Here is a 115,343-nt window from a genome sequence, read left to right as displayed (position 1 = left end):
CTGATGCGCGACTTCCTTTTCCGGTATTGATTAAGGGAAATGTGGATCGAATTGAACTCCGCAACGGTAAAGTCAGAATCATCGATTATAAAACTGGAAAAGTTGACAAGAATAATGTGGTTTTAAAAGAGTGGCTTGGCTTGACGGAAGATATCAAGAACGACAAAATAATTCAGCTTTTAGCCTATGTTTTTATGTATGAACCGAAAGCAAACGGACAAGAAATTCAAGCCGGAATCATATCTTTTAAGAATTTAAAAGGTGGATTTTTACCTTTCAAACTCAAAGAAGACAAAGACGAGAATCCTGTAATTTCAGCAGAAATAATGGAAAACTACTTGGAACAGATTGTAGATTTACTACAAGAAATTTTGAATATTGACAAACCATTTGAGGAGAAAACATAGTACTTAACCGCAAAGGGAACGCTAGGTTCGCAAAGCTTTGTGTTCTTTGCGTCAAACAGTGCGTACTTTTCGTTAGATTTTTACACCTTCTTTAAAAAATCAACCAAAACCTTCTTCAATTCCGTTTCGTTTTCAATGTGTGACATGTGCCCGTATGTAAAAGTGGTTAGTTCAACTTTAGTTGCTTCAATTTGGGTCATTGTTTCCTCATAATTCAATACGCTGTCCTTTTTCCCCAAAACCAACTGAATCGGATAGGGTGCAAAATGCAACAACACTTCTCTGTCTTTGCGCACCTTCATGCCTTCAAGCGCGGCGACGATTCCTTGTAACGGAGTTTTGAGGGCTTCTAGCTTAGTGTTCTCAATTTCACGCGCCAATACTTCTCGATTTTCTTCACAAAAAAGATTGCTGATGGCCATGCGCACAAAGCCGGTATAATTTTCTTTTACAGCTACTATAGCGCGACTTCTATTAATTTTTCGTTCATCACTATCGGCTCTTGCGGTTGAGTTTAGTAAAAATAATCCCTTTACATAATCGGGATATAATTCGGCGAAAGCCAAAGCTACATAACCGCCCATAGAATGCCCTACCAGCACTACTTTTCGCAATCGCAAATGAATCAAAATCGCATAAATCATATCGGCTTGATCTTCCATTACGTGAACGTAACCCAAACTTTCGGTTGCGCCATGACCTAATAAATCAACTGTAATCACCCGATTATTTTTAGTCAATAATTGAATGTAGTTATTCCACATGGTTTTATTTTCGAGAAAACCGTGCAATAAAACCACAGCCGTGCCTTTGCCTTGATCGGTATACGCTATTTTCGTGTTTTTATAAGTTAGGGTATTCATAACTGCAAAAATAGATTTTTACCAATAAGAAAGTAAGTTTTTGCATTAAGAAAAAAAACGATTAAAGAAACACCTACTATCTTCGTAAGTGCTAAATGTTTCTAACGAAAAACGACCCACAATCGTGAGCCGTCTTATCCCTTATCTCTATTCCCTTTCCTCTTAATTAAGAATTCATTATCGATTCAATTTCTTCTACTTCAATCGGAATGTTTCGCATCAAATTAAACGGTTCTCCTTTTTCCTGAATTACCACATCGTCTTCAATTCGGATTCCGAAACCTTCTGCCGGAATGTAGATCCCAGGTTCAACGGTGAACACCATATTCGCTTTCATTGGCTCGTGTAATAAGCCGTAATCGTGTGTGTCCAGCCCCATGTGGTGTGAGGTTCCGTGCATGAAATACTTTTTATACGCTGGCCAATCTGGGTTTTCGTTTTGCAGATCGGCTTTGTCTATTAATCCCAAACCTAGTAGTTCAGAAGTCATTATTTTTCCAACTTCTACATGATACTGTTTCCAGAGATTACCAACGGTCAGCATTTTAGTGGCTTCGTTTTTTACGCGAAGAACAGCATTGTAAACGTCTTTTTGTCGGTCCGAGAATTTTCCTGAAACGGGAACCATTCTGGTCATATCGCTGGAATAATTAGCATATTCAGCACCTACATCTAACAGAATCAAATCGCCAGGGTTGCATTGCTGGTTGTTTTCGATGTAATGCAACACATTTGCATTGTTTCCTGATGCAATGATTGGAGTATAAGCAAAACCTTTAGAGCGATTTCTAAGGAATTCGTGTGCAAATTCGGCTTCGATTTCGTATTCCATTACATTTGGTTTTACGAAGTGCAAGATTCTGCGGTAGCCTTTTTCGGTAATATCACATGCGGTTTGAATTAAATCGAGTTCTTCGCTTTCTTTTATGGAACGAATGCGTTGTAGAATTGGGTTCGATTTTTCCACTTTGTGTGCTGGATAATTTTCTTTCCACCATTTTACAAAACGCGCTTCACGGGTTTCGGTTTCGATGGAAGCTCGATAATGCTCATTGGTGTTGATGTACATCGTTTCAGCGTAAGCCATCACTTCTTTCAACGTCTTGTGAAAATCTTGCAACCAGATCACCGATTTGATTCCGGAAACCTCCAAAGCCCTTTCTTTGGTTAGTTTTTCGCCTTCCCAAACCGCAATGTGCTCGTTGGTTTCTTTTAGAAATAAAATTTGTTTTAAGTGCTCATAAGGAGCATCGGGAAACAATAACAAAATGCTTTCTTCCTGGTCAACTCCTGATAAATAGAAGATGTCTCTATGCTGTGCAAACGGAAGTGAACTGTCTGCAGAAACCGGATAAATATCATTTGAATTGAAAATAGCAACACTGTTTGGTTTCATTTGTGCCGTGAATTTCGCTCTGTTTTTGATGAAAAGGTTGCGGTCTATTTGATGGTATTTCATATTAGATTATTTAGACTTTTTAAATTATTTGACTACTTAGATAAAATGTTTTTCAAAATTACATAAAGAATAAAATTAAAGGCCAATCAAGTAGTATTATTTATTTCAAACGTAATAAAAACAACTTTTTTACGTTATTTGTTACAGAAATCGATTAATGTCGATGTTGTAAATTTAAACTAAGTTAAGTAAAGATGAACAAGACAGTTAGTATTCTAGTGCTTTTATCCGCAATTTTTTCGTTCGTGTCGTGCAGTAAAGAGTCGAATGAAGAACCAATGTTGATCATTAAATTTAAATTTGACCCAAACCAAACGAGACTCAATAATCTAGGTCTGCCAGCGCCGGTTGCGACAGGTAATGCGGCTCAAACTCCTACTTTTAATAGTATTTCTGCACACTATGTTGAAATGGCGGCTAGTGCAACTACGCAGCTCGGACAAGGAACAATTTTATACCATGCTCCTGAGACTAATGATGGCGGAAGCAACGCTATTGATTTTGATCAATCCAAAGTTGTGGCAGAAGGCGAAACATTCCTTAAAATTCCATTGAGTGCGGTAGCTGCCGGAAGCTATGAATGGATGCGTGTTTCTCTTTCTTATCAAAATTATCAAATTAATTTACGCGCCGCAAACGGAAATGATTATGCGGGAACTTTAGCCAGTTTTGTGGGATTCAATACTTACATTTCTACATTTAATATTGGTAATTCTATTTTTGCAGTTAATGGCAACAGGGCACAAGGTTATTGGGCCTTTGGCTTATCTGATCAGCCTTATTCCACTTCGGGGCAAGCAGCTGCTGGAGCCACAACAGTTCCAAACCCGCTTGCTGCAACATCCCCAATTCCTTCAGGTTCGTGCGTCGTTACGGGAAAATTTCCAAGTAATCTGGTACTTACCGGAACAGAATCAAATGATGTCGTAGTTACATTATCGCTTTCAATTAACAAGAGTTTTGAATGGCATGAAGTTATACCTGATGGAAAGTTTGAACCCACTGCTGAAGAGAATGTTGTTGATATGGGGTTACGGGGCTTGCTACCAACGTTTGTTAAGTAATTTGGCTGACTGTTGGGAGTGCTAAATTACTAAGTAAACTACTGACAGTCAACAATTGTTAAAGTCACTTTAAATTGATTATAAATTACAGCGAAAAGGTTGTAGTTGTTGGCAAATAGGTGTATTTTTGTGTGATTTTTTAAAATAAATTACATACACTTATGGCAAAATCTTCTATTTTGAGTTCGTCCATTGCAAAAAAAGTTGCCATGGCACTTTCCGGACTTTTCTTGCTTTTGTTTTTAGCACAACATTTTTTTATAAATAGCACGTCAGTTTTTAGTCCCGACACTTTTAATTCCATTTCTCATTTTATGGGAAATAATCCTTTGGTTCAATTTGTAATTCAACCTATTTTGATAGTTGGAGTTGTTTTTCATTTTATCATGGGATTTGTTTTGGATTTTCAAAATAGAGCTGCACGACCAATAGCGTATGCAAAGAATAATGGTGCGGCAAATTCTTCTTGGGCATCAAGAAATATGATTATTTCAGGTGTTGTAGTTTTAGCATTTTTAGGTGTCCATTTTTATGATTTTTGGGTTCCTGAAATGGTTTATAAATATGTTGAAGTCAATCCATTAGAGCCAACACGATATTATGGCGAATTGGTTCACAAATTTGAAAGTCCAGTGCGAACAGCATTGTACAGTTTGTCTTTCTTGCTATTGTCATTGCACTTGTGGCATGGTTTCAACTCGTCAATGCAATCGGTTGGATTTAACAATAAATTTTCAAAAGGACTACATAAATTAGGATATGCATTTGCAATTGTTGTCCCATTCGGATTCATTTTCATTGCATTGTTTCATCATTTTAATCATTAATTTCAAGTTATAAATGAAACTAGATTCAAAAATACCAGAAGGTCCAATCTCGGACAAATGGACCGATTATAAAGATCATTTAAAATTAGTTGCGCCTAATAACCGACCTAAGATTGATATTATTGTGGTTGGTACCGGTTTGGCCGGAGCTTCTGCAGCAGCATCTTTAGGCGAAATGGGTTATAATGTGAAAGCATTTTGTTTTCAAGATTCACCAAGAAGAGCACATTCAATTGCGGCTCAAGGTGGAATCAATGCAGCTAAGAATTATCAAAATGATGGTGACAGTACGTATAGATTATTTTACGATACTATAAAAGGGGGAGATTACAGATCACGTGAAGCTAATGTTCATCGTTTAGCGGAAGTATCAGTAAATATTATTGATCAATGTGTGGCACAAGGGGTGCCTTTTGCTCGAGAATATGGTGGAATGTTAGACAACCGTTCTTTTGGAGGAACGCAATTACAACGTACGTTTTACGCAGCTGGTCAAACAGGACAACAATTATTACTTGGAGCGTATTCAGCCTTATCTAGACAAATTGGTTTAGGTAGAGTTAAAATGTTCAGCCGTCACGAAATGTTAGATTTAGTAAAAGTGGACGGAAAAGCACGTGGAATTATAGCTCGTGATTTGGTTACAGGAAAATTGGAAAGACATTCGGCGCATGCGGTTGTTATAGCAACTGGAGGATATGGAAATGTTTATTTTCTTTCTACTAATGCAATGGGAAGCAACGTAACGGCGGGTTGGAAGGTGCACAAGCGTGGTGCTTTGTACGCGAATCCTTGTTTTGTTCAGATTCACCCAACTTGTATTCCTGTTCATGGAACCAACCAAGCAAAATTGACACTGATGTCAGAATCATTGCGTAACTCAGGTAGAATTTGGGTTCCAAAAAAGAAAGAAGATGCACAAGCCATTCGTGAAGGAAAATTAACAGCATCACAAATAGCAGAAGACGATAGAGATTATTACTTGGAACGAAAATATCCTTCTTATGGAAATTTGGCACCCCGTGATATTTCCTCTAGAGCTGCGAAAGAATTGTGTGATCAAGGATTCGGAATTGAAGCAAATGACACCAATGAAGGCGTTTATTTGGATTTCTCGACCGAAATTCAAAATAAAGGAAAGCAAGTAGCATATGGTCAAGGGAATCATAACCCAACACCAGAAGAAATAACCCAATTAGGAAAAAAATGGTTGGAAGAAAAATATGGCAACCTTTTCGCGATGTATCAAAAAATCACCGATGAGAATCCATATGAAACGCCAATGAAGATTTATCCTGCGGTTCACTATACTATGGGTGGCGTTTGGGTAGATTATAATTTACAATCCACTATTCCGGGTTGTTTCGTTGCCGGAGAAGCTAATTTCTCTGACCACGGAGCAAACAGATTAGGTGCTTCGGCATTAATGCAAGGATTGGCCGATGGTTATTTTGTACTGCCTTACACGATCTCAAATTATTTAGCAGATGAAATCAGAACTGGGAAAATTCCAACCGATTCACCTGAATTTGAAGAAGCAGAAAATAGTGTTAAAGATTCTATTGATAAATTCATTAACAACAACGGTTCAAAAACAGTGGACCATTTTCACAAAAGGCTTGGTTTGATTATGTGGAATAAAGTGGGTATGGGCAGAAATGAAAAGGGATTAAACGAAGCTATTGCTGAAATTGCCGCTTTAAAAGAAGAATTTTATAAAGAGGTATACGTTCCGGGAACTTCGGATGAATTGAACCCTGAGCTTGAAAAAGCACTTCGCGTAGCCGACTTTTTCGATCTAGGCCAATTGATGGCAATGGATGCTTTACAGCGAAAAGAATCTTGTGGAGGACATTTCCGTGAAGAATATCAAGACTCAGAAGGAGAAACACTTAGAGATGACGAGAACTTTTCTTTTGTGAGTGCCTGGGAATATATGGGTTACGATATCAGTAAAGAAATCCTAAATAAGGAAGAATTGAAATACGAGTTTATAAAAATTGCAGCTAGAAATTACAAATAATATACATTATGTCTTCAGCAAAAAATATCAATATAAACCTTAAAATTTGGCGTCAGAAAGATGCGAAATCAAAAGGAAGCATGGAAACTTATAAATTGGATAATGTTTCGACTGCAAGTTCGTTTTTGGAAATGTTAGACCAGTTAAACGAGCAATTAATCAATGAAAAAAAATCGCCTGTAGCTTTCGATCATGACTGTCGTGAAGGAATTTGCGGGATGTGTTCATTGTACATAAACGGTAGAGCACACGGTCCAGAAACCGGAACAACTACTTGTCAATTGCACATGCGTAAATTCAATGATGGAGACACAATTTTTATTGAGCCTTGGAGAAGTAAAGCCTTCCCAGTTGTAAAAGATTTAGTAGTTGACAGAAGTTCTTTTGACAGAATTCAACAAGCTGGAGGTTTCGTTTCTGTAAATACTTCTGGAAGAACCATTGACGCCAATACCATTCCAATTCCAAAAGACGATGCAGATAAAGCCTTTATGGCGGCAGCTTGTATTGGTTGCGGTGCTTGTGTTGCGTCTTGTAAAAACGGTTCGGCAATGTTATTTGTGGGTGCTAAAGTATCACAATACGCTTTATTACCGCAAGGAAAAGTAGAAGCAACTGCACGAGTATTAAATATGGTGCGCCAAATGGACGAAGAAGGATTCGGAAATTGTACCAATACTGGTGCTTGCGAAGTAGAATGCCCAAAAGGAATTTCATTAGAAAATATTGCCCGTATGAACAGAGAATATTTATCGGCTAGTTTAAAATAATTTCATACTTACATACATAATACAAAAACGCATTCAGTAATTTGGGTGCGTTTTTTTATGGAATCAACTATATTTACCAAGCTAAAAACTTCAAATTCCATTCCAATGAAAAAGCTTGTGTTTTTTATAATTTTTATTTTGTTTTCAAACGGAATTGCCAATGGACAAAATTTGAAAATGATGACCTATAATGTTCGTTATGACAATCCTAATGATGGCGAGAATGCTTGGCAAAATAGGAAAGAGTTTATCTGTTCCCAATTGTCATTTTATGAACCGGATGTATTCGGAATTCAGGAAGCGTTACCCAATCAGGTTAGTGCTATTGCTTCCTTGTTGCCCAGCTATACTTATGTCGGAATGGCACGTGATGGCATTGGTAAAGGAGAATCATCAAACCTATTTTTCAAAAAAAACCGGTTTGAAATGTTACAGCAAAATACTTTTTGGCTATCCGAAACGCCCGATGTAATTTCCAAAGGATGGGATGCCGCACTTAATAGAATTTGCACCTATGTTTTACTGAAAGACAAGAAAACTAAGCAGACATTTTGGATTTTTAATATCCATTTAGATCATATTGGTGAATTGGCGCGAACGAATTCAATTCAAGTAATCTTGACTAAAATTAAAACATTGAATATTAAAAACCATCCTGTATTTTTTATGGGCGATTTCAATTCGCAACCCACAGAAGAGCGAATTATTGCGCTGAAAAAAGAGATGAACGACAGTCAGGATATTTCACAAGATAGTCCATTTGGCCCAAGTGGAACCTTTAATGCATTTAAACACAACGAAGCAGTTACAAAAAAGATTGATTATATATTTCTATCCAAAAACAGCCCTTGGAAAGTAATAAAATATGCTGTTTTGAGCGATTCCAAAGATTTGAAATATCCTTCAGATCATTTGCCTGTTTTTATTGAACTTAGTTTTAATTGAAAGCATTTTTTATCTTTGATGAACCAACAAACACCACAATGAAAAAAACACTTTCAGCGCTATTTTTATTATATACTACACTTTCTTTGAGCCAAAACTACCATCAGTACGTTAATCCAATGATTGGAACTGGTGGTCATGGACACACTTATCCTGGCGCTACAGTTCCGTTTGGAATGGTACAGCTTTCGCCCGACACGAGAATCGACGGGAGTTGGGATGGTTGTTCCGGGTATCATTTTTCAGATAACGTTATTTATGGCTTTTCACATACGCATTTAAACGGAACTGGCGTTTCTGATTTTGGTGATATTATGCTGATGCCGACTGTAGGTGAACCAAGTTTTGACAACAAAATTTATTCCTCAACCTTTTCTCATGATACTGAAAAAGCGTCCGCTGGATTTTATGCTGTGAAATTAGACAAACACAATATTGACGTTCGATTAACAACAACAACGAGAGTTGGTTTTCATGAATATACGTTCAATAAAAGTGGCCAAGCCAATATTATTCTCGATTTAAATCACAGAGATAAATTGCTCTTTGGCGATGTGAAAATCATCGATAACAAAACCATTCAAATTCTACGAAGAAGTGAGTCTTGGGCACGAGATCAGTATGTTTATGCCCAAATAGAATTCAATGTTCCAATGAAAATCTCCAAAACTGAGGCCAATCAAGAGCACCGTTCGGGTTTTTATTCTGGAATTGAATTGAAATTAGCGTTTTCTAAAGAAGTCAAAAAAGGAGAAAAAATTTTAATTAAAGTCGCACTTTCTCCAACAAGTTATGATGGCGCAAAACTAAACAGTTCTGAAATCAAAGGTTGGGATTTCAATAAAGTCAAAAAAGACGCTGAAGCACTTTGGAATAAACAATTAGCAAAGATAGAAGTTACAGAAACCAATAAAGACAAGTTAACAATTTTCTACACGGCTTTATATCATACGATGGTCCAGCCTAATATCGCGCAAGATAGCGACGGAAAATACCGTGGCAGAGACAATAGAGTTCATGAAGGAGAAGGATTTGATTACTACTCGGTTTTCTCGCTTTGGGACACCTTTAGAGCAGCGCATCCTTTGTATTCTTTAATTGAAAAGAAACGCACAGCCGATTTTATCAATACGTTTCTAAAACAATACGAACAAGGAGGTCGATTGCCCGTTTGGGAATTGGCATCTAATGAAACCGACTGTATGATTGGCTATCATTCCGTTTCTGTGATGGCAGATGCGATGGCAAAAGGGATTACAGGTTTTGATTATAACAAAGCTTTTGAAGCGGCAAAACATTCCGCAATGCTCGATCATTTGGGTTTAGATGCGTATAAAAAACAAGGCTTTATTTCAATGGATGACGAACACGAAAGTGTTTCCAAAACGGTGGAATATGCTTACGACGATTGGTGTATCGCCCAAATGGCTCAAATTTTAGGTAAACAAGACGATTACCAATACTTCATTAAACGATCTCAAAATTGGAAAAACGTCTTTGACTGGAATACGGGTTTTATGCGTCCGAAAAAGAATGGCGGTTGGGACAAACCTTTTGACCCAAAAGAAATCAATAACAACTTTACCGAAGGCAATTCGTGGCAGTATTCTTTTTTTGCACCACAAGATATTCCAGGAATGATTAATGCTTTTGGCGGAAACAATAAATTTGAGGCGAAACTAGACGAAATGTTCAACAGCGAAAGCAAAACCACAGGTCGCGAACAAGTTGATGTTACCGGTTTAATTGGGCAATATGCACACGGCAATGAGCCTAGTCATCACATGGCGTATTTGTATAATTACGTTGGGAAACCAGAAAAGACAACGGAAAAAGTGCATTTCATTTTAAATAATTTCTACAAAAATGCTCCTGACGGATTAATAGGCAACGAAGACTGCGGTCAAATGAGTGCTTGGTATGTGTTGAGTGCAATGGGGATTTATAATGTAACGCCAGGACAGAAAAATTGGGCAATTTCGATTCCATATTTTGATAAAGTAAAAGTCAATTTTGAGAATAAGGTAGCGAAAGAAATTACGAAGAGCACGGATAAATTTATTCTACGAACTTTCGATGCCTATGATGAAGCTATAGATGATGCACCAGTCGAAGTAGATAGCTTTAGAGATTCAAATAAACCAGAAATAACAATTATAGTTCCGGTTCCAGTTATCACAGCAGAGGGTAAGTCATTTAAAGATACTACATTAATTAAAATTGAAAATAATAATTCTGACACGGAATCGTTAAAACACATTTCAACATTTTATAAAATCGGAGATGAAAAAGACTTTAAATTGTATACTAATCCCATAAAAATAGACACATCAACTTCTGTTTACGCTTATTCGAAAACGAATTTCACAGGTTTTTCATCAAGCAGTATCGTTGCTGCCACCTTTTTTAAAAAACCAAATAATTATACCATCGACATTAAATCCAAATACAATCCGCAGTATCATGCTGGTGGACCGGATGGTTTATTAGACGGAATTTTTGGCAGTGAAAACTGGCGCAAAGGCGATTGGCAAGGGTATCAAAGTCAGGATTTTGAAGCTGTAGTTGATTTACAGGAAATTAAAGAAATTAATTCTATTGGAGCAACATTTTTGCAGGATTCCCGTTCGTGGATTTTGATGCCAACCAAAGTAGAATATTATGTTTCAATGGATAATAGCAACTTTACTTTAGCTGGGACAGTTGAAAATACAACAGACCCAAAAGAAACCCAAAATGAAATCAAGAATTTCAATTGGAATAAAAAGACAAAAGCAAAGTATGTTAAAGTAAAAGCCTATAACTTTGGCAAACTTCCCGATTGGCATCAAGGCTTTGGTGGAGAGGCTTTTATTTTTATAGATGAAATAACTATTAAATAAATCTTTGTGACACTTTGTGTAGGCATTGGTCAAACACTGTAAAATAAAACCATGAAAATAGCCCTAATCCAAACTGCATTAACTTGGGAAAACCCAACGGAAAACAGAAGCCATTTGGCCCAAAAAATCACAGGTTTTATGGAAGACGTCGATTTGATTGTACTTCCCGAAATGTTTTCATCGGGATTTACGATGAATCCGCAGGCAATTGCCGAAACTATGCAAGGTGAAACGGTTTTATGGCTCCAACATCTGGCGAAAGCCAAAAATGCTGCTATCACCGGAAGTTTAGTAATTGAAGAAAACGGAAATTATTATAACAGATTGCTGTTTGTTTACCCAACAGGCGAAGTAAAATGGTATGATAAGAGGCATTTGTTTACCTTAGCTGGTGAGGATAAATTCTATACCGCTGGGAAAGATAAACTGATTGTAGACTATAAAGGATTCAAAATTTGTCCGCTCGTTTGTTATGATTTGCGTTTCCCTGTTTTTTCCAGAAATAGGGAAGAGTATGATTTGTTGTTGTATGTTGCCAATTGGCCAAAAATCCGCATCAATGCGTGGGATATTTTACTAAAAGCACGTGCTGTTGAAAATATGTGCTATACTATTGGCGTTAACCGAATTGGCACTGATGCGAACAATCATGATTATATTGGGCATTCGCAAGCCGTTGATTTTCTCGGAAACTATCTAATAGAACCGCAGGAAGCCGAAGGCGTTTTTAGGATAGAATTGGATAAAGAAAAACTGTTGGAAACAAGAAACAACCTATCATTTTTAAACGATAAGGATGAATTTCAGTTGGAATAATTCTCAAATGAAAATCGTTAATTACATTCTTAAATCTTTACGTTGAACGGCTGCTCAACATCCCAATTGGAGCGCACATCAATCTCTTTTGGGAAATAAATCACTTCTTCGGATTGGCGTCTTTCCATATAATTTCCGGAGTCCCAAATTTTATTTTTATTGTCGTCATAGATAAGTCGAAGTGTATATTTTGCTGGTTCGATTGCCACAAATTCAACAGTAGTATTACTTTCTGAATATTCTGAAGCTTTTACTTTTCCGTCTTTATCCGTTAATTCGACAATCACAGGAAATCGCTTCACGTTTTCTAAAAGCACGCGTAAATTGCCATAATCGGTGTTGCTTTTGGTCCCAACTTTATAGGTTAAAGTATCATTTTGCTTTTCATAGAAATCGGTCAAAGCTCCAGGCATAAACCTAATTTTATAGCTTTCTAATTCTTCTTTCTTAAAGTTTAAAAAGAGTTTTTGTTCAAATTCATCGTACTCGGTATCGAAAGCTACTGCTAGAGAATCTTTGTTTAAAATAGTAATTTTTGATTTGTCAAATTTTACTAAAGGAATGCCACTGTTTACCGCAAATCGCTCGCGTAAAGGAATAACACCATTAAAATCGACATTAAAACTTAAAGTATCTGTTTTTTGTTTATTGATTTTTACTGTAAAGTCTTTGAGAAATTTATCTTTTTCAACCAAAATATGTAGTGAATCTGCCTTCATTGGTTTGAACCAAATTTGAACCGAATCCTTTTTAGGAAAATGAGTTACCATTGATGGAACTACCTCCGAACCATTTTTAACGGTTATTTTGATGTTTTTTCCGTCGCCTTCGTGACCCATTATTAGTCTGTTATTTGAAGATTGTGTTGGTTTTATAGCTTTAAAAGGAAGTTTTTCCTTGAATAATTTTAGTTCAAAAACGCTATCATTCGGAATCGTAATGTATTCTTTTTGGAAAGCAATTTTATCAACATTCGGATTAAATTTATTATTGCCGTTGTCTTTCAGCGCTAGTAAAAGATATTTTCCTGCTTTGATATTTTCGAGCGTAACTACTTTTAAACTATCTAAGGTGTTGGTAATGTATCTTGGTGATTCCTTATAAATTGTTGAATCATTGAACTTTTCATTAATTTCATAAAGCATTACCGAAACGAAATTAGCCACTTTGTTTTCTAATGCATCTTTGATTTTTACATTAATTTTCAGAGAGTCAATATAAGAACCGGTTGAAAATACATATTTGAATTGCGAATACGGATTTCCTTCGTTATTGTCTTCTATACTTTGACCAAAATTGAAACTGTACGTGGTGTTGGGCTTAAGTGTGTCTTTAATTTTGATTGTAATAACTTTACTTGCTGTATAAGGTAAAATTTCCGGTTGGATTTTCATCGGTGGCGAAATAATCAAATTTTTATTGATGTTTTTTAACTTCACATATTCGTCGAAAACCAATTTAATTTCTTGTCCTTTAAAATTTGTAGTTAAATTTTTCGGAAAACTAGCGTTCAAAATAGGAGATAATGTATCTTTTGTTCCGCCAGTGATATTGCCACGCTTAGCGCAACTAGCCAAAAGGACTGCAAAAAGCAAACAAAAAAACTTAAGAATAGACTTTGGCATACTGCTGATTTTTCAATCCACAAAATAACAATTATATTCAGTGTGAATGAAATGTTTTTTGTGAAAGTTTATAAATCCAGCAGTTGATTTAATGGTTTTAATAGCATAGAATTTATAGAAGTTGTTAGAAGTGCATTAATAGGTAAGAATAAACAGCCCTGATATAGCAATTAGTGTTACAGGAACCAACAAGACAGTTTTTACCAATGAAAACTTCTTTTCCTTAGCAGATGTAATATTTTTTATTGGAATTCGTTCTTCATAGCCATTTTTCAAAACAAAAATGACACTATCTGCATTTTGGGTGTAGACGGCTTTGGTTGTTTTATTGTTTCGGACGATTTTATACGTCTGTCCTATAACCATTGTCTTTGGGTTAATGTTGACTTTTTTATAGCTGTAACAGCTTTGTAGTAAAAAAGTAATGGCTAATAGTAAAGATATTTTTTTCATATCTGAAATTCTTTTTTCATTCAAATCTAGTAAAACATTTTATAAATACTCATTAATTGTGCGACATCGCCATACAAACAATACTAATTTTAGCATCGGGCACTTTAAGTAGCGCGTGACTACAAGCTTCAAGTGTTGCGCCAGTTGTCATTACGTCATCAATCAATAAAAAATGTTTGCCATGATGCTTTTCAGAAAAGGAAATGTCAAAAACACTGTCTATCACATCGCTTCTGCCCAAAAGATTTTTCTTGGTTTGGGTTTTGGTGTATAATTTTCGACTTAGCACAGTTTCTTCATACGGGATTTTCAAATTTTCAGATAATGCTCTGCCAAAACTTTCGACTTGATTGTAGCCGCGTTCCCGTAATCTTTTCTTGTGGAGAGGAACCGGAATTATACAATCGATTTTTTTGATTTGTTCCAGATGTTTTAATTCTTCGCTGTACCAATTGCCTATGACTTCTCCAATTTCTTCCTGACCTTTGTATTTTAATTTATGCATCATTTCCTGAACAATTCCTTTTTTGTGGAAATAAAAAAATGCTGAACCAAACTCCAATGGAATTCTTCCGTAAAACTTTTGGAAGATTTCATTGTTATAAATTTTATGATGATTCGTCAGCGGAATATCATGCCGGCATTGGGTACAAATCACTTTTTCATCTTTCAATAAAAACGATTCGCATCCAGCACAAGCCTTTGGAAAAAATAAATTTAGTAGATGCTGAATCATAAAAATGAATTTTTCTTACATAAAAGTATAAAAAAAAGTTATTCTAATCGCTTTTTAATCATTTTTTTACATTCCGTTTTTATATTTTTGCAGCATTATGGCAAAACAAGAAGATTTATTTAAGAATGTAGTTTCGCATGCAAAAGAGTACGGATTCATTTTTCCGTCAAGCGAAATTTACGATGGTTTGAGCGCAGTGTATGATTATGCTCAGAACGGAGTAGAATTAAAAAAGAATATTAGAGAATATTGGTGGAAATCGATGGTTCAAATGCATGAAAATATTGTTGGACTTGACGCTTCGATCTTGATGCATCCAACAACCTGGAAAGCCTCGGGTCACGTTGATGCCTTTAACGATCCGTTGATTGACAATAAAGACTCTAAAAAAAGATATAGAGCTGACGTTTTAATTGAGGATTATGCCGAAAAATTAAACCTGAAAGCCAAAAAAGAAATTGAAAAAGCGAAAGTCCGTTTTGGTGATGCTTTTAATGAGCAAGAATTCATTACAACTAATGCTAGAGTTGTAGAATATTTGGCTAAAGAAAGAGAAATTCTGGAAAGAATGGGCCGTTCCTTAGGTAACGGAGATTTGGAAGATGTAAAAGCATTAATCGAAGAATTAGAAATTGCAGATCCAGAAACGGGTTCAAGAAATTGGACAGAAGTGCGTCAATTCAACTTGATGTTTGGTACAAAATTAGGAGCTTCTGCTGATACAGCAATGGATTTGTACTTGCGTCCAGAAACGGCACAAGGAATTTTTGTGAATTTCCTAAACGTGCAGAAAACCGGAAGAATGAAGATTCCTTTTGGAATTGCTCAAACTGGAAAAGCGTTTAGAAATGAGATTGTTGCCAGACAATTTATTTTCCGTATGCGTGAATTTGAACAAATGGAAATGCAGTTTTTCGTTAAGCCAGGCGAAGAAATGAAATGGTACGAATACTGGAAAGAAACGCGTTTGAAATGGCATTTATCTCTAGGTTTAGGAAAAGAAAATTACCGTTTTCATGATCACGAAAAATTAGCTCATTATGCAAACGCTGCAGCGGATATTGAATTTAATTTTCCATTTGGTTTCAAAGAATTGGAAGGAATTCATTCCAGAACTGATTTCGATTTGAAAGCGCATGAACAATTTTCAGGTAAAAAATTGCAATATTTTGACACTGAAACGAATTCAAACTACGTTCCTTATGTAGTAGAAACTTCGGTTGGTTTGGATCGAATGTTTTTATCTGTTTTTGCAACATCCTTAAAAGAAGAAACTTTGGAAGATGGTTCAACACGAACTGTTTTAAGCTTGCCATCCGTATTGGCACCGACAAAGGCAGCCGTTTTACCATTGGTTAAAAAAGATGGTTTGCCTGAAGTTGCTCAAAAAATTATTGAAGAGTTGAAATGGGATTTCAATGTGGCTTATGATGAAAAAGATGCCGTTGGAAGACGTTATAGAAGACAAGATGCTTTGGGAACACCTTTCTGTATTACGGTGGATCATCAAACATTAGAAGACCAAACAGTTACAATTCGTCACAGAGATTCAATGAAACAAGACCGAGTGGCTATTTCTGAATTAAGCAGAATTATTAATGAGGAAGTTTCAGTTAAAAACTGGTTGATGAAAATGTAAAAAAAAAAATACGTAATTAATATTATATTTTACTCAGATTTCACAAATTGCACGGATTCTATCTGTGATAATTTGTGAAATCTGTGTTTTGTAAGCATTTGTCCGAATAAAATTTAACATATCAACAAGCGAGTTCTTTCTATTAACAATTTTAGAATTTCAAAATGCAATTTTATAATTTCGTTATAACGAAAATACATACGTTTAGACGATTTTATTTTTGTGGTAATTTATTTATCATAATCTTTATCACGCATTTTTAGTTTCCCCAAACTACTAAACCAAACTGACTAATGTTTTCCCTAAACAATTGGAAAACGATTAATGAGTCATACTTTTATAATTATTGATGACAATCAAGAAGACGTTACGAAAACTCAAGCTATTGCTGAGCGTTTTCGGAATTTGTCTTTCTTGGCATCTGCTACTAATTATGACGATGGTGTAAATTTAATTCTAGAACACCAACCCCATCTTGTTTTTTTAGAAATTGACCCTGCGGATAAGAAAAGTAATCTTTCCTTAAGTTTGATTAATGAGCTGTATCGCTATTTAAAAATCGTTCCAAAGATTATAGTTACTACGAGCAAAAAGGATTTGGCTTATGATGCGTTACAATATGAAGTAGTTGATTATTTATTGAAACCAATGAATAGTAATGATTTTAGAAAAGCCATCCTGAAATTCGATCGTGCTATACAATCTGATTTGCCACATATGGAAGTAAAAAATCCAGTAGCAACCTATGAAGTTTTAGATGAATCGGAAGTAGAAGCGCTTAAAGAAGATGAAATAGATGAAAATGTAAACGATATTGATGTTACCGTTACACCAATTACAGTAGAAAAGCCGACTATCATTCAGCAACCAAACCAATCATTGGTTATCTGCGTTAAATCATATGGAGATTATCGTTATATAGATTCAGAAGATGTATTGTATTTTGAAGCCGATAATAATTCGACCGATATTCATCTAAACAATGGTGAAATGATTACCGCTTTTAAAACCTTGAAACATTTTGAAACGGTATTGCCGCCCGCTCAGTTCTTGCGAATTCACAATAGTTATATCATTAATGTAAATCAAGTTTCTAGAATTCATACCGGGAATACAGTTTGCTACATTAAAAACTCTACTACCAAACTTCCGTTCTCAAAATCGTATAAAGAAAATGTTGATTTGATTATCAGCAGAATAGCTTCTGGCAACTATTTGGAGATTTAGAAGAAAATTCGTAGTTTTGATAAAAATCTCTTTATTATGGAACTACAAGTTTTAATGGTTGACGATCATGCTCCGATTATCGAAGGGTATAAATCTATATTAGCTTTCAATTCTGAAGGCCATATTTTAAAGACTACAGAGGCGCATTCATGTGAAATGGGATACAATGCAATTATCAATGCAGAAGACCAATTCGACCTTGTTTTTTTAGATTTAACCTTGCCGCCTTATCTTGAAAAAAATTTACATTCTGGTGAAGATTTGGTGTCGGTTGCAAAAAAACACCACCCCAAAGCAAAAATTGTTCTTCTTACCTCACATTCAGAATCTATAATTCTTTTTAAAGTAGCTAATGATAAAAATCTAGATGGAGTTTTAGTAAAAAGTGATTTTCGTTCACATGATTTATTGGAAGCGTTTGATATCATTGTAAAAGGAGGTACTTATTTTAGTCCAACCATTATTAAACATCGAAAAACTTGGGAAGAAAAGAGCAAAGTGTTGGACAGTTATAATCGTCAAATACTTTTGCTACTGTCACAAGGCGTGAAGACCAAAAATTTTCCTGCGATTTTACATCTTTCTAAAAGCGCTATTGATAAAAGGAAAGCCATCATTAAGCAAATGTTTGGAATAGATAAGGGAACAGATGAGGATATTCTAAATGAAGCTAGAAAACAGGGTTTAGTTTAATTTTTTATTTAAAATGAAAATGTACACTTTTAGTGTACCAAAATATAAAACCAACACATTAATTTTACCATATCAAAATCAAGTAACACTTATTCTGATTAATAAAAATATCTAATGCCATTACCACAGATGTCATGTTATTTTGAATAACAAAAACGGGGGTAATTAAAATTAGGTAGATATGAAAGATTTCTTGTTTAGGTTACTAAGTGTACTATCTGTAATTAACTTGAATGCGCAGGAACGGGAAGAGGTTTATTTTGGCAGTGCTTCAATACTAACTTCCTATAATAAAGAAGTTGTGGAATACAAGTTCAAATCTTTGGCTGATTTAAATTTAGGCTTAGATGAAATTATTGAAGAATTTGATTTTAAAGGAAAAAAAATAGAAAAAAAGGAAGGCTGTGACATAACACTAATGATAAGAGTAGAAATGTCGCTTGGAGTCGCCTCAGTAGTATTGTCAGAATCAATAACGACTCTTTGCACTGATGAAAATTTAGGGATAGTGACAAAAAAGCTAAAAAGAATTTTAACAGCAATGGCAATAGACTAAATAGTGCTTGCTAAATAGAAAAATGAATGCTTAAATTCATTTAATTGTGGGAAATTGGGTTTCGGCTTTACGGCCGGAACTCAATTTTATTTATACCTAATACTGTTTTATGAGTAAACGATTATTTTATTTGGGCATATTGTTAGTGTTGATCTGTAATTGCACCTCTAAAAACACAGACAAACAAGCTGCGGCGACTAATGATTCTATTAAGAAGTATTTAGCATTAGCCGGAAATGACACTTTAGATTTTAAAGTAAGAGATAAATACAATGATAAAGCATTTTCATTGGTTGATTTGAAAAAGAATGATACGCTTACTCGGTTTTATTTGAGTTCGATTTCTTATAATTATGTTAAGACAATGGAAAAAGCTAGCTATAATCAGATCGCTCAATTCCATTTTGTAAAAAGCACTAAGGCCAAAGACACTTTAAACTTAGCAAGGTATTTTAAAAACAAAGCGGAATATTTCATTAATTTATCTGTAAATGATAGCGCATTTTATTATTTACTTAAAACTGAGAGGTTCCATAAGAAATTTAATGATAAAGAACTCTTAGGGAATATATTTCTTAATAAGGGTATTATTCAATTTAAAGTTGGCGATTATGTTGGTTCCGAGGTTTCATTATTAAAAGCTTATTCAAAGTACAAAAAAACTAAAAATAAGGGGAAATTATATGGTACTTTAAATCAACTAGGATTATTGTATAATGAACTTTCAGAATATAATAAATCTCTGTTTTATCATAAAAAAGCATTAGAAACAGTTATAGATTATAACTTAAAAAACATCTTACATCAAGATGCTATATGCTACAATAACATTGGATATTTATATTTGAAGCAACAAAAATATAATATTGCGATAGATAATTTTGAATTGGGATTAAAAAGTAAAGATATTATTAATGATGATGTAGAATTATATGCTCTTTTAAAAAGTAATCTAGCGTATGCGAAATTTAAAAAAAAAGATTATGAATCAGCAATCAAATTCTTATCACAAACACTTGAATTAAGAAAACAACTTGGTGGAAAATCGGTATTAATTAATATTTATATTTTTCTATCTGAATATTATGAAGAAATAGGAGAAAACAAACTTGCTCTAGAATATGCGAATAAAGCTTTGAATGAAGCAAATAATAACTGTAATAAATTAAGTGTACTATATGCCTTGAAACAAGCAATTCATATCGATAAAGAAAAAGCAAATGATTACATAGAAAAATATTTTTTGATTTTTGACAATCTTCAACTAAAAGAGCGCAAATCAAAAGAGCGTTTTGATAAAATTCAATTTCAAACTTATGAAATTACACAAGAAAAAGAAACGGCTATAAAACAGAAATGGATTATAAGTATGGTAGGCTCCTTAATTATTGTACTGATTATATTTCTACTAATTATATTTTGGCAAAGATCAAAACGAAAGGAACTTGAATTACAACAGTCACAACAGAAGGCAAATGAGGAAATCTATGGTTTAATGCTGCTACAAAAATGTAAGGAAGATATAGCGCGTCAAGGAGAGAAAAAAAGAATTGCACTTGAATTGCACGATGGGGTTATGAATAGATTAGCCAGCACAAGACTCAATCTTGGAATTTTGTTTCATAAAAATGATGAACAGACTATTCAGAAATGCATCAACGAGATTGATGGTATTTATCAAATAGAACAAGAAATACGTCATATTGCCCATGATTTGAAATCAGAAGTTTTCAATGAGAAGAATAGTTTTATATCCTTGCTTAAGGAATTTGTAGCAACGCAAAATACGGTTACTAATACTAATTACCTATTAGAGAATGATGATTTAATTGACTGGAATTCTATTTCAAGTAGCATTAAAATGAACTTATATCGAATTATCCAGGAAGCAAGCAATAACATTAATAAGTTTGCTGAAGCAAAAACAGCCGTTATAAGTTTTATACAAGATGAAAATAGCCTTCGTCTCTCTATAACAGATGATGGAAAAGGGTTTAACCCGAAAACCAATTCAGAAGGAATAGGACTTAAAAATATAAAACAGAGAGTAGAATCCCTGCATGGGGAATTAGTTATTCAATCTAAAAAGAATAAAAAAACAGCTCTTAATATCGTTTTTTCGATAAAATAATTATGGAAATGAAAGCTTCATTTTAAGAAGGAATAGCTTTTCATCTTTACTTTATAAATCTAATTTCACTCAAATTTTCATAATATCGGTCAAAACCAATTTGAAGTAAAGTCACTATTGGTAAGCTTTTGTGCCATAATTTCCAAACTCTCAAAAACCATCCACCCAAATTTGACTATCATTCACTACCAAACGGCACTATTCTACCATATACACCCCGGTTGATGGGGATTGGAGGAGACATCCTATTTAGTTTTACATCGTGAAAGTGTTCTGTTGTATCAAAACCAATACGCAGCCCACACATTTAAAACGATAAAAAACACAAACAATAAAAGTCTCAAATTATGAAAAAATTAGCAACAACATTCGGATTATTAGCATTAATGTTAATAGTAACTTCTTTTACTACACCATCTGAAATTGGTGGGCAAGGTACAAAAGGTGATGATGGTAAAGGTCTCGGACAATTCGAGATTGGTGGTCAAGGTACAAAAGGAGATAATGGTAAAGGATTAGGTCAATTTGAAATCGGAGGGCAAGGTACAAAAGGTGACAATGGTAAAGGACTAGGCCAATTTGAAATTGGTGGGCAGGGTACGAAAGGTGATGACGGTAAAGGTCTCGGTCAATAATTTAAAACACAGAAAAAAAGCTACCCTTGTTGGTAGCTTTTTTTTTGAATATATTTGTTTACTTTAGTAAACAAAACATAGCTTTAATTGGAAAAATCTTTTTTCATATCTTTTTTATTTATATTCTTATGTTCTTGCTCAAAAGAGAGGAAGGATACTAAATTACAGATTAGACTTTCTGACAGCATTAATTATTATTTTTCAAAATTTGAATCCCAAGATTTGTCAAATGATGAGAGAAGAAATTACCTTAATAAAGCAACCGTTATAATTGAAAAATCTAATAATTCTTTAAAAATAAGAGAACTAAATTACGACTTAATATCAAAATATTATGAAATTGGTTCATGGAAAAGCTATATGGTAGCTTCCAAAATTTTATTGAAGAATTCTCTAGCTGCTAATGATAAAATTAGTTTAGCAAAGTCTTATAGATCTTTTGGCAATTATTATAATCAAACTCAACGATTAGATAGTGCATTTTATTATTATACCAAAACTGAAAAGATTTATAAAGAAATTAACGATTTTGAGGGCTACTCAACTATTCTCTTAAAAAAGGGATCAATTCAATTTGATGAAAATGATTATTTAGGTGCTGATTTGTCCCTTTCAAAATCGCTAGTTGCGTTAAAGAGAACTAATGAGAATGAAAAGAAGCATTCAATCCTAATTTTACTTGGCTTAAACGCTAATCAATTAAAAGAATATAGTAAATCAATTGGTTATTTTAATGAAGCGTTGAATTTAATAAACGAAAAGGATTTGGATAACAAACAATATCTTGAATCAGTTTGTTTAAGTAATATAGGCTTAGTTTATCAAAATTTAAAAAAACATAAAATTGCAATATCGTATTTCAAAAAAGCATTAAAGTACAATAAATTAGAGAATGATTACCCTATAGCTTACTCCAACATAATTGATAATTTGGGATATTCCAACCTTCAAGATGGAGATTTAAAAAGTTTGCCAGAACTATTTTTAAAATCACTAAAAATTAGAAAAGATGTAATTAATAATTCAGGTATCGTAATAAGTGAAATTCATTTATCTGAGTATTTCCTAAAAATAAATAATAAAAAAAAATCACTAGAATTTGCCAATTTAGCTTTAGAACAAGCAAAGAAAAATAAAAATCCTATTGATTTGCTTTTTTCTTTAAAACAAGCTTCAGTGGTAGATAATGAGCGGGCAGCAAAATATTCAGATGATTATCTTAGAATAACAGATAGTCTTCAAATCGCAGAGCGAAAGTCCAAAGACCGTTTCACACGCATTTCTCTAGAAACAGATGAAATAATTCTAGAAAAAGACAGCTTAGAAGACAAAAACAGAAATCTTCTCTACATTTTTGTAGTCACTTTTATTCTTGTAGCGTTGTTATTTGTGGTTAGAGCACAACGAGCTAGGACTCGCGAACTCTTATTTAAACAAAACCAACAAAAAGCAAATGAGGAAATTTTCAACCTTATGATGTCGCAGCAATCTATTATTGATGAAAGTCGAGATAAAGAAAAGAAACGGCTTGCGCAAGATCTGCATGATGGCGTTTTGGGAAGGATGTTCGGACTTCGCTTAAATTTAGATAGTTTAAACTCAAGCACGGATGAAGGAGCAATGAAAAAAAGGCATGAGTTATTAAATGAACTTAAAATCATAGAACAAGATATTCGTGAAATTTCACACGATCTGAACAGAGAAAAATTGGTTTTAATTAATAACTTTGTTTCCATCGTTCATAATTTATTGGAAGAACAGAAATCATTGCATGAAGCTAATGTAGAATACCATATTGAAACCAAAATTGATTGGGATAAAATAGGAAATGTTATCAAAATTAACATGTATCGAATATTGCAAGAAGGTTTACAGAATATCAATAAGTATGCGTCTGCTGGGGTTATCAAGGTGGACATTAGTGGCGACAAGGAAAATGTCTACTTAAAAGTCCAAGACGATGGAATTGGTTTTGATGTCAACAAGAAAAGCAAAGGAATAGGAATGCAAAATATGATTTCTAGAACAAACGACTGTCATGGAATCATAAACATCACCTCCAAAAAAGGAGAAGGAACTAAAATAATAATCACTATACCAATACAAACCAAAAAACTAATTGAAGAAGAAGTATGACAAATCCAATCCATATTTTAATAGTAGATGATCATCCTTTTATTATTCAGGCCTACCGAAATGCATTGGATAAATACAGCCAGCAAGGATACGAATTTGTTGTAACGCAGGCCAACAATTGTAAAACGGGTTACGAAAGCATTACTGAAGCCAAAATACCTTTCGATGTCGCCTTTTTCGATATCAGTATGCCAGAATATGCGGAAAAGGGAATTTATTCAGGTGAAGATTTAGCTGCTCTGATTAAAATTGAAATGCTCGATTGCAAAATTATTTTGTTGACCATGCATACAGAGTTACTTAAAATAAATAACATCATCAAAAATATTAATCCAAGGGGATTGATTATTAAAAACGACTTGACTTTTGACGAATTGATTTTTGCTTTTGATAAAATCATTAACAATGAAAGTTACTATAGTCAAACCGTTATAAAATTAGTAGGCCAAGCGCAATACAACAACATCGAACTTGATGCTTTTGATAAACAAATATTATTTCATTTATCAAAAGGGGTTAAGACTAAAGATTTGCCACAATATATTCCACTTTCCCTTAGTGCCATTGAGAAACGCAAACTCAACATAAGAGAAATTCTTGAAGTAAAAGGCGGAACGGATATTGATTTAATCAACGAAGCCAAAACAAAAGGTGTCATTTAACGATAATGCGGGAAACCGTAATTGGTCATCAAAAAACAAACCTTAAATTAGCTGCAGATTTTAGGGTTAATACTAGATTTAAGTAGTAATACAAAAGTGTATTGCTAGATTTATCTAAAATTCAGGGGTAAAAGCGGTACTTGAAAAAGTACCGCTTTTTAATTTTTATTCATTCAAAGCATCCCAACCTCTTGCCTTCAAAGGAATTTTCGTGTTGGCTCTTGTAATTAAATGTACACCTTCGCTTTCTTGCGTCAAGTGTCCAATAACCGTAAAATTTGGATTGGCTTTTATCTTGTCAAAATCTTCTAAAGCAATAGTAAATAGTAATTCATAATCTTCGCCACCATTTATGGCTACAGTTGTGCTGTCGATATTGAACTCTTCACAAACATTTATAAATTGCGGATCAACAGGAATTTTTTCTTCGTATAAATTACATCCTACTTTTGATTGCTTGCAAATATGAATAATTTCAGAAGACAATCCGTCAGAAATGTCAATCATCGATGTTGGCTTCACTTCTAATTTTGATAATAATTCTCTAATATCATGACGAGCTTCCGGTTTTAATTGGCGCTCTATTAAATACGTGTAAGCATCCAAATCGGGTTGGTTTTGTGGATTTACCTGAAACACTTGTTTTTCGCGCTCCAAAATTTGCAATCCCATATAAGCCGAACCCAAGTCGCCACTCACAACCAATAAATCTCCATCATTTGCACCATCTCTGTACACTAGTTCATTTTCATCAGCTTCACCAATAGCCGTAATTGAAATTATCAATCCTTTTTGTGATGAGGTTGTGTCGCCGCCAATAACATCTACATTGTAAAATTTGGCTGCCAAAGCAATTCCGTCAAATAATTCTTCCAATGCTTCTAGAGGAAAACGATTGGATACCGCGACAGAAACCGTAATGTGAGTTGCTTTTGCATTCATTGCACAAATGTCGGATATATTTACCACCACTGCTTTATATCCTAAATGACGTAAAGGCATATATGACAAATCAAAATGCACGCCTTCAATCAATAAATCGGTAGAAACAACTACTTTTTTATCTTTAAAGTCTAAAACAGCAGCATCATCACCAATACTTTTTAAAGTGGATGGTTGTTTTACATCAAAATTTTTAGTCAAATGATCAATCAAACCAAATTCGCCCAACTGGGAAAGTGCCGTTCTTTGCGGAGTTTTATCTTCTAGCATAGTCATTGCGAGGAACGAAACAAGGGTATCGTTCAAATATTAAAGTTATACAAAGCGGCAAAGTTACAAAGATGTAAAATCATTTACGGTTTATTTTTGATGATTTAATGAAACTGAAATCGTTCCCTTTACAAATGATTACTATATTTGAGAAATGTAACGTTTTTAACAAAACTGCAACAAATAGCAGATAAATTTTTTACTATTCCAATAAACCGCTAAATATGAAACTAAAAATAAGTAATCTTACTAAAACCTATTCCAATGGAGTAAAAGCATTGGACAATTTGAATCTTGAAATTGGCTCAGGAATGTTTGGACTTCTGGGTCCAAATGGCGCTGGAAAATCGAGTTTGATGCGAACAATTGCCACATTGCAAAAACCGGATTCGGGAACTATTGAGTTTGACGGCATAAATGTCCTCGACAATCAAATGGATTTACGTAAAGTATTGGGGTATTTGCCACAAGAATTTGGCGTTTATCCTAATATGTCTGCCGAAAATCTTTTAGATTATTTTGCAAGATTGAAAGGTATTGCGTCTACTGCTGAACGAAAAGCAATAGTTAAAAGCGTTTTAGAAGTTACTAATTTATATGATGTTCGTACAAAAAATGTAAGCGGTTATTCGGGCGGAATGAAACAACGTTTTGGAATCGCTCAATTACTACTAAATAATCCTAAATTAATCATTGTTGATGAGCCAACAGCCGGACTTGACCCTGCAGAAAGACATCGTTTTTTAAATGTGTTACGCGAAATTGGCACGAATCACACCGTGATATTTTCCACGCATATCGTTGATGATGTTAAAGAATTGTGTCACGAAATGGCCATCTTAAATGGAGGAAAAATTTTAAATCAAAGTACACCCAAAGCAGCAACGGAAGCCTTAAAAGGACAAATTTGGACCAAAGTAGTTGAAAGAGAAGCATTAGAACAACACGAAAAAGAATTCAATCTAATTTCTTCTAATTATAATCAAGACAACACTTTAAATATTAGAGTTTTTAGTATCGAAAAACCTAACGATAGCTTTGTAGAAGCATTACCACAGCTGGAGGATGTTTATTTTGTTGCACTTAAATCAGACCAATAAAATGTTTGGAACCATATTTACATTCGAATTAAAACGATGGTTTAAAAATCCGTCTTTTTATATTTATATCGCTATTTTCTTTGGTTTGTCATTACTGATTATGGGAAGTAGTTTGGGTATTTTTGATAATTTCAAAACGACCACTTCATCCAACGCCTTAGCCAATTCTGCTATTGCGTTAAACGGCATGCTTAATGGCTTGTCGGTCTTTATTTACTTTCTATTGCCATCTATTATTGGCGCTTCGGTTTATAGAGATTTTAAATACAACATGCACTCCATTTTATTTTCCTATCCGTTTACGAAATGGGATTATTTGATGAGTAAATTTTTAAGTTCTTTGCTAGTTGTGATCATCATCACTTTATTTGTTGGACTTGGCGCTTTTTTAGCATCGTTTCTTCCCGGAGTTAATGACGATTTACTTGGACCACACAGATTTTTGGCCTATACTCAGAGTTATTTAATTTTTATTATACCGAATTTAATTTTTTATGGTGTAATTGTTTTTTCTGTAGTTACTATTACTCGAAATATCTCAGTTGGATTTATTACCGTAATCCTATTGCTGTTTTTGCAAGGAATCGTTAGTAGTTTTACGCAAGATGCCGATAATAAATATGTTGTTGCGCTTTTTGAACCATTTGGCTCCGAAGCATTAAGTTATTACACTAAATATTGGACGATTTTTGAAAAGAATGAAAATCTGTTGCCTTTTGAAGGCGTGGTTTTGTATAATCGTTTGATTTGGTTGGGAATTTCAATAGTAATTTTAGGATTAATGTACCGCTATTTCTCGTTTACTCAAACGGCTTTTACCTTTAAAAAAAGTAAAAATAACGATCGAATTACCAAAAATAACTTTGGTGGAATAACTAAAATAAACCTACCTGCTACTCGTTTTGATTTTTCAATGGCGCAAAATTTTAAAAATGCCTGGAGTTTGTCCAATATTGATTTTAAATTCATTGTAAAAAATTGGGTTTTCATCAGTATTGTAATTGTTGGAATGTTATTCATCTTAATTACATCTCTTAGCGCTGGAGCCTTTTTTGGAACCGAAACCTATCCTGTAACGTGGCAAATGCTACTGGTTCCCGGAAGCACTTTTGGGTTATTCATAAACTTGTTAACGTTCTTGTTTGCAGGCTTGTTAATTCATCGTGGCGCAACAGCAAGAATGAATCATTTAATAGATGTTACGCCAACGCCAAACTGGGTGTTGCTATTCTCAAAATTTTTGGCAATCGTTAAAATGCAAATAGTACTGTTGTCTTTAATCATGATTTCCGGCATTTTATTTCAAATCTATAAAGGGTATTTTAATTTTGAAATCGGGCATTATTTATTTGAACTATACGGAATACGATTAATTCATTTCATCATTTGGGCTTTATTGGCGGTATTCATTCAAACGTTATTTAAAAATTATTTACTCGGATTTTTTGTTTTATTACTGCTTTCAATTGGCTTAAGCTTCCTGCCAGCAATTGGAGTTGACCAAGATATATTTATTTTTAATAGTGATCCCGGATTTAATTATTCCGATATGAATGGCTACGGTCACGGATTAAAATTCTACTATTTCTATAAAATATATTGGCTGTTTATTGGAATTGCTCTGTTTGGATTAGCACTCGTATTTTGGACGCGTGGTTTAGGTCAATCGGCTAAAGCCCGACTAAAAGACGCAAAAATTAGAATGAACAAACAAATTGCAATTCCAATACTTGTTTCCCTTCTGGTATTCCTAGGAATAGGAAGTACTATTTACTATCAAGATAATATCGTGAATCACAATAAAACTGGAAACGAACAAGAACTTGAATCGGTCAACTGGGAAAAGAAGTACAAAAAATATGAAAACAGAATACAGCCTCGAATTACAGATGTAAATGTAAGTATGGATTTGTTTCCAAAAGAACGCAATTTTGTGGCCAATGGAAAATATAGTTTGAAAAATAAATCAACACAAACTATCGATTCTATATTCGTAAATCATGGCGAGGAAACCAAAATTTCTTTTAATGTAAAAACCAGATTAGTATCAAAGGACACTATTTATAATTTTGATATTTATCGCCTAGAAAAACCATTAGTCGCTGGAGATTCGATTCAAATGCGTTTCACAGTAAAAAATAAAGCCAACACCTTATTTTCGGATAACTCACCGGTGATTTATAACGGAACCTTCATAAATAATGGAATGTTCCCTTCTATCGGCTATAGTGATCAATCCGAATTGCAAGATGAAGATGTTCGAAAAAAATACGGTTTAAAACCAAAAGATAGAATGGCTAAACCAACGGATAGCATTGCGCGCAAAAACACGTATATAAGTAGCGATGCCGATTGGATAACTTTTGAAACTACAGTTAGCACTTCAGACGATCAAATAGCCATTGCGCCAGGATATTTGCAGAAGCAATGGAAAAAAGACGGCAGAAGCTATTTTCATTACAAAATGGATAAAAAAATGCTCAATTTTTATGCTTATAATTCGGCTAGGTATGAAGTTAGAAAGGACAAATGGCAAGATGTAAATATCGAAATATATTATAATAAGGGTCATGAATATAACGTGGACCGAATGATAAAAGCAGTAAAAAAATCATTAGATTATTACACCGTAAACTTTAGTCCGTACCAGCACAAACAAGTTCGAATTATCGAATTCCCTAGAACGGGTGGTGGGTTTGCACAGTCTTTTGCGAATACTATTCCGTTTTCAGAAGCCATCGGATTTATTGCCGCTGTTGATGATGAAGATCAAAATGCGGTAGATTACCCGTTTGCAGTAACGTCACACGAAGTCGCGCACCAATGGTGGGCGCACCAAGTTATTGGGGCCAATGTTCAAGGTGCAACTTTGTTGTCTGAGAGTTTATCAGAATACAGTTCGTTAAAAGTTTTAGAACATGCTTATGGAAAAACCCAAATGCGTAAATTTCTTAAAGATGCTTTAGATAAATATTTACAAGGCAGAACTTTTGAAAGTGGTAAGGAACAACCTTTGATGTTCAACGAAAATCAGCAATACATACATTACAATAAAGGATCTTTGGTCTTGTATGCTTTGAGTGATTATATCGGCGAAAAAAACATGAATAATGCGTTGAAAACCTATATTAAAAAAGTGGCATATCAAGAATCGCCTTATACAAACTCTATAGAATTTGTTGCCGAATTAAAAAAAGCAACACCCGATTCGCTTCAATATGTTATAAATGATATGTTTGAAACCATAACATTGTACGATAACAGAGTGAAGGAAGCTAAGTATAAGAAATTACCAAACGGCAAATACCAAGTGAATATAGAATTTGAAGTTTCCAAATACAAAGCCGATGATAAAGGGAAAAGAAGCTTTAAAGACAAAAATGGTAAAACGCTTACCTATTTGAAAAAAGGCACAAAATTTCCAATTGAATCTTATCCGTTAGAGGATTACATAGACATTGGCATATTTAATGAGCAAACGGTTAAGGGTAAAAAACAAGACAAAGAACTGTATCTTAAAAAAGTAAAAATTGATAGAATTGATAACAAAGCAACGATAATTGTCAATGAAAAACCGACAGAAGTTGGCGTAGATCCTTACAATAAGTTGATTGATACCAATTCTGAGGATAATAGAAGAACATTATAAAAAAAAGGTGAAGCGAAAGTTTCACCTTTTTTATTTGGTATGAATTATTGAAATAAATTAAATTAAATTAAAATTTAACCATTAAGGAATTAAGGTTGATTAAGTTATGTCTAAATGAAGCTTAATTCCTTAATGGTTCAAAAACTTTTTTTATATAAAAAAAGCCCAACAACTTTCGTTATTGGACTTGTCTATTATCTAGTCTAGTATCTTTTATCTAAAAAAATTAATCATTCAACTTCAAAACAGCCATAAATGCTTCTTGCGGAATTTCAACGTTTCCTACCAGACGCATTCTCTTTTTACCTTTTTTCTGTTTTTCAAGAAGTTTACGCTTACGCGAAATATCACCACCATAACATTTGGCGGTAACGTCTTTACGCAACGCTTTTATGGTTTCACGGGCAATAATTTTTGCTCCAATTGCCGCTTGAATGGGAATATCAAATTGTTGTCTTGGTATCAATTCGCGCAGTTTTTCACACATTTTTTTACCAATATTATAGGCATTACTTTCGTGAATCAAAGCAGAAAGTGCATCAACTGATTGTGCATTTAACAACACATCTAATCGTACCAATTTAGATTCTCTCATTCCAATAGGAGAATAGTCAAACGAAGCGTATCCTTTAGAAACCGTTTTCAATCGATCATAAAAATCGAATACAATTTCGGCTAAAGGCATATCAAAAGTCAATTCAACTCGTTCGGTTGTTAAATACGTTTGATTGGTAATAACACCACGTTTTTCGATACACAAACTCATTACGTTTCCAACATAATCAGCTTTTGTAATAATGGTAGCTTTTATAAAGGGCTCTTCAACGCGATCTAATTTTGAAGGCTCTGGTAAATCGGACGGATTATTAATTACGAACGAAACAGTAGGTTCTTTTTTGGTGTACGCCAAGTACGAAACGTTGGGAACTGTTGTAATTACAGTCATATCGTATTCACGTTCTAATCGTTCCTGAATGATTTCCAAGTGCAACATTCCTAAGAATCCGCAACGAAAACCAAATCCTAAAGCTGCCGAACTTTCAGGTAAAAATACCAAGGAAGCATCGTTCAATTGCAATTTCTCCATTGAAGCACGCAAATCCTCGTAATCTTCGGTGTCAACAGGATAAATTCCGGCGAAAACCATTGGTTTTACATCTTCAAACCCAGTAATCATATTGGTTGTTGGCGTTTTTGCATCCGTTAAGGTATCACCAACTTTTACTTCTTTTGCTTCTTTTATTCCAGAGATCAAATACCCAACATCACCAGTAGAAATCACATTTTTTGGAACTTGATTTAATTTCAACGTTCCCACTTCATCCGCATAATACTCGTTTCCGGTTGCCATGAACTTGATTTTCTGGCCTTTTCTGATTTCCCCATTTTTCACACGGAAGATAACTTCAATACCACGAAACGGATTGTAATGTGAATCGAATATCAAGGCTTGTAAGGGTTCGTCTTTATTTCCTTTTGGATGCGGAATTTTTTCAATAATGGCTGCTAATATATTCTCTACTCCAAAACCAGTTTTACCTGAAGCGTGAATAATATCTTCTAATTTGCACCCTAATAAATCAATAATATCGTCGCTAACTTCTTCAGGATTTGCACTTGGTAAATCTACTTTATTCAAAACTGGAATAATTTCCAAGTCATTTTCTAAAGCCAAATATAAATTTGAAATCGTTTGTGCCTGAATACTTTGAGCTGCATCCACAATCAAAAGTGCGCCTTCGCAAGCCGCAATTGACCGAGAAACTTCATAACTAAAATCTACGTGTCCAGGGGTGTCAATCAAATTCAAAATGTATTCTTCCCCTTTGTAGGTGTATTCCATTTGAATGGCGTGACTTTTTATGGTAATACCGCGTTCGCGCTCCAAATCCATGTTGTCAAGCAATTGCGCTTTTTCTTCACGAGCGGTAACGGTTTGAGTTGCGCCAAGAAGTCGGTCAGCAAGTGTGCTTTTTCCGTGATCAATATGGGCAATTATGCAAAAATTTCTAATGTGCTTCATCTTCTGTATCTGTCAATTACTGGACAATAGGTGTCCCGCATTTAATCCACAAATATAAGGCAAAGTTTTGATTAAAAAAGAACGCAGTAAAAATTAGATAGTGCGCTATTTTTTAGGCTTTTTTTCAGATTGTGATTTGCTCTCCATTACTGTTTTTGTAACAAGTTACGGAGTAGTTTTAGCCTTTGGTTTCTTAATTGATTTTGGTTCAGCTTTCCCTATAAGTTCAGCGTCAGGTTTTGCTGTGTCCGGAAGTACGCTTACCGTTTTTTCTTTTTCAAATTGCTCTACATATACGGCATAATCCGCAGGTTCAATTCGGGCGCCAGTATATTCAGCATAGACTTTGGTAAATTCAGCACCAAAATACAGTATTGCAGCAGTATAATAAACCCAAACCAGTATTATAATTAATGATCCAGCTGCTCCATAAGCAGATCCAGTTCCGCTGTAATTAATGTAAAGTCCAATTAAAAAACGGCCTAACATAAAAAGACACGCTGTAAAGAAAGCACCGGCACGAACGTGTTTCCAAGCAATTTTCGCATCGGGCAGCACCTTGAAAATTACGCCAAAAAGTGTCATAATAACGGTAAAACTTAATAGAAAATTACCAATTTGGAAAATAATCAAAGTAACATCAGGAAAATAATTTTTTAACCATGCGCTTAGTGCTAACATAACCCCATTGACCAACAGGGATACAATCAATAAAAATCCTAACCCAACAATTAAGGAGGAAGAAAGTAAGCGATCTTGAATCAGTTTTAGCCATCCTCGTTTAGGTTTTGCTTTGACTTTCCAAATGATATTGATCGAATCTTGAATTTCGCTAAAAACGCTTGTCGCACCAATTAACAAAGTGATACTGCCAATAATTATTGCAACAGTTGTTTTTCCTGAAAGCTCCATATTTCTGATAATATCTTGAATCTGTAGTGCGGCTTCATTTCCGATAAGGCCGTTTATTTCGCCAAAAACTTGTCCTTGAATCGCTTCACGTCCAAAAAATATACTTGCGAGTGAAATCATTAACAATAACAACGGTGCCATTGAAAACACAGTATAATAGGAAAGTGAAGCACTAAATTTTAGGCCTTTGTCGTCTAAAAAGTTTTGAAGAGTATCTTTAAAAATTCTAAAAGCTACATGCATCGTGAGTTTTGTTTCCATATTAGTATTATCATTCCAAGGTACAAATCTATTTATTTATAGTTTAGTGGGATTATATTATTTTTCGATTTTGTTTTAAAATTACTTCTGTTGTCAAGATTTCTATTTTGTTTAAAAAAGTGTAATTTTGCTAAAAAAAATACAGCTATGCCAAAAATTGGCACTATCCAATTACCCGATTTTCCCTTACTTCTTGCGCCTATGGAAGATGTAAGTGATCCACCATTCCGTAGGCTGTGCAAATTGCACGGTGCTGATTTAATGTATTCCGAATTTATTTCATCTGAAGGATTGATACGCGATGCTATTAAAAGCCGAATGAAACTGGATATTTTTGATTATGAAAGACCCGTTGGTATTCAGATTTTTGGTGGTGATGAAGATGCAATGGCGATGTCAGCAAAAATCGTAGAAACCGTGCGTCCTGATTTGGTAGATATTAATTTTGGTTGCCCAGTTAAAAAAGTAGTTTGTAAAGGCGCTGGAGCCGGAGTTTTGAAAGATGTGGATTTGATGATTCGTTTGACAAAAGCGGTAATCAGAAGTACCAGTCTTCCCGTAACGGTAAAAACAAGATTGGGTTGGGATGAAAGTTCCATTAATATTGATGAAGTGGCGGAACGACTACAAGATATCGGAGTTCAAGCGTTGACCGTACATGCAAGAACCCGTGCCCAAATGTATAAAGGGAGTGCCGATTGGACGCACATTGCCCGAGTAAAAAATAATCCTAGAATTACAATGCCGATTTTTGGAAACGGCGATATAGATTCTCCCGAAAAAGCATTAGAATACAAGAATAAATACGGTTTGGATGGCATGATGATTGGTCGCGCTGCGATTGGTTATCCATGGATTTTTAACGAAATCAAACACTTCTTCAAAACGGGAGAACATTTGGCAAAACCAACAATTGCAGATCGAGTTGAAGCAGCTCGAAATCATCTTACATGGTCAATGGACTGGAAAGGAGAACGCGTGGGAATTGTGGAGATGCGTCGTCACTATACCAATTACTTCAAAGGCGTTTCAAACTTTAAGGAACACCGATTAAAATTGGTTACGCTTGAAACGGCTGAAAGTTTATTTAAAGCTTTAGACGAAATCCAAGAAATCTATGCCGAATATCAGTTTGTTTAATCTAGTAATTTTTTAGTCACACGACTGCTTGCAATCCAGCTAGAGATAAAGCCAAGCGTTACGATGGTTCCGAATACAATCAATACATTTTGAAAGTTGAAGACTACCGGATAAGCTAATGATTCGGTGATCATTATGATTTTAAAGTGTTGTTGAATTAGTACAATGATTATTCCTAAAATCAATCCAATAATGCCACCAATAATAGTCAGCAAACTTCCTTGAAGCAAAAATATTTTCTTCAAATCTTTGATTTCAGAGCCTAAATTATAGAGTGTTTTTAAGTTGTTTTTCTTGTCTAATACCATCATAATCAAAGCACCAATCAAATTGAATAAAGCAATGATAATCACCAAAGTAAAAATAAGATAGACCGCAATATTTTCGGTATTCAGCATCTTATATAAAGTGGCGTTCAATTGAGCACGCGTTTTTACTTCTGTCTTATTCTGGAAAATGCCATTCAGTTTTTCTATAATTGCATTTTCATCAGCGTTTGGCTTCGTTTTAATTTCAACCGCCGAAATCTGATTGGATTTGTATTCCAATAATTCTTGGGTTATAGCCAAATCCGCAAAAACGTACTTAGAATCCAAATCTTCACTGATGGCATAAATTCCGGTTGGAATCAACACCGATTTGTTGAATGCATCTTCTTCGCTTTCAATTACGGCCTTTCCTTTTCGTGGAACATAAACTTCCAAGGAATTGTTGAAATCGAATAATCCAAGAGATAATTTTTGCGAAATTCCGTAGCCAACAACTACTTCAGCTGTGTTGTGTCTGAGCCATTTTCCGTTAAAAAGACTTTTGGCAACATCATTAATTTTGGTGTAATTGGTATCAACGCCTTTCAAATAAGTAACTTGTTCCTTTCCGTCGAAAAAGAAAAGCACACGCTCTTCAACAATTTTACTGTAATAAGCAACGCCATCAATTGCTTTGATTTGACTTTCTTGGTGCGGAGAAATAAAGAAATTTTTTCCTTGAAGTGGCCCAACTTTTAAATCGGGATCAATGGTGTTTGAAAAGGATAAACTGAAAACCCGCAATCCGCTGAAAACAGAAAGAACCACAAAAAGAGCAAGTGTTCCCACAATAATTCCCATCGATGCAATGCCAGTAATAATGTTAATAGCATTGTTTTTACTTTTGCTAAAAAGATAGCGTTGGGCGATGTAAAGCGAGAAGTTCAATTTAAAATTTCTTGCGTTTATCTAAAAGGTCACGATTTTCTATAGGATTTTCTTTACCAGATAATGCACTGTCAATCTTTTCGATATAATCTAAAGAGTCGTCAATGTAAAAGGAAAGGTTCGGCACTTTTCGCAATTGCAATTTTACTCGTTGCGATAAATCGTGCTTAATTAAAGGAGAATTTGTTTTTATGGCTGCCATTAATTCGGCTGCTTTTTCTTGTGGAAAAACACTCAAGTATACTTTAGCAATAGACAAATCGGTAGTTACAATAACTTTAGAAACGGAGATTACAAGGTTTGAAATTCCGTTTTTACGCACTTCACCTTGAAGGATATCAACTAAATCTTTTTGAAGTACACTGCCTATTTTTTTCTGTCTGTTCGTTTCCATCCTGCAAAAATACAATTTTAATGTCAAATACTTAAATGCATTGGTTGGTAATAAAAAAGTAGGCGAACTTTGCGCGCTTTGCGAAAAACTTTGCGAACTTTGCGGTTAAAGTTTTAAAAATGCGTAAAATTGAACACATTGGAATAGCAGTCAATAATTTGGAAACCTCTAATCTACTTTTTGAAAAATTATTCGGAAATCCACCATACAAGCAGGAAGAAGTACAAAGTGAAGGTGTAAAAACGTCATTCTTTATGAATGGACCCAATAAAATAGAACTTTTGGAATCCACAAATGCTGAAAGCCCTATCGCTAAATTCCTAGAAAAGAAAGGAGAAGGAATTCATCATATTGCTTTTGACGTTGAAAATATAGTAGAAGAAATAGAAAGATTAAAAAAAGAGGGCTTTGTTGTTTTGAATGAAATTCCTAAAAAAGGAGCTGATAATAAGTTGGTCGCTTTTTTACATCCAAAAACAACAAATGGAGTGCTAATTGAACTTTGTCAAGAAATCCAATAAAAAGACTTGCTTTGAATAAAAAATAGTGCTAATATTGCATCCTCAATATCGTTTTTACTATATTGAAAGTAGGTCCTATAGCTCAGTTGGTTAGAGCACCTGACTCATAATCAGGTGGTCCTTGGTTCGAGCCCAAGTGGGACCACAGTAAATAAGACCTCAAAATATGAGGTCTTTTTTATTATTTAAAACTGGAAGCGATTATACAACGTTAATATGTGTATGTTATCGATTTTTTAACTATAATATTGAATATGTTAGTGCGCAGGTTTGCGAGACATTAATTTTCTATTAACTTTACCGATTAAATATTGAATTTATTTTGGAAAATAGATTTTTTTTATACTTTTACGCAATATGAATACTGTCCCGAAGAGAGTTTTAATTATTCTGGTTGTGTTTTTCCTGGAGCAAACTAATGTTTTTGCTGCGCCCGAACCGCCACCTCCATCCACACCGCCACCGCCACCAGGTCTGCCTTTGGACGGAGCCTTATATATTTTAGTTATGCTTTCAGTGTGTTATGGAATTTACAAACTCAATCAAATAAAAAGTATAAAAAAAGCTTCAAATTAATTTGAAGCTCTTTTTGTTTCTGTGATTTTAAAAATTTACTACCTTAAAGCGTTTAGTCTGGCTACGTATTTTCCGACAACATCAAACTCAAGGTTAATTTTTGTCCCGATTTTAATTTTTTTGAAATTAGTATGCTCATAAGTGTAAGGTATAATCGCTACACTAAATTCATCTTCTTTAGAATTTACAACAGTAAGACTCACGCCATTTACAGTAATAGACCCTTTTTCAATTGTAATATTAGCTAGGTTTTTATCATATTCAAAAGTATAATACCAACTTCCATTGGCTTCTTCAATTGATTTACAGATTCCAACTTGGTCAACGTGCCCTTGGACAATATGTCCGTCAAGGCGATCGCCTAATTTCATAGCGCGTTCCAAATTGATTAAATCGCCACTATTCCATTCACCAAGATTGGTCTTTAAAATTGTTTCTTTAATTGCGGTAACTGTATATTCGTCATTATGGATAGCAACTACTGTAAGACAAACGCCGTTATGAGCTACGCTTTGGTCAATTTTCAACTCATTAGTTATGGCAGAGGAAACGGTAATGTGAAGATTGTCATTTTCTTGTATTAAATCTTTTATAATTCCTAGGGTTTCAATTATTCCTGTAAACATTGTGGTTTTATTTTACTAAATTTGCACTTCAAAATTAGCAATAAATAACTTGTTTTTCTTATGAAAAAAGCAGAAAATATCATCGTTGGGATTTCTATCGGTGATTTGAACGGAATTGGCAGTGAAGTCATTTTAAAGACTTTTGACGATTCAAGGATGCTGGAACTTTGTACTCCAGTAATTTTTGCAAATGTGAAAGTGTTGTCTTTTATAAAGAAAACATTAGGATTAGAAACGCCTTTACATGGTATTGAACAAATCAATCAAATTGTTATTGGTAAAATCAATGTGCTAACTATTTGGAAAGAAAGTGTTGACTTGAATTTTGGAACCGATGACGAAAACATGGGTAAATATGCAATTAAATCATTCGTTGAGGCAACCAAAGCTTTGAAAGATGGTCAAATTGATGTTTTGGTCACAGCGCCAATCAATAAATACAACATTCAATCGGAAGAATTTAAATTCCCCGGGCATACTGATTATTTAGATAAAGAATTAGAAGGCGATGCTTTAATGTTTATGGTTAATGATAATTTGAAAGTTGGATTGCTTACAGATCATATTCCGGTCAATGAAGTAGCAAAACATCTTACGGAGAAATTAATGGTTCAAAAAATCGAAACCATAAAACTTTCTTTGATTCAAGATTTTGGCATCAACAAACCAAAAATAGCAGTTTTGGCTTTGAATCCACACGCAGGAGACAATGGCGTAATCGGAAAAGAAGATGATGAACTATTAAAGCCGGTAATAAAGAAATTATTTGAAAAAGGAACGCTTGTATTTGGTCCTTATGCAGCAGATGGATTTTTTGGCAGCAGCCAATATGAAAAATATGATGCCGTTTTAGCAACTTATCACGATCAGGGGTTAATTCCGTTTAAAACATTATCATTTGGAAGGGGAGTAAATTATACAGCTGGACTAAATAAAATCAGAACTTCACCAGATCATGGAACTGCTTATGAAATTGCAGGAAAGGGCGTTGCTGATTATAATTCGTTTAAAGAAGCCGTTTATACCGCAATTGACATCTATCATTCGAGAAATCGTTATCAGGAAATGAGTAAAAACCCACTGAAAATCAAAGAAAAACAGTTATAAACAAAAAAATGTTTATAACGCTTTTGAAATTGCAATAATTTTATATCTTTGCACTCCCGATTTAGGGCTCAAATTGTTGTTTAGATGAAAAGTACGAATGAATATTTAATTCCTTTCATTGGATTAAAATTAGGAAAGCATCAGTTTGAATTTAAAATTGGTAAAAAGTTCTTTGACGAGTTTGGTTTTGATGAATTTGAAAATTGTGATATTACAGCAGATGTTGTTCTTGATAAAAAAGAAACAATGCTCGAGATTTCCTTTAAACATAGTGGTACAGTTAATGTGCCATGTGATTTGACAGGCGAGCAATTTGATTTACCAATTAAAGGTAAAATTAAAATAGTAGTGCAGTTTGGAGAAGAATTCAACAATGATAATGATGAAATGTTGATTTTACCTCATGGCGAACATCAGATAGATGTTTCACAATACATTTACGAAATGATAGTGTTGTCTGTTCCGCTAAAAAGGATTCATCCCGGAGTAAAGGATGGTACTTTGCAAACGGAGGCATTAGAAAAACTAAAAGAATTGCAGGTTAAAGAAGTAAAAAAAGAGAATAAAGAAGAAGATACGGATCCGCGTTGGGACCAATTAAAAAAACTATTAACGGATAAATAATACAGTAAAATGGCACATCCTAAGAGAAAAATCTCGAAAACTAGAAGAGATAAAAGAAGAACTCACTATAAAGCAACTGTTGCTCAAATCGCAACTTGCCCTATCACTGGTGAAGCACATTTATACCACAGAGCTTACTGGCATGAAGGTAAAATGTACTATAGAGGACAAGTAGTTATTGATAAATCGGTAGCTGTTGCATAATTAAAGTTTTTGACAAAAGCTAACTCTCACTTTGTGGGAGTTTTTTGTTTTAAAGAATTTAAATAAATATCACGCTTTAAATGAAGTTAGGTGTAATTTTTTTTCGTAATTTCCACAACTTTTCACACTAAAAAAAGTGAGAAGAAAAAAAACCGTTTTATGAATACAATCACAGCCGCAATCACCGCAGTTGGAGCTTATGTCCCCGAATTTGTACTCTCAAATCAACTATTGGAAACTTTGGTCGATACTAATGATGAATGGATTACTACACGCACTGGAATTAAAGAAAGAAGAATACTAAAAGAAAAAGGTAAAGGCACTTCTTTTATGGCTATCAAAGCCGCACAGAATTTAATTGCGAAAGCGAATATTAATCCAGCAGAAATTGATTTGGTAATTATGGCAACTACAACGCCTGACATGCCAGTGGCTTCAACAGGAGTTTTTGTAGCAACACAAATTGGAGCGGTAAATGCTTTTGCCTACGATTTACAAGCAGCATGTTCTAGCTTTTTATACGGAATGTCAGCCGCCGCCGCTTATATCCAATCCGGAAGGTATAAAAAAGTACTTTTAATTGGTGCCGATAAAATGTCTTCTATAATTGATTACACGGATAGAGCAACTTGTATTATTTTCGGAGATGGCGCTGGAGCTGTATTATTCGAGCCAAATTACGAAGGGTTAGGATTGCAGGATGAATTATTGAAAAGCGATGGAATAGGTAGAGAATATTTAAAAATTGACGCCGGTGGATCTATTTTGCCTCCATCAAAAGAAACCGTTGAAAATGGGCAGCATTTTGTTTTTCAAGATGGAAAAACAGTTTTCAAATATGCAGTTTCAGGAATGGCGGATGTTAGTGAAAAAATAATGGAACGCAATAACCTTACTAAAGAAGATGTAAACTGGTTAATTGCGCATCAGGCAAATAAAAGAATTATCGATGCTACGGCAAACAGAATGGGGCTTGATGAGGAAAAGGTATTAGTGAATATCCAAAAATACGGAAATACAACATCGGCTACTTTGCCTTTGTTGCTAAGTGATTTTGAACACAAATTAAAAAAAGGGGATAATTTAATTTTTGCAGCATTTGGTGGTGGCTTCACATGGGGTTCCATCTACCTGAAATGGGCATACAACAAACAATAAACTAACTAAAAAATAAATCATGGATTTAAAAGAAATTCAAAACCTAATCAAATTTGTATCCAATTCGGGAGTTGCTGAAGTAAAATTGGAAACGGGAGAAATTAAAATTACGATTAGAACAACATTAGAAGGAAACTCGCCAGATATTACTTATGTACAACAAGCACCAATGCATCAGGCAATGTCTGCTGCTCCAGCGCCAGTTGCTCCAGTAACACCAGCTGCACCAGCTGCACCCGAGGAAAATTCAAAATATGTGACTATCAAATCTCCAATGATTGGAACGTTCTACCGCAAACCATCTCCGGACAAAGCGGTTTTTGTTGAAGTAGGAACTACTATTGGAAAAGGCGATGTGCTTTGTGTAGTAGAAGCAATGAAATTGTTCAACGAAATTGAAGCAGAAATTACTGGAAAAATTGTAAAAATTCTTGTCGACGATATGTCACCAGTTGAATTTGACCAACCTTTATTCTTAGTTGATCCATCATAATTATTTTAAATTTTAAATTTTGAATTATGAATTTATTCATCGTTCATCTAAATCATTTAAAATTTATAATTTATAATTTAAAATAATCCTATTAAGATGTTTAAAAAAATATTAATTGCCAATAGAGGGGAAATTGCACTTCGTGTAATTAGGACTTGTCGTGAGATGGGCATTAAAACGGTAGCGGTTTATTCCACTGCGGATGCGGAAAGTTTACACGTAAAATTTGCAGACGAAGCTGTTTGCATTGGACCTCCGCCAAGTAATTTGTCCTATTTAAAAATGTCCAATATTATAGCGGCTGCAGAAATTACTAATGCAGACGCCATCCATCCTGGATACGGTTTCCTATCCGAAAATGCTAAATTCTCTAAAATTTGTCAGGAACATGGTATCAAGTTTATTGGTGCTTCGCCTGAGATGATTGATAGAATGGGAGACAAAGCTTCGGCAAAAGCTACCATGAAAGCTGCCGGTGTTCCTTGTGTTCCTGGTTCGGAAGGATTGCTAGAATCTTACGAGCAAGCACTTGAATTGTCTAAAGGAATGGGCTTCCCGGTAATGCTTAAAGCAACTGCCGGTGGTGGCGGAAAAGGAATGCGTGCGGTTTGGAAAGAAGAAGATTTATTGAAAGCATGGGAAAGTGCTCGTCAGGAATCTGCTGCTGCATTCGGAAATGACGGAATGTATTTAGAGAAATTAATTGAAGAACCAAGACATATAGAAATACAAGTTGTTGGAGATTCATACGGAAAAGCATGTCACTTATCGGAAAGAGATTGCTCGGTACAACGTCGTCACCAAAAATTAACAGAAGAAACTCCTTCACCTTTTATGACGGACGAATTACGTCACAATATGGGCGAAGCTGCGGTTAAAGCTGCGGAGTTTATCAAATATGAAGGAGCAGGAACCGTAGAGTTTTTGGTAGATAAGCATAGAAATTTCTATTTTATGGAAATGAATACGCGTATACAAGTAGAGCATCCTATTACGGAACAAGTTATTGATTACGATTTGATTCGGGAGCAGATTTTAGTAGCTGCTGGTGTGCCAATTTCGGGTAAGAACTACTTGCCACAATTGCATGCTATTGAATGTCGTATCAATGCGGAAGATCCGTATAATGATTTCAGACCTTCACCAGGAAAAATAACCACTTTGCATGCTCCAGGAGGACATGGAGTTCGATTGGATACGCACGTTTATGCAGGATATACCATTCCGCCAAACTATGATTCGATGATTGCGAAGTTGATTACCACTGCGCAAACCAGACAGGAAGCCATCAATAAAATGAAACGTGCTCTGGATGAATTTGTGATTGAAGGCATTAAAACCACCATCCCTTTTCATAGACAACTGATGGACGAACCCGATTATGTGGCCGGAAATTATACAACAGCCTTTATGGATACTTTTAAAATGAACGATCCAGAATAACTATTTAAAACCCAACTCTAGCAGTTGGGTTTTTTGTTTTATTTAACGCCTTATATAAAAGTTAATTAACGTTTTGTAAGGAATATCACATCGTGATAATTATAGATTTGTCGTTTAATCATAAATGACAAAAACATGAAAAAAATTATTTTGGCACTGGCAATTCTTTGCGTAGGGATGACTCAAGCGCAACAAAGAGAAAAAGGAACTATTGAGCTTATTCCTCAAGTTGGTTTTTCAATTTCAAATTTTTATGGAAGCGACACTTCTGACAATGATGCGATTTCTACCTTAAGTATTGGCGTTGGAGCAGACTATTATTTGAACAACCGCTGGAGTATTCGTTCGGGGCTGCATTATCAAACCATGGGGTCTGATGTGAGTGATACCATACTGGGATTGAGTTATCTTACTGTTCCTTTGAACGCGAACTGGCATTTTGGTAAAGAACGAAAATGGAATTTAAATTTTGGACCGAGTGTTGGCTTACTAACTTATGCAAAATTAGGCGATGTGGATGTTAAAGATGATTTCAATAAGGTTCAGGTTGGATTTAATGTGGGTATTGGGTATAAATTTGAGTTGACTAAAAAGTTAAGTCTTTTAGTGGATTACCAAGGAATGGCTGGATTAACCAATGCTGCGAAAGATGCTACTCTTAAAAATGGTTATGGTTCTATAAATATTGGAGCTGTTTTTAAATTGTAAATTAATATCAATTGAAAACCCAACTGTTATGGTTGGGTTTTTTTACAATTTGTAACTTACCGTAAATAAAAATACTCTTGGCAATACATAGGTGTTTCGTTGGCTTATTACATAATCAGAAAAAGAATACTCATTTTTAGCTTTTAGATTGAGCAAATTATTGATTGAAAACTCAAAACCAAAAGGACTATTTTTTTCTTGATGTCGTAGTGATGTATTCGCCATTTCAAAGTAATTCGTTTGATTGGTATTGTTTGTGTTTTTTAGATTTTGGTATTCGATTTTGTAAATCCAATACTTTAAAAAAGTAACTTCTAGATCAGTATTAAATTCATCTGATTGAAAATTTGATTTTGTTAGTCCCGAAAACTGGCTGAATCCTTTTGTGTATCCGATACTGAAATCGGGCCATTTTTTGTGAGCTGTTTTTAGAGAAATTCCCAGTTCTTGATTGTTTCTATTGTTTGTTGATGTAGTATTGTTTATGGTCTGAATATAGTTAAACCAACTTACATTCGAATTTAATTTCAAGTTGAAACGATATAGCTTTTTAGTTATTGAACCATTAAAACGCCAATTGGTTTCCGGATTATCAGTTAAGATAGGCGTGTTGAATTGGTTTATTCCGTCAAGTTCAATTACATTTCTTGTGGTTTTTACTTTTTTGTTGAAGCTTGCCATAGCGTTAAGCATAATGCCACGATACATATTGGTTTTTGAGTACCGCAGATTTGCTGTGTGGTATTGCTCGTTCTCGAGTAAAGCATTTCCTTTGAAAACCGTATTGTAACTCTGTAACGTAAACTGATTTGCCAATTGACTAACTTCGGGAAAAGTATTGGCTAATCGATACGTAAAGTTTATTGCTTCCGATTTATTGAATTCATAATCACTATTCCATTGGGGCTGTAAGAGCGTTTTTGATATAGAAAAGTTAGCCGCAGTTTGGTTTGTTTTTAAAGTATATTGATGCAAATAAAGTCCGGGCTTGTTTGTCCATTTTCCTATTTTGAATTTGTATTCGAAGCCAATGTATGCATCGTTCAATTGATAGTTCACCTTATTACCAAATCCGGCTGTTGCAAAATCATTAACAGTTCCGTTGGTTAACACTTGTTTCTCTGAAGTTTCATAATTTGAATACCCATAATTATTACCCAGAACCGTATACAAATGATTGAAGTTGTTTAATATCCAATAATGTTTAAATAGCGCATCAACACTGTTGTTTTTTATCTTTTTTACTTGTTCAATGTTATAGTTGGTATCTGTTTGCAACGGAATTAATCCGTCTAGAAAAGGCTGATTGGTCAACCATTGGTTTTGTGGTGTATTGTTTTCGTAGGCTTGATTGACCACAAAAGTTGTTGTGTGATGCGTATTGTAGTTTTTATGCCATTCGATGTATTGTTTTACAGAAACATTATCGGCTTGACTGAGGGTTTTAAATGTTGTATTGTTTATATCGGTAACCGAATTTAGAGTAGCGTTAATGTCGTTAGTACTCGATTGTACTTGGGCGTTATAATACCATTTTTCATTCTTTTTTGGAGAATAATCTAGTTTAATATTTCCGATTCCTAGTACAGAACGGCTGTCGTTATTTTGTAATTTGTTTTCGAAGCTGATGGTGCTGTTTTGCAAATATTCATTTGTGCTTTCTGTTTTGGATGCCATGAATATCTTAGAGAAAATACCATAACCAGAAATATTCCATTTATCTGAAGCATCAATACTAAAATTAAGTGCGCCAAATTGTGACTTGTTTTGTACTACATCTGTATTGTCATTGGTAAACGAATACAAATTAGTGAATGATTTTCTGCCCGAAAGAAAGCTGCTAATTCCGCCGTCAAAACGCATTAAATCCTCGAAAGTAAAGGTGCTTCTGCCTATATTGTTGATGTCGCCAATAAAACTAAAATTGGTTTTGGGCGAATAATAAAATAGTCCGGTGTGCGCGAAATTATATTCGTTGTTGCCAACACCCGCTTCGATATCGCCAAAAACGAATTTCTTTTTGTTTTCTTTTAGTTTTACATTCATGGCTAAATCATCACTGTCTGAAACTTGCTTCATGAAACCAACTTGATTGAAATGGTCTATCACTTCAATTTTATCTAACGCATCTGCAGGGATATTTTCTACAGCTAGTTTGCTTCCTCCACCAAAAAAGGATTTGCCTTCCACCAGCATTTTAGTAACTTTCTTGCCTTGAACGGTTATGTTTCCTTTTTTATCCACTTCAACTCCCGGAAGTTTTTCGAGTACTTCCTTCATCTTCCTTTCGTTGCCATTGGCGAATGCTTTTACATCATAAGTAAGAGTGTCTTTCTTGACCACAATGGGTTTGTACTCGTGTTTGATTACGATTTCTTTAAGCTGTTGTCCTGTAGCTCTAAGTTTGAAATTGTGTGAAGTAATAGAAGAGTTGGGCTCGATAAGGAGTACTTCTTCAACAAAACCGATGTACGAAGCAGTTACTTCATATTTTATGGCGTTTTCTAACTCTAAACGGTAACGTCCTTTGTTATCTGCAATGGCAAATTTAAGTTGAGCAGTATCCTGTAATGGTTTTGCTATGATGTTGGCACTTTCTAAAGGAATATTTATAGAATCAGAAACCACACCGGTGATGGTGCGGGTTTGGGAGAAGGCGAATGAACTTATTAATACTAAGAAAAGAGCTTTGTACATTAATATTATTCTTTTTCATTCATAAATTCTTCATGCTTTTTTTCTATCAGTTTTTCTATTTCTTGATCTGTAATGGCCTTGTAATTTTTAAGTTTTGTTTTTAGCACAATTGTGTCATTACTTAAAATAATTTTTTTTGTGCCAAAAACAGCATCCTTTGTTTGAAGTTCAAGAATTAATCCAGGTAATGCTCCAAAACCATTTGGCCCGAAAGCGAATGGAATTTGAGGACAAAACCAAGCGGTTACAGGATGTTTAAAAGTTCCTTTTGGATTAATAACTACTATTTCGTTTGTTGCTTTGTAACACTTGTATTGGTCAATAAATTTGGTTTCAGCAGAAATAACCCAACCTTTTAAAATTTCTTTTTTTACTATAAAATTTCCTATTCTCTCTAAAGAAGTCTCTTTATATAGACTATCATTTTTTTGTAGAATATTGCCGTGGAAACCAATTTTTAATATTCCCATTTTACTGGCATCTTCATCAGAATACAACTTTTCAGTTTTTAAAAAGAAAGATTCTTTAGAATTGAAAGTGAGTGTAAATTCAAACTCTTTTGTAATTGTTAGATAATTGGCATTCATAGATAACATCAATTCATCTAGTTTACTGTCTTTGTTTTCTATAACAGTTACGCCGTAAGATACCGTGCCCGATTTGATTTGGGAAGTAACATTAAGGGTAATCAACATTGTGAGGAAGATTATTTTTTCTTTCATTCTTTTAACTATTAATTTCCCGACAATACTTTTTGTTCATATTCTTCATTAGTTACTGTTTTGCCCTTAGGGAAATCTATAGCTATTTCTTTGTCATTTAAGATTATTTTTTTAGCAATATAGGTTGTGTAGCTTTCTGTTAATTCTAAAATTAATCCAGGTAGCCCAAAATATTGTTTGGGGCCAAAAGAATACGGGAGACTGGGGGCAAACCAGGCCGTTATGATTTTTTCTTTTTTGCCAACCCTGCTTATATATGAAATAGAACAAGTAGCTTTGTAGCACATATATTGATCTATTTTTTTTGACTCTGTCGAAATTTCCCAGCCATAATCTTTGGATTGCTCTTTTATTAAAATGTTCTCCTCATTTTTTTTTAAAAGTATTTTTTTATCTAAGTAAAGGTAAAATGAGTCAGATGTGGTATAGGCAATTTTAGCTAATTTACTTAATGTTTCATCTTGCTCAATGTCTAAAGATTCTTTATTAGTAAATGAAGAAATTTTCCCTTTAAATTTTAATTCAAATTCTTGTGTTTTAGCGGTATTAATGATGTTTTTAACCATTTCGTTCTGGCTGTTACCTTCCTTCAATGGAACATTAACTTCTGCTATTCCATATTCAACTATTCCATAGTTGTTTTGGGAAAAGCAAATGGTGCTTATGAACAGGCATGATGTTAAAATTATTTTCTTTATCATTATGTTTTTTTTAAAGCTATGCAGGCAGAAAAAATGTATATCTTAATATCAATAAATTTAGTTATTTTTTACCTTCTTGAATATCCGCTTCCTCAATCATTTCTGTAATTTTATCTGATAATTTAATACTGTATTCATCAATAGAAATTTTATTAATTCCATATGGTTTTATAATTTTCTTTTCCTCTAATTCAAGAGTTATTTTAGTTGCAACTAAAGTTACATCCAGATAGCTGATTTCTAATATCAAACCCGGTAAATCGTTATAATATACTGGCCCAAAGTTAATTGGAATTTGAGGACAAAACCAAGCTGTAACTTCGTATTCAATTTTAGCGGATTTATTATTGTAAAAATAATCGCTAGTAGTAGCCTTGTAGCAACTTTTACCATCAATTATTTTTTTTTCTTTAGTTACATTCCAATTCTTAATTTGCTCTTTCCTTATTAAGAACTCATTTTTATGGAAGAAAATAAAATTTGGATTGTTGTTAAAAATAAATGTTTTATCGGTATTAAAATAAATTGGAGTTGAATATTTTGATTTGTTTATCGCCAATTGTGTAGAAAGATTCGAGGATGAAATCCCGTTATTTTCAATAAAATAAGAAATAGTATCATTTATATATAGCCTAAAATAAACATTTCCACTTTCTTTTACTATCCCTTTTAGTATTTGTGAATTTTGTGAGTCGGTCACGCCTACTTGATCAGATATATACAACGTGTAATCAACTGTTAATTTCTTTCTTACTTGGGAAAAGCATATAGCGCTTAAGAATAGATAGAATATTACAATGAGTTTGTTTGCCATTTATTCAGATAAATTGAGGGTCAAATGCTTTTACTCCTCTTCCATTTTTTTTAAAAGTAATTTTTCCAATTGTATTTCAGTAATTATTTTTATGTTTTTGATTTCACTAACATCAAAATCATCTTTGGTTTCAAGATTGATTTTAGACACGCCAAAAACACTATTTCGCACTTGTAATTCTAATATTAATCCAGGTAGATTTCCATAACCATTTGGTCCGAATGGGTAGGGTAAATTTGGACAAAACCACGCTGTAACGGGATGATTAAACTCTTTGTCAGGACTAATTACAGTATATACGTTAGTAGCCTTGTAACATAGATGTTTGTCAATCATTTTAGTTTCATTAGTTATTTTCCAATTTGAAATATTGTTTTTTCTGACATATATTTTACCTCCTAGAATGGAAGATTGAACAAGTACTGAATCTTTAAAGGTATAAACATTTCCGGCATATCCTATGAAAGGGAAAATTGCATTATTTGAGCCATTACCATCCTCCAGGTTTAAAATCGATTTATTTACGAATTTTGAATTGCCATTTTTTGCCAATAATAAGAAAGATAGCTTTCCCGAATTCGTTATTGCATTTTTAAGTAATTGTTTTAGAGCACTGTTGTTGTCAAAAAGTTTTTCTTCATCGTTAACTATCACCTTATATTCAATGCTGATTGTATTTAGTTGTGCGTTAAGGTTGAAAAATGCGAAAATAAAAAATAAGGAGTAATAATACTTCATAGTCAATTATATTTAAACCCACCCAGATAATGTCAAAGGGGGGTTTTGTTTTAGATTATGGTTCTATGGAAAAATTCTTCATACAGTCAAAATATATAGAGTATGAAAGGCTTGTTGAGTCACTAACGCTAAAACCAGCCTCTCTGGCAGCATTATAAGCTTTAAATTTTTCAAATACACAATCGGGTCCTACGGCTTCTTCTGTGTTTTTTTGATCTTTTAAACTAAGATTAATCGCCTCTACAGTCTTAAATTCAATTTTAATAATTGTATTCGCCATCGAAATTCCGCTAAATGCAACTAGTGCAATAGCTGTAAAAAATAATTTTTTCATTTTAATACGTTTTAGATTTATAACTAATTTTTGACTTATAACAAAATGATTTTCTGCAGAATGGTTTTGTTGAATGTAAAATTGACTAATTATTTTGGAAGTATTATAAAACTAACCTCGCAAAATTATTCGCAAATGGAATAATTTTATGTTTAATTTTTTGTAGGATTAGTTTTATCTGATAATTTAATACTGTATTCATCAATAGAAATTTTATTAATTCCATATGGTTTTATAATTTTCTTTTCCTCTAATTCAAGAGTTATTTTAGTTGCAACTAAAGTTACATCCAGATAGCTGATTTCTAATATCAAACCTATAATATACTGGTCCGAAGTTAAGTGGAATTTGAGGACAAAACCAAGCTGTAACTTCATATTTTATGGCGTTTTCTAACTCTAAGCAATAACGTCCTTTATTGTCTGCGATGGCGAATTTAAGTTGTGCATTTTCCATCAAGGGTTTTGCTATGATGTTGGCACTTTCTAACGGAACATTTATAGAATCAGAAACCACACGGGTGATGGTGTGGGTTTGTGAGAAGGTGAATGAACTTATTAATAATAAGAAAAGCGTTTTGTGCATTAAAATTATTCTTTGGGATTAAAATAATTTAATTTTAAATTTTCAACTTCTTTTGCATCTCTTAATTTATTTAAATCTGGTCTTTCTATATAGGGTTCTTTAATGGGATTAAATTCAATTTGTTTAGCACCAAAAACCACACCTCTTCTATCTAATTCTAAGATTAAACCTGGTAATCCATTATAAAAAAGCGGTCCACTTGAAATAGGAATTTGTGGTGCATACCAAGCAGTGACTAAAAATTTCGATTCTTTACCACTTAACAGGTTGGTTACAACATCCTCAAATGTTGCTTTGTAACATAAAAAACCGGATATATCCTTGGTTTCTGTTGTTAGCCGCCAATTATACTTAATTTTTACTTTTTGGAGAACATATTTTCCTAAAATTGACTCATCAAAACTTTGGTAATAATAGGGTGAATTTAATTCTGAATAAGTTGTTGAAGTGAATCCACTAAATGCTTTTGCAAACGCTATCCCACCTGAGGAACTATCTTCGATAGTATTATTGACATAAAAATAGGTTTCCAAATTATTGACACTTAGGGTAAAGCTAAGATATTTTGCATTTTCACTTGCAGATTTATGATACACACTAATTATGTTGTCTTTTGAAATTTTGTCGTCATCCCCAATTATGACATCATATTTGACATTTAATTTATCATTTTGAGCAAGCAGGTTTAATGAGGAAAAAAATAAAATAAAAAATAAAGATCTCATCGTTGTTATTTTTAGAAAAAAACACTTGCAGGTTTTGCAAGTGTTTTTAATGAATGGATATTAGTGAACTCTTTTAAATTAGTTAATTAAATCGACATACATAAAGTATAAACCGCTTGTGCTATATTGAATGATCCTTCAAGTGGAACGTCTGCTAACATGGCTTGAACAAATGCTTTATGGCCTGCTTCATTACACATTTCATGACTACCTCTAACTAAATCAACTTTTTGTTTTATGACAACCGTTTCTGCCATCGAAACTCCACTAAATGCAACTAGTGCAATAGCTGTAAAAAATAATTTTTTCATTTTAATTCATTTTAAACTTATAACTAATTTTTGACTTATAACAAAAATAATTTTCTGCAGAATGGTTTTGTTGAATGTAAAATTGACTAATTATTTTGGAAGTGTTATAAAACTAAGCTCGCAAAATTATTCGCAAATGGAATAATTTTATGTTTAATTTTTTGTAGGATTAGTTTTTTTTTTTGGTATATTTGGTTTTTGCAAATACCACAATTTAGTATAGTTATAATAGTATGTCTCTGGATATACCTAATATTTTGTGTGTATGAATGTTGATAAAATTCTTTTGCAAATTCGGGCTAAGCGCCAATCTTTAAACTATTCGCAAGAATATGTTGCACATTTCCATATCTATCCGAAACTAGAATCTTTAGCCGAAGTTTCACGGTTATTTGTTTAAGTAGAGCGCCTTCTCATGGCGCCATTGACGTCTAAAGCTGCACTAGGAGTGTGGATTGCTATGCCGACTTGCGTTGTGCTTGAAATCAAGAACAAAATGCAAACTAATAGTATACTTGTTATCTTTTGAGAATTTATGGTACTCAGAAATAATAAAAAAGCAGACAAAATGGGAATATTATAGATTAAATGCGTTAAAATAATTTCGACACAAGAATTTTTCCTATAAATTCAAAATATTTTTTTGGTTCTAAAATCTAACCAAAGTTTTTTAAACTGTAATAAAACTACAACGATCATCAATGATTCAAAAGGATAACTGAATCTCGAATTGGTTCCATAAGTTGAAAATGCCTGAAGTAAAGATGTTACTATAATAATTGTTGTAATGATAATTTCTGATGAAAAAGTGCGATTTTTCATGAAAGAAAAAAGTAGAAGCAAGATGTTAAAGAGAAAGGCAATTTTAAAAAAACGAAGTAGATAATGCTGAATATCCCAAACCCAAATAAATGCAGGCGCCGATTTTTTTACCTTAAATTGTGTTTCATTCCAATAAATATCAGTTCTCCAGAAATCATACCATGAAACAGTTACCTGTTTTAGATAATCGGCTGGATTGTTTTTTATAAGTTCTTTGCTGTACTGACTTAACTCGAAGGATAAATCAACAAAAGATAAGCCTGTTGCCTCTTGGATATCGTTGTATGCGTCCCAGATTGACATTGAAACATCTTTTCCTTGACTTATTTTTTCCTCTCTGTGACGCACATAGATTTTTGAAATTTCCTCGTATTTGGGTGAAGTCTTTTCTGCAAAATAAACGCAGTTTTGAGATAGGTTATAGCCATAAAAAGTAGTAGGCACAAAATATCCGGTATTGATTTTGTTTACATAAGACCAACCTAAGAAAATCATTATCGGAAAAAAAAGTATGATTATTTTAGAGCTGCGAAAAATACCCGCATTAAAATTTTTTAAAATAAAAAAACCATAAATAAGGATAGGCAGAAAGATATAAAAAGGCTTAATAAATACCAGATAAGCCAGTAAAAACGCCATCAATAAATCTGTTTTAATGGATTTATTATTAAAATAATTGTTTAGCATGACATTGAAAACAAATGTCATAAAAAACAATGTCAATGATTCTGTTAGGATACAAGTTTCATAAAAAGCCACATGTAAAAAACTGTTCATAACAAGAGTTGCAAACAAGGCATTTTTACTGCTGAATTTTAAAAGCAGCATATTTTTATACAAAACAACCATACTAGCAACACCTATCAAAAATTGCAAAAAAATAACAATGTAGAAGTTCCCGTTGGCAAGTGATAGGAGCAAAGGATAACCGGGACTTCTATAGCCGAAATATCCTGATAAATTTAAATTTGTTAGCAGCGTGGACAACTCTCTGTAACCATCGCTATCAGGGAAAGTAGAAATGTGTTGATAAAAAACCAAAATAATGATACGCAATAAAGCACCAAAAATAACTATTGTACGTAATGGATTTTTATATAGTAAATTCATATTACTCATAAGGTTTCTTTCAACCATTTGTAAAATTCGCGTTGCCAAACGATACCGTTTTGAGGTTTTAACACCCAGTGGTTTTCTTCTGGTAAATAAAGCAAACGGCTTTTTATTCCGCGAAGTTGTGCTGCTTGGAATGCTTCTTGTCCTTGTCCGATTGGCACTCGGTAATCTTTTCCGCCTTGGATAATTAAGATGGGCGTATTCCATTTGTCTACATAATTAATTGGGTTGAAGGTTGTATATCCTTTTTGGGCCACGGCATTGTTTTTATCCCAATACGCGCCACCAAAATCCCAGTAATTAAAGAACACTTCTTCGGTTGTACCAAACATACTTTGTGTATTGAAAACCCCATCATGAGCGATAAATGTTTTGAAACGGTTGTTGTGAATTCCGGCTAAGAAGAAAGCTGAGTAACCACCATAACTAGCCCCAACGCAACCTAAACGTGTTTTGTCTACATAATTTTCTTTAGATACATCATCAATCGCCGAAAGGTAATCGTCCATCACTTGTCCGCCCCAATCTTTTGAGATTTGTTCGTTCCATGCTTGTCCGTGACCGTACATTCCGCGACGGTTTGGCGCTACAACAATGTATCCTTGAGATGCCATTAGCGAAAAATTCCAACGGAACGAATAGAATTGTGTTAGTGGCGATTGTGGTCCACCTTGGCAATATAATAAAGTTGGATACTTTTTAGTTTTATCAAAATTAGGAGGAAGAATTACCCAAACTAACATCTTTTTGCCGTCAGTTGTCGTTACATATCTTCTTTCGTATTTTGGTAAAGCCAATGACGCGTACATTTCGTTATTTGTTTTCGTCAATTGTGTAAATGTCTTTTTCTTTAGATTATAGGAATAGATTTCATCCGCATGATTCATATCGGTTCTCATAACGATGATGTTGTCTCCAGAAAGATCTACAATTGCATGAACGTCAAAATCTCCCGAAGTTACTTGTTTAACCGTCACAGCGATTTTGGTAACCCCTGGAAAATTAACTTCGAATAGTTGAATTGTTCCATCGATTGCTGCCGTGAAATATACTTTTTTGCCATCGGCGCTCCATTTGAAACTTTCTACAGAACCATCCCAAGCAGCAGTCAAATTTATTTTAATTCCTTTGAAACTAACGATGATGTCATTTTTATCGGCTTCATAGCCATCGCGTTTCATTTGGAGCCAAGTCAAATCTCCGTTTGGAGAGAAAGCGGGATTGGTATCGTAACCCAAATTTTCTTCGGTTAGATTTTTAGTTGTTTTTGTTTCGATGTTGTATTGGTACAAATCCGTATTGGTGGAAATAGCGTAGGCCGTTCCGAATTTCTTTTTAGAAACATAGACAATGCTTTTACTATCTGGGGACCAAATGTAATCTTCATCACCACCAAATGGTTTTTGTGGTGCATCATAGGGTTCTCCTTTCATGATGTCAATTGGAGCTGCTTTGCTTCCTTTATTGAGTGCATAAAAAACATGATTGTGCGTTCCGTTATTCCAAGTGTCCCAATGGCGGTAGTCTAGTCCGTCGTATATTTGTGCTTCTGATTGGTCTAATTCTGGATAAAAATCTTTTCCTAAAACACTTTCGGTTTTCACTTCGGCATCGGATAAAATATAGATTCCATCAGGAGAAACATTTTTGTTAGATAATAACTCTTTAGTCTGCGCTTCTTCAATTTCTATTGGATTTCCGGCAGTAACGGGAATGGTATAGAATTTTGAATTTGATTTGTTTTCTGCTACAGAAGGGGTTGCTACTTTGTAAACGATTGTTTTTCCATCTTTAGTTATTCCTAAAGGAGAAACTCTACCAAGTTTCCATAAGGTTTCCGGAGTTAAAACCTGTTGTGCAGATGCTGCTATGCCCATAGTGCAGAGAATTAAAAAAAGTATCTTTTTCATTTTTGATAAATTTATTGAGATGCTAAAAGTAACAAAATTAATCCACAAAAAAAGCCACACTTTTCAGTATGGCTCTTAGATTTTTGTTAAGGTTTATTCTTTGATAAAGCGTTTAGTTGTAGTTGAAATTCCATTAGAAACTTCGATTAAGAATGTTCCTGTTTTTAAAGAACCTACATAAATACTATCGTTTTCAATTTTACCACTTCCTAATTCTTGTCCCATCATATTGAATATTCTATAGGTTGATGTCGTTTCAAGATTAGAGATGTTTAAAATGTCCCCTTTTACAGGGTTTGGATATAAGTTAAAAGAAATTTTTGAACTTGTTTCATCAAATCTAGCAGTTGATGTAATGTTTACAGTATAGTCTTCAACCTCTCCATCTGCAAAAATTTCACATGATGTTGGAGAAGCATTATATTTCATAGAAACACGCATTCTGGTTGAGCCTAATAAAGCAGTGGTTGGTACTGTAAAGCTACCGGAGATAGGAGTTGCAGTAGTTCTATTTCTATTAAAAACTTGTTCTCCGGCATCAAGGAAATCTCCGTCTCGGTTGTAATCAATCCACACTCTGTAAGCTTCACTGAAAACTGTAGCTGTCCAAAGCGGAGTTATGGTAATGGTATTACTGGTACCACGAACTAAATTAGTAGAAAGTGCTGTAAAGTTGCCATAACCTCCATTGTTACCTGATAGGTTATTGATTGTTCCCAATTGAACTCTATTAATAAATTCATCTGCCGTGTTATTCCCTCTGGAAGCACAGTAAGTAATAGTTGAAACAGCTAAAGTTGTAACAGAAACGGTGTTACTATTTAATGAAATATTACCAGCGGCATCTTTAGATCTAACATTAAAAGTATAAGTTGTTGAAGCAGTTAAACCGGTTACAGCAAAAGTAGTTGCAGTAGTTGTAGAACCAATTAATGAACCATTTCTAAAGACATCGTATCCGGTTACCGCAAGATTATCTGTAGCGCCAGACCAAGATAAATTGGTTGTAGTTTGAGTAGTTCCAGAAGCTGATAATGTTGGCGCTGTTGGCGCTGTTGTATCTGGAGCTAATGTTGTAACAGTAAAGGTATTACTTGCTAGAGAAAGATTTCCAGCAGCATCTTTAGCTTGAACGTAGAAAGCATAAGTAGTAGAATTTGAAAGTCCGGTTACTGCTAATGTTGTAGAAGTAGTAGAAGTTCTAAATACACCATCTTGATATACATCATAACCAGTAACTGCAACATTATCTGTAGCACCTGACCAAGATAAATTAGTTGTAGTTAAAGTAGTCCCTGAAGATGCTAATGTTGGAGCTGTTGGCGCAGTTGTGTCAGGAGCTGGAGTTAAAGTTGTAACACTTACGCTATTACTATCAGGTGAAACATTTCCAGCAGCATCTTTTGATTTTACAGTGAAGGAATAAACTGTCGCTGCGGTTAGACCTGTTACTGCAAAAGTAGTTGCAGTAGTTGTAGAACCAATTAAAGTCCCATTTCTTAACACATCATATCCGGTTACTGCTACATTATCCGTAGCTCCAGACCATGATAAATTGGTTGTAGTTTGAGTAGTTCCTGAAGCAGATAATGTTGGTGCTGTTGGTGCAACAGTATCCGGTGCAGCACCAGTTGTAATTGTAAAGTTGGTATTAGAAACGTCAAAGAAAATATGATTGGTTCCTTTTACCATGATTCTATTAGTAGTTCCGGCCGTATTTGGAATTGTAACTGCTTGGGTACCGTCATTTGGCGTAGCCGCTAGTAATGTCGTCCAAGTAGCACCTGCATCAGTAGATAAAAGGATATCAACATTGGCACAGTTGACACCGTTTGCTGTTGTACCTGCTACAGCCCAAGTTACAGTTTGGGTGCTTCCACCAACATACGAAACAGCAGTGTTTGGGGAACTTACCGTGAATGGTCCAGCAGTGGCATTTACAGTAACCACCATGTCATCGCTATTATTTGCCGGTCCGCCCGCTCTGTTGTCGCGAACTGTTACTCTAAAGTTCAAAGTTCTTGCTACTGATGATAATGCTTCAACAGTTAGTTCACTTCCGGCAGTGGTAGTAGCTCCAGTTAAAACAGAAGCCATTCTTGGGAAATATCTTGTGGGTGAAGTACTGGCATTAAACGATCTGAAGTTTACTCCAGTTGTTTTTGTTGCACTAGGAACAGCGGCAGTAGTTTGATTGTCAAACTGCTCCCAGTTGAAGGTTAGCGCATCGCCATTGGCATCTGTTCCGGTAGCGGTTAGCATAAACGGAGTGCTTTTAGGAACTGTATAATCTAATCCAGCTCCTGCTGTTGGAACTGAATTTCCTGTGGCAATATTCACAGAACACGTTTTAGCTTTAATATTATTAGTTACCTGTTGGATGCTAATTGCATGAAAATATGCATCAGAATGCGGTTGCACGTCTAGCGTTGTGATTCCGGCATATCCCATAATTGTGGAACCAGAACCAGGCTCCATTTGAGCGCCACTTCCTTCGTTTCCTCCGTGAGTCCAAGTATGATTGGCTCCCATTTGGTGGCCAATTTCGTGTGCTACATAATCAATATCAAAATTATCTCCAGACGGAACACCATCTGCAGGAGAAGTAATACCACTTCCTTTTCCAGTAGCACAGATACATCCAATACAACCTGCGTTTCCGCCACCACCTGAAGCTCCAAATAAGTGACCGATGTCATAGTTAGCTTCACCAATTACTGAGGTCAGTGTAGATTGTAATTGCGCATTCCATTGTGACATGCTTGCAGCGGCAGCATAAGGATCCGTTGCAGCGCTTGTGTAAATCACTAAATCCGTATTGGCAATAATTAGCATTCGAGAACCAAAATCTTTCTCAAAAACACCATTACATCTGGTGATAGAATTATTGATAGCAGCCAAAGCCAAAGCTTTTGTACCGCCAAAGTAGGCTGTATATTCGCCTGTACAAGACATTGCTAAACGAAAAGTTCGCAACACTGCATCGTCGGCATTTGGTCTTGCAGTAGCTGCGTCTATTTGAGGAGCAGCAACATCGATAACACTACATTCAAATGGTGTTAGGGATTGTTTTTTATCTGCTTTTCTGTAGACACTATACGTTCCCAAATCGGCTGAAATCGGTTCAATAAAAACAGCTGATTTATCGGGTGCCAGCACCATCGATTTGAAACCTAAAGGCGAAACACTAAAATATGCTGTTGCCGCTGGATTGTCAATTCCGATACCTAGGTAGGATTTAATTTCAGGATATCTTGCTGATAAAGCGGGATCCATACTTGGATTATCGTATACGCGGTAGTTTTCTAGAACGCCATCTGCATTTGGAATAGCCAAGATGGTGTTGGATTTTGAATTTGCCGTTCGGTTTGGAGCGGAAGTCAAACTTGTTCTTAAGCTTACAAGATTCAAATTAAAAAGATGGTTTTCAGGAAGCTGCATTTTGGCCTCAAGTGCAACCATAGTGCTTTTTTTTGTGGTAGGATTCCACAGCATGCTTTTGTTTTGAGCAAAAGAGAAACTTGTAGTCGCAATAAAAGCGACAATAAGTAGTTTACATTTCATAGTTTATAAAATTGGTTAATTAGAAGTCAAAAATAAAATTATTTTTTATAAAAGATTTGAATATTTAATAAAACTGTTAACAAATTCATAAACTAGTCTAAAAATTGTTGTTTTATGCATAAAAAATAAGTAGAATCTGTATGAAAACAACAAATCTCGCTTTTTTTAAGTAACTTTTATCTGAATAAAGTATTTTTAGAAAAAATAACCAGCATGAATCTTAGTTATTGGGAACTTAAAAATTGGTTTACAGATGTTGATTTTACTATTGTGGGTAGTGGCATAGTAGGACTTCATTGCGCTTTGACTTTGCGAGAACGTTTCCCGGGAAGTAAAATATTGATTTTGGAAAAGGGAGTTTTACCGCAAGGAGCAAGTACTAAAAATGCAGGATTTGCTTGTTTTGGCAGCATTTCTGAAATCTTAGATGATTTAAAATCGCATAGCGAGCAAGAAGTCCTTCAGCTGATTCAAAAACGTTGGAACGGATTGCAATTATTACGCAAGAATTTAGGAGACACCCAACTTGATTTCAAACCTTATGGTGGTTACGAATTGTATCTCAAAGACGACGAGAGTACTTATGCTGAGTGTTTGCAAAAATTGCCGTTGATCAATGATTTGCTGAAACCGTTGTTTAGAACCGATGTTTTTACCAAAGAGGTAGACCGTTTTGCTTTTCAAGGAATTCAGGACTATGTGGTTTTTAATCCGTTTGAAGCTCAGATCGACACGGGTAAAATGATGCATGCCTTGCTTCAAAAAGCCATTGTCAATGACATATTAATTTTAAATCAAGTAGCAGTAACGTCGTATATAGAAAAAGAGGATACGGTAACAGTTGCCTTAACAGATTTTACTTTTTCGACAAAGAAATTACTTTTTGCCACCAATGGTTTTGCCAGTCAACTTACGAATAACCAAGTAAAACCGGCAAGAGCTCAAGTAGTGATTACCGAACCGATTCTGAATTTGGATATCAAAGGAACTTTTCATTTAGATAAGGGGTATTATTATTTCAGAAATATTGACAATCGAATTTTATTGGGTGGTGGAAGAAACTTGGCCTTTGAAACCGAGACTACTACGGAAATGGGACAAACAGAAATTATACAAAACCGGTTGGAGCAATTGTTAAAAGAAGTAATTTTACCAAATACCGAGTACACAATTGCACACCGCTGGAGTGGTATTATGGGATTAGGGTCGAGTAAAAACCCAATTGTGGAACAACTTTCTGACCATGTTTATTGTGGTGTACGATTAGGTGGAATGGGAGTTGCGATAGGAAGTTTAATAGGAAAAGAATTAGCAGATTTAGTACAATAAACTATGATAAGAAAAATTTTTCGTTGGATTTGGAAAGCGATACTATGGTTTTTTGCCCTCTCTATACTATCGGTAATTATTTTTAAATGGGTTCCAATTCCGTTTACGCCTTTAATGATTACCCGAATCATTGAATTTAAAGTAGCAGGCGGCGACGCTATTTATAGTCATAAATGGGTTCCGTTAGAAGAAATTTCGCCAAATCTTCAAAAAGCTGTTATTGCAAGTGAAGACGGAAATTTTTTAGAACACAGTGGTTTTGACTTCAAAGCCATGCAGAAAGCTTTTAAAAGTAATAGTAAAGGAAAAAAATTAAAAGGAGGTAGTACTATTTCGCAACAAACAGCCAAGAATGTTTTTTTGTGGCAGGGAAGAAGTTACATCCGAAAAGGACTTGAGGCCTATTTTACGGTTTTAATTGAGATAATCTGGGGTAAAGAGCGGATTATGGAAGTGTATCTTAACAGTATCGAAATGGGTAACGGCGTTTATGGTGCACAAGAAGCGGCGCGGCATTGGTACACAACCACTGCAAAAGACTTAACACCTCGAGAAGCTGCTGGAATAGCTGCCATTTTACCCAATCCGCGTAAATTCAAAGCCTCTAATTCTTCTGCATACACTGAAAGAAGAAAAGAAAAAATCATGAAAATTATGCGCCAAATAGGTAAGATTAAATATTGATAAAGCCCCTTAATTGGGGCTTTATCATTTCAAAAATCTAATAAAATAAAGGCTTGTATTGTTGCCAATGTTTAAAAATTAAAATTCCGTTACATACTAATATTAGTAACGCGAATGGCGCGCCCGGGATGTCTAAAAATAAATGGAATAACATAATATTGATGGAAATTGGTGCGAGCAAAACCAAAGCAAAAGCAACCCATTTTTTTAATAAAAGTAGTATGCCTATAATTACTTCCAAAAAACCAACTACAGGAAAGAGATAGCCTGTGGCTCCAAGAGAATTCATAAAGTCTTTGGCGCCACCAACGGGTTCTGGCATTGGAATGAAGTGTAAAAATTTATTGGCGCCAAAAACTAAGAGCGCCAAACCTAAAACTATTCTAACGATTTTAGTAAACTTTGAATTCATAAAAAGTAGGTGTTTGGATTAGTAATAAGGTAAAAATAGTATTAAAAATTTAACAAAACACGCTACATATAATCAAATTATTAACACTTTTTTGCTATTAGTAAATTAAATAGAATTTAAATTGTATTTGTAACATTTTCAAAATAATTTTACAAATAGCTAAATTTAAAAATTAAAGACCATGCAAGCACACGAAATAGAGTACCATATTTATGGTGAAGAAATGCAATATGTAGAGATAGAATTGGATCCGCAGGAAATTGTTGTTGCAGAAGCAGGAAGTTTTATGATGATGGATAACGGAATTCAAATGGAAACTATTTTTGGCGATGGTTCGCAACAGCAAACGGGGCTTTTTGACAAACTGCTTTCGGCAGGGAAAAGAGTTCTAACAGGTGAAAGTTTGTTCATGACGGCTTACATCAATCAAAATTCTATAAAAAGTAAAGTATGTTTCGCCTCGCCTTATCCGGGAAAAATTGTACCATTAGATTTGAAACAATTTCAAGGAAAATTCATTTGCCAAAAAGATGCATTTCTTTGCGCTGCCAAAGGGGTTTCTGTTGGAATAGAGTTTTCGAAGAAATTAGGACGTGGACTTTTTGGTGGAGAAGGTTTCATCATGCAAAAATTAGAAGGCGACGGAATGGCATTCGTTCATTCTGGAGGAACGTTAGCAAAAAGAGAATTGGCTTCAGGTGAAATTTTGAAAGTTGATACCGGCTGTATTGTGGGTTTTACAAAAGATGTTGATTATGATATCGAATTTATAGGTGGAATTAAGAATTCAGTTTTTGGTGGTGAAGGCTTGTTTTATGCCACTCTTCGCGGACCAGGAACTGTTTATGTACAGTCGCTTCCGTTCAGCAGATTGGCTGATCGAATTATAGCTTCGGCACCAAAAAATGGAGGAAACAGCAGAGATGAAGGAAGTTTACTCGGAGGTTTAGGCCGAATGCTTGATGGCGACAATAAATTTTAACAAAAAGAAAAGCGTCCCGATTAAAATCGGGACGCTTTGTTTTAAATCATAAAATTAACTCCAAGTACAATGTTTCGTCCAATATTCGGAATTCCATCCGATTTTAATCGGGAAAGATGCGAGACATACGTTTTGTCGAATAGATTATTGGCATTCAAATTCAGATTAAAAATCGTTTTGCCAATGATTACTTTTCCACCTAATCCCATATTTATTAGGGTGTAATCGTTGGTTCTGGTTTCAAATTCACTGTTGTTGTTTTGTGCAAAAGTACTTTCAATATTCAAAGTGGCGAATCCTTCTTTAAACCAGTTTTTAATATTAAATTCACCTTTTATAGTGTTGTTCCATTTGTTCGCCGGAATCAAAGGAAGATTACTTCCGTTGTCATTTTGACCAATAACAGTTTCAAAACTACTGGTAAAGTGTAACCAATCTAACGGATGCGGGTGAAAGTGAATTCCAGCTTCACCTCCGTATAATTTGGCATTCGCCTGAACATAATCGTATACATTATTGCCATCAATTACGTTCCCATTCGGTGAAATAAAGATGTAATTATTGATGTGATTGTAAAATCCATTTGCAAATAATTCAAAGTGAGAAGATTTATACTCCAAATTCAAATCAGTTTGAAGATTCTGTTCGTTTTCCAAATTAGCATTTCCAATTTCATAACGATTGCTTCCTTCGTGAACTCCATTTGAAGTCAATTCCGCCAAATTTGGAGCACGGAAACCGGAAGCAATATTGAGACGAAGTGTTAGATCAGTAGCCAAGTTTGTTTTGTATCCCAATGAAGCATTGAAACTATCAAAGCTTTTATTAATGCCTTCGAAATAGCCTTCATTGCCAAAAAGTCCATTGGTTTCACTACTTATTTTTCGGTTATCATAACGAAGGCCCGCTTGAAGAACATTCTTTCCAAATTCATAATTAGCAGTTCCGAAAATTCCAAAATCAGTTGTTGTGGCATCTGGAATCAATAATTCCTCACCCGAATTGGTATTGGTTTGATGCATTCCCTGAATTCCGATAATGGTTTCTACTTTACCAAATTTTGGAAGATAGTATTTCAAATCATAATTCAGTGTGCTCAATTTCATGTGTAATGAAGCCACATTGCTATCTTCAAATTCGCTCCGATCATTATAAATATAACCCAAATCAGCATCCAATTTTGAGTTCTTGAAGTAGAAGTTATTATGCAGACTTAAAATGTGATTGTCAACCGCTTGTTTTGGGTAAATAGTGGAATGGTTGGTAGTTTGTTCACCAAATCCATCTTCTGGAATTCCTAAATCTAACTTGTTAAAGTTGTACCGAAGTATGCTTGAAAACTTCGAATTACTGTAACCAATTCCGGTTTTGAAATCACTTTCGTTATAACGTGTATTAGTTACTCTGTCACCATTTGGAATTTGATAATCCGCATGCGTATTGAAACTTCCGCGCGCTAAGAATTTCCAATGCTCAGTAGACGTTTTTAATCCTAAAGTACTATTGCTTCCCAATGTATTTGAAAATATTCGTTGGCTAAAATCGGCTTTGAACTCTTGAGGATTAGCAAATTTCTCAGGGTTGAAATATAAGACGCCGCCTAAAGCATCCGAACCATAAAGTAATGAAGCTGGGCCTTTAATGACTTCTACACTTTCTACACCAGCATCGTTTAATCCCAAACCGTGTTCTTCTCCAAATTGTTGATTTTCCAATCGCACACCTTGAGTGTAAACTAAAACGCGATTGCCGCTCAACCCACGAATAACGGGTTTCCCGATAGAAGTTCCGGTCGAAACCTGTGAAACTCCTGGAATCGTTGCCAATCCTTCAATTAAAGTCGCTCTTCCCTTTTGTTGTAATGATTTTATGCTTTCGTGCTCGACTTTCATTACGTTCTGGGATTGTATTTTGTTGAAAGCCGTAGAAACAATTACTTCATCCATGTGGACAATATTGTCTTCTAAAGTTATGTTTTGGATGATTTCTTTTTCTGAAATTGGCAGTGAAATTATTTTTGTGGTGTACCCAATAGAAGAAAAAATAATTTTGAAAGTCCCATTTGGCAAATTGCTGAATTCGTAAGTTCCTTGAGCGTCAGAAATAGCTTCTTTATGGACTTCAGGCATTGAAATGTTTATGCCTGCTAATGGTCTATTGTCTTTATCGGAAATGATTCCTTTAACTTTATTTTGCGCAGACGCGACGAATGATAACCCCATGAATAGGGCAATATATATAAATTTCATAAAAATGTTTTATTGATAAATGAATAATTTGACCGAAGTGATTTCAGTCAGAAAACCCGAAGTTTCGGGACTATTTATGCAATAAAACTCGGGGGCGCCCGAAGGGCAAAAAGACTTCCTCGGAAAAATTGAGTTATTTCTTTTGAATAATAAAGGGAATATTTGCTTTCAACCTGAACTTTTTGAGTGGCAAAAGTTGTTTTTAAAGGCGATATAAAACTGCTAAAGGCAAATTCACAAACAAAACAATGATCTAAAACGTGATGACCATGATGAAGTTCTGTTTTGGAATGATTGTATTCGTGTTGGCAATGCTCTTTTGAAAATTTTTCTTTCAAATGGCTCATAGCATCGAACGACTGAAATAGTATTGCTAACAATACCACCAATCCCATTATCGAGTTTACTATTCGAAACCTTTTTTTCATTGATTGCAAATGTAAGTAGGTGAAAATAAAAACCGTTTGATTTTAACAAATTTTATGATTTGTAAAACCAAACGATTTTCGTTTATTAGGATTAACGGCTCAGTTCGAGCATACTATTTTATACAGTGAAATGAGATCGATTATACTAGGCTATTAGCAACCAAATATTCAGCGATTTGTATAGTGTTTGTAGCCGCTCCTTTTCTTAAATTGTCAGCAACGATCCACATATTGATGGAATTGGGTTGGCTTTCGTCACGGCGTATTCTTCCAACAAAAACATCGTCTTTCCCTTCGGCGTACAAAGGCATTGGGTACGTATAGGTGTCGTTGTTATCTTGAACTGTAACTCCATCGGTGTGGTGTAATATTTTACGAACCTCATTCACGTCAAAATCATTCGAAAATTCTACATTCACGGCTTCACTATGACCACCAACTACTGGGATTCTTATTGCTGTCGCCGTAACCGCGATAGATTTATCTCCGATAATTTTTTGCGTTTCGCGAACCAATTTCATTTCTTCTTTAGTGTAGCCATTCTCTTCAAAACTATCACATTGTGGAATGGCATTGCGATGGATTTGGTATTTATAGGCCATTTCACCTTTGATTCCAGCGTATTCATTTTCTAATTGCTGCACTGCTTTTACGCCCGTTCCTGTAATGGATTGGTAGGTAGAAACAATCACGCGCTTGATGTTGTATTTTTTGTGCAAAGGCGCCAAAACCATGACCAATTGTATAGTCGAACAATTTGGATTTGCTATAATTTTATCTTCTTTCGTTAATTCAGCCGCATTGATTTCTGGAACGATCAATTTTTTAGAAGGATCCATTCTCCAAGCTGATGAATTATCGATAACTGTTGTACCAGCTTCAGCAAATTTTGGAGCCCATTCTGAAGAAGTTTCGCCACCAGCTGAGAATAAAGCAATATCGGCTTTCATGTCAACTGCTGTTTGTAAACCAACCACTTTATATTTTTTTCCTTTGAATTCAATTTCTTTACCAACCGATTTTTCTGAAGCAACTGGAATTAGTTCTGTTACCGGAAAATTTCTTTCCGCTAAGACTTTAAGCATTACTTCTCCAACCATTCCGGTTGCGCCAACTACAGCAACTTTCATATTTTTATCTTTATCAATTTATAATTTTTGAAATACAAAAGTAAATAGAAAAAAGAAAAAAGAGCATAGAAGAAAGGAGAAAGACCAAAAAACGCAGCTATAGTTCTCGTTAGCCCCGATAGGAGCTGGCTACCATGTAGCGCGGATAGCGGGAGGATATAGTATTAAGAAAGACAAATGATCTGCTATTAAAAAAGAAAAACCGTCCCAATTGAGGAACGGTTTAGTACTGAAACGAGTTCAGCATAAATTAGACTATATAGTGTGGCGGTATTATTTTTTCAACAAATCTCTAATTTGAATAAGTAATTCTTCTTGTGTAGGTCCAGCTGGAGCAGCAGGTGCAGCCTCTTCTTTCTTTTTAGCTTTTTCAGCAGCTCTTAAGACAACGAAAATGAAAAACGCGATAATAATAAAGTTGATTACTGCTTGAACAAAATTTCCGTACGTCATGACAGAAGCGCCCGCTTTTTTTGCAGCATCTAAATTTTCGTAGGCTTGTCCATTTAATGCAATAAACTTTGTGGTAAAATCGATACCACCAGTTATGAGTCCTACTAAAGGCATAATTAAATCGTCAACTGCCGAACCGACAATTTTCCCGAAAGCGCCACCGATTACTACCGCTGTTGCCAAACTTAATACATCGCCTTTCATTAAAGACGCTTTAAAATCTGCAAAAAATCCCATAATTGTTTTGTTTTATTGGTTACTAGATAACTAAATTAACAAAAATTTTAACATTTTAAAAAAATTTTGATTTATTCTCTGAAAAACACTCTTTTCACACGCTGGGAAATACTAGTCAAAATTTCATACGAAATGGTATTGAGTTGTTTAGCCATGAAATTAACCGTTGGATTTTCGCCAAAAATGATTACAGTGCTTCCTTCTTTGCATTCAATATTAGTAACATTTACCATTAGCATATCCATACAAACGCTGCCTACAATTTTGGCTTGTTTATTATTAATTGTAACATAGCCAACACCGTGTCCCCAAGCTCTGCTGATGCCATCAGCATAACCAATTGGAATTGTTGCAATTTTTGTTGTTTCAGCAGCGATAAATTTTCTTCCGTAGCCAACGCTTTCTCCAGTATCGATGGTTCTGATTTGAGAAATAACTGATTTTAAAGTGCCAACAATCTCCAATTCTTTTTGTTCTTCCGCGTCGTTAGAAATGCCATATAAACCGATGCCTAAGCGAACCATGTCGTATTGAGAATCTCCATAATTCGTAATTCCAGAGGTGTTTAAAATATGGCGAATTGGTTTTACGTTTAGTTCATTTTGAAGTTTGGATGATAACTTTTCAAACAGAGCAATCTGTGACTTTGAAAAATCATCATGTTTTAAATCGTCACTTGTTGCCATGTGTGACAAAATACTTTTTATCTGAACGGTTTCATTTCCTTTCAGAATTTGGATTAGGTCTTCAAGATTTTCTTCCTCAAATCCTAAGCGATGCATTCCAGTGTCAATCTTGATATGAATTGGGAACCGTTTCAAGTTTTTTTGTGCAGCAATTTTTAGAAATGCTTTCAATCCTTTTATCGAATAAATTTCAGGCTCTAAATGGTATTGAATAATTGCAGCAAAACTGGTAGCTTCTGGATTTAAAACCATAATGGGAACTGTAATCCCTGCGTTTTTAAGTGAAATTCCTTCGTCGGCGAAAGCCACACCAAGATAATCTACTTTGTGATGCTCGAGTAAATTCGCGATTTCAAATCCGCCATTCCCATAGCCGAAAGCTTTGACCATAACCATCATCTTGGTTTTTGGTTTCAACTTAGATTTATAAAAATTCAGGTTGTGGCTAATGGCATTGAGGTTGATTTCAAGTACGGTCTCGTGCGTTTTCTCTTCAAGGAGGGACACAATTTCTTCAAAATGAAAATTGCGCGCACCTTTAATCAAAATCGTTTCGTTTTCAAAATTTAGAGTATCAAACGCTTGGGTAAATCCAGATACATTGTTAAAAGTTGTACTGTTTATGAACTTATTTTTAAACTGAGAAATCGTTTCTCCTATTCCAATTACACGCGAAATTTTATTCGAAATAATCAACTGTGAAACTTGTGAATATAAGTCTTCGTTACTCAAACCACTTTGAAAAATATCAGAGAGAATTATGGTTTTCTTTTTGTGTTGTTTTTGGTTTTCAAGGAAATCAAGTGCGATTTTCAACGATTGGAAATCAGAACTATAGCTGTCGTCAATAATGGTTGAATTGTTGATGCCGTTTTTTACTTTCAGTCGCATTTCTACAGGATATAATTGTACCATTCTGGTCTGGATAATTTTATGGCTGTAGCCAAAATAAAGCAGTAACATCATACAATGAATTGCATTTTCTACCGAAGCTTGATCCAAAAATGGAATTGTAACTAAAAAAGTGTCTTCTCTATACGTAACTTGTAATTCGGTTACTTCGCCGATTTTCTTTTTGGTGATGTAAACATCAGCGCTTTTATCATCTGAACACCAGCAGAATAACTTAGTTTTTGGGTTGACAAACGCGCAAATGGTTTTGTTTTTGTTCATTATTAGCACATTTACCGAAACAAAAAGTTTTAGTTTTTCCTTTATTTTTTCGGCTACGGTTGCAAATCCTTCATCGTGCGCCGAACCAATATTGGATAAAATTCCAATGGTGGGCTGTATGATTTTCTGGAGTTTTTCCATTTCATGTGGCAGGGAAATTCCGGCCTCAAAGATCCCAAGATTGTGTTTTTCGTTGATGCCTAAAATCGACAGCGGTACGCCAACTTGTGAATTATAACTTTTTGGACTTCTTATAATATTATAATCGGGACTTAACAAAAAGTTCAGCCATTCTTTGATGATTGTTTTTCCATTGCTTCCTGTAATTCCGATCACAGGAAATTCGAATTGACTGCGGTAAAAGGTGGCTAATTTTTGTAAAGCCTCAAGTGTATTGCCCACAATTAAAAAGTTTGCCTTATCTTCTATTCCTTTTGGAATTTGGTTGACAACAAAGTGCGCAACGCCTTTATTAATGAGTTCTTCTATGTAAACATGGCCGTCGTGATTGGGTCCGGAAATGGCAAAGAACAAGGTGTTTCTATCGTTTTGAAGTGAGCGACTGTCAATGGAAATAAAATCGATTACAGCAGTATCATCATTCCCAAACCATTTGGCTTTTATGATGGGAATAATATTTTGGATGGATAGTTTCAAATTTTGGGGATTTATTCTTTTTTGGACAAATGCTCAGCATCTTTGACAATCATATTTTGTCGAATGGCATTATAATAAGCAGCGCGGCTTAATGGCTCGTATTCTTCGGTTTCGCCGAGCATGACTAATTTGTCACTGTCATTTTTCCTAAAACTGTAATTGGCTAAGTTTCCGGTTCGGGTACAAACGGCGTGTACTTTGGTTACATATTCTGCCGTTGCCATTAACGCGGGCATTGGTCCGAAAGGATTTCCTTTAAAATCCATATCCAAACCTGCCACAATTACTCGAATTCCAGAATTGGCTAAATCATTACAAACCGAAATAATCTCGTCATCAAAAAACTGAGCTTCGTCAATTCCAACAACGTCGCAACCCTGAGCCAGAATCCTGATGTTGGCTGCAGCCGGAACTGGAGTGGAACGAATTTCATTTTTGTTGTGTGAAACTACCATTTCCTCGTCATAACGTGTGTCAACGGAGGGCTTGAAAATTTCGACTTTTTGTTTGGCAAATTGGGCTCTTTTCAATCTACGTATGAGTTCTTCAGTTTTACCCGAAAACATCGAGCCGCAGATGACTTCGATCCAACCAAATTGTTCTTTGTGATTTACTGTATTTTCGAGAAACATTTTGTATTTTTCTAGCGCTAAAAATGAATAGTTTTTATTACTTTGTAACGAAAACAAACCGACTTAAATATTTGTTATTTTTACGTCGATTCAAATGTAGAAAATTTTTAACAAGGTTCCTTCTTGATTGGCAAATAATATCCGTAGAAGGTATTTATTAAAAGAAACGAGCGTATTCCCTATAATTTCAAAACTTATGAAAAAAAGATTAGAATCCGAATTAATCAGCATTGCGCACCGAATTTTAAAGCTAAAAAACAAGTCGGAAATCGATCAGTTGTATAAAGAGACACAAAAATTATACGAAACGTTGGCTGTACTAAAGTTTTATCACGAAAATTTCGAATCGGTAAAGTCTGATGTGTCGGAAGAAGTTTTGATAGAAAAATTAGAGCAATTCAATGAAAGTAGTGTTCTTGAAAAAACTGAAGTTAACGAGGATGCTAAATATGTAGTGGAAGTTGAAGCTGAAATTCCCGTTAAAGCCGAACCAGAGGCGGATGAAGAAGTAGAAGCTGCACTAGAAATTGAGGAAGAAGAAACCACTGTTTCAGAAGTAAAAGAAGAACTCGTAGAAGAAGTTTTGGAAGAGGAGGAAGCGCTTACCGATGCGGAACCTGCTTTCATTCCCGCTTTTGAATTGGAAGTTGAAGAAGAGGAAGAAGTTCAACTTGTTCAGCCAACAATTGAAGAAAAGCACGAAACTAAAAAAATAGCACTTGAGCATTTCTTAGGTGAAAATTATGTTGATCCGATTTTTGTGAAACCAAATGAAGTTTCCTTATTTTCTTCGGAAGTAAAAGAAGAACTGCCGACTCGAACTCAGGAAGAACCAAAAGAGGAATCAAAAGTTGAAGCTCCAAAAACAGCAGCAATGAACGATGCAATGTCAAAATCCATTGCGATTGGACTTAATGACAGAATTGGTTTTGTACAGCATCTGTTCAACGACAGCAACGAGGATTTTAATCGCGTGATTTCTCAATTGAATACTTTTGATACGTTCGAAGAGGCCAAAACATTCATCAATGAAATGGTTATCCCAGATTATAATTACTGGGTTGGCAAAGAAGATTATTTGGAACGATTTATGGAAATTGTAGAAAAAAAATTCGATTAACACTATAAAACACAGATTTCACAAATTTCCACAAATTAATTCTGTGAAAATCTGTGAAATCTGTGTTTAACTCTTACTTATGTCAAAATTATACATCGTTCCAACGCCGATTGGCAATCTTGAAGACATGACTTTCAGAGCGATTAGAGTTTTGAAAGAAGTCGATTTGATTTTGGCTGAAGACACGCGAACCAGCGGAAAACTCCTAAAACATTTTGAGATTTCCACGCACATGCACAGCCATCACATGCACAACGAGCATAAAACAGTGGATAATTTAATTTCACGATTAAAAGCTGGCGAAACTATTGCGCTAATTTCTGATGCAGGAACTCCAGCCATTTCTGATCCTGGATTTTTGTTGACACGCGCTTGTGTTGAAAATAATATTGAAGTAGATTGTTTGCCTGGCGCTACTGCATTTGTTCCCGCTTTGGTGAATAGTGGCTTGCCTAATGACCGATTTATATTTGAAGGATTTTTGCCCGAAAAGAAAGGAAGACAAACCCGTTATTTGGCTTTAGCCGAAGAAAATAGAACGATGATTTTTTACGTTTCTCCACATAAATTGGTTAAAACCTTGACCGAATTCGTACAGTATTTTGGAGCCGACAGACCAGTTTCTGTTTCACGAGAATTATCAAAACTACACGAAGAAACCATACGTGGAACTGCGGAGGAAGTGCTAAAACACTTCGAAATCAAACCACCAAAAGGTGAAATTGTAGTTGTTGTTGGAGGGAAGATAACAGAAGCAAGAAGCAAGAAGCAAGACAAATCAGAAGAATAAAAAACGTAAAAAAAATTGACCGCAAATTCACAAATTTCTATTTTTTTTACTTTAAAATAATTTGTGAATTTGCGGTTAAAACTTTTTCCACCTCTAAATCTACAAATGAAAACGAGTTTCCGCTGAATAATCCTTTGTCGGATAATTTCAAATCCGGAATTACCAATAACGCCATGAATGAAAGGGTCATGAATGGTGCTTTCAATTTGCTTCCCAATTGTTTTGACATCGCGTCGATTTCCTGATACAATTTTCCGGTTTCCCAACCATCTTTGTCGCTCATAATTCCAGCAACGGGAAGCGCTAATGATTTGCTTTCGTTTCCATTTACTGCACAGATTCCGCCTTTATTTTCGATTAAAACATTGACAGCTTTGCAAATTTCTTCATCAGAAGTTCCAACTACAACAATATTATGACAATCATGCGCAACAGAACTCGCAATGGCACCGCTTTTCAATCCGAAGTTTTTAATGAAAGCAATAGCTGGCGGAGCATTTTCATAACGATTGACAACCGCCATTTTCAAGATGTCATTCTCGGTATCGGAAACTATTTTTCCATTTACTATTTGAGGTTTGTGATGGATTTCATTAGTGATTAATTGTCCTTCTAAAGCTTCAATTACTCTAATTTTTGAGGCTGAACTTCCGATTTCAAATTCTACAATTTCTTTTTTGGAGGTATTGAAATTATTTGGTTTTTCAAATTCGATGTGTTTTACAAATGATTTTCCGTTTTCGGCAACCAATTCGCCATTGATGTACGTTTGTAATACTTTGAAATCCTTCAAATCTTCCACCACAATAAAATCGGCAGTGTCATTTTTTTGCAATAGACCAATGTTCATTTTGTAATGTTTCACCGGGTTAATGCATGCCATTTGTAGTATTTTGAACAAGTCAAAACCTTTGGCAATAGCTCTCGCACAAAGTAAATTAATGTGTCCAACAATCAAATCATCGGGATGCTTATCATCAGAACAAAACATCATATTTTCAAAATTATCCGGTACTAAATCGATTAAAGCTTCAAAATTTTTAGCGGCACTTCCTTCACGGATTAAGACTTTCATACCTAATGATAATTTTTCGGCCGCTTCATCATAAGTGAAACATTCGTGATCGGTTGAAATTCCAGCGGCGATATATTTTTCTATGGGTGCGCCACGCAATCCTGGCGCATGGCCGTCAACGGGTTTGTTGAACTGTTTTGCCCAAGCTATCTTTTTTAAAACTTCTTCATCATCAAATAAAACGCCTGGGTAATTCATCATTTCGGATAAATAATAAATATCGGGTGATGCCATCAATTCCTTTATTTGTTCGGAATCAATTACGGCGCCTGCGGTTTCAAAAAAAGTAGCAGGAACGCATGATGGTGCTCCAAAATGAAACTTCAACGGCACTTGTTTTCCGTTTTCAATCATATAATGCACGCCATCTTTTCCTAATACATTGGCAATTTCATGCGGATCAGAAATAGTCGCGACCGTTCCATGAAGTACAGCAATTTTTGCAAATTCTGAAGGAACTAGCATGGAACTTTCAATATGAATGTGCGAATCAACAAAACCAGGAAGAATATAGTTTTTGATGTTGTGTTCCTTTTCGGAAACAGCAACTATTTTCCCGTTTTCAATGGTAACTTCACCTGAATATATTCTGCGATTTGGAATATCGACAATTTGGCCTTGAATCTGCATTTTGCAATTGTTTTATAGTTCAAAAGTAGCAAAAATTAATTTGTTTCTACCGACCAAAATATACAGAAAAAGTATAGCAATGTTTAGGGCCTTTCCTGTATTTTTGTTTTCATTATTCGTAATTCATAATTAGAAAATGCGCTGGACACTCAAACCAAAACCGGATTCCCACAAAGTAAACAATTTAGTAAGCCTATTAAAAGTTGACCATTTAATCGCGACACTTTTGGTGCAACGCGGAATTGAAACGTTTGAGCAAGCGCGGGAATTTTTTCGGCCGAGTTTGGATGATTTGCACAATCCGTTTTTGATGAAAGATATGGATAAAGCGGTTTCTCGAATAGAATCGGCCATTGCTAACGGGGAAAACATCATGGTTTTTGGTGATTATGATGTGGATGGAACGACAGCAGTTTCCTTGGTTTCTTCGTACCTGAAAAGCTATTATCCGAATGTTGCGACTTATATTCCGGATCGTTATGATGAAGGTTACGGAATCTCTTATAAAGGAATTGACTATGCGGATGACAACGGAATTTCGCTAATCATTGCCTTAGATTGTGGTATAAAATCGATTGACCATGTAGCTTACGCGAAGGAAAGAAACATTGATTTTATCATTTGTGATCACCACCGTCCGGGCGACACTTTACCCGATGCAATTGCGGTTCTCGATCCAAAAAGGGACGATTGTTCTTATCCGTATGATGAATTATGCGGTTGCGGCGTTGGTTTTAAACTCATTCAGGCTTTAGCAGAAAACAGAAATCAAACTATTGATGATTTGATGATTTATCTTGACTTAGTAGCCACAGCAATTGCGGCTGATATTGTTCCGATGACGGGTGAGAATAGGGTTTTGGCCAAATTTGGATTGGAAGTTATCAATAGCAATCCGCGTCCTGGAATTAAAGCCTTAATCCAAAATGTAAAGAAAAAAGTATTGACGATTACCGATGTCGTTTTCATCATCGCGCCAAGAATAAATGCCGCCGGACGAATAAAGCACGGAAATGCTGCTGTGGCTTTGCTAACAGAATACGATTTAGATCAAGCAGAGCAATTTGCATCCGAAATAGAAAAATACAATTCGGACCGAAAAGATCTTGACAAGCAAATCACGATTGAAGCTTTAGATCAGATAGAAATTAATGAGGAAACACTTCGTTTTTCTACGGTGGTTTATAATCCAAACTGGCATAAAGGCGTAATCGGAATTGTAGCTTCTCGATTGATAGAAACGCATTATCGACCGACCATTGTGTTTACCAAAAGTGGTGACAAACTCGCGGCATCGGCACGTTCTGTGAAAGATTTTGATGTATATAATGCTTTGGAAGCCGTTTCGGAACATCTGGAACAATTTGGAGGACACATGTATGCAGCTGGAATGACATTGAAAGAAGAGAATTACCAGAACTTTAAAAATGCCTTTGAGAAAGTTGTGGCTGAAACCATTCATCCTGATTTACTAATTCCCGAAATTTTGATTGATGCCGAAATTGATTTATCCGATATTAATGAAAGGCTGGTTCGATTGCTCAATCAGTTTGAACCTTTTGGGCCATTAAATATGACACCCAATTTTATAACCAAAAATCTAAAAGATACTGGTTATGCAAAGCAAATAGGGAACGAGCAAGAACATTTGAAACTCTTCGTAAAGCAAAATAATTCGGAAGGTTTTGGTGCCATTGGTTTTGGAGTAGGCAACAAATTAGAATCGGTTACAAACCAAAAACCTTTTGATGCTGTGTATTGTATCGATGAAAATGAATTTAACGGGAATGTAACGGTGCAGTTGCGATTGCGAGATTTGAGGTAGTTTGTTTTGGCATTCACCCCGTTTGCCATTTTGATCATTCTTTTGTCATTTCGACCTAAGGGAGAAATCGCATTAAAGATTCAAAATTGTAATATGTTAAATCGGCGACTAGGCTTTCATTCTTATTACATTTATAGTATCACTAACAAATAACGAAAGACATTCTATATTGGAATGACTAATAATTTGAGAGTCCGATTAAGCCAACATCAGGAAAATTTATTTTCTGGAAATAAAACTTTTGCTTCTAGATATCATGTTGAATTCTTAGTCTATTATGAAAAATTTATTTGGGTTCGGGAGGCTATTGCCCGTGAAAAAGAATTAAAAAAGTGGAGAAGGGAAAAGAAATTAAATTTAATCAGGGAGTTTAATCCAAAACTTGAGTTTTTAAATTCCCATTTTGATGATGTTTTGCGTTGAGTGTTATGTGGTTTCCCCTTTGTCGAAATGACAAAGAATGTTTTGAGTGTATTTTGCGTTGAGGGTTATACAATTTCTCCTTTTTAGAAATGAGAAGTAACTAATACTCTTTCAGCTCAAACTTCTCGCCGTCAAAAACGCCATACGTAAAATAGCCAATCCAATCGCCAAGGTTGACATATTCAGAGTTTTCTCCCACTTGTAAAACCATTGGTAAATGACGGTGGCCAAAAATAAGGTAGTTGTAGTGTTTGGTTTCGAGCTTGCGTTTGGCGTATAAGATTAGCCATTCGTTTTCTTCGCCTAGGAATTTTACGTCGGAATCACCAGAAATGAGTTTGTTTTTTACCGAAAGGTGTTGTGCCAATTTTACGCCGATATCTGGATGCAACCAGCGGTAAAGCCATTTTGAAAACGGATTGGTAAACACTTTTTTCATGCGTTTGTAGCCTTTATCACCTGGCCCTTTTCCGTCGCCGTGACCAATTAAAAACGTTTTTCCGTTAAATTCATATTCTTGATTATTGTGATAAACGGGAATATTAAGTTCTTTTTGAAAGTAATCACCCATCCATAAATCGTGGTTTCCCACAAAGAAATAAATTGGAATTCCGCTGTCACGAATTTCGGCAAGTTTACCAAGAACCCTTACGAAACCTTTAGGAACAACGGTTTTATATTCAAACCAAAAATCAAACAAATCACCTAAAAGAAAAATGCATTCGGCATCGTTCTTTACTTCATCAAGCCAAGCAACAAACTTTTGTTCGCGCGGAAAACTGGCTTCGGGCGTGGGTGCGCCAAAGTGTTGATCGGAAGCAAAATATATTTTTTTGTTGGGAGAAATAGTCATTAATCGTTTAGATTATTCGTTATCTGAAGCGTACCATTCGGCAAAAGACGTATCTGTTTCTTGTAATTTTAGCGAATGTAATTTAATGTCATTCGGCAAACGACTTTTAATTTTTTGGGCAAAATCAGTCACCATCTTTTCGCTTGTTGGCTGATAATCAACTAAAATTACATGATGGCCGCGGTTTTTTAATTCATTTGCCAGTTCAACATGAGGCGTATTTTTATTAAAAACAGTAGCATGGTCAAAAATATCTACAATTTCTTCTTTTACAATTTTCTTCAAATCTGAAAAGTCGATTACCATTCCGAATTTTACATTGGTGTTATCCGAAATCGGTTGACCAATAACCGTAACCGAAAGTTTATAGCTGTGTCCGTGCACATTTTTGCATTTACCATCATAGCCATAAAGCGCGTGTCCGGTTTCGAAAGAAAATTGTTTGGTGATTCTAATGTTACTCATGAAGAAATATTTTAGGCTACAAATTTAGTAAATAAAACTACTGTTCGTTTCGTCTATTTTTAGCACGGTGATACATCCAAAACGCGACACCAACAATTAGTGCGAATGGTAAAACGGTTCCAATCCAAACGCCTATTGCATATCCATTGTCAGGAGCATTCTTTATTTTTTCGTTGACATCAATTTGTTGAATAAGTGAAAATAAGGGCATATTTTTTATTTTTTAAATTGACTTAAAGCTTCTTTGGTGAAATCAGAAAGCACTAATTTTCCAGAAATTGCGGCTCTTTCGTATAAAAGTTCGTCCCAATTTTCAGTTCCTTCCCAAAATACTTTTTTCATTTCGACTAAGGCTTCCGGATTGTAGAATGCTAATCTTTCTGATAAATGGGCAACGGCGTCATCAACTTCGGACATACTGTCAAAAAGGTCCGCATACAATCCTTTGGTTACAGCCCAATCAGCAGATTGCCAAATCGTAGGTTGCAACGTTAGTTCAGTCATGGCAGTTTTGCCAATTTTTCTGGAAACTGCAGGTTCAATCACAAAAGGTCCGATGCCAATAGCGATTTCAGATAATTTTACAGCAGCGTCTTGGTGTGCAAAAGCAAAATCACAAGCTGCAATTAGACCAACGCCGCCGCCAACAGCTTTTCCCTGAACTTTTCCTATAATGACTTTAGAACACTTACGCATTGCATTAATCACGTTCGCAAATCCTGAAAAGAATTTTTCTCCGTCTTTTAAATTGGTTATCGAGAGCAATTCGTCAAATGACGCTCCTGAGCAAAAGGTTTTACCTTCGCTTTGTAACACAACAACATTGACATCGGAATTAGTAGAAATTGTATTAAGTTCGTCCGTAAGTTTCTTTAATAATTCACTTGGAAACGAATTGCTTGCGGGATGGCTGAACGTTATTGTTGCGATTTTATCTAGAATAATTACGGTGATTGTGCCTTGTTCAGAAGTTGTCATAACATTTTTATTTGTTGTGCAAATTTACAAAAAAAAGAAGGTTGCCTTTTGGGCAACCTTTAAATATTTTAATTTTTTAAGTTACGGATTTTGTTCAAACGATTGATTTTCATTTTTATCCGCATGTCTAGCATTTAATGCCAAATTATCTGCATTAACAATCATCGCCACAAAACTGATATTTTCTGAATTAGTGAAATTGCTTGGTATTGGAAAAGAAAATGATTTAGTGATTGTTTGACCCGAGTTTGTATTTTCAACAATTGCATCGCCTAGCAAATCGGTGATGCTCTGTCTAAGTACATGATTGTGTTCGTAATTTTGCACCGGATTGATATTCCCATAATAGGAAGTATAATTAGCTTGGTAATGGAGTAAATGATTTTCAAGAGCATACACTACTATTTTTAAGCCAGTATAGTTTTGTGCAAATTTTAAATTAACATCAAGATTTACTATTCCATTTGCAATGGTTGACGATAGGGCAATTCCGAGACCAGCGTTATTACCTGTTAAGCTTTTTGCTTGTTGCAGATTTGATGGTTCGGGAGAAGTCCAAACTATTGTTCTATTCAAACGCGATTGTGGCAATTCTAAATCAGATCCAGGCATTATCAAATCTTTCAACGGTTGAATACCGGCAAAATGATATGGATCATTTCCGTTATGAATCGCCACTGAAACAACCTTGTCTGATTGCTCGTACATTTGATCAATTGCATGAGATACTCTGGTACAGTTGCCGCACCAAGTTCCAGTATAATCTTCAATTAGAACACGTTTTTTGAAATAGCCGGAAACAGGCGGCGCTGTTTCGGTATCGTCAGGGACATTTTCAATCACTTTCGTATCACTGCAAGAAAAAATAGTGATTAAGGTAAAAAACGATACAAATACTTTTATTGTTTTCATTGCAAAGATTTATTTTAAAGATTAGCAAAATAACTAAAAAAACTTCAATCTTAAACTTATTATATCTTTATTTGTAAAACAATCTAAACTAAACATGAAAAACGTACTCATTGCCTTATTTTTCTTTATAGAAATTACAGCTTTTTCTCAAAAGCAAATGCCAAATATTTCATTATCAGATATTGATGGTAAAAAAACCTCCGTTACAACAGATTTTGTCGAGAAGGATAAAATCTATATTTTTTCATTTTGGGCTACTTGGTGTACGCCTTGTATCAGTGAACTTGATGAGATGAATGATCTTCAGGAAGAGTGGAAAAAAACATTGCCAATTGAGATAGTTGCCATTTCTACCGATGATTCTAGGACGCAAAAAAGAATTAAACCATTGGTAAATGGAAAAGGCTGGGAATACAAAATTTTATTAGACAGTAATCAGGAATTGAAAAGAGCTTTAGGTATTGTGAATATTCCGTATACGTTAGTTGTGAAAAATGGTGTTATAGTTCATATTCAAAATGGTTATGTTCCAGGAAGTGAAAATGAGTTATTTGAAAAACTTAAGACGCTTTAATCCATGAAAAGACTTATTTTATTTGGACTGTTAGCTTCATCGACAGCTATTTTTGCTCAGGAAAAAGATAACGGAACTGTTTCAGGTGGATTTGAATCGAATGCGCAATGGTACTTAAATGACACAGGATTACTGGATGAATTTTACAATCCGGTTGTACATCCGGAAAATCCAATACGCTCCAACAACTACTTATTCGTTAATTACAAAATCAAGAATTGGACTTTTGGCGTTCAGGGAGAAGGCTATTTTCAGGATGCGCTTCTGAACTATAATCCAAAGTATAAAGATGCCAATATTGCTACTTATTTTGCCCAATTTAAAAATGAGAAAATAGATATTACAGCTGGTTATTTTTATGAGCAATTTGGTAGCGGTCTGCTTTTAAGAACTTGGGAAGACCGAGCTTTGGGAATTAATAATGCTTTGCGCGGTATTCGATTTATATACAAACCAACTACTTATTTTACTTTAAAAACGCTTTACGGGCAACAGCGTACTGGTTTTGATGTTTCGGAAGGAAAAATTTATGGAACTGATGCGGAATTGTCGCTTTCAGATATTTTTAAGTTTGAGAAAGATGAATTGTCCATTGGTGTAACTTATGTGGGTAGAGATGAAAAAACAGACATTCCTGATCCGAAGTTTAATGATTTGACTAATTCTTTTGCCGGACGATTGAACTTTACGCATGACTCTTTTTACTTTTCAACGGAGTATGATTATAAATCGAAAGATGCTGTAGTTCAGGTTAGAAATCAAATCGATAATAATTTGATTAAACCCGGAAGTGCGTTGTTGCTTAATATGGGATATTCTAAAAAAGGATTTGGTGTTGATGGTACATTCAGAAGATTAGAAAACATGAGTTTCTTTTCGGAAAGAATTGCTAAAGGAAATCAATTCAATGATTTAATCATGAATTATGTGCCAAGTTTAACCAAGCAACATCATCTTAATTTGGCTAATATTTATGTGTATCAAGCACAGCCAAATGTAATTCTAAATGACGTAAACTTGGTTAAAGCTGGAGAAATTGGCGGTCAGATTGATTTGTTTTATAACTTTAAGAAAGGAACATCTTTAGGAGGAAAATACGGAACTAAGGTTGCCTTAAATTATTCGCAATATCACGGTTTAGGAGGTGAATTTTATATCTTCTCACCGCAGGATTACCAAACAGATTTTTTTGGTTTTGGTAAAAAATATTTTTCAGAATATAATATAGAAGTTACAAAAAAGTGGAATGATAAGTGGCAATCTAATTTTAGTTTTATTCATCAGTATTATAATAAAAAATACATACAGGAAACTGTTGGTGAAGTGAATACCAATATATTGGGAGCTGAATCTACCTATAGATTTAATGGAAATAAATCTGTCCGAGTACAAGCGGAACACATGTGGGCGGATAGTGATAAGAAAAATTGGGCTGCGTTGTTAGCTGAATTCAATCTTGGTACTAAATATACTGTTTATGTTTCTGATATGTATAATTATGGGAATGATGATTCTAAATTACGCCATCACTACTACAACATTGGAAACTCTTATCGATACAAGTCAACACGAGTAGCTTTAGCTTACGGAAGACAAAGAGGCGGATTGGTTTGTGTTGGAGGCGTTTGTCGCTTTGTTCCCGAGAGTACAGGAGTTTCACTTTCACTGAATACAAGTTTTTAATAGAAATTGATTACAATAAAAAAGCCCCATCATAATTATGATGGGGCTTTTCAGTATTAAAAGTTTTTGTTACTTCTTAATAATTTTCAAGGCTGCTTTTTTGCCTTCCTCGTTTGTGAAATTCAAAATATATAAAGCAGCATTCAAATTTGAAACATCCAAATAGTTGTATCCTGCAGTATAGCTCAAAGCTGTAATTGTTCTTCCGTTGATGTCATAAAGTTCTGCTTTTCCATTTGAATTGGCGTCAAACTCTACTTGCGAACTTACCAATGTTGATTTAACATCGACACCCATATTGGCCAAAGCATTTGTTGAAACACCTAAAATAGCATATCTGTAAGTAAAAGTTATAGAAGCACCAACTTCAGCTCCGAAAGAATTTACCATATAAAACTTTAGAACGTATTCCACATTGCTCGTTCCATTTCCGGGATTATTGTTAATGAAATGATCAAAGTTTCCGTTTTGGCCATTGGCAGGGACAACAGAATTACCACTAGCAGGATATGAGTTTCCAACGGTAAGTGTACCTACACAAATTGGATCGATACAAAACTGAAGATTACTTCCGTCTGCATTACTCATGCTAATAAGTTTCATTTTTACATTAATGTTACTATTAGAGCTGTTGTAAATTTTCAATCCCAAATAAGCTGGGTCTGAAGATGAAGCTGTTGCTGGATCTCCCAATGAGGAGAAAGTAAGAACGTCTCCATTAAGAATAGGAGTTCCATCTAACTTCTTCATTGTCATTTGAGAAAAAGACAAAAAGGTATAAAAACACGCGATGACAACAAATATTTTTTTCATAATGATTTAATAATATGAGTTCTTAAAATTATTTTACCAATAAATGTTTGCTGTATGAACTTATTTCACTAGCAATATTTACGATATATTCTCCTTTAGAAACTCCTTTAATCGGCAATAGTAGCGTTTCATTATCTAAAATCTCTTTTTTAGCGCTTAGAATTGTTCTGCCTAGCATATCAAAAATGGTGATTGTATAACTACCGCCAATTAGATTAGCTATATTAATTTGATCACTTGCAGGGTTTGGATAAATATCAAAAGTTGTCAGTTGGCTATCATTCAAAGCTAGTGTCGCAAGCTCAACTAATTGTGAATTAACGACTTCTCCAGTCGTTTGATCAATTAAAATCAAGACAGCATGCATATTATTAACATTGCTTGTTGTTGGTACGGTATAATTAAATGTATAGCTTGCTGTTTGTCCATCACTAATAGTTGATGGTATAGAATTTTCTTGTCCAGCATAACCACCTAATAAAGCTCTCCCAACATGGTTATATGTCATTTGAGCCGCAGGAACAGGATTTGCTAATAATTCATATCCACCCATTACTCCGTTAGCACCGCCTGAATAGTAATTTGTTTGTCTATATCCTGTAGCCGTTCCTGTAACACCATCTTCCGTTATAACAACGCCTAATCGGTAGTTGGCAGCTGAAAAAATAGTTCTGAAAGTAGCATTTGCGTTAATTGTAATTTGAGAACCATTTACAGCACCTGTTGCATTTAGGCTAACCGGCGTAGTTAAGGTTTTTCGCGCGTTTAAGTTACTAACCATTGTAGATTGACTAACATCAGCCCCTTTAACAACTCGATCAACATTCATTCCTGGGAAACCAGAAAAATCTGCACCACCATCATATTCCGTAAGCATCATAGGATCTTGATTATGTACAGCAACACCCACAAATTCATTTGGATAAGTTGTGTCCATATAGCTCATTGCAATAGAGCCTCTAGGGCACCAGCCGCACCAAGTGCCAGTTCCTTCTTCAAAGAATACTTTTTTAAATGAAGCCTGGCTAACCGTGTTAAATTTGGCAACACCTACATTATTAGTTGGCACAGCGTCTGCGTTACCATTAACCGCAGTTATGCTTAATGCTAAATTTTTCTCTACAACAGTACCATATGATACTGTAGTTGGGTGATTTACCGTGCTCGTTGCTCCAACAGCTAAGTTTTTATTTACGGTAACAGAATGATCTATACCATCATTCCAATTAATAGTTAAATTAGTTATGGGATTGCTTCCAGTATTTTTAACCGTAAGCGTTAATGTGTTATTTGTATTTAACAAACTGTATCTATTCAACTTAGCAGAAACCAATTGAACGTCGTTTGCGGCTAAACTTTTTACCTTAACATTGTCAATTACAAGGAAGTAGTTGTCAAAACATTCAAAATGTCTAAAACTTACAAATACGGTTTGACCGATGTAACTGGTAAGATTTAAAAAACGATTAGCTAAAGTACCATTTGCTACTGTAGTTTCATACACTGGAGTGGAGGCAGTAATTGCAGCGGGATCATTTGATGTGGTTACATAAACCGCATAGTGTTCGGCCGGCCAACTTCCATTGGTAATCTGATCAAAAAACAAATATAAATTTGCATCAGTCACTGTGCTTAAATTAATTGCTGGAGAGGTAACCAAATTGTCAGGAGTTACACCGATTTGTGCAGCATCATCATAAGAAAATGACAGTAATGAACCGCTGCCAAAAGTAGTATTAATAGAAGAAGCGTTTAGTACGGACCATTGCAATCCATCACTATTTAAATCAGATGTTGTCCATCCATTTAGAGCTCCAGCGTTAAAGTCTTCTGAATAGTAAGTGGTTTGCGAATAACCAATTAGAGAAGTAAAAAATAAACCAATTAGTAAAGTAATTTTTTTCATGAATAAAGTTTAGTAGTGGTTAGTATATAGATATTAAAATAATTGCAATTATACAATTTTTTTTTTCTAATCTATTGCTTTAGAATGATTTATTTGCAGTTTAAATTTTCTGTATTAATAACAAAAAGTATATATTTGCGAAACAATTATGGGGGATTAGCTCATTTGGCTAGAGCGCTTGCCTGGCAGGCAAGAGGTGGTCGGTTCGAATCCGATATTCTCCACGAATAAACTGAAAGTAGGCTAAACTAAAATAGCTTGCTTTTTTTAGTTTAGTTGGATTTCTGTTTTCAAAGCGTCGCTTTGAGGAAAAACGAAGTTAATCCGATATTCTACACAGAAAAGGTGTTTCGTTTTCTGAACGATACTGCCTTACTCTCTATAGCAATTAGCTTGAAGTACAATCTGGCACCAAACTATAGTAATCCACTAGACTGTTGCTCAATTCTCGCTTCTATTTCTCTTTTTTCAAATCTTCGGCTACTTTTTCGAGTTCAGCATACCAGTCTTCTCCAAATCGCCGAATCAACGCTTCTTTAACAAATTTATATACCGGAACTTCAAGTTCTTTTCCTAAAGAACAAGCAGGATTACAAATATCCCAACGGTCGTAATTTACAGCCGCAAAATCGCTAAAATCTTTTACACGAATTGGATATAAATGACAAGAAACTGGTTTTTTCCAATTTACAATTCCTTGATTATAAGCTTGTTCAATTCCGCAAAGCGCTGTTTTTCCGTCAAAAATCACATAGGCGCAATCTTTATTGTCAATAAGTGGCGTTTCTAAATCTTGATCCGTTCCCACAACCCAAGCTCCTAACCTTTCAATAGCTTCAATGCCTTCTTTGCGAAGAAATGGTTTTATTTTAGGATAAATCTCTTCTAGAATTTTAGTTTCTTCGATAGTTAAAGGCGCGCCCGCATCACCATCAACACAACATGCGCCATGGCAGGCAGAAAGATTGCATACAAAATCTTTTTCGAGAATATCTTCAGAAACGATGGTTTTGCCTAATTGAAACATGATGAATTTATGATTTACAACTGCAAAGGTAATTTCAAAAGCAGTTATAAACGATTAAAAAGCTAATTTTGTAAAAAAAATTAAACAATGAATTTTGATTTTAGAGAAATAGTTACTGCCACAATGGTGCTTTTTGCCGTGATTGACATCATTGGAAGCATTCCGGTAATTATAGGATTAAGGGCAAAATTCGGTCATATCCAATCTGGAAAGGCTAGTCTAGTTTCGGCTGGAATTATGATTGCCTTTCTTTTTGTTGGTGAAGAAATTCTAAAATTGATTGGTATTGATGTGAATTCATTTGCTGTTGCCGGTTCGTTTGTGTTGTTTTTTTTAGCTTTGGAAATGATACTCGGAATTCGATTATATAAAGATGAGCAGGCCACTTCGGCTTCCATTGTGCCTATCGCATTTCCTTTGATTGCAGGTGCCGGGACTATGACAACTCTGCTTTCGCTGCGCGCCGAATTTCAATCCATAAATATAATTTTTGCTATACTTTTAAATATTATCTTGGTGTATTTGGTTTTGAAATCCTCGGCCAAAATTGAAAGAATGTTAGGCGAAAACGGACTAAGTATCATTCGAAAAGTTTTTGGTGTTGTCCTTTTGGCCATCGCTGTTAAATTATTTGCTACTAATGTTAAAGGACTATTTGTGTAACACCAAATTTTAGTATTTTTGTTGTCTAAATTAATTACATGAAAATTTTTACCACAATTTTGATTTTTATTGCTTTTGGGTTGGTGATTTTTAATTTGACTTTGCTAGATTTTGACAAACCTTTTGAAGGCAACAGTATGGCTGCTTTAATTGGTATTTCAGCTTCTATGTGCGCCATTCTTATTCTTCTGATTTTTAGAATGTCAAAAAAAATTGAAGAAAAATCTAAAAACTAAATCATGTTTGATGTTTTAATTCTTGGTGGTGGCGTTTCTGGGATGTCCTGTGCTTTGGTATTGGGTTCAGCGCATAAGAAAGTATTCGTTGTAGATAAAAAAATCGGTATTATTACACATCAAAAAACATCCAGTCTTCAAGAGGCTGTATTTTTTAATGCATACGGAATTGCTCCAGGAAAATTGGGCTCAGAATTATTGAACGAAAGCGTTCAACATTTGCAAGAATCGTATCCGCATGTAATCCAAATAGAAGGTGAAAAAGTCCTGAAAGTTTCAGGTGAATTCCCAAGTTTTACAGTTACAACTAATAAGAATTCATACCAGACAAAAGCTATCGTTGTAGCGATTGGATATTCCAACACCTTTAATATTGAAGGGTTAAATCAATATATTGAACCGCATAAAAAAGCACTTGCCGAAAAGCAGCGAATCCAACTTAAAAACGAGGATCACAAAGTGGTTAAAGGTATCTATGTTACTGGGACGCTTTCAGGATGGAGAAGTCAATTGAGTATTGCTGCCGGAAGTGGCGCTGCGGTGGCAACAGATATTCTCACATTGTGGAATAATGGTATTTCATCTCAAAGCCACGACTCAATTAAGAAGTAGATTCTTTTTGGCGGTTAAACAATCCACAGAATGATAATTTTATTATCTTGCTGATTAATTTGGCAATAGTGCTATTCAACCGAACCCGATAGTCATGAAAAAATCACTTCTGTTTGTTCTATTTATTTGCTCTAGCGCGATTTTTTCGCAAAACAAAAAAATAACGGATACAATTACTTCGCAACGACTAAAAGAAGACCGCGAAATAACTATCGGTTTACCACCGTCGTATGCTAAAAATACCAATCAGAAGTATCCGATTTTAGTACTACTTGATGGCGACTTTCTTTTTGATCCTTTCCAGGGTGCTTTGAGTTATGGATACTATTGGGATGATTTGCCTGAAGTTATAATCGTTGGAATTAGCCAAAACAAAAACAATGAGCGTGAAACCGATTGTATGGTTGACGAAACAACAGGTTTGCCATCAGAAAAAGGGGAACAATTCTTTGAATTTATTGGAATGGAATTGATTCCGTACATACAGAAAAAATACAGAACGGCGCCATTCAAAATGATTGCTGGATTAGATACTACTGCTGGTTTTTTGAACTTATATTTATACAAAGACAATCCTGTTTTTGATGCCTATATCTCAATGAGTCCAGAACTTCCCGCTGAAATGGAAGTAAATATTCCTGAACGATTAGCAGCTGTTCAAAAGCCGATTTTTTATTATCATTCTTCTGCGGATGGTGATGTAAAAAAAATGCGTAATAGAATTATTGCCTTAGATGAACAAGCAAAAAAAGTAACCAAAGAAACACTGAATTACAGATTTGACGATTTCAAAGGTGCATCGCATTATTCGTTGGTTTTGAATTCGATTCCGAGTGCATTGTACCAGATATTTTCGGTTTATCAACCCATTTCCATTTCAGAATTTAATGAAAAAATCGCAGTATTGCCTTCAGGATATGTTGATTATTTGATTAAGAAATATGATGTAATCGAACAATCTTTTGCACTAAAATTGGCAATTCGTTTAAACGATTTCAAGGCTATTGAAGCAGCAATCCTTAAAAACAAAGCGTACGATGAATTCGATAAGTTATCCCAACTCGCCCGAAAAAATTATCCAAAATCAATGCTTGCTGATTATCAATTGGCACAGATGTATGAAAAAAAAGGAGATAATGCAAGAGCTGTAAAATCATATTTAGCTGCTTTTCAAAAAGAAGAAATTGGAGATTTAACTAAGGATATGATGATTGAAAGATCAGATGAACTTAAAAAATCAATGCCTAAAAAAGGTAAAAAAGGGAAAGAAGAACCAGTAGTAGAAGATACTCCGACGGATACTCCGGCTGAAGGAACGCCAACAGAAACGCCAACTGGAGAGAAAAAAACAGAATAACTCAGCCTAAATGTCTAAAATAAAAACGACTTTTTTTTGTCAAAATTGTGGTGCTCAATATGCCAAATGGCAGGGACAATGCAATTCGTGCAAAGAATGGAATACTATTGCCGAAGAAATTATTCAAAAAGAAGAAAAAGCAAGTTGGAAACCCACAACCTCTGAATCTAAAAGGGTTTCCAAACCCTTAAAAATTAAGGAAATTGATTCTACTCAGGAAATCCGAATGGATACTACTGATGGCGAATTAAATCGCGTTCTTGGTGGTGGAATCGTTCCCGGTTCGCTGATACTATTGGGGGGCGAACCTGGAATTGGAAAGAGTACTTTATTGCTTCAAATTTCTTTAAAATTACCATACAAAACGCTTTATGTTTCAGGCGAAGAAAGCCAAAAGCAAATAAAAATGCGCGCGGAACGAATCAATCCGGAAAGCGATAATTGTTATATTCTGACCGAAACCAAAACACAAAATATTTTCCGACATATTGTTGAAACGGAACCTGATATTGTAATCATCGATTCCATTCAAACGTTGCATACCGATTACATTGACTCCACAGCCGGAAGCATTTCCCAAATTAGAGAAACTACGGCAGAACTTATAAAGTTTGCTAAAGAAACCAATATTCCTGTTATTTTAATTGGACACATCACTAAAGACGGAAATATAGCTGGACCAAAAATCCTAGAGCACATGGTCGATACGGTGCTTCAATTTGAAGGTGATCGGAATCATGTGTATCGAATTTTACGCTCGTTAAAAAACCGTTTTGGTTCTACTGCCGAATTGGGAATTTATGAAATGCAAGGTTCTGGTTTACGAGAAGTTTCGAATCCGTCTGAAATATTAATATCGCACCGCGAGGAGGAACTTTCTGGAACTGCAATTGCTTCAACTCTTGAAGGAATGCGTCCCTTAATGATCGAAATTCAGGCATTGGTGTCCACCGCAGTTTATGGAACGCCACAAAGAAGTACAACAGGTTATAATGCCAAAAGACTCAATATGATTTTGGCTGTTTTGGAAAAACGTGCTGGTTTCCGCCTCGGTACCAAAGACGTTTTCCTGAATGTAACCGGCGGAATTTCAGTTGATGATCCAGCGATTGACCTGGCTGTTGTGGCTGCGATTTTGTCGTCTAATGAAGATATTGCAGTTGGTAAAGATGTTTGCTTTGCAGGTGAAGTTGGTCTTTCGGGTGAAATTCGTCCCGTAAACCGCGTAGAGCAGAGGATTCAAGAAGCTGAAAAATTAGGATTTGCTACTATTTTTGTGTCCAAATACAATAAAATTGCCACAAAATTTCCTGGTATAAAAGTGGTGCTGGTTTCCAAAATTGAGGAAGTAGTCGAACAATTATTCGGATGATTTTAGACTCAAATTTTAGAATTTTTTGCGGATAATATGTAACGTAGAAAGGAGCACTTATAATTATATTTGTTCATAAACGGAATACAATAAATGTTTTAAAAAAGCGTTTTAAATAAATACACCACTATTTATGAAAGCAAGATTCCTATTCCTTTTTTGTGCCTTCTCTTTTTTAACTTCCTGCTCGGATAATCATTTTCGTCAATTCGACTTATTGCCTGAGGATCAGCGCTGGCAATCCTCTGATAAAAAAAATTTTGAGTTTGACATTCAGAATGATGCCCAAATGTATAACATCATCTTTCAGTTTAGTCATATTTACGGCTATCAGTTTGCTAGTATTCCGTTACAAGTTTCCATTGAAAGTCCTGATGGTAAAACAGAAGAACTAAACATAGATTTAAAAATTGCAGACGATTCAGGAAAACAGCTCGCTGAATGTTCTGGCGATGTGTGTGATTTATTTTATAAGATTAAGGAAAAAACAAAAATGCAGAAGGGAAAGTACAAAGTCACAATTTCACATAGTTTCAAAGGGCCATATCTTCCCAATGTAATCGGACTTGGACTTGCAGTTGAAAACGTAAAGTAAGATGAAAAAAACAAAGCGCAAAGCACTTCTCCTTCTTAAAGTCATTGGCGTTTTACTGCTACTAGGTGTAGTGTTTCTTTTTTCTTTTAGAAATACCATCTTAAATAAAGTCATTCACCGTGTTGCTGTCCAAATCGAACATGATTACCAGTGCGTTTTTACAATTCAAAAAGCTGAATTTCAAGGCTTAACTAATGTGCAATTCCAAAATATTGCTCTTGTTCCCAAAAAATCGGATACTTTAATCCATATAAAAGAACTTAAAACCAGTGTGAGTTTATGGAAGCTTTTGGTTGGTGATGTTCAGTTGGGAAAACTCGAAATTCGCGACGGCTTCATACAATTAGTTAAAGACAAAAATGGAAGTAATTATGAGTCTTTCCTGCGTTCCAAAAAGGAGAAAAAAGAGAGCGTTGAGGTAAATTATGCCCGACTTCTGAACCGAATTTCGTCGCGATTATTAGATTTGGTTCCGACCGATATGGAAGTGAAAGGGTTTGCCGTCAGGATAAATGATAACGGTAACAAGGTTATTTTTGATTTCAATCGTTTGGCTTTAGCCGATAAAAAACTCAACACTATAATTCAAGTAAGTTCCGATGGTTTTTCACAACAATGGACGATCAAGGGTTTTGCTGATCCTAGAGACCGAAAAGCAGAATTAACTTTTGCCAATGCCCAAAACGACACGATTAAAATTCCGTACATCGACAAAAAATTCAAGCTTATAACGGGCTTTAAATCCATTCACTTCAATCTGAAAAATATTGCAATGGAAAGTGGCGAACTGCATATTGAAGGCTATTCGTCTATTCAGAATTTATTTGTAAACAATCCAAAAATTGCGAGTAAAAATGTTGTTGTTCAGAATGCTCGTTTTGATTACCATTGTGTTGTTGGCAAGCGATTCATAGCTTTAGACAGCTCTTCTACTATCCAGCTTAACGCTATTAAATTCCAGCCTTATCTTTCTTATACAAACGATAAAGATAAAATTTATGCCTTGAAGGTAAAGATTTCAAAAATGAAAGCCCAAGATTTTATTGAATCACTTCCGAGTGGATTATTCAGTCATTTTGAAGGTATGGAAGCACAAGGAAATTTTAGTTATTCGTTGAATTTTGAATATAATAATCACAAACCCAAGAATATTATTTTTGAAAGTACGCTTAAATCTGAAGGATTAAAAATTATAAAATATGGTGAAGCCAATCTCAACAAACTTAACGGCGAATTTACGTATCGCGCTATAGATAAAGGAGTTTTACAACGGCCGGTAATCGTTGGTTTCGGAAATTGGAATTATACACCGCTAAGCGAAATTTCACCGTTTATGCAAAAATGTGTCTTGACCAGTGAAGATCCTTCTTTTTATTCCCATCGTGGATTTATTAATGAAGCGTTTAAAGAATCGATTGTTAAAAACATTAAAACTAAGAAGTTTTCACGTGGAGCAAGTACGATAAGTATGCAGCTAGTGAAAAATATTTTTCTTACTCGTGAAAAAACTTTATCTCGTAAATTAGAAGAGATTTTGTTGGTTTATATTTTAGAAAATAATCACATCAGTTCGAAACAGCGTATGTTTGAAGTGTATTTTAACATCATAGAATGGGGACCAAATGTATACGGAATTGGCGAAGCAGCACAATTTTATTTCCAAAAAAAAGCCTCCGATTTGAATTTAAATGAATGTTTGTTTTTAGCGACAATAATACCGAATCCAAAAGGCTTTATGTATCGTTTGGAAAATGATCACGAACTGAAACCTTACGCTAAACAACAGCAAAAATTCCTTACTAAAGTTATGTTTCGCCGAAATCTTTTGGTTGCAACTGATACTATTGGTAATTTCCCGTTTTCAATTGCAGGTCCTGCAAAACTATTTTTGAAGCAAAAACCAACAGCCGCAGAGATCGAGGTAAATTCGATACAAGAGTTTGAGTTTTAATTGGTAGCAGTACAAAAGAGTAGATTTTAGATAACAATTTGATTGCAAAGATTTTATTCCTAACTTTACCTCACTAAAAAATTCTTGCTATGAAAAAATTTCAACTCTTACTTTTTGGATGTCTTCTAACATTGTCTGCGCAAGGACAAACTGTAGCTTTGCAAAGTTTTGCTACCGGATTTACCGCTCCGACCGAAATCACGCACCCTGTTGGAGATTCGCGTCTTTTTGTAGTGCAGCAGGCTGGAAGTATTAAAATTTTAAATGCCAACGGTACAGTAAACGCAACTTCATTTCTTTCATTGGGTTCTACGGTTGTACTTTCTGGTGGAGAACGAGGTTTGTTAGGTTTGGCCTTCCATCCAAATTATGCTACTAATGGTTATTTCTATATTAACTATACTCGTGCTGGAGACGGTGCGACTGTAATTGCTAGATATTCTGTTTCTACGACTGATGCCAATGTTGCAAACGCTAGTAGTGGAACAATTTTATTGACCATTGCGCAACCTGCAAGTAATCACAATGGCGGAACTATCAAATTTGGTTCAGATGGATTCCTTTATATTGGAATGGGTGATGGTGGTTTTGGTGGTGATCCAGATAATCGAGCGCAAAACATAAATGACAATTTAGGCAAAATATTGCGTATTGATGTTGACTCTGCGTCGCCTTATGGCATTCCGCCAACTAATCCTTATGTTGGTATTGTTGGAAATGATGAAATATGGTCTATTGGGATGCGAAACCCATGGAAATTTTCTTTCAACAGATTGAACGGTGATTTATGGGTTGCAGACGTAGGTCAAAGTGCAGCGGAAGAAATTAATAAAATATCTAGTCCGTTGCCAGTTGGATTAAATTTTGGATGGCGCTGTTACGAAGGTAATTTAATTTATAACAATACTGCAGGCACTTGTCCAGCATATGCTTCAACAGTTGCTCCTTTAAGTCAATATGGTCACGGTTCTGGCAGATGTTCGATTACAGGAGGCTATGCCTATACTGGTTCAATGTATCCTAATTTTGCCAATAAGTACTTCTTTGCGGATTATTGTACTGCTGAAATTGGTTATCTAACTGGAACTTCTAGTACGATAACTTGGGCGATTAACCCAGCGGGTTCTATTACTACTTTTGGAGAGGATGTGAATGGAGAACTTTATGCTGCTGTAGGTGGAACTATTTTCAAAATTATGGATTCCTCGCTAGGCACCAATAATTTTAATAAAAATGGTTTAAGCTTTTATCCAAATCCGGCGAAGACCGAAATCTTCATTAAAAACACATCGGAAACTACGCTTTCGAAAGTTAATATTTATGATTTAACGGGCAAATTAGTTTTGACTCAACCAATCCAAAATACTGAAATTTCCTCTGTAAATATTGTTAAATTAACAGCTGGATTGTATTTACTATCGGTGGAAGATTTCACAGGAAATCAATATAAATCTAAATTAGTTGTTGAGTAAAAGTCAATAATAATTTGACCTTTAAGGCGCAGGATTCGGAATCAATTCTTGAACTTTATTAATTGCTGTAATAATTTCGGGAGTTAGAACCGTTTCAAAAGCTACTATGTTTTCTTGAAGTTGTTCCAAAGTTGTGGCGCCAACTATGGTTGACATGACGAAATCTTGTTGATTTACAAATGCTAGTGCCATTTGGGTCAAAGTTAATCCATTTGCTTTTGCTATTTCGTTATATAATGTTGTGGCTTTGTAGCAGTTATCATTTGCGTATCTAGTAAACTGTGGAAATAAACCCAAGCGTGAAGTAGGTAAAGTACCGTTCAGATGCTTTCCAGTTAAAAAGCTAAATGCTAGCGGAGAATAAGCCATAAGACCCACATTTTCACGCATGCCAATTTCCGAAAGCCCTACTTCATACAAACGATTTAGCAATGAATAAGGATTTTGAATCGTTACAATTCTTGGTAAATTGTGTTTTTCGCTTTCACTGATGAATTTCATTACTCCATACGGATTTTCATTAGAAACGCCAATATGTTTGATTTTTCCTTCTTTTATTAATCCGTCATAAATGCTCAACACTTCAAATATATTTTCGTTCCAATTGGGATCTATTTTTGAAAGACCGCGTTGTCCAAACATATTCATAACACGTTCGGGCCAGTGCATTTGATACAAATCAATATAATCGGTTTGGAGGTTTTTTAAACTCAATTCAACGGCTTCGTGTATGTTTTTCTTTGAAAAATCTAAAGGATTTCTAATGTAAGCCATTCCTCGGTTAGGCCCCGCAATCTTAGTAGCAACGACTAAATCGTTTCGTTTTCCTGATTTTTTCAACCAACTTCCAATATAGCGTTCTGTGTTGCCAAGTGTTGCTTCTCGGCTGGCAATAGGATACATTTCGGCAGTATCAATAAAATTAATGCCTTTATCAATGGCATAATCCAACTGGGAATGTGCATCGCTTTCCGAGTTTTGTTCTCCAAAAGTCATTGTTCCAAGACAAATTTTGCTAACCTTTATATTTGTATTCGGTAGAGTAGTATAGTTCATTGTAGTAGTAGGATTTTACAAAAAAGTCATCCGTTGAAGATGACTTTTAAATAACTTTATTTTAATATTTAGTTCAATAAATTGGTTACAAAAGAGGGATACACTCCGATGATGATATTCAGTAAAATTGCTACAACGGCCACAGCATAATATACAAATGGAATTGCTTTTCTCTCTTCGGAAGCTTCTTTGGTATACATTGCCAAAATCAATTTGAAATAATAGCCAACACTGATGATGGAGTTAATCACAGCTACGATAACAACAAATAAATAGCCCGCTTTTATAGTATTGGTAAACAACATAAACTTAGCAAAGAATCCTGAAAAAATCGGAATTCCTGCCATAGATAAAAGGGAAGCTGCAAGTACCGCTGCTAGTAATGGATTTGTTTTACCAAGACCGTTAAAGTTTAAAATATCTTGATTGTCTTTGTCTTTGGTCACATAAATGATAACTGCAAACGAAGCAATTCCGGCCAAAGCGTATGCTGCGGTGTAATATAGCAATGTAGGTGCGGCGGTTGTTAAACTCAGCAATGCCATCACCATAAAACCGGCATGAGAAATACCGGAGAACGCGAGCATTCTTTTTACATTCTTCTGACGTAAAGCCATTATATTTCCAACCGTCATAGAAAGTATAGAAACAACGACAATAATCGTTTGGAATGTTGGAACCATATTAGTAGGCAATCCTAAGCCAGATAGCAGTTTGTATAAAGTCGCCATAGCAACAACTTTAGCCAATGTACTCATCGTGGCAGTAGTCATAGAAGGAGAACCTTCGTAAACATCTGGAGCCCAAAAATGAAAAGGAGCAGCTGCAATTTTGAATAACATTCCGATAACGATCAATGTTACTCCAATTGGAAACCAAACTGGAGCACCGGTTCCTTGAGACAAAGCGTAGATGCTTTCTAAGTCAAAATATCCGGTAGCACCATACACTAAACAAATTCCAAATAATATAAAGCCAGAGGCGAATGAACCCATCAGGAAGTATTTCATTCCGGCTTCATTACTCTTGATATCTAATCTTCTGCTTGCCGCCAAAATATATAACGAGATGGAAAGGATTTCAATTCCAAGAAAGAACATTGATAAATTTCCGAAAGAAACCATCGCGATAGAACCTGCTAAAAGGAAAATTTTAATCGCAATAAAATCAGAAATCTTAGTAGGATGTTCTTTGTAAAAATCACCACTTAAAGCAACTAAAAATAGTGTTAGAATAATAAATAAACTTGAAAATGCTACCGAAAAATTATCTACTATAATCATGCTGTTATAGTGCGACGAAGGATGGTCAAATTCAGAAACAGTAAGTCCAAGAATAGCTAAAAGTCCAAGTATAGCAACTGGAACAATTAGTTTTCTTAAATTAAAGATTTCAGCGATAAGGCAAAAAACACCTAAACCTGATACAGCAATTAATGTATTCATTTTGGACTTAGTTAAATCTATTAATGTTTGATAAAATTTCTTTTAAACTTGGTGTAACCAAATCTACTAAAGGTTTTGGATACAATCCGAAGAATAATAAAAAGGCAATAATAACTATCAAAGTAATCGCTTCATTAGTTGTTACATCTGCGAAAATTTTGGTATTTGTTTCTCCTAACATGGTGTTTTGGAACATTTTCAACATATAATACGCTCCTAAAATAATTGTGCTTCCACCTAAAATTACGAACCAAATATTGATTTGACTTAAGCTGTACAATACCGTAAATTCACCGACGAAGTTGAATGTTCCTGGCAAAGCCACAGAGGCTAGAACCAAAATCATAAACATAGACGAGAACTTTGGCGTTTGGGCACGAATTCCTCCCATTTCAGCAATTTTACGTGTTCCGTATCTTCTGAAAATTATTTCAGCGACAAAGAACAATCCAACGACAACGAAACCGTGCGCAATCATTTGTGAAACCGCACCGCTTAATCCGTCAAGCGTTAAAGTGTAACAGCCTGCTGCTATTAAACCAACGTGTGCTAAAGAAGAATAAGCCAATAATTTTTTGATGTCTTTTTGACGCAAAGCCAAAATCGAACCATAAATTACTCCCGCTATACTTAATCCGATTAGAATTGGCATATAGGTTCTTGCAGCTAATGGCGCTATGGGTAGTTGCCAACGAATAACACTGTACAATCCCATTTTAAGCATAATACCTGATAAAAGCATCGTTCCAACAGCTGGTGCTTTTTGGTACACTTTTGCCTGCCATGTGTGGAAAGGAATAAGTGGAATCTTGATAGCGTAAGCGAGGAAGAAGGCAAAGAAAATATAAAATTGTTCTGTTGCTGATAACTTCAATTTGTACAAATCTTCTAGTAGGAAACTGTCTGCTTTTGAATACAAATAAACGAAGCCAACCAACATGAATAATGATCCTGCAAGGGTATAGATGAAAAATTTCAATACTGCTTTCTTGCGTTCGTCAGCTTTTCCATTACCCCAAATTAAGGCGATAAAGTAAATCGGTATCAATGCTAATTCCCAGAATATATAATACAATAACCCGTCAGCTGCCAAGAAAGTTCCTGTCATGGCAAACGTCATGAAAAGTACTAATGCGTAGAAATTTTTCGAGTTTTTATAGGTATTCCCAAACGAAGAAAATATAATTAGTGGCGTTAACGCCGTTGTCAATAAAACCATTGCCATCGAAAGTCCGTCAGCTTTAAAATATAAGGCAACTTTTGGCATGTCAATCCAATCCGCCATGAAACTGATATCTCCACCAGTGCTGTATTTTAAAAGTAAATTCAGCGTTACGCCAAGGGCACCTAAACTAAAAACAAGGGCCACTTTTGAAGCTAATTTGTCTCCGGATAAGTAGGTTGCTAAAGCACCGATCAGTAATAAAATTAATATAGTAGTTACATCCATTATGTAAAAATTATTGAACTATAAATAAATAAGAAACTATGGCAACAACGCCGATTACAAAGGCAAATAAATACAACCCTATACTTCCGGTTTGTAATTTTTTCCCTTGTACACTAATGCCGTAAGCAGCAGTTCCGAAACTGAAAACTATTTTTCCTAAAGCGGGTTCCAATGTTGTTCTAAAGAAATTAGACAAGCCGTTCATTGGTTTTACAATTAGGAAAGTGTAAAATTCGTCAACGTAATATTTATTATAAACGGTTTTGCTGAAGCCTGTAATTTCTGAATCTTCATTAGGTACAAATCCTTGTTTTATGTATTTTGAATACGCCCAAATAATAGCAAAAATAGCTCCGGCTAGTGCAATTCCCATCAAAATGAATTCCTGAGTTCCCAAGTGATGCGCTTCGTGTTTTGTGGCTAAAATTGGTTCCAAATAATGATTCAACCAAGAACTTCCAGGAAGATTAATTGCACCACCAATTGCTGCTAAAATCGCCAAAATCACCAAAGGAATGGTTATTAAACTTGGACTTTCATGTAAATGATGTTTTTGCTCTTCGGTTCCTCTGAATTCTTTGAAGAACGTCAAATACATCAAACGGAACATATAGAAAGCCGTCATTATGGATGCGATAGAGGCTACAGCCCATAGCACTTTGTTATGTTCGAAAGCTACCAGTAAGATTTCATCTTTAGACCAGAAGCCTGCAAATGGGAATATTCCAGCAATAGCCAATGTTGAAATCATCATGGTCCAAAATGTGATTGGCATCGCCTTGCGTAGACCGCCCATTTTTCGCATATCTTGTTCTCCGTGCAATCCGTGAATTACAGAGCCCGAACCTAAGAATAAACAAGCTTTAAAGAAGGCGTGTGTTATAACGTGAAATACGGCTACATTGTAGGCTCCCAATCCTAATGCTAAGAACATTAATCCCAATTGAGAAACGGTAGAATATGCCAGTACTTTTTTGATGTCATTTTGAAGTAAACCAATTGAAGCAGCAACCAAAGCTGTTGCAGCACCAACAATTGCAATTATGTTTTGTACTTCTGGAGTTAAATCGAATAAGAAATTCATTCTAGTAATCATGAAGATACCAGCCGTTACCATCGTTGCCGCGTGGATTAAGGCCGAAACTGGAGTTGGTCCCGCCATAGCGTCAGGAAGCCAAGTATAAAGCGGCAGTTGCGCCGATTTCCCACAAGCTCCTATGAATAAACAGAAAGCCGCTATAGGAAGTATCATTTCTTGAAATTGTGTCAATTCATTTACTTTTATAAAGTTTGACATTCCAGAAAAATTGATTGTTGAAAACGCAGCGCCCAAAGCAAAAATTCCAATTAGGAATCCTAAATCTCCAATTCTATTCATGATGAAAGCTTTATTCGCTGCATCGTTATAGGGTTGGTTTTTATACCAAAATCCGATTAGAAGATAAGAACACAGTCCAACGCCTTCCCATCCAATAAACATTACCAACAAGTTGTTTCCGATAACAAGTGTAATCATGAAGAATACAAAAAGATTTAAATACGCAAAAAACTTGTGCATATTTTCGTCATCGTGCATGTAGCTAATCGAATATAAGTGAATCAAAGAACCAATTCCAGTGAGGAATAACAACCAAAGAAGCGATAATTGGTCTAATAAAAGTCCGAAGTCCAACACGAAGTTATGAACTGAAATCCAATCAAACAAAGAGATTTCAATTGCTTTTCCGGTGGATTGTAATTGTGTGAAGAAATAAATGCTAAGCAGGAACGAAACCAAAACAGTTAGCGTTCCGATTGCACCTGATATTCCTTTGCTTACTTTTTTTCCAAAGAAAATATTAAAAAGAAACCCAGCAAATGGCGATAGTAGTAGTAGTAAAGCTAAATTTGTATCCATTGCAGATTATCCTTTTAAGTTCTTTAAATTAGCGATATCAATTGAGCCTATATTTCTAAATACAGAAACCAGAATGGCCAGTCCAACCGCAACTTCAGCAGCAGCAACTGCCATCGAGAAGAATACGAAAACTTGTCCTTCTGCATCCTGATGAAAAGTAGAAAATGCTACAAATAATAAGTTTACGGCATTCAGCATGATTTCAATTGACATGAAAACGATGATTGCATTTCGTCTGTATAAAACTCCAAAAACCCCGATACAAAACAGCAGTACCGAAAGGAAAATGTAGTTTTCTATACCTATTTCATTTAAAATATTATTCATTATTTCTTCTCTATTTTTTCTTTTTTAGACAATAAAACAACACCAATCATTGCTACTAACAATAGGATAGAGGCAAATTCAAACGGAACCATATAATCGTTGAGCAGTACTTTTCCAAGTGTTTTTATGGATTGAAAATCTTCTCCAGAAACATCGTATTCACCCATAATTGTTTTAGAATTGATGAAAACGGTAACTAAAACAACACTGATTAAAATGAAAACGGTAATTGCTCCAAGTCTTGTAATACGAGGTTTGTGGACTTCATCTTCTCTATTTAAGTTCATCAACATGATGGTAAATAAGAAGAGAACCATAATAGCTCCAGCATAAACGATGACTTGAACCATAGCCAAAAACTGTGCATTAAACATTAAGTAATGACCCACGATTGAAATCATACAAATCACCAAATAAATAGCACTGTGTATAGGATTTCTGCTGTAAATCGTTAGAAACGCAGAACCCAATGTAATGGTTGACAGTATATAGAATGTAATTAATAGTGCTGACATTAGTTTGCGTTTTTAAGTTGAGCATTTTTCATCGCCATATCTAAAGGCATAACCAATTTATCTTTTCCGAAAATAAAATCTTCCCTGTCATAACTAGAAGGAACCAATTCTTTGGAAATCGTTAAATAAATAGCGTCTTTTGGACATGCTTCTTCGCATAAACCACAGAAAATACAACGCAACATATTGATTTCATAAATCGATGCATATTTTTCTTCGCGGTACAACATTTCTTCACCCGGTTTGCGTTCTTCTGCTTTCATAGTGATCGCTTCTGCTGGACATGACAAAGCACATAAACCGCAAGCCGTACAGTTTTCACGACCCAATTCATCGCGTTTCAACATGTGTTGACCACGATAAACAGGGCTGAATTCGCGCACTTGTTCTGGATATTGAATTGTTGCTTTTTTTCTAAAAAAGTGTTTGATGGTAATGGCCAATCCTTTAACGATGGCTACCAGATACAATCTTTCCCAAAACGTCATTTCCTTGTTGGAAACCTGTTTTTTTCTACCGGAAAGCGATATACTTTGTATTGATGCTGACATAATTTCTTTTCTTATTTAAAAGCTAGAATACAAATTCCTGTTATAATAATATTGGCGATCGATAATGGAATTAAAATTTTCCATCCTAAATTCATTAATTGATCGTATCTGAAACGTGGTATCGTCCAACGAACCCACATGTAGAAGAAAATAAAGAAGCATATTTTGATGAATAAAACACCTATTCCTAAGATGTTCGCTGTGTTGACACCAACATTGTCCACCATCCATTGCATTCCTGGATAGTTGTATCCTCCAAAATAAAGTACTGCGATTATGGTTGATGAAATAAACATATTGGCATACTCTGCAAATAAATAAAATCCCATTTTCATGGATGAATATTCTGTGTGGTACCCACCAATTAATTCTGTTTCACATTCCGCTAAGTCAAAGGGCGTTCTGTTTGTTTCTGCAAAAGCGCAGATTAAGAAGATTAAGAAGCCAACCGGCTGATAGAAAACATTCCAGTTCATGCCGGTTTGTTGAATCGACATTTCTTTTAAGCTTAAGGTTCCCGTCATCATTATCAGAGCGATGATCGATAATCCCATGGCAACTTCATAAGAAACCATTTGAGACGCAGCACGAACCGCACCCATTAAAGAAAACTTATTGTTAGAAGCCCAACCGCCAATCATAATTCCGTAAACTCCAATAGAAAGTATAGCGAAAATGTACAATAACGACGCGTCAAGATCCGTTGCTTGAAGATAGACCGTTCGTCCAAAAATCTCTAATTTATCACCCCACGGAATTACGGCACTCGTCATCAAGGCTGTGCTCATAGCAATTGCGGGTCCAACAAAAAACAAGAATCTATTTTTGGTATCTGGTTCGAACTCTTCTTTGGCAAATAACTTCATTCCGTCTGCAAGTGGCTGCAGCAGTCCGCCCCAACCCGCACGATTTGGACCGACTCTGTCTTGCAAAAACGCGGCAACTTTACGTTCAGCCCAAGTAGAATACATCGCCATAAGCATCGTTATAGCAAAAATTGTTACTATGAATATACTTTTTTCTACTATGAACGCACTATCCATTGTTCTGAGAATTTACTGGGTTTCCGTCTATTTTTTCGTTGTAATCAATTTCAGCCATACTGATTTTTTTGCGGTCGATGTCTCTACCTTGAAGAATACCTTTTTCAGTAGCGATTTCAACTTTCTCTAATTTTCTGGTGTAATTATTTTGATTGATAACCGAATCTTTCTCGAACTTTCTTGGTCCCTCGATGATCCAGTCAGCCACGTCTTTTTTATCAAAACGGCACGTATTACAAATGAATTCTTCCACTTCATGGTATTCGTCTTTACGCGCTGTAACTCTTTGAATTTCGTCACCAAACATCCAAACGGTGGTTTTGCCACAACATCCTGGAGTTGTACATGCTCTGTGTGCATTGAAAGGTTTGTTGAACCAGACTCTCGATTTGAATCGGAACGTCTTATCGGTCAAAGCACCAACGGGACAAACATCAATCATATTCCCTGAGAAATCGTTGTCAATGGCTGCTTTCACACAAGTTGAAATTTGAGAATGATCGCCACGATTCAAAACTCCGTGAACTCTTCCATCTGTTAATTGATCGGCAACTTCCACGCAGCGTTGGCAAACAATGCAACGGTTCATGTGCAGTTGGATTTTATCACCAATATCTTCTGGCTCAAAAGTTCTTTTATCTTCAATAAAACGCTGTTGTAATTTTCCGTGTTCGAAACTTAAATTCTGTAAATCACATTCTCCTGCCTGATCACAAACTGGGCAATCTAATGGGTGATTGATCAAAAGGAATTCCGTTACGGCATTTCTCGCTTCTTTAACTCTGTCCGAAGATTTGCTAGCGATTTCCATTCCGTCCTGACAGCCTGTTACGCATGATGCCATTAATTTTGGCATGGGCCTTGGGTCGGCTTCACTTCCTTTAGTAACGTCAACTAAGCAGCACCGGCATTTTCCGCCTGTTCCTTTTAGTTTCGAATAATAACACATGGCTGGCGGAACCGATTCTCCACCAATCATACGAGCTGCTTGCAGGATGGTTGTTCCTGGAGCTACTTCTATTTCTTGACCGTCTATGGTTACTTTCATTTACCAATATTTAACTCCTACGGAGTATTTTATTACTTATGTTTCTTCTCTAGCCCCGATTGTAGTGGAAATCCTTTTTTGAATTGCCCTGTAGCTAAGCGAAAGGGAAATACAAAAAAGATTGCAACGTAAAGCGGGAAAATGGATGGCAAAAATGCCCAAGCCATTCGCTTCTAATTATTTTATACTTCTTGCTTTGCTACTAAATGCTTCACTTTTTCAAAAGGTTCTGCTACAAAGTGTTCTCTGTTTTTTATTTTTTCTGGAAAACGGATATGGTATTCAAACTCATCTTTAAAATGACGAATTGCCGCAGCGACTGGCCATGCAGCAGCATCTCCTAAAGGACAAATCGTGTTTCCTTCGATTTTAGATTGGATGCTCCATAACAATTCGATATCTTCCTCGCGGCCTTGACCGTTTTCAATTCGCCACAATACTTTTTCTAACCAACCTGTTCCTTCACGGCAAGGCGTACATTGACCGCAGCTTTCGTGGTGGTAAAATCTTGAGAAATTCCATGTGTTACGAACGATACAAGCTCTATCATCATAAACGATAAATCCTCCTGAACCTAACATTGATCCTGTTGCAAATCCACCATCAGATAGACTTTCGTAAGACATTAGACGATCTTCGCCTGCAGCAGTTTTGTATATTAAATGCGCTGGTAGAACTGGAACTGAACTTCCTCCTGGCACTAAGGCTTTTAAAGGACGATCGGTTTGCATTCCACCGCAATATTCGTCTGAATTCATGAATTCATATACCGATAAACCTAAATCTATTTCGAAAACGCCTTGATTTTTGATATTTCCTGAAGCTGAAATTAATTTGGTTCCCGTTGAACGTCCGATTCCAATTGCAGCATAATCAGCACCCGAATTATTTACAATCCAAGGAACAGCAGCAATAGTTTCTACATTATTCACAACTGTTGGATTCGCCCAAAGTCCAGAAACAGCTGGGAATGGCGGTTTAATTCTAGGATTTCCACGTTTTCCTTCTAAACTTTCAATAAGCGCGGTTTCTTCTCCACAGATGTAAGCTCCGGCTCCAATTTGAACATATAATTCCAAATCGTAACCAGAACCTAATATGTTTTTACCTAAAAATCCAGCAGCTTTTGCTTCGGCGATGGCTCTTTCTAAAATTTTGTAAACCCACATGTATTCTCCTCGGATGTAGATGTAGGAGAGGTTGGCGCCCAATGCGTAACTTGAGGTAATCATTCCTTCAATCAATAAATGCGGAATATATTCCATCAAATACCGGTCTTTGAAAGTTCCCGGTTCTGATTCGTCGGCATTGCAAACTAGATGTCTTGGTTTACCTGATTTTTTATCGATAAAACTCCATTTCATGCCGGCAGGGAAACCTGCGCCACCACGACCACGAAGTCCTGAAGTTTTTACTTCTTCAACTACTTCATCCGGAGTCATTTTTTTCAGGGCTTTTTCTACCGATGCATAGCCGCCTTCTTTGCGGTATACTTCGAAGGTTTTGATTCCCGGAACGTTAATTTTGTCTAATAATATTTTTCTTCCCATGATATTATTTATCGTGTAAAGTGATTTTTCCGTCTTTGCAATCAGCAATCAGCTGATCGATTTTTTGCTCTGTTAAATGTTCTTGGTAGAAATCACCCAACTGCATCATTGGAGCATAGCCACAAGCTCCAAGACATTCAACGCCACGCACTTCAAATAGTCCGTCAGAAGTTGGTTCACCTACTTTTACCCCTAATTTAGTACAAGTGTAATCCATCAAGTTTTCTACGCCATTCAAACAACACGGTGAAGTTTGGCAAAACTCAAACATATATTTTCCGATGGGTCTTTGATTGTACATGGTATAAAAAGTAACCACTTCAAAAACTTCAATCGGTTGAATTTCTATGATTTCAGCAACTTTGATTTGCAAATCAGTGCTTAACCAGTTATCGTGAGCATCTTGAACTTCATGTAAAATTGGCAATAAAGCTGATTTCTTTTTGTCTTCAGGATAATGACTGAGTAGCTCATTGATGCGCGTCATTAGAGCATCAGTGATATTTATTTCTTGTTGTATGTGTGTTCTTTCCATTTCTAATTTTAGATATTAAATTTTAGATATTAGATTTTAATCTCCATTCTAAAATCTCCATTCTGCAATCTATGATCTTTAAGCGTCTAATTCGCCGGCAATTACATTTAAACTTGATAGTATTACGATAGCGTCAGATAACATGGCTCCTTTTATCATTTCAGGATAGGCTTGGTAATAAATGAAACAAGGCCTTCTGAAGTGTAATCTGTAAGGAGTACGACTTCCGTCAGTAACTAAATAAAATCCTAATTCTCCATTTCCACCTTCAACCGCATGATAGACTTCGGCAACTGGAACTGGAACTTCTCCCATCACAATTTTGAAATGATAGATTAAGCTCTCCATATTAGTGTAAACATCTTCTTTGGGAGGTAAATAATAATCAGGAACATCCGCATGTATTGGTCCTTCAGGCATTTTATCTAATGCTTGACGAATTATACTCAAACTTTCCCAAACTTCCGCATTACGAACGCAGAAACGATCATATGTATCACCTGATTTCCCAACTGGAACAATAAAATCAAAATCTTCATAAGAAGAATAAGGCTGGGCAACACGAACGTCATAATCAACTCCCGTAGCACGCAAGTTTGGACCTGTAAATCCGTAAGACATTGCTTTTTCAGGAGTTATTGGTCCAACGTTGGCTGTTCTGTCAATAAAAATTCTGTTTCTTTCAAAAAGGTTTTCGAATTCTTTCCAAGCCACTGGGAAATCCGTTAAGAACGTATTCAATAATTCGAAAGCTTTTGGCGACCATTCTCTTTCGAAACCACCAATTCTCCCCATATTTGTTGTTAAACGAGCACCACAAATTTCTTCATATATCTCGTAAACTTTTTCTCTGAATTGGAATACGTAAAGGAAACCAGTATAGGCTCCGGTATCTACCCCTAGGATTGAATTACAAATTAAGTGGTCCGTAATTCGGGCTAATTCCATTACGATAACTCTTAAATACTGAGCGCGTTTTGGAACTTCGATGTCTAATAATTTTTCTACTGTCATCCACCACGCCATGTTGTTGATTGGTGAGGAACAATAATTCATTCGGTCCGTCAAAACGTTTATTTGGTAAAACGGACGGTTTTCGGCAATTTTTTCAAAAGCACGGTGAATGTAACCTATAGTTGGTTCTGCTTCTAGAATTCGCTCTCCATCCATTAGAAGAATGTTTTGGAAAATTCCGTGTGTTGCTGGATGGGTTGGGCCTAAATTCAGGACAGAATATTCGCTTCCATCTTCATTTTTGCTTTGCTCAATTATTTTAGCATAACGTTGCTCTGGTGGTAATAATAGTTCTGACATTTACTGTACTATTGACTTATTTGACACTGTTCTTCCAAAAAATCTATCGTCTTTGTCTGTTCTTCCGCTGTCTTCTAATGGGAATTCCTTACGCATTGGAAATGAAATCATCTCGTCCATGTTTAGGATTCTTTTTAATTGGGGATGACCTTTAAAAACGATTCCGTAAAAATCCCAAGTTTCTCGTTCCATCCAGTTGGCGCACGAGAATAAATCGATGATAGTAGCAACTTCAGGCTGCGTATTCAAATAGGTTTTTACACGAATTCTTGTGTTTTCAATCCAATTGTGCAGATGATAAACCACGGCAAATTGATGATCGTCGTCATTATCTGGAAAGTGAATTCCACATAAATCCGTTAGAAAATGGAAATTGAATTCTTCGTCTTCTTTAAGAAATTTGATAACCTCATGGATGTGTTCTGGATTGGCCTCGAATGCAAAAATATCTTTCTGCATTTCAAAAGCGAATACTTTCACCCCAAATCTGTGTGTTAATTTCTCTTGTATGTTTGTTATCGCTAAAGCCATTTTTATAGGTTATAGGAAGATAGTAATTCTTTGTATTCTGGTGAACTTCGTCTGCGAACCGATTCATTTCGTACCAATTCCTGTAATTGCATTACGCCGTCAACAATTTGTTCTGGTCTTGGCGGACATCCCGGAACGTAAACGTCCACTGGAATAACTTTGTCAATTCCTTGCAGAACGGAATAGGTATCGAAAACGCCACCGGATGAAGCGCAAGCTCCCACGGCAATTACCCATCTTGGTTCCGACATTTGTTCGTAAACCTGACGTAAAATTGGCGCCATTTTTTTAGAAATAGTTCCCATTACCATTAACATATCGGCCTGACGAGGAGAAAAACTAACTCTTTCAGAACCAAAACGCGCTAAATCGTAGTGAGAAGCCATGGTTGCCATAAATTCAATTCCACAACAAGATGTTGCAAAAGGCAATGGCCAAAGTGAATTAGCACGAGCCAATCCGACAACATCGTTCAGTTTTGTAGCAAAGTATCCTTCGCCAACAACTCCTTCTGGTGGAGCAACTATATTTGGTTTTGTATCCATTTTATTTTGAATTTTGAATTGTAAATTTTGAATTGTTTGAGTAACTTGAAACGTTTCTAATTTAAAATTCAGAATTTATAATTTAAAATATTTTTTCATTATTCCCATTCTAATGCTCTTTTCTTGATGATATAGAAGAAGCCAACGAGAAGCAACATCATAAAGATCACCATTTTAAACATTCCTTCTACTCCCAATTCTTTAAAGTTGACTGCCCAAGGATATAGGAATATCACTTCAACATCAAACAAAACGAATAGAATTGCAACAAGGAAATATTTGACAGAGAAAGGAATTCGGGCGTTTCCGATCGACTCTATTCCGCATTCAAAGTTTTTATCTTTATTTTTGGAGTGTCTTTTCGGCCCTAGATAGCCAGACCCAATTATGGTCAAAACCACAAATCCTATAGCTAGACCTGCTTGCATAAGAATTGGTAAATAATCTAATTGATTGGACTGCATATTGCTTAAAATTAGAAGTAAATTGAAATAGCTACAAATATACATCGCATTATTTAATTCGCAAAAATCAGGCGATAAACGTTTGTTAATTAGCTTGGAAAAGCGACTATTTAAAATGATTTTAAATAGCAGAGTTTAAAACATAAAAAAACGTCCCGAATATTTCGGGACGTCATTTAAATCGAGGTAATCAAAAAATAATATATATTAGTCTTCGATAGCTACTACTTGAGCTGCTACTTTACCTTTTCTTCCTTCTTCTTCTTCGTAAGATACTTTGTCTCCTTCGGCTAAATTTTCAGTTTTAACTCCGGTAGCATGTACGAAAATGTCTTTTCCAGTTTCATCATCTGTGATAAAACCATAACCTTTAGACTCGTTGAAAAATTTTACTGTTCCTGTGCGCATTTTGTATTGTAAAAATAATTAATAATGGTCAAAGATAAATTTTTTGTTGATATAACAAGCATTTCAGTGCTAAATAATTAAAAAAATGTTAAAATTTAATTTGATCTTTAAAAACTTGATAGATAAATACTTGAGAGATTTTCAGTTTTTAGCCAAAAAAAGCAACTGTTTTTGGATAATTAAACAGTTGCTTCTCTGTTTTATGTGAATTTTATAGAAATTACTGTAAATCCAATTTGATAGCTAAGTCTTTTAATTGCGCATCATCAATTTTAGATGGTGCATCAATCATAACATCCCTTCCTGAATTGTTCTTAGGGAAAGCAATAAAATCGCGAATGGTTTCCTGACCGCCAAGAATCGCTACTAATCTGTCCAATCCAAAAGCCAATCCACCATGTGGGGGAGCACCAAATTGAAAAGCATTCATTAAGAAACCGAACTGATCTTCAGCTTGTTCCGGTGAAAATCCTAATAAAGAGAACATTCTGCTTTGCAAGTCTTTATCGTGAATACGAATTGATCCACCACCAATTTCATTTCCGTTTAATACCATATCATAAGCATTGGCACGAACTTTTCCGGGTTCTGTCTCAATCAATTTCATGTCTTCAGGTTTTGGAGACGTGAATGGATGGTGCATCGCGTGATAACGACCGCTTTCTTCATCCCATTCTAACAAAGGAAAATCTACAACCCATAGTGGTGCAAATTCATTCGGATTTCTTAATCCCAAACGTGTTGCCAATTCCATTCTAAGGGCTGAAAGTTGCGTACGCGTTTTATCTGCTGGTCCGGAAAGAACAAAAATCATGTCGCCGGCTTTTGCTCCGGTAACTTTTGCCCAATTTGCCAAATCCTCTTGATCATAGAATTTATCTACAGATGATTTGAATGTTCCGTCTTCGTTACATTTTACGTAAACCATCCCGGAAGCGCCAACTTGTGGACGTTTTACCCAATCAATCAATCCGTCAATTTCTTTACGTGTATATTCGCCAGCACTTGGAACTGCAATTCCGACAACTAATTCAGCCGAGTTGAAAACTCCAAATTCTTTATTTTGAGCTACTTCATTCAACTCACCAAATTCCATTCCGAAACGGATGTCTGGTTTGTCATTTCCGTAGGTTTTCATAGCGTGATCGTAGGTTATTCTTGGGAATTCGGCTACTTCGATACCGTTTAGTTTTTTTAGTAAATGTCTTGTCAATCCTTCAAAAACATTCAAAATATCTTCTTGTTCTACGAATGCCATTTCGCAATCGATTTGGGTGAACTCGGGTTGTCTGTCGGCACGTAAATCTTCGTCACGGAAACATTTTACGATTTGGAAATATTTATCCATTCCGCCCACCATTAACAATTGTTTGAAGGTTTGTGGCGATTGTGGCAACGCATAAAATTGACCTTGATTCATTCGGCTTGGCACCACGAAATCTCTTGCGCCTTCTGGAGTAGATTTGATTAAATACGGCGTTTCCACTTCACAAAAATCCAAATCAGATAAATATTTACGAACTTCCATGGCTACTTTATGACGGAACAGCAAGGCGTTTTTTACCGGATTTCTACGAATATCCAAGTAACGGTATTTCATTCGTATGTCTTCGCCACCATCAGTTTCATCTTCAATCGTGAAGGGCGGAGTTAGTGCTGTATTTAGAATATTCAATTCAGAAACTAGTATTTCAATATCACCGGTTGACATATTTGCATTTTTCGATTCCCGTTCGATTACAGTTCCTTTTACCTGTATTACAAATTCTCTTCCTAGTGATTTTGCTCTTTCAAATACGGCTTTGTCTGTTCTTTTTTCATCAAAAATTAATTGTGTAATTCCGTAACGGTCGCGCAAATCAACCCAAATCATAAATCCTTTATCTCTGGATTTCTGAACCCAACCAGCGAGCGTTACTTCTTTAGTAATGTGCGAGGCGTTTAGTTCGCCATTATTGTGACTTCTGTACATTGTAATAATTTTTTGCAAAAGTAAAAAACAAATATCAATTTACTATGCAAAGTTTCTGTCAAGTTTAACGAAACGTTTATATAACTAATTCATAAAAAAAGTATATTTGGGTTCACTAAATTTAAAATTAATCTTTATGAAAAAACTGTATTTCATTTTAACAGCGCTTCTGTTCTCAAGCTTAGGTTTTGCCCAAAGCGATGTGGTAAAATTTCAGGCAGACATTGCCAAAAGAAATGGCGATATGCTTTATATTAAAGACAACAACAAAATTATACAGGAAATCAAGCTTGACAAAGGAATTTTTAAAGCTTCCTTTCCGGTTAAAGAAGGAATGTATCAACTATTTGACGGAGTTGAATACGCTATGTTGTACTTAAAAAACGGATATGATTTAAAAATGACGATGGATGCTTCACAATTTGATGAATCGATTAAGTTCTCGGGAACCGGTGCAAAAGAAAACAATTATTTAGCTCAGGAAACGTTATCAGATGAAGGTGCGGGTTATGAAAAAATGTTGAACTTAGAAGAAGAAGGATTCAAAAAGGCTATTGAAGAAGTTAAGAATAGGAATCTAGAAAAAATGAACAAAGCGGGATTGGACCCTGCTTTTGTTACTATGAATAAAGTCGGTCTTGATACTAACTTGCTCGGTCTTCAGCAGTATTATTCTCAGATCAGTGCGAATAAAAAAATGAATAATACAGTTTCTGCGACGTTTGATTATGAAAATCATAAAGGGGGTAAAACGAAGTTAGAAGATTTGCGTGGTAAATATGTTTACATTGATGTTTGGGCAACTTGGTGCGGTCCTTGTCGTGCGGAGATTCCATCTTTGAAAGTAGTGGAAGAAAAGTTTCATGAAAAGAATATCGCTTTTGTGAGCATTTCTATAGATGTTGAAAAAGATCATGAAAAATGGAAAAAGTTCGTTACTGAGAAAGATCTTGGTGGCATCCAATTGTTTGCTGATAAAGACTGGAAATCGGATTTTATTGCGTCCTATAAAATTAATTCGATACCCAGATTTATCCTGATTGACCCAACTGGAAAAATTGTAGATGCTGATGCAGCCCGACCTTCTGACCCTAGGTTGACGGCACAATTAGAAAGTTTAGTGAAATAAGTTTAAAACACTGATTCATAGTAAGCCCCGAAATACGGGGCTTTTTTATTTTCCAATGTTAAGTTTTCAGCTAATGTTACCAAATTGTTAAGCGAAAGTTTTTTTAATGTAAAATAATCTATATATTTGTTATGTTAATATGAATATTTAAAACCTACTACTATGAAAAAGATAATGATTTTAGGCGCTTTAGTACTCTCAGCGATGAGTTTTGCGCAGACCGCTAAACCTATTTTAGCACAAGAAGGAACTTTGGTAAAAGCAACGTATTACTATGATAACGGACAGATTCAGCAACAAGGTCATTATAAGGATGGCAAATTAGAAGGAAGCTGGGTTGCATTTGATACAAACGGAAACAAAAAATCTATTGGGGAATATACGAATGGTCAGAAAACTGGAAAATGGTTTTTTTGGAGTGACCAATCTCTAAGCGAAGTGGATTACTCAAGCAGCAGAGTTGCGAAGGTAAAATCTTGGAAACAAGATGCTCTGGCTAAAAATTAAAGAAGTTACTTTTAGTAATGCAAAAAGGAATCCACTATGGGTTCCTTTTTTTTATAAAATGGTTTTATGAATTTTTATGTCTAGCTCAAGATGGTTTGATAGTTCTAAGAAATTATAAACGTGTAAACTAGCCCCGATGGGAGCAAGCTACCGTGTAGCGCGGACAGCGGGTGTGAAGGTGTAAAGGAAGAAAAAGGTGTGCTTCAAAATTTAAAACTAACAACGCCCATAATGTATCGGTTTATTAAATTTTGTGATGCTACTGTTTTATAATAATCTGAAATGGTTACCGATTGAAATGTTGTGTTGTTTGTTAGATTTTTTGCTCTGAGTGAATACTCTATTTTTTTGTTTTTTGGTGTATATGTAATTTCGCTATCTAGAAATAAATAATTGTTGTTTACCGCTAAGTCGTTGGATATGAAGTTTAGAGTAGTTGTAGCGAAAATGTTTTTTTTGGGATTGTAGATAACTTTCAAGGTTTGGTTTAAAGTGTTTAAATAGCTTGGCCTGTTGTCTTTGAGTTTGAAAATATTATTTAGATACATGGTTTGAGTTTCAAGATTAATATGAGTCTTAAAACCGGTTCTTAGTTTTAAATCGATATTTAAATTTTTACTTTCAATAGCTCTTAGGGTAGAATTATTTACGATGTTGCTGTAAGAAGAAATAGTATAATTTGAATTGATTTGAAGCGTAGTTCTTATGAAGTGAAGGTATTTTTCGCCAGAAACTAAAATGTTAAAATTCTTGGTAGGAGTTTGTGCTAAAAATGAGGTAGTGGTTGAAATGTTTGGGTTGATTTGAGTTTTGGTTAGGTAATTATTATTGGTTGTGCTGTAACTTAAAATAGTTTGAAACCGTTTTAAATTAAAGAGGTCGTTGTAATTAAAGAATAGACTGAAATTGTTTGTTTTTGAAAAATCTAAATTTGATTCGTTGTTTTGAAAACTTCGGTAATTGGTTTGTACGAGTCCATTATAGATATTTGATTCTTTTGGTCCAACCTCATTGTAATCATATCCTGCTATGATTACTGTTTTATGGGTAATGTTATGTAAAAATTTTAAGCCACGCGACACGACAAATCTTTTGTTTTTTGTTAACGTGTAATTGACGTCGTCTTTTAATTCTTGTTGGTAATAGTGCGATCCTAGATTGAATTTAATTGCATTTTTGCCTTTTTTATACACTATGCTGCTGTTTGCATATGGGTATGCTATTGAGTAGACCAAATCATTGCGAAAGTTGTTGTTGGTGAATGCTTCGTTATTTGCGTCTAATGAGGTTAATGAGGAGTCAAAATCGTTTTTTATAGCATTAAATCCTGTTTGAATCCAAACTTTAAATTCATTAAAAGCACTTAATAAGTCAAATTTTAGGTTAACTACTTCTTTTGTAAAAGTACTTGTTTGATTGTTTTCAAGAATAGGCAGTGTTGCATTGTCGTCAATTGAAATTCCTGGTGCGTTGTTATATTTTTGAGGGGAATTGCTTTTTGAATATAATGCAGAACCTATGAAAACGGTATTTTTATTTATAAGCGTAGTGAAGTTAAAATTATGTTTTGTGAAGAAGTAGTTGCTTTTTACGCTATTGTTTTGCAGTTGGTCATTGTTGTTACTTAGGCTATTGAAACCAACGTCTTGATACCTAATTTTCCCTAAATATTCCCAATTGCTTTTACTTGACTTTTTATTTAGTAGTTGAAAGTTTGCATTTAAAATTTGTGGTTTTTTTTCAAGGCTTTCGTTTTGGTTTATAACAAAAAAATTGTTTGGTAGATTGTATTCTGAATATGTTGAATTGTTTCTGGTGAGTTTATCATTGTAAAACCCGAGATTTATTCTACTAGTTACCTTTTTAGATAACCTATTTAAGGTGTTGAAATTAAAGTAAAAATTATCATTTACGTTGGCTTGTTGGTCGTCTAAAGGAGAACTTAAATTTCCTTCATTAATGATTGCTTTGGACAACAGGGCTTCATCATTTAAATTTTCAACTGAATTGATTTCAGATTGAATATTATAGGGACTATTATTGGTTCCAACATTATTATGACTTATGAGTCCAAAGTTCTTGGTTTTTCTATTTATTAAAAGTCCAGTAACAGACGAATCGTATTGGTCAACTACACCATAACCGATTTTAACTGTACCAGAAAGATCTGTTTTTCCTTTTTTTAATTTTAAATTCAAAGCAACATCGTCAGAATCCGATATGCCTTTGAGCAAACCGTTTTCGTTATAATTCTCTATTGCTTGCACATTTTCAACCATTTCAACATCAATATTTTTGGAACCTACAACATATTGATTGTCGAAGAGATCATCACCATCTAAGAGCATTTTCTTGATGGTTTTGCCTTTGAATGTTATTTGTCCATTACTTTCGACTTTTATTCCGGGTAATTTTTTTAAGAGATCTTCCACTACTTTTTCCGTGCCGTCTCTGAATGAGTTTGGATTATAAGTCGTTGTGTCATTTTTTACTCTGACAGGTTTTTCTTTTGCTTTAATAATAACCTCTTTTAATGATGTACTTGCTTTTTGTAAGATAAAATCAAGTTGCAATGGATAGTCTTCTTTTTTTAAATTGAAACTTGTTTTTTGTTCAGAAGTATACCCTACAGCAGTTACTTCAACAAGTAATGAATCTAAATAAACAGGTAACTTGATGGAATAAAAACCATTTTCATCTGTTGCGGTAAATTGATAAATAAGTTTTGGATTTTTAGCTTTTTTAATTAATACATTCACATTACTAATCGCCACGTTTTCGCCATCAGTAATAGTTCCTTTGATGGTTTGAGCGTTTACAATCGAGCAGGTAAGTGTAAAAAAGAATAGGATGTATTTCATGAATTATTCTATAAAAACTTCAATATATCTTTTAGCAATAGCCATGGTTACTCCTTCTTCTCCTCGATAATTTGAAACTTTGTCAAAATACAGTTTGTATTTTTTTATGAATTCATCCCAAGTATTATATTTACTATCAATGAAAGGGTTTTTTATAGTACTTTCCTCGATAATAATTTTTTCAGCAACAATTGATACTACATTATCTAGAGATCGAACTTCTAATATTAGGCCAGGAAGACCATCAAATTTATGTGGTCCGTTTTTAAAAGGGAGGTCTTGCGAAAAATAAGCTTTATATTTTCTTCCTCTAAAATCTCCTGTAGCTTCTTGACAAGTATAGCCTAATATTTGTTTGGTATTTTCAGTGATTTCCCAATTAATAGTATAATTTTCATCTTTTATATTTGAATTAATACCATAATTTTTATCGTAGATAATGTATTTGTTTTTTAAATTTTTGTAATACGTTTTAGAATAGGTCATACCTTCATTAGAATACGTTTCCGAATCCCCAATACTTACAATAGTATCCAAGGGAGTTTCAAAATACAAACTTTCAGTTGCATTAGTTACTAATTTGGTTTTTTCAAAGTTGTAACTTCCGTAGTCATCTTTATTGTCTTGAATTATCGATTTATATTCCACCGTGATACTCTCTTGAGCTAATACAATTGTATTAAAGAGTAAAAAAAAGGCTAATAATACTTTGTTTAAAATCATAGTAGTACGTTTTTAAGTTATAGAAAGTAGCGGGTAAAGTTAATTACCCGCTACTTTTTTTTTAATTTGGCATGGAATTTAAAAGTTTAATATTTGCATTCATTATTGTCCGATAAAAAATAAAACCGTTTGATTTTATTTCATATCTATTTG

General features: G+C 35.0%; 105 protein-coding genes and 2 tRNA genes (1 of these 107 running past the window's edge). 49 read left to right on the top strand and 58 right to left on the bottom strand.

Annotated features, from left to right (window positions below; genetic code table 11):
• On the top strand, positions 1–407 hold the 3' end of the coding sequence (locus PSU83_RS05590; RefSeq protein WP_300587729.1) for a PD-(D/E)XK nuclease family protein. 2,353 nt of this gene lie to the left of the window's left edge; only the last 407 of its 2,760 coding nucleotides appear in the window; its start codon lies beyond the left edge, outside the window; the stop codon is at positions 405–407.
• 80 nt (positions 408–487) lie between these two features.
• Here the strand turns inward: PSU83_RS05590 and PSU83_RS05585 are convergent, their stop codons facing one another.
• Together PSU83_RS05585 and PSU83_RS05580 are read right to left on the bottom strand one after the other, a co-directional pair.
• Positions 488–1,270: an alpha/beta hydrolase gene (locus PSU83_RS05585; protein ID WP_300587727.1), complete on the bottom strand. Its 783-nt coding sequence runs from the start codon at positions 1,268–1,270 to the stop codon at positions 488–490.
• Between the two features lie 166 nt (positions 1,271–1,436).
• Complete coding sequence (locus PSU83_RS05580; RefSeq protein WP_300587725.1) at positions 1,437–2,729, bottom strand: aminopeptidase P family protein; 1,293 nt, start codon at positions 2,727–2,729, stop codon at positions 1,437–1,439.
• 194 nt (positions 2,730–2,923) lie between these two features.
• On the opposite strand from PSU83_RS05580, the gene PSU83_RS05575 reads away from it, so the two are divergent.
• The 7 genes from PSU83_RS05575 to PSU83_RS05545 all read left to right on the top strand — a co-directional run bounded on the left by PSU83_RS05575 (position 2,924) and on the right by PSU83_RS05545 (position 12,056).
• Positions 2,924–3,793: a hypothetical protein gene (locus PSU83_RS05575; RefSeq protein ID WP_300587723.1), complete on the top strand. Its 870-nt coding sequence runs from the start codon at positions 2,924–2,926 to the stop codon at positions 3,791–3,793.
• A 161-nt stretch (positions 3,794–3,954) separates the two neighbouring features.
• Positions 3,955–4,620 carry a succinate dehydrogenase cytochrome b subunit gene (locus PSU83_RS05570; RefSeq protein ID WP_300587721.1) on the top strand — a complete coding sequence of 222 codons (666 nt, stop codon included), beginning with the start codon at positions 3,955–3,957 and terminating at the stop codon, positions 4,618–4,620.
• A 13-nt stretch (positions 4,621–4,633) separates the two neighbouring features.
• The gene (locus PSU83_RS05565; RefSeq protein ID WP_300587717.1) at positions 4,634–6,643 is read left to right on the top strand and encodes a fumarate reductase/succinate dehydrogenase flavoprotein subunit; all 2,010 of its coding nucleotides are present in this window, start codon (positions 4,634–4,636) and stop codon (positions 6,641–6,643) included.
• A gap of 8 nt (positions 6,644–6,651) precedes the next feature.
• A complete protein-coding gene (locus tag PSU83_RS05560; protein ID WP_300587714.1) occupies positions 6,652–7,413 on the top strand; it encodes a succinate dehydrogenase/fumarate reductase iron-sulfur subunit in 762 nt (253 codons plus the stop codon).
• A gap of 105 nt (positions 7,414–7,518) precedes the next feature.
• Complete coding sequence (locus PSU83_RS05555) at positions 7,519–8,358, top strand: endonuclease/exonuclease/phosphatase family protein (protein WP_300587711.1); 840 nt, start codon at positions 7,519–7,521, stop codon at positions 8,356–8,358.
• Positions 8,359–8,396: 38 nt separating this feature from the next.
• Complete coding sequence (locus tag PSU83_RS05550) at positions 8,397–11,240, top strand: GH92 family glycosyl hydrolase (RefSeq protein ID WP_300587708.1); 2,844 nt, start codon at positions 8,397–8,399, stop codon at positions 11,238–11,240.
• Positions 11,241–11,291: 51 nt separating this feature from the next.
• Complete coding sequence (locus tag PSU83_RS05545; RefSeq protein WP_300587705.1) at positions 11,292–12,056, top strand: amidohydrolase; 765 nt, start codon at positions 11,292–11,294, stop codon at positions 12,054–12,056.
• 29 nt (positions 12,057–12,085) lie between these two features.
• On the opposite strand, the gene PSU83_RS05540 is transcribed toward PSU83_RS05545, so the two are convergent.
• From PSU83_RS05540 to PSU83_RS05530, 3 genes are all read right to left on the bottom strand, one after another.
• Complete coding sequence (locus tag PSU83_RS05540) at positions 12,086–13,681, bottom strand: Ig-like domain-containing protein (protein WP_300587702.1); 1,596 nt, start codon at positions 13,679–13,681, stop codon at positions 12,086–12,088.
• A gap of 135 nt (positions 13,682–13,816) precedes the next feature.
• On the bottom strand, positions 13,817–14,134 hold the full coding sequence (locus PSU83_RS05535; RefSeq protein ID WP_300587700.1) for a hypothetical protein: 318 nt from the start codon (positions 14,132–14,134) through the stop codon (positions 13,817–13,819).
• Between the two features lie 52 nt (positions 14,135–14,186).
• Positions 14,187–14,870 (bottom strand): ComF family protein, encoded by a 684-nt coding sequence (locus PSU83_RS05530; protein WP_300587698.1) that lies wholly within the window; start codon positions 14,868–14,870, stop codon positions 14,187–14,189.
• A 97-nt stretch (positions 14,871–14,967) separates the two neighbouring features.
• Here PSU83_RS05530 and PSU83_RS05525 point away from each other — a divergent pair, with 97 nt between their 5' ends.
• The 8 genes from PSU83_RS05525 (at position 14,968) to PSU83_RS05490 (ending at position 24,549) form a co-directional block, all read left to right on the top strand.
• A complete protein-coding gene (locus PSU83_RS05525; RefSeq protein ID WP_300587696.1) occupies positions 14,968–16,509 on the top strand; it encodes a glycine--tRNA ligase in 1,542 nt (513 codons plus the stop codon).
• Positions 16,510–16,833: 324 nt separating this feature from the next.
• Entirely contained in the window at positions 16,834–17,736 is a 903-nt protein-coding gene (locus tag PSU83_RS05520) for a LytTR family DNA-binding domain-containing protein (RefSeq protein ID WP_300587693.1), read from the top strand.
• Between the two features lie 36 nt (positions 17,737–17,772).
• Positions 17,773–18,429, top strand: a complete 657-nt coding sequence (locus PSU83_RS05515) for a response regulator (RefSeq protein WP_300587691.1) — start codon at positions 17,773–17,775, stop codon at positions 18,427–18,429.
• Between the two features lie 181 nt (positions 18,430–18,610).
• Positions 18,611–18,985, top strand: a complete 375-nt coding sequence (locus tag PSU83_RS05510; RefSeq protein WP_300587689.1) for a hypothetical protein — start codon at positions 18,611–18,613, stop codon at positions 18,983–18,985.
• 109 nt (positions 18,986–19,094) lie between these two features.
• Positions 19,095–21,116, top strand: coding sequence for a tetratricopeptide repeat-containing sensor histidine kinase (locus PSU83_RS05505; protein WP_300587686.1), 2,022 nt, complete (start codon positions 19,095–19,097; stop codon positions 21,114–21,116).
• Between the two features lie 347 nt (positions 21,117–21,463).
• Positions 21,464–21,751 carry a hypothetical protein gene (locus tag PSU83_RS05500; protein WP_300587681.1) on the top strand — a complete coding sequence of 96 codons (288 nt, stop codon included), beginning with the start codon at positions 21,464–21,466 and terminating at the stop codon, positions 21,749–21,751.
• Positions 21,752–21,838: 87 nt separating this feature from the next.
• Entirely contained in the window at positions 21,839–23,887 is a 2,049-nt protein-coding gene (locus PSU83_RS05495; RefSeq protein WP_300587678.1) for a tetratricopeptide repeat protein, read from the top strand.
• Positions 23,884–24,549, top strand: a complete 666-nt coding sequence (locus tag PSU83_RS05490; RefSeq protein ID WP_300587674.1) for a response regulator — start codon at positions 23,884–23,886, stop codon at positions 24,547–24,549. Before PSU83_RS05495 ends, PSU83_RS05490 begins: the two co-directional genes overlap by 4 nt.
• 165 nt (positions 24,550–24,714) lie before the next feature.
• Here PSU83_RS05490 and thiL read toward each other — a convergent pair whose 3' ends face one another.
• On the bottom strand, positions 24,715–25,761 hold the full coding sequence (gene thiL / locus PSU83_RS05485; RefSeq protein ID WP_300587967.1) for a thiamine-phosphate kinase: 1,047 nt from the start codon (positions 25,759–25,761) through the stop codon (positions 24,715–24,717).
• Positions 25,762–25,985: 224 nt separating this feature from the next.
• Here thiL and PSU83_RS05480 point away from each other — a divergent pair, with 224 nt between their 5' ends.
• The gene (locus PSU83_RS05480) at positions 25,986–26,861 is read left to right on the top strand and encodes an ABC transporter ATP-binding protein (protein WP_300587671.1); all 876 of its coding nucleotides are present in this window, start codon (positions 25,986–25,988) and stop codon (positions 26,859–26,861) included.
• Between the two features lies 1 nt (position 26,862).
• Positions 26,863–30,510 carry a M1 family aminopeptidase gene (locus PSU83_RS05475; RefSeq protein ID WP_300587668.1) on the top strand — a complete coding sequence of 1,216 codons (3,648 nt, stop codon included), beginning with the start codon at positions 26,863–26,865 and terminating at the stop codon, positions 30,508–30,510.
• Between the two features lie 226 nt (positions 30,511–30,736).
• Here PSU83_RS05475 and lepA read toward each other — a convergent pair whose 3' ends face one another.
• Both lepA and PSU83_RS05465 read right to left on the bottom strand, forming a co-directional pair.
• A complete protein-coding gene (gene lepA, locus PSU83_RS05470; protein ID WP_300587665.1) occupies positions 30,737–32,533 on the bottom strand; it encodes a translation elongation factor 4 in 1,797 nt (598 codons plus the stop codon).
• Positions 32,534–32,698: 165 nt separating this feature from the next.
• Positions 32,699–33,706: a YihY/virulence factor BrkB family protein gene (locus tag PSU83_RS05465; RefSeq protein WP_300587662.1), complete on the bottom strand. Its 1,008-nt coding sequence runs from the start codon at positions 33,704–33,706 to the stop codon at positions 32,699–32,701.
• A 147-nt stretch (positions 33,707–33,853) separates the two neighbouring features.
• On the opposite strand from PSU83_RS05465, the gene dusB reads away from it, so the two are divergent.
• On the top strand, positions 33,854–34,846 hold the full coding sequence (gene dusB, locus PSU83_RS05460; RefSeq protein ID WP_300587660.1) for a tRNA dihydrouridine synthase DusB: 993 nt from the start codon (positions 33,854–33,856) through the stop codon (positions 34,844–34,846).
• Here dusB and PSU83_RS05455 read toward each other — a convergent pair.
• Together PSU83_RS05455 and rbfA are read right to left on the bottom strand one after the other, a co-directional pair.
• Positions 34,843–36,042 (bottom strand): FtsX-like permease family protein, encoded by a 1,200-nt coding sequence (locus PSU83_RS05455; protein ID WP_300587657.1) that lies wholly within the window; start codon positions 36,040–36,042, stop codon positions 34,843–34,845. The two genes, dusB and PSU83_RS05455, sit on opposite strands and share 4 nt — an antisense overlap.
• Before the next feature lies 1 nt (position 36,043).
• Positions 36,044–36,436 carry a 30S ribosome-binding factor RbfA gene (rbfA, locus tag PSU83_RS05450; protein ID WP_300587654.1) on the bottom strand — a complete coding sequence of 131 codons (393 nt, stop codon included), beginning with the start codon at positions 36,434–36,436 and terminating at the stop codon, positions 36,044–36,046.
• Between the two features lie 119 nt (positions 36,437–36,555).
• Here rbfA and mce point away from each other — a divergent pair, with 119 nt between their 5' ends.
• The 3 genes from mce to PSU83_RS05435 all read left to right on the top strand — a co-directional run bounded on the left by mce (position 36,556) and on the right by PSU83_RS05435 (position 37,533).
• Positions 36,556–36,957 (top strand): methylmalonyl-CoA epimerase, encoded by a 402-nt coding sequence (gene mce, locus PSU83_RS05445; RefSeq protein ID WP_300587651.1) that lies wholly within the window; start codon positions 36,556–36,558, stop codon positions 36,955–36,957.
• A 71-nt stretch (positions 36,958–37,028) separates the two neighbouring features.
• Positions 37,029–37,102, top strand: a tRNA-Ile gene (locus PSU83_RS05440).
• A gap of 212 nt (positions 37,103–37,314) precedes the next feature.
• Positions 37,315–37,533, top strand: a complete 219-nt coding sequence (locus PSU83_RS05435) for a hypothetical protein (RefSeq protein ID WP_300587648.1) — start codon at positions 37,315–37,317, stop codon at positions 37,531–37,533.
• A gap of 38 nt (positions 37,534–37,571) precedes the next feature.
• Here the strand turns inward: PSU83_RS05435 and PSU83_RS05430 are convergent, their stop codons facing one another.
• Entirely contained in the window at positions 37,572–38,159 is a 588-nt protein-coding gene (locus PSU83_RS05430; protein ID WP_300587645.1) for a riboflavin synthase, read from the bottom strand.
• Between the two features lie 60 nt (positions 38,160–38,219).
• Between PSU83_RS05430 and pdxA the strand changes: the two genes are divergently transcribed.
• The 7 genes from pdxA to PSU83_RS05395 all read left to right on the top strand — a co-directional run bounded on the left by pdxA (position 38,220) and on the right by PSU83_RS05395 (position 43,896).
• The gene (gene pdxA, locus PSU83_RS05425; protein WP_300587642.1) at positions 38,220–39,266 is read left to right on the top strand and encodes a 4-hydroxythreonine-4-phosphate dehydrogenase PdxA; all 1,047 of its coding nucleotides are present in this window, start codon (positions 38,220–38,222) and stop codon (positions 39,264–39,266) included.
• An 84-nt stretch (positions 39,267–39,350) separates the two neighbouring features.
• Positions 39,351–39,890, top strand: coding sequence for a DUF177 domain-containing protein (locus PSU83_RS05420; RefSeq protein WP_300587639.1), 540 nt, complete (start codon positions 39,351–39,353; stop codon positions 39,888–39,890).
• A gap of 9 nt (positions 39,891–39,899) precedes the next feature.
• The gene (gene rpmF / locus PSU83_RS05415; RefSeq protein ID WP_007137315.1) at positions 39,900–40,094 is read left to right on the top strand and encodes a 50S ribosomal protein L32; all 195 of its coding nucleotides are present in this window, start codon (positions 39,900–39,902) and stop codon (positions 40,092–40,094) included.
• A 159-nt stretch (positions 40,095–40,253) separates the two neighbouring features.
• The gene (locus PSU83_RS05410) at positions 40,254–41,252 is read left to right on the top strand and encodes a beta-ketoacyl-ACP synthase III (RefSeq protein WP_300587635.1); all 999 of its coding nucleotides are present in this window, start codon (positions 40,254–40,256) and stop codon (positions 41,250–41,252) included.
• A gap of 19 nt (positions 41,253–41,271) precedes the next feature.
• Positions 41,272–41,745, top strand: coding sequence for an acetyl-CoA carboxylase biotin carboxyl carrier protein (accB, locus tag PSU83_RS05405; RefSeq protein WP_300587632.1), 474 nt, complete (start codon positions 41,272–41,274; stop codon positions 41,743–41,745).
• A 96-nt stretch (positions 41,746–41,841) separates the two neighbouring features.
• Positions 41,842–43,188, top strand: coding sequence for an acetyl-CoA carboxylase biotin carboxylase subunit (gene accC / locus PSU83_RS05400; protein ID WP_300587629.1), 1,347 nt, complete (start codon positions 41,842–41,844; stop codon positions 43,186–43,188).
• 135 nt (positions 43,189–43,323) lie between these two features.
• A complete protein-coding gene (locus tag PSU83_RS05395; RefSeq protein WP_300587626.1) occupies positions 43,324–43,896 on the top strand; it encodes a porin family protein in 573 nt (190 codons plus the stop codon).
• Positions 43,897–43,938: 42 nt separating this feature from the next.
• Here the strand turns inward: PSU83_RS05395 and PSU83_RS05390 are convergent, their stop codons facing one another.
• The 12 genes from PSU83_RS05390 to PSU83_RS05335 all read right to left on the bottom strand — a co-directional run bounded on the left by PSU83_RS05390 (position 43,939) and on the right by PSU83_RS05335 (position 58,935).
• Positions 43,939–46,593 carry a TonB-dependent receptor gene (locus PSU83_RS05390; RefSeq protein WP_300587623.1) on the bottom strand — a complete coding sequence of 885 codons (2,655 nt, stop codon included), beginning with the start codon at positions 46,591–46,593 and terminating at the stop codon, positions 43,939–43,941.
• Positions 46,594–46,598: 5 nt separating this feature from the next.
• Positions 46,599–47,315: a GLPGLI family protein gene (locus PSU83_RS05385; protein ID WP_300587621.1), complete on the bottom strand. Its 717-nt coding sequence runs from the start codon at positions 47,313–47,315 to the stop codon at positions 46,599–46,601.
• 11 nt (positions 47,316–47,326) lie between these two features.
• Positions 47,327–48,016: a GLPGLI family protein gene (locus tag PSU83_RS05380; RefSeq protein ID WP_300587618.1), complete on the bottom strand. Its 690-nt coding sequence runs from the start codon at positions 48,014–48,016 to the stop codon at positions 47,327–47,329.
• A 61-nt stretch (positions 48,017–48,077) separates the two neighbouring features.
• Positions 48,078–48,830, bottom strand: coding sequence for a GLPGLI family protein (locus PSU83_RS05375; protein ID WP_300587615.1), 753 nt, complete (start codon positions 48,828–48,830; stop codon positions 48,078–48,080).
• 30 nt (positions 48,831–48,860) lie between these two features.
• Positions 48,861–49,568: a GLPGLI family protein gene (locus PSU83_RS05370; RefSeq protein ID WP_300587612.1), complete on the bottom strand. Its 708-nt coding sequence runs from the start codon at positions 49,566–49,568 to the stop codon at positions 48,861–48,863.
• 55 nt (positions 49,569–49,623) lie between these two features.
• Complete coding sequence (locus PSU83_RS05365; RefSeq protein ID WP_300587609.1) at positions 49,624–49,902, bottom strand: hypothetical protein; 279 nt, start codon at positions 49,900–49,902, stop codon at positions 49,624–49,626.
• A gap of 267 nt (positions 49,903–50,169) precedes the next feature.
• Positions 50,170–50,487 carry a hypothetical protein gene (locus PSU83_RS05360; protein ID WP_300587606.1) on the bottom strand — a complete coding sequence of 106 codons (318 nt, stop codon included), beginning with the start codon at positions 50,485–50,487 and terminating at the stop codon, positions 50,170–50,172.
• Between the two features lie 5 nt (positions 50,488–50,492).
• The gene (locus tag PSU83_RS05355) at positions 50,493–51,212 is read right to left on the bottom strand and encodes a GLPGLI family protein (protein WP_300587604.1); all 720 of its coding nucleotides are present in this window, start codon (positions 51,210–51,212) and stop codon (positions 50,493–50,495) included.
• Between the two features lie 86 nt (positions 51,213–51,298).
• Positions 51,299–51,523, bottom strand: a complete 225-nt coding sequence (locus PSU83_RS05350; protein ID WP_300587602.1) for a hypothetical protein — start codon at positions 51,521–51,523, stop codon at positions 51,299–51,301.
• 630 nt (positions 51,524–52,153) lie between these two features.
• Positions 52,154–53,455, bottom strand: coding sequence for a hypothetical protein (locus tag PSU83_RS05345; RefSeq protein WP_300587600.1), 1,302 nt, complete (start codon positions 53,453–53,455; stop codon positions 52,154–52,156).
• Positions 53,456–53,460: 5 nt separating this feature from the next.
• Entirely contained in the window at positions 53,461–55,371 is a 1,911-nt protein-coding gene (locus tag PSU83_RS05340) for a S9 family peptidase (protein ID WP_300587597.1), read from the bottom strand.
• 93 nt (positions 55,372–55,464) lie between these two features.
• Complete coding sequence (locus PSU83_RS05335; protein ID WP_300587594.1) at positions 55,465–58,935, bottom strand: reprolysin-like metallopeptidase; 3,471 nt, start codon at positions 58,933–58,935, stop codon at positions 55,465–55,467.
• A gap of 213 nt (positions 58,936–59,148) precedes the next feature.
• On the opposite strand from PSU83_RS05335, the gene PSU83_RS05330 reads away from it, so the two are divergent.
• The gene (locus PSU83_RS05330; RefSeq protein ID WP_300587591.1) at positions 59,149–60,264 is read left to right on the top strand and encodes an FAD-dependent oxidoreductase; all 1,116 of its coding nucleotides are present in this window, start codon (positions 59,149–59,151) and stop codon (positions 60,262–60,264) included.
• Positions 60,265–60,267: 3 nt separating this feature from the next.
• A complete protein-coding gene (gene mtgA / locus PSU83_RS05325) occupies positions 60,268–60,948 on the top strand; it encodes a monofunctional biosynthetic peptidoglycan transglycosylase (protein ID WP_300587588.1) in 681 nt (226 codons plus the stop codon).
• Positions 60,949–60,985: 37 nt separating this feature from the next.
• On the opposite strand, the gene PSU83_RS05320 is transcribed toward mtgA, so the two are convergent.
• Complete coding sequence (locus PSU83_RS05320) at positions 60,986–61,360, bottom strand: DoxX family membrane protein (protein ID WP_300587585.1); 375 nt, start codon at positions 61,358–61,360, stop codon at positions 60,986–60,988.
• A gap of 181 nt (positions 61,361–61,541) precedes the next feature.
• On the opposite strand from PSU83_RS05320, the gene PSU83_RS05315 reads away from it, so the two are divergent.
• The gene (locus PSU83_RS05315) at positions 61,542–62,342 is read left to right on the top strand and encodes a TIGR00266 family protein (protein ID WP_300587582.1); all 801 of its coding nucleotides are present in this window, start codon (positions 61,542–61,544) and stop codon (positions 62,340–62,342) included.
• Between the two features lie 41 nt (positions 62,343–62,383).
• Here PSU83_RS05315 and PSU83_RS05310 read toward each other — a convergent pair whose 3' ends face one another.
• The 6 genes from PSU83_RS05310 to PSU83_RS05285 all read right to left on the bottom strand — a co-directional run bounded on the left by PSU83_RS05310 (position 62,384) and on the right by PSU83_RS05285 (position 69,987).
• Complete coding sequence (locus PSU83_RS05310) at positions 62,384–64,591, bottom strand: TonB-dependent receptor (RefSeq protein ID WP_300587579.1); 2,208 nt, start codon at positions 64,589–64,591, stop codon at positions 62,384–62,386.
• 74 nt (positions 64,592–64,665) lie between these two features.
• Positions 64,666–65,019, bottom strand: a complete 354-nt coding sequence (locus tag PSU83_RS05305; RefSeq protein WP_300587576.1) for a hypothetical protein — start codon at positions 65,017–65,019, stop codon at positions 64,666–64,668.
• A 140-nt stretch (positions 65,020–65,159) separates the two neighbouring features.
• On the bottom strand, positions 65,160–66,149 hold the full coding sequence (locus PSU83_RS05300; RefSeq protein WP_300587574.1) for an aspartate-semialdehyde dehydrogenase: 990 nt from the start codon (positions 66,147–66,149) through the stop codon (positions 65,160–65,162).
• A gap of 273 nt (positions 66,150–66,422) precedes the next feature.
• A complete protein-coding gene (gene mscL, locus PSU83_RS05295) occupies positions 66,423–66,839 on the bottom strand; it encodes a large conductance mechanosensitive channel protein MscL (protein ID WP_300587572.1) in 417 nt (138 codons plus the stop codon).
• 71 nt (positions 66,840–66,910) lie between these two features.
• The gene (locus PSU83_RS05290; RefSeq protein ID WP_300587569.1) at positions 66,911–69,355 is read right to left on the bottom strand and encodes a bifunctional UDP-N-acetylmuramoyl-tripeptide:D-alanyl-D-alanine ligase/alanine racemase; all 2,445 of its coding nucleotides are present in this window, start codon (positions 69,353–69,355) and stop codon (positions 66,911–66,913) included.
• Between the two features lie 11 nt (positions 69,356–69,366).
• Positions 69,367–69,987, bottom strand: a complete 621-nt coding sequence (locus PSU83_RS05285) for a thymidine kinase (protein WP_300587567.1) — start codon at positions 69,985–69,987, stop codon at positions 69,367–69,369.
• Positions 69,988–70,183: 196 nt separating this feature from the next.
• Between PSU83_RS05285 and PSU83_RS05280 the strand changes: the two genes are divergently transcribed.
• Positions 70,184–71,107 carry a hypothetical protein gene (locus tag PSU83_RS05280; protein ID WP_300587526.1) on the top strand — a complete coding sequence of 308 codons (924 nt, stop codon included), beginning with the start codon at positions 70,184–70,186 and terminating at the stop codon, positions 71,105–71,107.
• 79 nt (positions 71,108–71,186) lie between these two features.
• Entirely contained in the window at positions 71,187–71,897 is a 711-nt protein-coding gene (rsmI, locus tag PSU83_RS05275) for a 16S rRNA (cytidine(1402)-2'-O)-methyltransferase (RefSeq protein WP_300587523.1), read from the top strand.
• Between the two features lie 46 nt (positions 71,898–71,943).
• Here rsmI and ade read toward each other — a convergent pair whose 3' ends face one another.
• Complete coding sequence (gene ade, locus PSU83_RS05270; RefSeq protein ID WP_300587520.1) at positions 71,944–73,602, bottom strand: adenine deaminase; 1,659 nt, start codon at positions 73,600–73,602, stop codon at positions 71,944–71,946.
• Positions 73,603–73,738: 136 nt separating this feature from the next.
• Here ade and recJ point away from each other — a divergent pair, with 136 nt between their 5' ends.
• The gene (gene recJ, locus PSU83_RS05265) at positions 73,739–75,427 is read left to right on the top strand and encodes a single-stranded-DNA-specific exonuclease RecJ (RefSeq protein ID WP_300587517.1); all 1,689 of its coding nucleotides are present in this window, start codon (positions 73,739–73,741) and stop codon (positions 75,425–75,427) included.
• Positions 75,428–75,595: 168 nt separating this feature from the next.
• The gene (locus PSU83_RS05260; RefSeq protein WP_300587965.1) at positions 75,596–75,850 is read left to right on the top strand and encodes a GIY-YIG nuclease family protein; all 255 of its coding nucleotides are present in this window, start codon (positions 75,596–75,598) and stop codon (positions 75,848–75,850) included.
• 100 nt (positions 75,851–75,950) lie between these two features.
• On the opposite strand, the gene PSU83_RS05255 is transcribed toward PSU83_RS05260, so the two are convergent.
• The 5 genes from PSU83_RS05255 to PSU83_RS05235 form a co-directional block, all read right to left on the bottom strand.
• Positions 75,951–76,703, bottom strand: a complete 753-nt coding sequence (locus PSU83_RS05255; RefSeq protein WP_300587513.1) for a UDP-2,3-diacylglucosamine diphosphatase — start codon at positions 76,701–76,703, stop codon at positions 75,951–75,953.
• A gap of 12 nt (positions 76,704–76,715) precedes the next feature.
• Positions 76,716–77,168, bottom strand: coding sequence for a 6-carboxytetrahydropterin synthase (locus PSU83_RS05250; RefSeq protein WP_300587510.1), 453 nt, complete (start codon positions 77,166–77,168; stop codon positions 76,716–76,718).
• A gap of 37 nt (positions 77,169–77,205) precedes the next feature.
• Positions 77,206–77,379, bottom strand: coding sequence for a hypothetical protein (locus PSU83_RS05245; RefSeq protein WP_300587507.1), 174 nt, complete (start codon positions 77,377–77,379; stop codon positions 77,206–77,208).
• A 5-nt stretch (positions 77,380–77,384) separates the two neighbouring features.
• The gene (locus PSU83_RS05240; protein WP_300587505.1) at positions 77,385–78,146 is read right to left on the bottom strand and encodes an enoyl-CoA hydratase/isomerase family protein; all 762 of its coding nucleotides are present in this window, start codon (positions 78,144–78,146) and stop codon (positions 77,385–77,387) included.
• Between the two features lie 81 nt (positions 78,147–78,227).
• Positions 78,228–79,058: an Omp28-related outer membrane protein gene (locus PSU83_RS05235; protein ID WP_300587503.1), complete on the bottom strand. Its 831-nt coding sequence runs from the start codon at positions 79,056–79,058 to the stop codon at positions 78,228–78,230.
• Between the two features lie 94 nt (positions 79,059–79,152).
• Between PSU83_RS05235 and PSU83_RS05230 the strand changes: the two genes are divergently transcribed.
• Both PSU83_RS05230 and PSU83_RS05225 read left to right on the top strand, forming a co-directional pair.
• Positions 79,153–79,632, top strand: a complete 480-nt coding sequence (locus PSU83_RS05230) for a TlpA disulfide reductase family protein (protein ID WP_300587500.1) — start codon at positions 79,153–79,155, stop codon at positions 79,630–79,632.
• A 3-nt stretch (positions 79,633–79,635) separates the two neighbouring features.
• Positions 79,636–81,315 carry a DUF6029 family protein gene (locus PSU83_RS05225; protein ID WP_300587497.1) on the top strand — a complete coding sequence of 560 codons (1,680 nt, stop codon included), beginning with the start codon at positions 79,636–79,638 and terminating at the stop codon, positions 81,313–81,315.
• Between the two features lie 69 nt (positions 81,316–81,384).
• Here the strand turns inward: PSU83_RS05225 and PSU83_RS05220 are convergent, their stop codons facing one another.
• Positions 81,385–82,128, bottom strand: a complete 744-nt coding sequence (locus tag PSU83_RS05220) for a T9SS type A sorting domain-containing protein (protein ID WP_300587494.1) — start codon at positions 82,126–82,128, stop codon at positions 81,385–81,387.
• Between the two features lie 28 nt (positions 82,129–82,156).
• The gene (locus PSU83_RS05215; protein WP_300587491.1) at positions 82,157–84,034 is read right to left on the bottom strand and encodes an Omp28-related outer membrane protein; all 1,878 of its coding nucleotides are present in this window, start codon (positions 84,032–84,034) and stop codon (positions 82,157–82,159) included.
• Between the two features lie 150 nt (positions 84,035–84,184).
• Here PSU83_RS05215 and PSU83_RS05210 point away from each other — a divergent pair.
• Positions 84,185–84,258 (top strand) — tRNA-Ala (locus PSU83_RS05210).
• Positions 84,259–84,488: 230 nt separating this feature from the next.
• Here the strand turns inward: PSU83_RS05210 and PSU83_RS05205 are convergent.
• On the bottom strand, positions 84,489–85,061 hold the full coding sequence (locus PSU83_RS05205) for a DUF3109 family protein (protein ID WP_300587489.1): 573 nt from the start codon (positions 85,059–85,061) through the stop codon (positions 84,489–84,491).
• Between the two features lie 87 nt (positions 85,062–85,148).
• Between PSU83_RS05205 and PSU83_RS05200 the strand changes: the two genes are divergently transcribed.
• The 8 genes from PSU83_RS05200 (at position 85,149) to PSU83_RS05165 (ending at position 93,319) form a co-directional block, all read left to right on the top strand.
• On the top strand, positions 85,149–85,724 hold the full coding sequence (locus PSU83_RS05200; RefSeq protein WP_300587486.1) for a MarC family protein: 576 nt from the start codon (positions 85,149–85,151) through the stop codon (positions 85,722–85,724).
• Positions 85,725–85,762: 38 nt separating this feature from the next.
• A complete protein-coding gene (locus tag PSU83_RS05195) occupies positions 85,763–85,960 on the top strand; it encodes a hypothetical protein (protein ID WP_300587483.1) in 198 nt (65 codons plus the stop codon).
• A gap of 3 nt (positions 85,961–85,963) precedes the next feature.
• Positions 85,964–86,572: an FAD-dependent oxidoreductase gene (locus PSU83_RS05190; protein ID WP_300587480.1), complete on the top strand. Its 609-nt coding sequence runs from the start codon at positions 85,964–85,966 to the stop codon at positions 86,570–86,572.
• A 94-nt stretch (positions 86,573–86,666) separates the two neighbouring features.
• On the top strand, positions 86,667–87,929 hold the full coding sequence (locus tag PSU83_RS05185; RefSeq protein ID WP_300587477.1) for an alpha/beta hydrolase-fold protein: 1,263 nt from the start codon (positions 86,667–86,669) through the stop codon (positions 87,927–87,929).
• A gap of 10 nt (positions 87,930–87,939) precedes the next feature.
• Entirely contained in the window at positions 87,940–89,301 is a 1,362-nt protein-coding gene (gene radA / locus PSU83_RS05180; RefSeq protein WP_300587475.1) for a DNA repair protein RadA, read from the top strand.
• Between the two features lie 133 nt (positions 89,302–89,434).
• Positions 89,435–89,896, top strand: a complete 462-nt coding sequence (locus tag PSU83_RS05175) for a hypothetical protein (RefSeq protein ID WP_300587471.1) — start codon at positions 89,435–89,437, stop codon at positions 89,894–89,896.
• 1 nt (position 89,897) lies between these two features.
• Positions 89,898–91,847 (top strand): biosynthetic peptidoglycan transglycosylase, encoded by a 1,950-nt coding sequence (locus PSU83_RS05170; protein ID WP_300587469.1) that lies wholly within the window; start codon positions 89,898–89,900, stop codon positions 91,845–91,847.
• Positions 91,848–91,936: 89 nt separating this feature from the next.
• Positions 91,937–93,319, top strand: a complete 1,383-nt coding sequence (locus PSU83_RS05165; protein WP_300587466.1) for a PQQ-dependent sugar dehydrogenase — start codon at positions 91,937–91,939, stop codon at positions 93,317–93,319.
• A gap of 21 nt (positions 93,320–93,340) precedes the next feature.
• Here the strand turns inward: PSU83_RS05165 and PSU83_RS05160 are convergent, their stop codons facing one another.
• The 17 genes from PSU83_RS05160 to aspS form a co-directional block, all read right to left on the bottom strand.
• A complete protein-coding gene (locus tag PSU83_RS05160; protein ID WP_300587464.1) occupies positions 93,341–94,375 on the bottom strand; it encodes an aldo/keto reductase in 1,035 nt (344 codons plus the stop codon).
• Between the two features lie 68 nt (positions 94,376–94,443).
• Entirely contained in the window at positions 94,444–95,820 is a 1,377-nt protein-coding gene (locus PSU83_RS05155; protein WP_300587462.1) for an NADH-quinone oxidoreductase subunit N, read from the bottom strand.
• Between the two features lie 7 nt (positions 95,821–95,827).
• Positions 95,828–97,270, bottom strand: a complete 1,443-nt coding sequence (locus tag PSU83_RS05150; RefSeq protein ID WP_300587459.1) for an NADH-quinone oxidoreductase subunit M — start codon at positions 97,268–97,270, stop codon at positions 95,828–95,830.
• Positions 97,271–97,280: 10 nt separating this feature from the next.
• A complete protein-coding gene (gene nuoL / locus PSU83_RS05145; protein WP_300587455.1) occupies positions 97,281–99,167 on the bottom strand; it encodes an NADH-quinone oxidoreductase subunit L in 1,887 nt (628 codons plus the stop codon).
• Between the two features lie 6 nt (positions 99,168–99,173).
• The gene (nuoK, locus tag PSU83_RS05140) at positions 99,174–99,494 is read right to left on the bottom strand and encodes an NADH-quinone oxidoreductase subunit NuoK (protein WP_300587453.1); all 321 of its coding nucleotides are present in this window, start codon (positions 99,492–99,494) and stop codon (positions 99,174–99,176) included.
• The gene (locus tag PSU83_RS05135) at positions 99,494–100,009 is read right to left on the bottom strand and encodes an NADH-quinone oxidoreductase subunit J (RefSeq protein WP_300587451.1); all 516 of its coding nucleotides are present in this window, start codon (positions 100,007–100,009) and stop codon (positions 99,494–99,496) included. The genes nuoK and PSU83_RS05135 overlap by 1 nt, the downstream gene beginning before the upstream one ends.
• On the bottom strand, positions 100,009–100,560 hold the full coding sequence (locus tag PSU83_RS05130) for an NADH-quinone oxidoreductase subunit I (protein ID WP_300587449.1): 552 nt from the start codon (positions 100,558–100,560) through the stop codon (positions 100,009–100,011). Before PSU83_RS05130 ends, PSU83_RS05135 begins: the two co-directional genes overlap by 1 nt.
• A gap of 11 nt (positions 100,561–100,571) precedes the next feature.
• Complete coding sequence (gene nuoH, locus PSU83_RS05125) at positions 100,572–101,603, bottom strand: NADH-quinone oxidoreductase subunit NuoH (RefSeq protein ID WP_300587447.1); 1,032 nt, start codon at positions 101,601–101,603, stop codon at positions 100,572–100,574.
• Positions 101,596–102,651 (bottom strand): 2Fe-2S iron-sulfur cluster-binding protein, encoded by a 1,056-nt coding sequence (locus tag PSU83_RS05120; protein WP_300587445.1) that lies wholly within the window; start codon positions 102,649–102,651, stop codon positions 101,596–101,598. The genes nuoH and PSU83_RS05120 overlap by 8 nt, the downstream gene beginning before the upstream one ends.
• Positions 102,652–102,833: 182 nt before the next feature.
• Positions 102,834–104,201 (bottom strand): NADH-quinone oxidoreductase subunit NuoF, encoded by a 1,368-nt coding sequence (nuoF, locus tag PSU83_RS05115; RefSeq protein WP_300587443.1) that lies wholly within the window; start codon positions 104,199–104,201, stop codon positions 102,834–102,836.
• A 4-nt stretch (positions 104,202–104,205) separates the two neighbouring features.
• Complete coding sequence (locus PSU83_RS05110; protein WP_300587440.1) at positions 104,206–104,736, bottom strand: NAD(P)H-dependent oxidoreductase subunit E; 531 nt, start codon at positions 104,734–104,736, stop codon at positions 104,206–104,208.
• 78 nt (positions 104,737–104,814) lie between these two features.
• Entirely contained in the window at positions 104,815–106,050 is a 1,236-nt protein-coding gene (locus PSU83_RS05105; RefSeq protein WP_300587438.1) for an NADH-quinone oxidoreductase subunit D, read from the bottom strand.
• A complete protein-coding gene (locus PSU83_RS05100) occupies positions 106,051–106,581 on the bottom strand; it encodes an NADH-quinone oxidoreductase subunit C (protein WP_300587435.1) in 531 nt (176 codons plus the stop codon).
• 2 nt (positions 106,582–106,583) lie between these two features.
• Positions 106,584–107,126: an NADH-quinone oxidoreductase subunit B gene (locus tag PSU83_RS05095; protein WP_300587432.1), complete on the bottom strand. Its 543-nt coding sequence runs from the start codon at positions 107,124–107,126 to the stop codon at positions 106,584–106,586.
• A 98-nt stretch (positions 107,127–107,224) separates the two neighbouring features.
• Complete coding sequence (gene ndhC, locus PSU83_RS05090) at positions 107,225–107,590, bottom strand: NADH-quinone oxidoreductase subunit A (protein WP_300587429.1); 366 nt, start codon at positions 107,588–107,590, stop codon at positions 107,225–107,227.
• A 207-nt stretch (positions 107,591–107,797) separates the two neighbouring features.
• On the bottom strand, positions 107,798–107,998 hold the full coding sequence (locus PSU83_RS05085) for a cold shock domain-containing protein (protein ID WP_293872363.1): 201 nt from the start codon (positions 107,996–107,998) through the stop codon (positions 107,798–107,800).
• A gap of 220 nt (positions 107,999–108,218) precedes the next feature.
• A complete protein-coding gene (gene aspS, locus PSU83_RS05080) occupies positions 108,219–109,970 on the bottom strand; it encodes an aspartate--tRNA ligase (RefSeq protein ID WP_300587424.1) in 1,752 nt (583 codons plus the stop codon).
• A gap of 136 nt (positions 109,971–110,106) precedes the next feature.
• Here aspS and PSU83_RS05075 point away from each other — a divergent pair, with 136 nt between their 5' ends.
• Both PSU83_RS05075 and PSU83_RS05070 read left to right on the top strand, forming a co-directional pair.
• Positions 110,107–111,099 (top strand): TlpA disulfide reductase family protein, encoded by a 993-nt coding sequence (locus tag PSU83_RS05075; RefSeq protein WP_300587422.1) that lies wholly within the window; start codon positions 110,107–110,109, stop codon positions 111,097–111,099.
• A gap of 162 nt (positions 111,100–111,261) precedes the next feature.
• Entirely contained in the window at positions 111,262–111,606 is a 345-nt protein-coding gene (locus PSU83_RS05070) for a membrane-binding protein (RefSeq protein ID WP_300587419.1), read from the top strand.
• 203 nt (positions 111,607–111,809) lie between these two features.
• Here PSU83_RS05070 and PSU83_RS05065 read toward each other — a convergent pair whose 3' ends face one another.
• Positions 111,810–114,467, bottom strand: a complete 2,658-nt coding sequence (locus PSU83_RS05065; protein ID WP_300587417.1) for a carboxypeptidase-like regulatory domain-containing protein — start codon at positions 114,465–114,467, stop codon at positions 111,810–111,812.
• 3 nt (positions 114,468–114,470) lie between these two features.
• Positions 114,471–115,190, bottom strand: a complete 720-nt coding sequence (locus PSU83_RS05060; protein ID WP_300587415.1) for a GLPGLI family protein — start codon at positions 115,188–115,190, stop codon at positions 114,471–114,473.
• Positions 115,191–115,343: the final 153 nt, after the last annotated feature.

This window comes from Flavobacterium sp., from assembly GCF_029945805.1.
Lineage (GTDB): Bacteria > Bacteroidota > Bacteroidia > Flavobacteriales > Flavobacteriaceae > Flavobacterium.
The sequence above is the reverse complement of the archived record's forward strand: the minus strand, read 5'-3'. Positions and strand labels throughout refer to the sequence as shown.

Coding starts and splice junctions, on each gene's coding strand:
- PSU83_RS05585 (WP_300587727.1), bottom strand. CDS start 1,270: ATGAATACCCTAACTTATAAAAACACGAAAATAGCGTATACCGATCAA.
- PSU83_RS05580 (WP_300587725.1), bottom strand. CDS start 2,729: ATGAAATACCATCAAATAGACCGCAACCTTTTCATCAAAAACAGAGCG.
- PSU83_RS05575 (WP_300587723.1), top strand. CDS start 2,924: ATGAACAAGACAGTTAGTATTCTAGTGCTTTTATCCGCAATTTTTTCG.
- PSU83_RS05570 (WP_300587721.1), top strand. CDS start 3,955: ATGGCAAAATCTTCTATTTTGAGTTCGTCCATTGCAAAAAAAGTTGCC.
- PSU83_RS05565 (WP_300587717.1), top strand. CDS start 4,634: ATGAAACTAGATTCAAAAATACCAGAAGGTCCAATCTCGGACAAATGG.
- PSU83_RS05560 (WP_300587714.1), top strand. CDS start 6,652: ATGTCTTCAGCAAAAAATATCAATATAAACCTTAAAATTTGGCGTCAG.
- PSU83_RS05555 (WP_300587711.1), top strand. CDS start 7,519: ATGAAAAAGCTTGTGTTTTTTATAATTTTTATTTTGTTTTCAAACGGA.
- PSU83_RS05550 (WP_300587708.1), top strand. CDS start 8,397: ATGAAAAAAACACTTTCAGCGCTATTTTTATTATATACTACACTTTCT.
- PSU83_RS05545 (WP_300587705.1), top strand. CDS start 11,292: ATGAAAATAGCCCTAATCCAAACTGCATTAACTTGGGAAAACCCAACG.
- PSU83_RS05540 (WP_300587702.1), bottom strand. CDS start 13,681: ATGCCAAAGTCTATTCTTAAGTTTTTTTGTTTGCTTTTTGCAGTCCTT.
- PSU83_RS05535 (WP_300587700.1), bottom strand. CDS start 14,134: ATGAAAAAAATATCTTTACTATTAGCCATTACTTTTTTACTACAAAGC.
- PSU83_RS05530 (WP_300587698.1), bottom strand. CDS start 14,870: ATGATTCAGCATCTACTAAATTTATTTTTTCCAAAGGCTTGTGCTGGA.
- PSU83_RS05525 (WP_300587696.1), top strand. CDS start 14,968: ATGGCAAAACAAGAAGATTTATTTAAGAATGTAGTTTCGCATGCAAAA.
- PSU83_RS05520 (WP_300587693.1), top strand. CDS start 16,834: ATGAGTCATACTTTTATAATTATTGATGACAATCAAGAAGACGTTACG.
- PSU83_RS05515 (WP_300587691.1), top strand. CDS start 17,773: ATGGAACTACAAGTTTTAATGGTTGACGATCATGCTCCGATTATCGAA.
- PSU83_RS05510 (WP_300587689.1), top strand. CDS start 18,611: ATGAAAGATTTCTTGTTTAGGTTACTAAGTGTACTATCTGTAATTAAC.
- PSU83_RS05505 (WP_300587686.1), top strand. CDS start 19,095: ATGAGTAAACGATTATTTTATTTGGGCATATTGTTAGTGTTGATCTGT.
- PSU83_RS05500 (WP_300587681.1), top strand. CDS start 21,464: ATGAAAAAATTAGCAACAACATTCGGATTATTAGCATTAATGTTAATA.
- PSU83_RS05490 (WP_300587674.1), top strand. CDS start 23,884: ATGACAAATCCAATCCATATTTTAATAGTAGATGATCATCCTTTTATT.
- thiL (WP_300587967.1), bottom strand. CDS start 25,761: ATGCTAGAAGATAAAACTCCGCAAAGAACGGCACTTTCCCAGTTGGGC.
- PSU83_RS05480 (WP_300587671.1), top strand. CDS start 25,986: ATGAAACTAAAAATAAGTAATCTTACTAAAACCTATTCCAATGGAGTA.
- PSU83_RS05475 (WP_300587668.1), top strand. CDS start 26,863: ATGTTTGGAACCATATTTACATTCGAATTAAAACGATGGTTTAAAAAT.
- lepA (WP_300587665.1), bottom strand. CDS start 32,533: ATGAAGCACATTAGAAATTTTTGCATAATTGCCCATATTGATCACGGA.
- PSU83_RS05465 (WP_300587662.1), bottom strand. CDS start 33,706: ATGGAAACAAAACTCACGATGCATGTAGCTTTTAGAATTTTTAAAGAT.
- dusB (WP_300587660.1), top strand. CDS start 33,854: ATGCCAAAAATTGGCACTATCCAATTACCCGATTTTCCCTTACTTCTT.
- rbfA (WP_300587654.1), bottom strand. CDS start 36,436: ATGGAAACGAACAGACAGAAAAAAATAGGCAGTGTACTTCAAAAAGAT.
- mce (WP_300587651.1), top strand. CDS start 36,556: ATGCGTAAAATTGAACACATTGGAATAGCAGTCAATAATTTGGAAACC.
- PSU83_RS05435 (WP_300587648.1), top strand. CDS start 37,315: ATGAATACTGTCCCGAAGAGAGTTTTAATTATTCTGGTTGTGTTTTTC.
- PSU83_RS05430 (WP_300587645.1), bottom strand. CDS start 38,159: ATGTTTACAGGAATAATTGAAACCCTAGGAATTATAAAAGATTTAATA.
- pdxA (WP_300587642.1), top strand. CDS start 38,220: ATGAAAAAAGCAGAAAATATCATCGTTGGGATTTCTATCGGTGATTTG.
- PSU83_RS05420 (WP_300587639.1), top strand. CDS start 39,351: ATGAAAAGTACGAATGAATATTTAATTCCTTTCATTGGATTAAAATTA.
- rpmF (WP_007137315.1), top strand. CDS start 39,900: ATGGCACATCCTAAGAGAAAAATCTCGAAAACTAGAAGAGATAAAAGA.
- PSU83_RS05410 (WP_300587635.1), top strand. CDS start 40,254: ATGAATACAATCACAGCCGCAATCACCGCAGTTGGAGCTTATGTCCCC.
- accB (WP_300587632.1), top strand. CDS start 41,272: ATGGATTTAAAAGAAATTCAAAACCTAATCAAATTTGTATCCAATTCG.
- accC (WP_300587629.1), top strand. CDS start 41,842: ATGTTTAAAAAAATATTAATTGCCAATAGAGGGGAAATTGCACTTCGT.
- PSU83_RS05395 (WP_300587626.1), top strand. CDS start 43,324: ATGAAAAAAATTATTTTGGCACTGGCAATTCTTTGCGTAGGGATGACT.
- PSU83_RS05390 (WP_300587623.1), bottom strand. CDS start 46,593: ATGTACAAAGCTCTTTTCTTAGTATTAATAAGTTCATTCGCCTTCTCC.
- PSU83_RS05385 (WP_300587621.1), bottom strand. CDS start 47,315: ATGAAAGAAAAAATAATCTTCCTCACAATGTTGATTACCCTTAATGTT.
- PSU83_RS05380 (WP_300587618.1), bottom strand. CDS start 48,016: ATGATAAAGAAAATAATTTTAACATCATGCCTGTTCATAAGCACCATT.
- PSU83_RS05375 (WP_300587615.1), bottom strand. CDS start 48,830: ATGGCAAACAAACTCATTGTAATATTCTATCTATTCTTAAGCGCTATA.
- PSU83_RS05370 (WP_300587612.1), bottom strand. CDS start 49,568: ATGAAGTATTATTACTCCTTATTTTTTATTTTCGCATTTTTCAACCTT.
- PSU83_RS05365 (WP_300587609.1), bottom strand. CDS start 49,902: ATGAAAAAATTATTTTTTACAGCTATTGCACTAGTTGCATTTAGCGGA.
- PSU83_RS05360 (WP_300587606.1), bottom strand. CDS start 50,487: ATGCACAAAACGCTTTTCTTATTATTAATAAGTTCATTCACCTTCTCA.
- PSU83_RS05355 (WP_300587604.1), bottom strand. CDS start 51,212: ATGAGATCTTTATTTTTTATTTTATTTTTTTCCTCATTAAACCTGCTT.
- PSU83_RS05350 (WP_300587602.1), bottom strand. CDS start 51,523: ATGAAAAAATTATTTTTTACAGCTATTGCACTAGTTGCATTTAGTGGA.
- PSU83_RS05345 (WP_300587600.1), bottom strand. CDS start 53,455: ATGAATTTACTATATAAAAATCCATTACGTACAATAGTTATTTTTGGT.
- PSU83_RS05340 (WP_300587597.1), bottom strand. CDS start 55,371: ATGAAAAAGATACTTTTTTTAATTCTCTGCACTATGGGCATAGCAGCA.
- PSU83_RS05335 (WP_300587594.1), bottom strand. CDS start 58,935: ATGAAATGTAAACTACTTATTGTCGCTTTTATTGCGACTACAAGTTTC.
- PSU83_RS05330 (WP_300587591.1), top strand. CDS start 59,149: ATGAATCTTAGTTATTGGGAACTTAAAAATTGGTTTACAGATGTTGAT.
- mtgA (WP_300587588.1), top strand. CDS start 60,268: ATGATAAGAAAAATTTTTCGTTGGATTTGGAAAGCGATACTATGGTTT.
- PSU83_RS05320 (WP_300587585.1), bottom strand. CDS start 61,360: ATGAATTCAAAGTTTACTAAAATCGTTAGAATAGTTTTAGGTTTGGCG.
- PSU83_RS05315 (WP_300587582.1), top strand. CDS start 61,542: ATGCAAGCACACGAAATAGAGTACCATATTTATGGTGAAGAAATGCAA.
- PSU83_RS05310 (WP_300587579.1), bottom strand. CDS start 64,591: ATGAAATTTATATATATTGCCCTATTCATGGGGTTATCATTCGTCGCG.
- PSU83_RS05305 (WP_300587576.1), bottom strand. CDS start 65,019: ATGAAAAAAAGGTTTCGAATAGTAAACTCGATAATGGGATTGGTGGTA.
- PSU83_RS05300 (WP_300587574.1), bottom strand. CDS start 66,149: ATGAAAGTTGCTGTAGTTGGCGCAACCGGAATGGTTGGAGAAGTAATG.
- mscL (WP_300587572.1), bottom strand. CDS start 66,839: ATGGGATTTTTTGCAGATTTTAAAGCGTCTTTAATGAAAGGCGATGTA.
- PSU83_RS05285 (WP_300587567.1), bottom strand. CDS start 69,987: ATGTTTCTCGAAAATACAGTAAATCACAAAGAACAATTTGGTTGGATC.
- PSU83_RS05280 (WP_300587526.1), top strand. CDS start 70,184: ATGAAAAAAAGATTAGAATCCGAATTAATCAGCATTGCGCACCGAATT.
- rsmI (WP_300587523.1), top strand. CDS start 71,187: ATGTCAAAATTATACATCGTTCCAACGCCGATTGGCAATCTTGAAGAC.
- ade (WP_300587520.1), bottom strand. CDS start 73,602: ATGCAGATTCAAGGCCAAATTGTCGATATTCCAAATCGCAGAATATAT.
- recJ (WP_300587517.1), top strand. CDS start 73,739: ATGCGCTGGACACTCAAACCAAAACCGGATTCCCACAAAGTAAACAAT.
- PSU83_RS05255 (WP_300587513.1), bottom strand. CDS start 76,703: ATGACTATTTCTCCCAACAAAAAAATATATTTTGCTTCCGATCAACAC.
- PSU83_RS05250 (WP_300587510.1), bottom strand. CDS start 77,168: ATGAGTAACATTAGAATCACCAAACAATTTTCTTTCGAAACCGGACAC.
- PSU83_RS05245 (WP_300587507.1), bottom strand. CDS start 77,379: ATGCCCTTATTTTCACTTATTCAACAAATTGATGTCAACGAAAAAATA.
- PSU83_RS05240 (WP_300587505.1), bottom strand. CDS start 78,146: ATGACAACTTCTGAACAAGGCACAATCACCGTAATTATTCTAGATAAA.
- PSU83_RS05235 (WP_300587503.1), bottom strand. CDS start 79,058: ATGAAAACAATAAAAGTATTTGTATCGTTTTTTACCTTAATCACTATT.
- PSU83_RS05230 (WP_300587500.1), top strand. CDS start 79,153: ATGAAAAACGTACTCATTGCCTTATTTTTCTTTATAGAAATTACAGCT.
- PSU83_RS05225 (WP_300587497.1), top strand. CDS start 79,636: ATGAAAAGACTTATTTTATTTGGACTGTTAGCTTCATCGACAGCTATT.
- PSU83_RS05220 (WP_300587494.1), bottom strand. CDS start 82,128: ATGAAAAAAATATTTGTTGTCATCGCGTGTTTTTATACCTTTTTGTCT.
- PSU83_RS05215 (WP_300587491.1), bottom strand. CDS start 84,034: ATGAAAAAAATTACTTTACTAATTGGTTTATTTTTTACTTCTCTAATT.
- PSU83_RS05205 (WP_300587489.1), bottom strand. CDS start 85,061: ATGTTTCAATTAGGCAAAACCATCGTTTCTGAAGATATTCTCGAAAAA.
- PSU83_RS05200 (WP_300587486.1), top strand. CDS start 85,149: ATGAATTTTGATTTTAGAGAAATAGTTACTGCCACAATGGTGCTTTTT.
- PSU83_RS05195 (WP_300587483.1), top strand. CDS start 85,763: ATGAAAATTTTTACCACAATTTTGATTTTTATTGCTTTTGGGTTGGTG.
- PSU83_RS05190 (WP_300587480.1), top strand. CDS start 85,964: ATGTTTGATGTTTTAATTCTTGGTGGTGGCGTTTCTGGGATGTCCTGT.
- PSU83_RS05185 (WP_300587477.1), top strand. CDS start 86,667: ATGAAAAAATCACTTCTGTTTGTTCTATTTATTTGCTCTAGCGCGATT.
- radA (WP_300587475.1), top strand. CDS start 87,940: ATGTCTAAAATAAAAACGACTTTTTTTTGTCAAAATTGTGGTGCTCAA.
- PSU83_RS05175 (WP_300587471.1), top strand. CDS start 89,435: ATGAAAGCAAGATTCCTATTCCTTTTTTGTGCCTTCTCTTTTTTAACT.
- PSU83_RS05170 (WP_300587469.1), top strand. CDS start 89,898: ATGAAAAAAACAAAGCGCAAAGCACTTCTCCTTCTTAAAGTCATTGGC.
- PSU83_RS05165 (WP_300587466.1), top strand. CDS start 91,937: ATGAAAAAATTTCAACTCTTACTTTTTGGATGTCTTCTAACATTGTCT.
- PSU83_RS05160 (WP_300587464.1), bottom strand. CDS start 94,375: ATGAACTATACTACTCTACCGAATACAAATATAAAGGTTAGCAAAATT.
- PSU83_RS05155 (WP_300587462.1), bottom strand. CDS start 95,820: ATGAATACATTAATTGCTGTATCAGGTTTAGGTGTTTTTTGCCTTATC.
- PSU83_RS05150 (WP_300587459.1), bottom strand. CDS start 97,270: ATGGATGTAACTACTATATTAATTTTATTACTGATCGGTGCTTTAGCA.
- nuoL (WP_300587455.1), bottom strand. CDS start 99,167: ATGGATACAAATTTAGCTTTACTACTACTACTATCGCCATTTGCTGGG.
- nuoK (WP_300587453.1), bottom strand. CDS start 99,494: ATGAATAATATTTTAAATGAAATAGGTATAGAAAACTACATTTTCCTT.
- PSU83_RS05135 (WP_300587451.1), bottom strand. CDS start 100,009: ATGTCAGCACTATTAATTACATTCTATATACTGTCAACCATTACATTG.
- PSU83_RS05130 (WP_300587449.1), bottom strand. CDS start 100,560: ATGTCAGCATCAATACAAAGTATATCGCTTTCCGGTAGAAAAAAACAG.
- nuoH (WP_300587447.1), bottom strand. CDS start 101,603: ATGGATAGTGCGTTCATAGTAGAAAAAAGTATATTCATAGTAACAATT.
- PSU83_RS05120 (WP_300587445.1), bottom strand. CDS start 102,651: ATGAAAGTAACCATAGACGGTCAAGAAATAGAAGTAGCTCCAGGAACA.
- nuoF (WP_300587443.1), bottom strand. CDS start 104,201: ATGGGAAGAAAAATATTATTAGACAAAATTAACGTTCCGGGAATCAAA.
- PSU83_RS05110 (WP_300587440.1), bottom strand. CDS start 104,736: ATGGAAAGAACACACATACAACAAGAAATAAATATCACTGATGCTCTA.
- PSU83_RS05105 (WP_300587438.1), bottom strand. CDS start 106,050: ATGTCAGAACTATTATTACCACCAGAGCAACGTTATGCTAAAATAATT.
- PSU83_RS05100 (WP_300587435.1), bottom strand. CDS start 106,581: ATGGCTTTAGCGATAACAAACATACAAGAGAAATTAACACACAGATTT.
- PSU83_RS05095 (WP_300587432.1), bottom strand. CDS start 107,126: ATGGATACAAAACCAAATATAGTTGCTCCACCAGAAGGAGTTGTTGGC.
- ndhC (WP_300587429.1), bottom strand. CDS start 107,590: ATGCAGTCCAATCAATTAGATTATTTACCAATTCTTATGCAAGCAGGT.
- PSU83_RS05085 (WP_293872363.1), bottom strand. CDS start 107,998: ATGCGCACAGGAACAGTAAAATTTTTCAACGAGTCTAAAGGTTATGGT.
- aspS (WP_300587424.1), bottom strand. CDS start 109,970: ATGTACAGAAGTCACAATAATGGCGAACTAAACGCCTCGCACATTACT.
- PSU83_RS05075 (WP_300587422.1), top strand. CDS start 110,107: ATGAAAAAACTGTATTTCATTTTAACAGCGCTTCTGTTCTCAAGCTTA.
- PSU83_RS05070 (WP_300587419.1), top strand. CDS start 111,262: ATGAAAAAGATAATGATTTTAGGCGCTTTAGTACTCTCAGCGATGAGT.
- PSU83_RS05065 (WP_300587417.1), bottom strand. CDS start 114,467: ATGAAATACATCCTATTCTTTTTTACACTTACCTGCTCGATTGTAAAC.
- PSU83_RS05060 (WP_300587415.1), bottom strand. CDS start 115,190: ATGATTTTAAACAAAGTATTATTAGCCTTTTTTTTACTCTTTAATACA.